At 62.7% G+C, this 115,343-nt stretch carries 96 protein-coding genes (1 of these 96 only partly in view); 53 read left to right on the top strand and 43 right to left on the bottom strand.

The genetic code is table 11. The annotated features are described in order from the left end of the window. Positions 1-143: 143 nt before the first annotated feature. The 4 genes from EVC45_RS11265 (at position 144) to EVC45_RS11250 (ending at position 4,626) form a co-directional block, all read left to right on the top strand. Entirely contained in the window at positions 144-1,070 is a 927-nt protein-coding gene (locus tag EVC45_RS11265) for a LysR family transcriptional regulator (RefSeq protein WP_129958068.1), read from the top strand. A gap of 137 nt (positions 1,071-1,207) precedes the next feature. Beyond that, positions 1,208-2,008, top strand: a complete 801-nt coding sequence (locus EVC45_RS11260; RefSeq protein WP_129958067.1) for a transporter substrate-binding domain-containing protein — start codon at positions 1,208-1,210, stop codon at positions 2,006-2,008. A gap of 361 nt (positions 2,009-2,369) precedes the next feature. Further along, entirely contained in the window at positions 2,370-4,043 is a 1,674-nt protein-coding gene (gene treA / locus EVC45_RS11255; RefSeq protein WP_129958066.1) for an alpha,alpha-trehalase TreA, read from the top strand. Positions 4,044-4,257: 214 nt separating this feature from the next. Beyond that, positions 4,258-4,626, top strand: coding sequence for a DUF2784 domain-containing protein (locus EVC45_RS11250; RefSeq protein WP_129958065.1), 369 nt, complete (start codon positions 4,258-4,260; stop codon positions 4,624-4,626). A 132-nt stretch (positions 4,627-4,758) separates the two neighbouring features. Here the strand turns inward: EVC45_RS11250 and EVC45_RS11245 are convergent, their stop codons facing one another. From EVC45_RS11245 to EVC45_RS11225, 5 genes are all read right to left on the bottom strand, one after another. After that, positions 4,759-5,625 carry a DMT family transporter gene (locus tag EVC45_RS11245; protein ID WP_211193404.1) on the bottom strand — a complete coding sequence of 289 codons (867 nt, stop codon included), beginning with the start codon at positions 5,623-5,625 and terminating at the stop codon, positions 4,759-4,761. A gap of 26 nt (positions 5,626-5,651) precedes the next feature. Further along, entirely contained in the window at positions 5,652-6,542 is an 891-nt protein-coding gene (locus tag EVC45_RS11240) for a DUF6024 family protein (RefSeq protein ID WP_129958063.1), read from the bottom strand. 47 nt (positions 6,543-6,589) lie between these two features. After that, positions 6,590-6,994 carry an NUDIX domain-containing protein gene (locus EVC45_RS11235; RefSeq protein ID WP_129958062.1) on the bottom strand — a complete coding sequence of 135 codons (405 nt, stop codon included), beginning with the start codon at positions 6,992-6,994 and terminating at the stop codon, positions 6,590-6,592. A gap of 80 nt (positions 6,995-7,074) precedes the next feature. Beyond that, positions 7,075-7,776 carry a hypothetical protein gene (locus tag EVC45_RS11230; protein ID WP_211193403.1) on the bottom strand — a complete coding sequence of 234 codons (702 nt, stop codon included), beginning with the start codon at positions 7,774-7,776 and terminating at the stop codon, positions 7,075-7,077. Positions 7,777-7,823: 47 nt separating this feature from the next. After that, positions 7,824-8,480 (bottom strand): TIGR00730 family Rossman fold protein, encoded by a 657-nt coding sequence (locus EVC45_RS11225; protein WP_129958061.1) that lies wholly within the window; start codon positions 8,478-8,480, stop codon positions 7,824-7,826. A 123-nt stretch (positions 8,481-8,603) separates the two neighbouring features. Between EVC45_RS11225 and EVC45_RS11220 the strand changes: the two genes are divergently transcribed. Further along, on the top strand, positions 8,604-9,491 hold the full coding sequence (locus EVC45_RS11220) for a LysR substrate-binding domain-containing protein (RefSeq protein ID WP_129958060.1): 888 nt from the start codon (positions 8,604-8,606) through the stop codon (positions 9,489-9,491). An 89-nt stretch (positions 9,492-9,580) separates the two neighbouring features. Here EVC45_RS11220 and EVC45_RS11215 read toward each other — a convergent pair whose 3' ends face one another. Beyond that, positions 9,581-9,886, bottom strand: coding sequence for a lipocalin-like domain-containing protein (locus EVC45_RS11215; protein ID WP_129958059.1), 306 nt, complete (start codon positions 9,884-9,886; stop codon positions 9,581-9,583). Positions 9,887-10,546: 660 nt separating this feature from the next. Here EVC45_RS11215 and EVC45_RS11210 point away from each other — a divergent pair. From EVC45_RS11210 to EVC45_RS11195, 4 genes are all read left to right on the top strand, one after another. Continuing rightward, positions 10,547-12,382 carry a peptidase S10 gene (locus EVC45_RS11210; RefSeq protein WP_129958058.1) on the top strand — a complete coding sequence of 612 codons (1,836 nt, stop codon included), beginning with the start codon at positions 10,547-10,549 and terminating at the stop codon, positions 12,380-12,382. Between the two features lie 57 nt (positions 12,383-12,439). Further along, positions 12,440-12,832: a 2-oxoglutarate dehydrogenase gene (locus tag EVC45_RS11205; RefSeq protein ID WP_168991444.1), complete on the top strand. Its 393-nt coding sequence runs from the start codon at positions 12,440-12,442 to the stop codon at positions 12,830-12,832. A gap of 256 nt (positions 12,833-13,088) precedes the next feature. Next, complete coding sequence (locus EVC45_RS11200; RefSeq protein WP_129958112.1) at positions 13,089-14,072, top strand: MBL fold metallo-hydrolase; 984 nt, start codon at positions 13,089-13,091, stop codon at positions 14,070-14,072. Beyond that, complete coding sequence (locus EVC45_RS11195) at positions 14,073-15,116, top strand: GTP-binding protein (protein ID WP_129958056.1); 1,044 nt, start codon at positions 14,073-14,075, stop codon at positions 15,114-15,116. Between the two features lie 3 nt (positions 15,117-15,119). Here EVC45_RS11195 and EVC45_RS11190 read toward each other — a convergent pair whose 3' ends face one another. The 5 genes from EVC45_RS11190 to EVC45_RS11170 form a co-directional block, all read right to left on the bottom strand. Continuing rightward, positions 15,120-15,533 carry a VOC family protein gene (locus EVC45_RS11190; RefSeq protein WP_129958055.1) on the bottom strand — a complete coding sequence of 138 codons (414 nt, stop codon included), beginning with the start codon at positions 15,531-15,533 and terminating at the stop codon, positions 15,120-15,122. Between the two features lie 112 nt (positions 15,534-15,645). Next, positions 15,646-16,890: an amidohydrolase family protein gene (locus EVC45_RS11185; protein WP_129958054.1), complete on the bottom strand. Its 1,245-nt coding sequence runs from the start codon at positions 16,888-16,890 to the stop codon at positions 15,646-15,648. Positions 16,891-16,945: 55 nt separating this feature from the next. Then, a complete protein-coding gene (locus EVC45_RS11180) occupies positions 16,946-18,313 on the bottom strand; it encodes an MFS transporter (RefSeq protein WP_129958053.1) in 1,368 nt (455 codons plus the stop codon). Between the two features lie 176 nt (positions 18,314-18,489). After that, positions 18,490-19,023 carry a helix-turn-helix transcriptional regulator gene (locus EVC45_RS11175; RefSeq protein WP_129958052.1) on the bottom strand — a complete coding sequence of 178 codons (534 nt, stop codon included), beginning with the start codon at positions 19,021-19,023 and terminating at the stop codon, positions 18,490-18,492. Positions 19,024-19,032: 9 nt separating this feature from the next. Then, positions 19,033-19,794, bottom strand: coding sequence for a hypothetical protein (locus EVC45_RS11170; protein ID WP_248295091.1), 762 nt, complete (start codon positions 19,792-19,794; stop codon positions 19,033-19,035). A gap of 641 nt (positions 19,795-20,435) precedes the next feature. Here EVC45_RS11170 and EVC45_RS11165 point away from each other — a divergent pair. After that, positions 20,436-22,550, top strand: coding sequence for a glycoside hydrolase family 28 protein (locus EVC45_RS11165; RefSeq protein ID WP_129958051.1), 2,115 nt, complete (start codon positions 20,436-20,438; stop codon positions 22,548-22,550). A gap of 162 nt (positions 22,551-22,712) precedes the next feature. Here the strand turns inward: EVC45_RS11165 and EVC45_RS11160 are convergent, their stop codons facing one another. Next, positions 22,713-23,786, bottom strand: coding sequence for an AI-2E family transporter (locus EVC45_RS11160; protein WP_129958050.1), 1,074 nt, complete (start codon positions 23,784-23,786; stop codon positions 22,713-22,715). A gap of 475 nt (positions 23,787-24,261) precedes the next feature. Here EVC45_RS11160 and EVC45_RS11150 point away from each other — a divergent pair, with 475 nt between their 5' ends. After that, the gene (locus EVC45_RS11150; protein ID WP_248295090.1) at positions 24,262-25,575 is read left to right on the top strand and encodes a hypothetical protein; all 1,314 of its coding nucleotides are present in this window, start codon (positions 24,262-24,264) and stop codon (positions 25,573-25,575) included. Between the two features lie 43 nt (positions 25,576-25,618). On the opposite strand, the gene EVC45_RS11145 is transcribed toward EVC45_RS11150, so the two are convergent. Further along, on the bottom strand, positions 25,619-26,407 hold the full coding sequence (locus EVC45_RS11145; protein ID WP_129958047.1) for a hypothetical protein: 789 nt from the start codon (positions 26,405-26,407) through the stop codon (positions 25,619-25,621). A 220-nt stretch (positions 26,408-26,627) separates the two neighbouring features. Here EVC45_RS11145 and EVC45_RS11140 point away from each other — a divergent pair, with 220 nt between their 5' ends. Continuing rightward, positions 26,628-28,214 (top strand): phospholipase D family protein, encoded by a 1,587-nt coding sequence (locus tag EVC45_RS11140; protein WP_129958046.1) that lies wholly within the window; start codon positions 26,628-26,630, stop codon positions 28,212-28,214. 8 nt (positions 28,215-28,222) lie between these two features. Here EVC45_RS11140 and EVC45_RS11135 read toward each other — a convergent pair whose 3' ends face one another. Then, on the bottom strand, positions 28,223-28,777 hold the full coding sequence (locus EVC45_RS11135) for a hypothetical protein (protein WP_129958045.1): 555 nt from the start codon (positions 28,775-28,777) through the stop codon (positions 28,223-28,225). A gap of 202 nt (positions 28,778-28,979) precedes the next feature. After that, positions 28,980-29,363, bottom strand: a complete 384-nt coding sequence (locus EVC45_RS11130; RefSeq protein ID WP_129958044.1) for an SHOCT domain-containing protein — start codon at positions 29,361-29,363, stop codon at positions 28,980-28,982. Positions 29,364-29,583: 220 nt separating this feature from the next. Here EVC45_RS11130 and EVC45_RS11125 point away from each other — a divergent pair, with 220 nt between their 5' ends. Then, the gene (locus tag EVC45_RS11125; protein WP_129958043.1) at positions 29,584-29,820 is read left to right on the top strand and encodes a hypothetical protein; all 237 of its coding nucleotides are present in this window, start codon (positions 29,584-29,586) and stop codon (positions 29,818-29,820) included. A 234-nt stretch (positions 29,821-30,054) separates the two neighbouring features. On the opposite strand, the gene EVC45_RS11120 is transcribed toward EVC45_RS11125, so the two are convergent. From EVC45_RS11120 to EVC45_RS11105, 4 genes are all read right to left on the bottom strand, one after another. Next, on the bottom strand, positions 30,055-30,444 hold the full coding sequence (locus tag EVC45_RS11120; protein ID WP_129958042.1) for a BON domain-containing protein: 390 nt from the start codon (positions 30,442-30,444) through the stop codon (positions 30,055-30,057). Between the two features lie 51 nt (positions 30,445-30,495). Continuing rightward, positions 30,496-31,833 (bottom strand): MFS transporter, encoded by a 1,338-nt coding sequence (locus tag EVC45_RS11115; RefSeq protein WP_129958041.1) that lies wholly within the window; start codon positions 31,831-31,833, stop codon positions 30,496-30,498. 86 nt (positions 31,834-31,919) lie between these two features. Then, a complete protein-coding gene (locus tag EVC45_RS11110) occupies positions 31,920-33,107 on the bottom strand; it encodes a porin (protein ID WP_129958040.1) in 1,188 nt (395 codons plus the stop codon). A gap of 78 nt (positions 33,108-33,185) precedes the next feature. Next, on the bottom strand, positions 33,186-34,367 hold the full coding sequence (locus tag EVC45_RS11105; protein ID WP_129958039.1) for a M20 aminoacylase family protein: 1,182 nt from the start codon (positions 34,365-34,367) through the stop codon (positions 33,186-33,188). Between the two features lie 154 nt (positions 34,368-34,521). On the opposite strand from EVC45_RS11105, the gene EVC45_RS11100 reads away from it, so the two are divergent. Then, the gene (locus EVC45_RS11100; RefSeq protein WP_129958038.1) at positions 34,522-35,418 is read left to right on the top strand and encodes a LysR substrate-binding domain-containing protein; all 897 of its coding nucleotides are present in this window, start codon (positions 34,522-34,524) and stop codon (positions 35,416-35,418) included. Positions 35,419-35,442: 24 nt separating this feature from the next. On the opposite strand, the gene EVC45_RS11095 is transcribed toward EVC45_RS11100, so the two are convergent. From EVC45_RS11095 to EVC45_RS11065, 7 genes are all read right to left on the bottom strand, one after another. Beyond that, on the bottom strand, positions 35,443-35,856 hold the full coding sequence (locus EVC45_RS11095) for a Fur family transcriptional regulator (protein ID WP_168991443.1): 414 nt from the start codon (positions 35,854-35,856) through the stop codon (positions 35,443-35,445). Between the two features lie 183 nt (positions 35,857-36,039). Continuing rightward, positions 36,040-37,467, bottom strand: a complete 1,428-nt coding sequence (locus EVC45_RS11090) for a basic amino acid/polyamine antiporter (protein ID WP_129958036.1) — start codon at positions 37,465-37,467, stop codon at positions 36,040-36,042. A 132-nt stretch (positions 37,468-37,599) separates the two neighbouring features. Next, positions 37,600-39,036: a basic amino acid/polyamine antiporter gene (locus EVC45_RS11085; RefSeq protein WP_129958035.1), complete on the bottom strand. Its 1,437-nt coding sequence runs from the start codon at positions 39,034-39,036 to the stop codon at positions 37,600-37,602. Positions 39,037-39,294: 258 nt separating this feature from the next. Continuing rightward, entirely contained in the window at positions 39,295-40,797 is a 1,503-nt protein-coding gene (locus tag EVC45_RS11080) for an efflux transporter outer membrane subunit (protein ID WP_129958034.1), read from the bottom strand. Then, positions 40,794-43,853, bottom strand: a complete 3,060-nt coding sequence (locus tag EVC45_RS11075; RefSeq protein WP_129958033.1) for an efflux RND transporter permease subunit — start codon at positions 43,851-43,853, stop codon at positions 40,794-40,796. Before EVC45_RS11075 ends, EVC45_RS11080 begins: the two co-directional genes overlap by 4 nt. Beyond that, complete coding sequence (locus tag EVC45_RS11070; protein WP_248295089.1) at positions 43,850-44,980, bottom strand: efflux RND transporter periplasmic adaptor subunit; 1,131 nt, start codon at positions 44,978-44,980, stop codon at positions 43,850-43,852. Before EVC45_RS11070 ends, EVC45_RS11075 begins: the two co-directional genes overlap by 4 nt. 964 nt (positions 44,981-45,944) lie before the next feature. Continuing rightward, complete coding sequence (locus EVC45_RS11065; protein ID WP_129958032.1) at positions 45,945-46,265, bottom strand: hypothetical protein; 321 nt, start codon at positions 46,263-46,265, stop codon at positions 45,945-45,947. A 270-nt stretch (positions 46,266-46,535) separates the two neighbouring features. On the opposite strand from EVC45_RS11065, the gene EVC45_RS11060 reads away from it, so the two are divergent. Further along, on the top strand, positions 46,536-48,632 hold the full coding sequence (locus EVC45_RS11060; RefSeq protein WP_129958031.1) for a triacylglycerol lipase: 2,097 nt from the start codon (positions 46,536-46,538) through the stop codon (positions 48,630-48,632). 2,657 nt (positions 48,633-51,289) lie between these two features. Here EVC45_RS11060 and EVC45_RS11055 read toward each other — a convergent pair. Together EVC45_RS11055 and EVC45_RS11050 are read right to left on the bottom strand one after the other, a co-directional pair. Further along, complete coding sequence (locus EVC45_RS11055; RefSeq protein WP_129958030.1) at positions 51,290-52,264, bottom strand: ParB/RepB/Spo0J family partition protein; 975 nt, start codon at positions 52,262-52,264, stop codon at positions 51,290-51,292. After that, positions 52,261-53,472 (bottom strand): ParA family protein, encoded by a 1,212-nt coding sequence (locus EVC45_RS11050; RefSeq protein WP_168991442.1) that lies wholly within the window; start codon positions 53,470-53,472, stop codon positions 52,261-52,263. The genes EVC45_RS11055 and EVC45_RS11050 overlap by 4 nt, the downstream gene beginning before the upstream one ends. Positions 53,473-54,532: 1,060 nt before the next feature. On the opposite strand from EVC45_RS11050, the gene EVC45_RS11045 reads away from it, so the two are divergent. Then, entirely contained in the window at positions 54,533-55,936 is a 1,404-nt protein-coding gene (locus EVC45_RS11045; protein ID WP_168991449.1) for a replication initiation protein, read from the top strand. 130 nt (positions 55,937-56,066) lie between these two features. Here the strand turns inward: EVC45_RS11045 and EVC45_RS11040 are convergent, their stop codons facing one another. Next, positions 56,067-57,563: a GntP family permease gene (locus EVC45_RS11040; RefSeq protein ID WP_129958028.1), complete on the bottom strand. Its 1,497-nt coding sequence runs from the start codon at positions 57,561-57,563 to the stop codon at positions 56,067-56,069. 2 nt (positions 57,564-57,565) lie between these two features. Further along, entirely contained in the window at positions 57,566-58,609 is a 1,044-nt protein-coding gene (locus tag EVC45_RS11035; RefSeq protein WP_211193402.1) for a patatin-like phospholipase family protein, read from the bottom strand. Positions 58,610-59,220: 611 nt separating this feature from the next. Between EVC45_RS11035 and EVC45_RS11030 the strand changes: the two genes are divergently transcribed. From EVC45_RS11030 to EVC45_RS11000, 8 genes are all read left to right on the top strand, one after another. Beyond that, positions 59,221-59,592: a GFA family protein gene (locus tag EVC45_RS11030; RefSeq protein WP_129958027.1), complete on the top strand. Its 372-nt coding sequence runs from the start codon at positions 59,221-59,223 to the stop codon at positions 59,590-59,592. Further along, on the top strand, positions 59,589-59,711 hold the full coding sequence (locus EVC45_RS47615) for a hypothetical protein (RefSeq protein WP_306770773.1): 123 nt from the start codon (positions 59,589-59,591) through the stop codon (positions 59,709-59,711). The genes EVC45_RS11030 and EVC45_RS47615 overlap by 4 nt, the downstream gene beginning before the upstream one ends. 7 nt (positions 59,712-59,718) lie before the next feature. Next, positions 59,719-60,459, top strand: coding sequence for a response regulator (locus tag EVC45_RS11025; RefSeq protein WP_129958026.1), 741 nt, complete (start codon positions 59,719-59,721; stop codon positions 60,457-60,459). Further along, positions 60,456-61,799 (top strand): ATP-binding protein, encoded by a 1,344-nt coding sequence (locus EVC45_RS11020; RefSeq protein ID WP_129958025.1) that lies wholly within the window; start codon positions 60,456-60,458, stop codon positions 61,797-61,799. The genes EVC45_RS11025 and EVC45_RS11020 overlap by 4 nt, the downstream gene beginning before the upstream one ends. 796 nt (positions 61,800-62,595) lie before the next feature. Continuing rightward, the gene (locus EVC45_RS11015) at positions 62,596-64,017 is read left to right on the top strand and encodes a basic amino acid/polyamine antiporter (protein ID WP_129958024.1); all 1,422 of its coding nucleotides are present in this window, start codon (positions 62,596-62,598) and stop codon (positions 64,015-64,017) included. A gap of 50 nt (positions 64,018-64,067) precedes the next feature. Then, positions 64,068-65,327, top strand: coding sequence for an arginine deiminase (arcA, locus tag EVC45_RS11010; RefSeq protein ID WP_129958023.1), 1,260 nt, complete (start codon positions 64,068-64,070; stop codon positions 65,325-65,327). Between the two features lie 116 nt (positions 65,328-65,443). Beyond that, on the top strand, positions 65,444-66,964 hold the full coding sequence (locus tag EVC45_RS11005; protein WP_129958022.1) for a Na+/H+ antiporter NhaC family protein: 1,521 nt from the start codon (positions 65,444-65,446) through the stop codon (positions 66,962-66,964). A 285-nt stretch (positions 66,965-67,249) separates the two neighbouring features. After that, positions 67,250-67,588 (top strand): RcnB family protein, encoded by a 339-nt coding sequence (locus EVC45_RS11000; protein ID WP_129958021.1) that lies wholly within the window; start codon positions 67,250-67,252, stop codon positions 67,586-67,588. A gap of 100 nt (positions 67,589-67,688) precedes the next feature. On the opposite strand, the gene EVC45_RS10995 is transcribed toward EVC45_RS11000, so the two are convergent. From EVC45_RS10995 to EVC45_RS10980, 4 genes are all read right to left on the bottom strand, one after another. Beyond that, entirely contained in the window at positions 67,689-68,945 is a 1,257-nt protein-coding gene (locus EVC45_RS10995; protein ID WP_129958020.1) for an MFS transporter, read from the bottom strand. Next, positions 68,942-69,505 (bottom strand): GAF domain-containing protein, encoded by a 564-nt coding sequence (locus tag EVC45_RS10990; protein WP_129958019.1) that lies wholly within the window; start codon positions 69,503-69,505, stop codon positions 68,942-68,944. Before EVC45_RS10990 ends, EVC45_RS10995 begins: the two co-directional genes overlap by 4 nt. A gap of 38 nt (positions 69,506-69,543) precedes the next feature. After that, entirely contained in the window at positions 69,544-70,971 is a 1,428-nt protein-coding gene (locus EVC45_RS10985) for an MFS transporter (protein ID WP_129958018.1), read from the bottom strand. Positions 70,972-71,040: 69 nt separating this feature from the next. Beyond that, a complete protein-coding gene (locus EVC45_RS10980) occupies positions 71,041-72,825 on the bottom strand; it encodes a gamma-glutamyltransferase family protein (RefSeq protein WP_129958017.1) in 1,785 nt (594 codons plus the stop codon). Positions 72,826-73,046: 221 nt separating this feature from the next. Here EVC45_RS10980 and EVC45_RS10975 point away from each other — a divergent pair, with 221 nt between their 5' ends. Beyond that, complete coding sequence (locus EVC45_RS10975; RefSeq protein ID WP_129958016.1) at positions 73,047-73,724, top strand: FadR/GntR family transcriptional regulator; 678 nt, start codon at positions 73,047-73,049, stop codon at positions 73,722-73,724. A 3-nt stretch (positions 73,725-73,727) separates the two neighbouring features. On the opposite strand, the gene EVC45_RS10970 is transcribed toward EVC45_RS10975, so the two are convergent. Both EVC45_RS10970 and EVC45_RS10965 read right to left on the bottom strand, forming a co-directional pair. Next, the gene (locus EVC45_RS10970) at positions 73,728-75,053 is read right to left on the bottom strand and encodes a type II toxin-antitoxin system HipA family toxin (RefSeq protein ID WP_129958015.1); all 1,326 of its coding nucleotides are present in this window, start codon (positions 75,051-75,053) and stop codon (positions 73,728-73,730) included. Positions 75,054-75,055: 2 nt separating this feature from the next. Continuing rightward, complete coding sequence (locus EVC45_RS10965; RefSeq protein WP_129958014.1) at positions 75,056-75,607, bottom strand: helix-turn-helix transcriptional regulator; 552 nt, start codon at positions 75,605-75,607, stop codon at positions 75,056-75,058. Positions 75,608-75,729: 122 nt separating this feature from the next. On the opposite strand from EVC45_RS10965, the gene EVC45_RS10960 reads away from it, so the two are divergent. From EVC45_RS10960 to EVC45_RS10945, 4 genes are all read left to right on the top strand, one after another. Further along, positions 75,730-76,140 carry a hypothetical protein gene (locus EVC45_RS10960; protein ID WP_129958013.1) on the top strand — a complete coding sequence of 137 codons (411 nt, stop codon included), beginning with the start codon at positions 75,730-75,732 and terminating at the stop codon, positions 76,138-76,140. A gap of 402 nt (positions 76,141-76,542) precedes the next feature. Next, complete coding sequence (locus tag EVC45_RS10955) at positions 76,543-76,920, top strand: hypothetical protein (protein ID WP_129958012.1); 378 nt, start codon at positions 76,543-76,545, stop codon at positions 76,918-76,920. An 11-nt stretch (positions 76,921-76,931) separates the two neighbouring features. Continuing rightward, the gene (locus EVC45_RS10950) at positions 76,932-77,147 is read left to right on the top strand and encodes a YMGG-like glycine zipper-containing protein (RefSeq protein WP_129958011.1); all 216 of its coding nucleotides are present in this window, start codon (positions 76,932-76,934) and stop codon (positions 77,145-77,147) included. A gap of 472 nt (positions 77,148-77,619) precedes the next feature. Then, positions 77,620-79,185 (top strand): carboxylesterase, encoded by a 1,566-nt coding sequence (locus EVC45_RS10945; RefSeq protein ID WP_129958010.1) that lies wholly within the window; start codon positions 77,620-77,622, stop codon positions 79,183-79,185. A gap of 114 nt (positions 79,186-79,299) precedes the next feature. Here the strand turns inward: EVC45_RS10945 and EVC45_RS10940 are convergent, their stop codons facing one another. Then, positions 79,300-80,457, bottom strand: a complete 1,158-nt coding sequence (locus EVC45_RS10940) for an endo-1,4-beta-xylanase (protein ID WP_248295088.1) — start codon at positions 80,455-80,457, stop codon at positions 79,300-79,302. Between the two features lie 368 nt (positions 80,458-80,825). Further along, the gene (locus tag EVC45_RS10935; protein ID WP_129958008.1) at positions 80,826-81,134 is read right to left on the bottom strand and encodes a BON domain-containing protein; all 309 of its coding nucleotides are present in this window, start codon (positions 81,132-81,134) and stop codon (positions 80,826-80,828) included. 842 nt (positions 81,135-81,976) lie between these two features. Here EVC45_RS10935 and EVC45_RS10930 point away from each other — a divergent pair. From EVC45_RS10930 to EVC45_RS10885, 10 genes are all read left to right on the top strand, one after another. Further along, positions 81,977-83,131, top strand: a complete 1,155-nt coding sequence (locus EVC45_RS10930) for a porin (protein WP_129958007.1) — start codon at positions 81,977-81,979, stop codon at positions 83,129-83,131. Between the two features lie 166 nt (positions 83,132-83,297). Beyond that, complete coding sequence (locus tag EVC45_RS10925; RefSeq protein WP_129958006.1) at positions 83,298-84,389, top strand: LacI family DNA-binding transcriptional regulator; 1,092 nt, start codon at positions 83,298-83,300, stop codon at positions 84,387-84,389. Between the two features lie 204 nt (positions 84,390-84,593). After that, positions 84,594-85,841: an ABC transporter substrate-binding protein gene (locus EVC45_RS10920; RefSeq protein WP_129958005.1), complete on the top strand. Its 1,248-nt coding sequence runs from the start codon at positions 84,594-84,596 to the stop codon at positions 85,839-85,841. Positions 85,842-85,970: 129 nt separating this feature from the next. Next, complete coding sequence (locus EVC45_RS10915) at positions 85,971-87,005, top strand: carbohydrate ABC transporter permease (RefSeq protein WP_129958004.1); 1,035 nt, start codon at positions 85,971-85,973, stop codon at positions 87,003-87,005. Continuing rightward, positions 87,002-87,832, top strand: coding sequence for a carbohydrate ABC transporter permease (locus tag EVC45_RS10910; RefSeq protein ID WP_129958003.1), 831 nt, complete (start codon positions 87,002-87,004; stop codon positions 87,830-87,832). The genes EVC45_RS10915 and EVC45_RS10910 overlap by 4 nt, the downstream gene beginning before the upstream one ends. A 58-nt stretch (positions 87,833-87,890) precedes the next feature. Then, positions 87,891-89,228, top strand: a complete 1,338-nt coding sequence (locus EVC45_RS10905) for a GH1 family beta-glucosidase (protein ID WP_129958002.1) — start codon at positions 87,891-87,893, stop codon at positions 89,226-89,228. Between the two features lie 112 nt (positions 89,229-89,340). Beyond that, entirely contained in the window at positions 89,341-90,471 is a 1,131-nt protein-coding gene (locus EVC45_RS10900) for an ABC transporter ATP-binding protein (RefSeq protein WP_129958001.1), read from the top strand. A 34-nt stretch (positions 90,472-90,505) separates the two neighbouring features. Then, on the top strand, positions 90,506-90,760 hold the full coding sequence (locus tag EVC45_RS10895; protein WP_129958000.1) for a hypothetical protein: 255 nt from the start codon (positions 90,506-90,508) through the stop codon (positions 90,758-90,760). Positions 90,761-91,328: 568 nt separating this feature from the next. After that, positions 91,329-91,559 carry a type II toxin-antitoxin system Phd/YefM family antitoxin gene (locus tag EVC45_RS10890; protein WP_129957999.1) on the top strand — a complete coding sequence of 77 codons (231 nt, stop codon included), beginning with the start codon at positions 91,329-91,331 and terminating at the stop codon, positions 91,557-91,559. After that, positions 91,559-91,948 carry a type II toxin-antitoxin system VapC family toxin gene (locus EVC45_RS10885; RefSeq protein WP_129957998.1) on the top strand — a complete coding sequence of 130 codons (390 nt, stop codon included), beginning with the start codon at positions 91,559-91,561 and terminating at the stop codon, positions 91,946-91,948. The genes EVC45_RS10890 and EVC45_RS10885 overlap by 1 nt, the downstream gene beginning before the upstream one ends. Here EVC45_RS10885 and EVC45_RS10880 read toward each other — a convergent pair. Continuing rightward, complete coding sequence (locus EVC45_RS10880; protein WP_248295087.1) at positions 91,927-93,003, bottom strand: LacI family DNA-binding transcriptional regulator; 1,077 nt, start codon at positions 93,001-93,003, stop codon at positions 91,927-91,929. The genes EVC45_RS10885 and EVC45_RS10880 overlap by 22 nt on opposite strands. A 308-nt stretch (positions 93,004-93,311) precedes the next feature. Between EVC45_RS10880 and EVC45_RS10875 the strand changes: the two genes are divergently transcribed. The 12 genes from EVC45_RS10875 to EVC45_RS10820 all read left to right on the top strand — a co-directional run bounded on the left by EVC45_RS10875 (position 93,312) and on the right by EVC45_RS10820 (position 109,287). Beyond that, positions 93,312-94,544 (top strand): extracellular solute-binding protein, encoded by a 1,233-nt coding sequence (locus tag EVC45_RS10875; RefSeq protein WP_248295086.1) that lies wholly within the window; start codon positions 93,312-93,314, stop codon positions 94,542-94,544. A gap of 60 nt (positions 94,545-94,604) precedes the next feature. Next, the gene (locus EVC45_RS10870; RefSeq protein ID WP_248295085.1) at positions 94,605-95,522 is read left to right on the top strand and encodes a carbohydrate ABC transporter permease; all 918 of its coding nucleotides are present in this window, start codon (positions 94,605-94,607) and stop codon (positions 95,520-95,522) included. A 3-nt stretch (positions 95,523-95,525) separates the two neighbouring features. Then, positions 95,526-96,356, top strand: coding sequence for a carbohydrate ABC transporter permease (locus tag EVC45_RS10865; RefSeq protein WP_129957996.1), 831 nt, complete (start codon positions 95,526-95,528; stop codon positions 96,354-96,356). A 69-nt stretch (positions 96,357-96,425) separates the two neighbouring features. Next, positions 96,426-97,556, top strand: coding sequence for an ABC transporter ATP-binding protein (locus EVC45_RS10860; protein WP_129957995.1), 1,131 nt, complete (start codon positions 96,426-96,428; stop codon positions 97,554-97,556). A gap of 280 nt (positions 97,557-97,836) precedes the next feature. After that, positions 97,837-100,242: a glycoside hydrolase family 3 N-terminal domain-containing protein gene (locus EVC45_RS10855; protein WP_129957994.1), complete on the top strand. Its 2,406-nt coding sequence runs from the start codon at positions 97,837-97,839 to the stop codon at positions 100,240-100,242. Between the two features lie 65 nt (positions 100,243-100,307). Further along, positions 100,308-101,075, top strand: coding sequence for an SDR family NAD(P)-dependent oxidoreductase (locus tag EVC45_RS10850; protein WP_129957993.1), 768 nt, complete (start codon positions 100,308-100,310; stop codon positions 101,073-101,075). Next, positions 101,072-101,956, top strand: a complete 885-nt coding sequence (locus tag EVC45_RS10845; protein ID WP_129957992.1) for an SMP-30/gluconolactonase/LRE family protein — start codon at positions 101,072-101,074, stop codon at positions 101,954-101,956. Before EVC45_RS10850 ends, EVC45_RS10845 begins: the two co-directional genes overlap by 4 nt. A gap of 168 nt (positions 101,957-102,124) precedes the next feature. Beyond that, a complete protein-coding gene (locus EVC45_RS10840; RefSeq protein ID WP_129958106.1) occupies positions 102,125-103,120 on the top strand; it encodes a LacI family DNA-binding transcriptional regulator in 996 nt (331 codons plus the stop codon). Positions 103,121-103,309: 189 nt separating this feature from the next. Then, a complete protein-coding gene (locus tag EVC45_RS10835; RefSeq protein WP_129957991.1) occupies positions 103,310-104,716 on the top strand; it encodes an MFS transporter in 1,407 nt (468 codons plus the stop codon). Between the two features lie 32 nt (positions 104,717-104,748). Next, positions 104,749-106,533 carry an IlvD/Edd family dehydratase gene (locus EVC45_RS10830; RefSeq protein WP_129957990.1) on the top strand — a complete coding sequence of 595 codons (1,785 nt, stop codon included), beginning with the start codon at positions 104,749-104,751 and terminating at the stop codon, positions 106,531-106,533. Between the two features lie 84 nt (positions 106,534-106,617). Beyond that, the gene (locus EVC45_RS10825; RefSeq protein WP_129957989.1) at positions 106,618-107,805 is read left to right on the top strand and encodes a fumarylacetoacetate hydrolase family protein; all 1,188 of its coding nucleotides are present in this window, start codon (positions 106,618-106,620) and stop codon (positions 107,803-107,805) included. A gap of 39 nt (positions 107,806-107,844) precedes the next feature. Then, entirely contained in the window at positions 107,845-109,287 is a 1,443-nt protein-coding gene (locus EVC45_RS10820; protein WP_129957988.1) for an aldehyde dehydrogenase family protein, read from the top strand. Positions 109,288-109,440: 153 nt separating this feature from the next. Here EVC45_RS10820 and EVC45_RS10815 read toward each other — a convergent pair whose 3' ends face one another. The 3 genes from EVC45_RS10815 to EVC45_RS10805 form a co-directional block, all read right to left on the bottom strand. Continuing rightward, the gene (locus tag EVC45_RS10815; protein ID WP_129957987.1) at positions 109,441-109,707 is read right to left on the bottom strand and encodes a DUF4148 domain-containing protein; all 267 of its coding nucleotides are present in this window, start codon (positions 109,705-109,707) and stop codon (positions 109,441-109,443) included. Between the two features lie 179 nt (positions 109,708-109,886). Continuing rightward, positions 109,887-110,720, bottom strand: coding sequence for a DUF2182 domain-containing protein (locus EVC45_RS10810; protein ID WP_129957986.1), 834 nt, complete (start codon positions 110,718-110,720; stop codon positions 109,887-109,889). Beyond that, the gene (locus EVC45_RS10805) at positions 110,717-111,481 is read right to left on the bottom strand and encodes a DUF899 domain-containing protein (protein ID WP_129957985.1); all 765 of its coding nucleotides are present in this window, start codon (positions 111,479-111,481) and stop codon (positions 110,717-110,719) included. Before EVC45_RS10805 ends, EVC45_RS10810 begins: the two co-directional genes overlap by 4 nt. 167 nt (positions 111,482-111,648) lie before the next feature. Between EVC45_RS10805 and EVC45_RS10800 the strand changes: the two genes are divergently transcribed. Both EVC45_RS10800 and EVC45_RS10795 read left to right on the top strand, forming a co-directional pair. Continuing rightward, positions 111,649-112,878, top strand: coding sequence for a helix-turn-helix domain-containing protein (locus EVC45_RS10800; RefSeq protein WP_129957984.1), 1,230 nt, complete (start codon positions 111,649-111,651; stop codon positions 112,876-112,878). Between the two features lie 14 nt (positions 112,879-112,892). Next, the gene (locus EVC45_RS10795) at positions 112,893-113,567 is read left to right on the top strand and encodes a PQQ-binding-like beta-propeller repeat protein (RefSeq protein ID WP_129957983.1); all 675 of its coding nucleotides are present in this window, start codon (positions 112,893-112,895) and stop codon (positions 113,565-113,567) included. Between the two features lie 32 nt (positions 113,568-113,599). Here the strand turns inward: EVC45_RS10795 and EVC45_RS10790 are convergent, their stop codons facing one another. Next, positions 113,600-115,343, bottom strand: the 3' portion of a protein-coding gene (locus tag EVC45_RS10790) for a proton-conducting transporter membrane subunit (RefSeq protein WP_129957982.1). 1,352 nt of this gene lie beyond the right edge of the window; the window shows 1,744 of its 3,096 coding nt (coding positions 1,353-3,096); the start codon falls outside the window, past its right edge; its stop codon occupies positions 113,600-113,602.

Genomic DNA, 115,343 nt, shown 5'->3' with positions numbered 1-115,343 from the left:
ATCGGCATCTCCATCCATGAAAAAAATTCCTGGTTCGCAGCCTGGACGCTTGCCAGATCGCCGCGCCGCATTCGATACTGCGGGTTATCACCGAACTGGCGCATGGGCCAGATCTTCTCCCCGCCACTGAACTTCCGACCTACGTGATCACCCTCAAGCAGCTCGAAGCGGTCTACTGGGTGGCCCGGCTCGGCACCTTCGCCGCGGCCGCGGATCGCCTGCATACGACACAGTCCGCGATCTCGAAGCGCGTCAACGAACTGGAAGTTTTTTTCTCGACGCCGCTCTTCGATCGCAGCCACCGCGCGCCTCGCCTGACGCCGAAAGGCCGCGAGCTGCTCGACACCGCGGAGGAAATGCTGCAATCGCGCGACCGGCTGCTCGAAAGGATGGGCAAGCAGGTCGAGGAAGTCCGGCGCTTTCGCATCGGCATTACCGAGCTGATCGCGCTGACCTTTCTGCCCCGCCTCGTGCGCGAGATCAGGCACGCGTATCCGGCGGTGTCGTTCGAGCCGGAGATCGACGTCAGCACGAAACTGACGGAGCGGCTTTTCGCCGGCGAGATCGACTTCATCATCGCGCCGACCCCGATCCGCACGCCGCGCTTCACGTCGATACCGCTGCGCAAGATGCATCTCGCGTGGATGGCCAGCCCGTCGCTGGTCGGCGAAGCGCGCACGCTATCGCTCGACGAGATCGCCGCGTGGCCGATCCTGATGCAGGCCGGCACTTCCGGCGTGGACGCGATCTACGAGCGCTGGTTCGAGTCGAACAACGTCTCGATACGCCGCGCGTTCGCGGGCAACAGTCTGATCTCGCTGTGTTCGCTGACGATCGCGGGTGTCGGCGTCAGCTACCTGCCCGCGCTTTATTTCGCCGAATTCGTTCGCCAAGGCGAACTCACGGTATTGCATTCGCAGCCGGAGCTGCCGCCGGTGCGGTACTACGCGGTCTATCGCAGCGACGGACCGCAGCCGCTCTATTCGCACGTCGCGAGCCTTACGCGGGAGTTCTGCGATTTTTCGAAACCGGAGTTTCATCCCCGCGCGTCCGCCTCCGAACAAAGATGAAACAGACGACTTTTGGAGTGCTAGGATGACGCCCGCACCCCGACTTGTTCCACGGAGGGAGACTGTCGTAGGTGCAAACACGATGATGAAATCGTTGCGTTGTGCAGCCTGATACTCAAGTACAGAGGAGACACTCAATGAAACTTTCGAAGCTGCTGATTAACGCGCTGGCCATCTCCGCCCTCGGCTTTACTGCAGTCGCGGCGCATGCCGAAGATCTGCTCGACTCGGTCAAACAGGCCGGAGTCCTGAAGATCGGTCTCGAAGGCACCTATCCGCCGTTCGACTCGCGCAACAAGGACGGTCAACTGGAAGGCTTCGACGTCGATGTCGCGAAGGCCGTGGCAGCGAAGCTCGGCGTAAAACCGGAGTTCATTCCGACCGAGTGGAGCGGCATTATCGCGGCGCTGCAAAGCGGCAAATTCGACGTGATCATCAATCAGGTCACCATTACCCCGCAACGCAAACAGGTTCTTGATTTCAGCCAGCCGTACACTTACTCGGCCGCGCAACTGATTCAACGGGCGGACGACAAGCGTGAGTTCAAATCGCTCGACGAGTTCAAGGGCGACAAGAAGATCGGCGTGACGCTCGGCACCAACTATGACCAGATGGCGCGCGCGGTGCCCGGCATCAACGTGCAGACTTATCCGGGCGCGCCCGAGAAGCTGCGCGATCTCGCCGCGAAGCGTATCGACGCGACGATCGACGATCGGCTGATGCTGCCGTACATCATCAAGAACTCGCAATTGCCGCTGCGCACGGGCGCGGTGCTGAAAGGCGCCGATCAGGAAATGGGCATCCCGTTCCGCAAGGACAATCCGAAGTTCGCGAAAGCGCTCGACGATGCGCTGACCCAACTGAAGCAGGACGGTACGCTGAAAAAGATCTCGATGCACTGGTTCGGCACGGACGTGACGCAGCCTATCGCGCAGTAATTTTCTCGTTGTTCTCGCGTACCCGCGCCGGCCTGCCGAATGGTCGACGCAGGTACGTCGTTTGCTCGATGAGCGGTTTCTCTCGCGGAACCGCTCGCGATCGACACTTCCATTGCTTCAAATCACGAAGCACGCGCAAATACGCGATTGCGCGCACCCTCCCCTTCGTTCATCACGTTTCATTCTTCATGCTGAGTGCATGCAGGATGCGCTGCGCCGCAGTTGCCTGATGCTTCGAAAGCGTGCGATGCTCTCGGAGCCATTGATCCGGCCACCTCGTGTCGGACTCGCGTGTCGCCGGGAGACGGCATCGAATGGCGTGCGATGAGACCAGTGAAATGCCCACAACCTTGGAGGCATCATGAGCATTCAATCACTGTCTCGCATCAGCATCGCATCAAACGCGCATCTCTTCCCCGGCTCAAATAAGTACTTCGTGCTGCGGCGTTCGCCGATCACGCTCGGCGTCGCCTGTATTGCCTCGCTCGTCTTCGCGTCCGCGAGCAGTCTGGCCGATACCCAGGTGGGCGGCACGCTGCCGCCCGCGCCCGACATTCTGTACGGCGATCTGTTCGTCGCCGTGCAAACCGCGCAGATCTTCGCCGACCAGAAGACGTTCGTCGACGCAACGCCGAACGGCAATCCCGCCGCGATCGTGCAGTTATACGAAACGCAGAAGAACCAGCCCGGCTTTTCGTTGCAGAAATTCGTCAGCCAGTACTTCACACCGCCGCCCGATCAGAGCATCACGCCGCCGCCGAACCAGAGTTTGCGCGAACACATCGACTGGCTTTGGAACGGCCTCACGCGCACGACGACGAGCGCGCCCGACTACAGCTCGCTGATCCCGCTGCCCAAGCCATACGTGGTGCCGGGCGGCCGCTTTCGCGAAGGCTACTACTGGGATACCTATTTCACGATGCTGGGGCTGCAGGAGTCCGGGCGCGAAGATCTCGTCGACGACATGCTCGACAACTTCGCGTACATGATCGACACGTTCGGGCATATTCCGAACGGCAATCGCACGTACTATCTGAGCCGCTCGCAGCCGCCGTTCTACTCGTATATGGTCGAGCTCGCGGCGCAAAAAGAAGGCAACAAGGTTTATCAGAAGTACTTGCCCGAACTGCGCAAGGAGTACGCGTACTGGATGCAGGGCTCGACCAGCACGCCACGCGGCGGCGCGACGCGCAATGTGGTCGTGCTCAATGATGGCACCGTGCTGAACCGCTACTGGGACGAGTTGGACACGCCGCGCGACGAGTCGTATCTCGAGGACGTGCAGACCGCGCAGGCGAGCGGGCGGCCGGCCAGCCAGGTCTACCGCGATCTGCGCGCGACCGCCGAAAGCGGCTGGGATTTCAGCTCGCGCTGGTTCGGCGACAACCAGACGCTCGCCACGGTGCGCACGACATCGATCATCCCGGTCGACCTGAACAGCCTGTTGTTCCATCTCGAGACGACGATCGCGCGCGGCTGTTCGGAGACACGCGACTTCCGGTGCGTCGCGCAGTTCATCGGCCACGCGGCGCGGCGCGCGGAAGGCATCAACCGCTATCTGTGGAACAGCAACGGCTACTACGGCGACTACGACTGGCAACTCGGCAAGTCACGCGACAACCAGACACCGGCGATGCTGTATCCGCTGATGGCGGGCGTGGCGTGGCCCGATCGCGCGTGGAAGACCGCGCGGACCGTGCAGAACGTGCTGCTCAAACAGGGCGGCCTCGCGACGTCGACCTATAACACCACGCAGCAATGGGATGCGCCGAACGGCTGGGCGCCGTTGCATTGGATCGCGATTCAGGGCCTCAAGCGCTACGGACGCGCCGACCTCGCTCAGCCGATCGGCACGCGCTTTCTCGCGGACGTCCAGAACGTCTACAACACGCAGCAGAAGCTCGTCGAGAAGTACGTCGTCGAGGGTGCGGGAGAAGGCGGTGGCGGTGGGGGCGAGTATCCGCTGCAGGACGGCTTCGGGTGGACCAATGGCGTGACGTTGATGCTGCTCGATCTGTATGGCAATGGGCAGTGACATGCTGCGGCATTCTCAAGCGAGTGCCTTGAGGTCGGTCTTGCGATTCTGAAGACATCACATCGTGCCTGCGGGGTCGTAAAAACCTCGCAGGCAGAATTGCCCCCGCCTCGAACGCTCGATACACCGACGCGGATTCGCCGCACGAATCGTTCTTCCGTCAGTCCAAATCTGATCGACGCCGTCTTTAAGATCCTCCCCCGGTGGAAGCTGAATGATCTGGCTCGCCAATATTGTTCTCGTACTGCACGCGCTGATCGTGGTGTTCATCGTGGGCGGACTATTCGCGATCTGGATCGCCTACGGGTTGCGACTCCCGTGGGCGCGCAATCGAACATTCAGGACGACACATGTTCTCGCCATCGGCATCGTGGCGACCCTCGCAGTGCTCGATGTGCCGTGCCCGTTGACCGTTCTGGAGGACTATCTGCGCACTGGAACGGCGGGGCCGCAAGGGTTCATACAGCGCTGGGTCGGCGCCTGGCTGTTTTACGACTTGCCGGGCTGGGTGTTCGTGCTCGCTTATGTCGCGTTCTTGCTGGCGGTGCTTTTTACCTGGTATCGAATCAGGCCGCGATTGTGACTCGAACACGGGCACCCGGGCGCTCGCAGGCGGAAGCGCACACCGTACTCTGCGGCCGCTTCATTGGCTCGACTCAGCTTTACACAGGTTATGCAGACCTTCCTTGATATACCTCAGCAAGGCAAACGTAGCCTAGCGATCGCCCGCCACGCGCAGATCGGAACGCTGTTTCACCTGCACGACATGAATCAATACCGCGCTCACTGTCGCGGCACCGCCTGCGATGACCTGGAGAGCAGGTCTTTCGTTGAATGCAATCCAGATCCAAAACGGCGCGAGTGCCGTTTCGAGGAGCAGGAATAGCCCCGCATTGGCTGGTGGAATGAAGCGCGCGCACAGCGTGAGCAGGCCGAGCGACAACGGCATGACGAGTGCGCCCTCGAACAAAATCCAAACTGCGCGATCGGAAATCAGCAAGTCAGGGATCTTGCTTGCAAACGCATGCTGACTGACGATCACTAACAACGACGCAACAAGTGCGCCAAGCGAAGGTAAACCGACAGTACCGCCTTCGACACGGGACGAAAGCAGGAAGGCCAAGGCCATTGATACCGCGGTCGCAAAGGCAAAACAATTTGCAGTCAATGCGCCGCCTCCTGGTGCGTCACCGATGACCAACACGACCCCGGTCATCGCTAGTGCCGCTACGGCCAACATCGCGCGATCGATGGGCTCCGAAAAAAAGGCACGACCAAGAAGCGCGGCCAGAAACGGCGTCGACGAGATGATCACGAGTACGGACGCGACTTCCCCTTGCGCGATTGCGTTGACGAATGTGGTTGATGCTATTGCAAAGAAGAAGGTCGGCCACACATTCTGGCGTGTCGGCCACGGCTTACCGATCAAGAGCCGCCAACGCGGCAAGAGGCAGTAGAACATCAGGAGGGTGGTCCACATCAGGAAACCGCGCATTACAACGATCGCCCACGCGTCCTCGATACGCATTAGCCTGATGAGGAGCGCATCCGTGCTAAGCAGCACGCCACCGGCAATTCCCAAGCTGGTTCCAACTAGTCTGCTTGACTTCATTGTCGGGTAAGTCGAACGAGAGTAGCACGGATGTCGGCGGCAAACTCAATAGGGTCGCCTTCAAAGTTTCCGCGTGCCCATTTTGCGATCCTGAGTACGTCGACAGCCGGAAAGTAAGTCGCCCCCGCTTCGTGCAATGCGGCTTTGCTCAGACTCGCAAAGGCTCGATGGCGGAAGCATGCGAACGGCAGAGGAAAACCGAGGTCGGAAACGCAGAGGATTGAAGCATCGGCAAGGCTCGCTTGCACATTTCCAGTCGTCGCCTTGTTGAACGCGCATGCACCTGATCGGTCCAGATTACTCAGAGCTTCAATCAAGGGTGCCTGCGAAGCCGTGGCCCCCTCGAATTCGTCCAGCATGTCACGTGACGGGAGCGTGATGAGATCGTTCCGGACGGCGATCACGGCAACACCGACAGTGAGCGCCGCATGCTTGTGCAGGGGAGCGACGAGCACATTGGCGGTTTCAATCAGATCTGCGTGCAGGTTGGTCGCAAAGCTATGCGAGGCATCGACAATCTCAAGTGGCGATCCTGACGCAGACAATCGGCACACTGTGCCAACGTACGGTGCTACGTGCGTAGTGATCCAAGCATCGCACACCCCATATTTCCAGAAAACTGGCTCGCGGAACAACTCTGCTATAGGCGCGTAGTGTGAGCCGCTTCGCAGACCAACTCGCTGTCCGGTCAACTCGAGCCAATGCTTAAGCACGAGCACGCCGTAACGAACCGAAGGCACAAAGTGTATGGAGAAGTCCTGCAAGCGATAAGTCTCCGCCAGGCGGCCACGCAATTCGTCACGAAGTTGCTTTGTGTGACGGAAGAAACTTCCGGTCTGATTTGCAAAGATCGGCGCGATCGAAGCTCTGTCCATATTGGCGTCCATGAAGCGTGCAAGACGCTGTGTAGCGCTGCGTCCTTGATGGATAGAAATCAAGCGATCAACTTTTTGCTTATCAGGAGAGGAATCACGGCATCGCGGAAAATCGAGCCTATCTTTAGATCCTGCGTTGGATTGTCGCTGCGATACCAGATCAATTCATCGATTTCCATCCCAGGTTGTGGTTCGCCTGCAATCTCGACCAGATATACGTGCATTTCGATTGGCATCTTTTCGAATGTCGACGTGCCTGTGAATAGGCCGAGGTATGTTTGCTTGCCAACTTCGACATTGAGCTCTTCGCGAACTTCGCGAGAAAGACAATCCGCATAAGATTCGCCTAAAAATGGCTTGCCACCTGGCGAGATAAACGTTTCGGTTCCCTGCTTTCGAGTCAAAAGCAACGACTTCTCGTGAATGATAGCCGCGGCGCACTTGACAATGATGGCGCTATGCATATGGTTTTTGACCGATAGGAGGACTGTTGCCGACAATCAACTATGCCGTCTTGATACCGTCGTTGCCGGCCAGCGCCATGTTATGCCACTTGTTCGAGCAATGCCGCCTGGTACGACTGCAGTTCACCACCGGACAAAAAGTCAACGATGTTCAGCGCCAGCGGTAATTTCTCTTCGAGATAGGCGAGAATGACTTCGTCCGACGGCGTAGTGAAGCTATCGCCGAAGATGCTGACGCCCTCGAGTGATTTGGTTGAAATCCCCAGTTGCAAAAGCTTGTACTTCACATCATCGGCAGACTGGGCGAATTTATAGATCGGTGATCGATATACGATGCCGAACTTTTTCATCATGTCGACGAAAAATTCCTTGGCAACGAGACGTTGCTCAGGAAATTCCTTCTGATAGTGAGTGATTCCGTCGTTGATGATTTCAACGCCGTTGCGATTGCAGAAATCCGCGATGTGGGCGTGAATAGCAAGCTTCTCGCCCAGCAGGACGAGGTTCTTGCGGTATTTGATAATGTCTGCCTCGATGTTCTCGATGGCGATGGCGCGAAAGGCTCCGCTGATGTCTTCTACAGTGTGACCCACCACCAGATCCCCAAAACGGCGCCGCAGTTCATCAACGCGGTGGGCAAGCACGCCACGATGCAATGAGCAGCCACTATTCGCCGAATAGAGCTGCACCGGGATGCCCTGCAACATCAGATGACAAGCTGCGAGGGTGCTATCCCGTCCGCCTGTAAACATAACCAGTTGTGTTGGAGACGTATTATGCATCGCGTTCCTTCATTTTAGAGTGGAGTGAGGCGTTGATACGATTACCATCAGACTGTCGTATGACCGGTCCGATCGAGGCAGAATGGCGCGATTGGCGCGTCCGGAATCGGAACCCGTCGTTTCAAGTAGTTGACGATGCTATCTGCATCGTCAAGAATTTCGATTTCGTTGAGCTCTCCTGCACTGACCAAGCCCGCCGCTTCCAGATTTGCTCTCATCCAATCGACGAGTCCTCCCCAGAACTTTGAACCGATCAGCACGACTGGGAACGGGGCAATTTTTCCTGTTTGCTTTAGTGTCAATATTTCAAATAACTCATCCAACGTTCCCATTCCACCCGGCATGGCGATAAACGCGCTCGAGCATTTACAAAAGGCAAGTTTTCGCGTGAAGAAGTTCTCGAAAACAAGAGAAATATCTTGAAATTGAAAATCGGTCGGCTCAAAAGGGAGCGCAACGTTGAAACCGATGGTATGTGTTTTTCCCGTACGCGCACCTTGATTGGCAGCCCGCATCACTCCGGGACCTCCACCTGAAATTACGGTATAGCCCTCACGCGATAGCCCGGAAGCAATCTGATGAGTGAGTTTGAACATTTCGTGGCCAGGCTTGATGCGCGCGCTGCCGAATATGCTTATGGCAGTGCCGATGCGACCCGCAAGCTGTTCGATGCTCTCAAGCTCTCGCAAAATAGTTGCCTTCATGGACTTGCTTACTTAAGATAAAAAGGACTCTTAATGGAATAGATCAACAGTTTATCGACTTGAAACTGGACTGAGTAGCGAAATAGTTGCACAATTGGTGTGAATTTTTTTCTACCCTGAATCATGCGTATATTGCCCTCTCTTCGGGCTCTGCAATGCTTCGAAGCCGTAGCTAACTATGAGAGCTTTACCAAAGCTGCAAATGAATTATGCATAACACATAGCGCAGTCAGCCATCAGATTCGGGCGCTGGAAGCCTGGTTCGGAAAAGACATTTTCGTTCGCCACAGCGGCGGAGTTCGACTGACCAAAGAGGGCGAGCGGCTGAAGAGCGCATGCTCGGTCGCACTTGCGCTGCTCGAAGACGAATGCGTCGGCATTCGTCTTCGAGCGCCAGAGCGTAAACTCACGATTGGCTGCTCTGTCAGTTTTCTCGCTCACTGGCTTCTCCCCAGAATCGAGGAGTTCTCGAGGCGCGTGCCGGAAGTTGTACTGAATTTTCAGGCGCGAGGCGACGTTGCGGCATTGTTGGGGCGCGAAGTCGATGCCTTGATCGTCACCGATCGATTTCCGTCGTCGGCCATCAAGGCGACGTGCCTGACGACAGACATGATAGGACCGGTCTGCGCGCCCAACTGCTCGAATCTGCCGAGGTCTCCGCACGACCTCGGTGAGATGCGCCTGCTGCACGCAAGATCACGCATGAATGCGTGGAGTGAGTGGAGTCAAACTGTGGGGGTTGGCGTCGATTCGTGTTGCGGGCAGGTACTGGACAGCCTGTCATTGACTATCGAAGCGGCAAGAAACGGGGTGGGACTCGCGATCGCTCCGGAATTGTTGGTCCGGCGCGATCTCGCCGATGGCCGGCTGATTGCGCCAATGGGATTTGTGCGTGTTGAGCGGTCGACCTATCTTTACGTGCGCGCTTCAAACTCCCAGGAAGCCGATATTGAGATCTTTCGCGACTGGTTACTCGAAGAATGCCGCAAGGATCTTCCGCTCAGCGCTTAACGACGGGATCCGCTGCTAAAGCGATCGACGCAACAAGCTACACGCCTCGCGACGGCGCGGCGGGCTGTGCCGCCGGCCGCGCGGCGTCACTACGATGCGTCGACATGATGACTGACCAGGTCGCCATCAATGCTATACGTTCCAGCGTACGCACTGAGTCCGTTATAGAGTTGGATGCGCTCGGCGTCGGTTGGCAGGACACCGGTAGGTGCCTTGCGTCCTTCCTTGAGTAGGATCGCCTGCATGCGGCCGTCGGGGCCGTAGCTCAGATTACCGTCCGGGTGTGCGCCGAACAGGTCGGTCCTTTCGCCATTGGCCAGCTCTTCGGTGGTGAAGGACTGAAGCTTCCAGGTTCCCAGCAGCGCACTGTTGTCGTTACGCCGATCTCGTGCCATAGCTACCCCTTTCCGAAAACGAACGACAAAACTCCCCGACGACACTACCCGCAACCGGCGGCCTAAGCAATCGACGCCGCCCGAACGGAATTTCCACGGCCTGCCTTTTTAATCGCATTGAGAAGGTATTTTTACCGGTTAAATTTACCATTTAATTATATTTTCCAATCGCAATTAATTCCGACGAGGCGCCCACGAAAATCCGCAGTTCAGCGTCGCTATTCAATGCAATTCGGATAAGCCCCGCCGGAATTTTTCCACCCTCTTGCCGCCGCGCCCGCACCAATGCTCGATCGCACAGCCCGACTCCTCGAGAACGAGCCAAGCTTATTCCGAATCGCATAATCACCGCTTGATCCTTGACAAGACCTCATTTCACCGCCTATTTTCACTCTTGCTGTAAGCATCGGAAAGATTCAATTCTAAATTTCCCTTGAAATTTCGAGATAAATCGACAGGGAATTCCTTTGCCCATTCAATCTTCAATTTGAGAAAGCAAATAGAAATATCATTGCAAGTATTTTGAATTACTACATTGGGAAAAAGCTGTCCATGCAACCGCTGCGTGCCTTCGAGTGCGGTGCGGGTTATTCGATCTCCCACGCGCGCGACCGGCGAAAAGCGGCCTTTGTGTAGCGGTATCACTCACCAGGGAACGAGATGAAACCAGACAGAAGGAGTACCGGCGATGGCCGCGTCCGTCGTCATGGCCGGCTAGCCGCGCTAAGCGCGCTGACACTCGGAATCGTCATCCTTGCCGGATGCGGCGGAGGCGACGGAGTTTCGTCGGCGTCGGCGGTGCCGAGCAGCATGGCGCAGGTCGCCAATCAGGCGCAAGCGGCAGCCGCGCCGCAAACGCCATCCGCCAATCAGCCCTACATCGATCTCACCAGCTATTCGACGAGTGCAACGTCCGGCATCGCCGCGTCACTGGTCGCGGAGAAAGCCGCGATCATGCATTACCAATGGACGTCCGGCAGCACCACCGTCAACTACACGACGACCACCGGTCACCTAACCGCCATGGATCTGACCAGCGGCGCACCCGAAGCGACGATGTCCTACGTGGCCTACACCGCGCCGAGCACGAACGGCAAGCCGCGCCCCGTCACGTTCGTCTATAACGGCGGCCCTGGCTCGTCATCGATCTGGTTGCGTCTCGGCTCGTTCGCGCCGACGCGCGTCGCGACCACCGACCCGCTGCTGAATGGCACCAGCTGGCCGAACTACCCGCTCGTGAACAACACGGAGAGTCTGATCGACACGACCGACCTCGTGTTCATCGACCCGCCGGGCACGGGCCTCTCCGAAGCGATCCTGCCGAACACGAACCAGACCTACTGGAGCACCGATGCGGACGCGAACATCATGCGCGACTTCATCATCCGCTACCTGACCGTCAATTCGCGCAGCGGCTCGCCGATCTATCTGTACGGTGAATCGTACGGCACGCCTCGCACCGACATTCTTGCGCTCGCGCTCGAATCGGCCGGCGTGCATCTGACGGGGATCACGCTGCAGTCTTCGATCCTGAACTACTTCGCCGATGCGATCGAGGCGGTGGCGATCACGGGTTCGCCCGATCAGCTCGCGCTCGAAACCGATACGTTGAGCGGCTACATGCCGGGCTATGCCGAGGTCGCGGCGTACTACCACCAGGTATCGCCAGCGCCGACGAACCAGGCGACCTACGCGCTCCGCAGCGAGGCGTTCGTGACCGCCAACTACAACCTGTTCAAGAATTATTCGCTGTACTGGACATTGAGCCAGCTCGGCGCGCCCACTTACGCGGGACCGCCGAACTTCCCGCCGACGTGGCTCGAGAAGTTCTGGGACGCCGAATCCGGCCTCACGTTGCAGGCGATGCAGGGCTACTTCAACATCAATCCGTTCAACTACACGCTGGTGCCGGGCTCGACGATCGGCCGCTACGACGGTCGCGTGTCGCTGCCCAACTCGGACCCGCGCCTGCAGACCGATGGCGACCCGTCGGACATCCTGATCTCGCTGCCGTTCACCAATGCGTTGGCGACGCAGATGCCGGATTACCTCGGCTACACGGCACCGAATGCGGCCTACATGCCGCTGAATGACGCGATCATCGAGGTGTGGGATTTCTCGCACGGCGGCCAGCCGCTGCCCGACACGATCCCCGATCTGCTCGGCGCGCTGAAGCTGAATCCGCAACTGAAGGTGCTGGCGGAGAACGGCTATCACGATCTCGCCACGCCGTTCTTCAACACCGAGAAGCAGCTCGCGCGGCTCAAGACGGTGCAGGGTCTCAACCCGAATCTGCAGGTCAACTTCTTCCAGGGCGGTCATATGATCTATCTGGACGACGTGGCGCGCCCGCAGATGAAGACGGACCTCGCGGCATTCTACGGTGGCACGCCGATCGCGGGCGCACTCACGCTGGCGACGCTGCCGAAGCCGTGGGCTGACGAAGCGCCGGCCGCTACGCCGACGAGCGAGGCGGTCGCCGCGGCCGCGCCCTGATTGATGGTGGTTTCGCTTCGCGCGAAACCCTCCGACTACTTTTTATGGCGAGTGATCATGTCCTCAATCGATATCTTGCGACGTACGCTGGCGTTGATCGTCCTCGGTGTGGTCGTCGGCAGTGCACACGCGTTGCCGCCTCAGCCGGTGGCGCCCGTGACGCTACCCAACGGCGGACACGGCGTGGATGGTCCGTTCTTTCCTCATAACCGTGCTAACGCGGTCGCGCCAACCACCGGCTCGACGCTGCAGCAGCAGGCTCAGCAGCGCATGGAGAGCAGGCTGGGCGCGAATTCGGTGCTCAGCAACGGCTCGTCGATCACCAAGGCCCAGGCGCAAAGCAATGGGCTCGGCTATATCGCCAAACATTTTGACGAGATCGATAGCGCGCATTCGGGCCGTGTGACGTTGAACGACGTTCGGCAGTATCTGCAGCAGCATCAGCAGTGATGGCCCAATAGTTCAGTGGTCCATTGGTCCGGCATGAAGGCCGGCGGCGCGGCGCGATCGTGCGACGCGCCGTCGACCGTATACGGTCCGACGTATTTCCGATTCACGCCCCCGGTCAGTCCCCGAGCCCGCTAGAATCCACTGGTTCAAGCGCTCGCCCATGCGACGCGTTCAGGCCATCCCAACAAGAATGGCGAAAACTCAGGAGACACCGCCCATGAGCGATCAGCCGTTTGGACGCTCCCGCCGCGACTTCATGCGGCTTGCCGTGACCGCCGGCACCACCGCCGCGCTGCCGTGGATGCAGGAGGCCAACGCGCAGTCGCCGGCGAGCGCGACGCCCGCAGCAACGACCTCCGCGACGACCGGCGCCGCCACAGCCGGTCCCTCGACCAACGGCACCCAGCTGATCCTGCTCGGCACCAAAGGCGGCCCGACGCCGTCGGATCTGCGCGCGGCGCCGTCGAACGTACTGGTGGTCGATGGCCAGCCGTACGTGGTCGATTGCGGCAACGGCGTCGCGCTTCAATTGACCAAGGCGGGCATCAAGCTGCCGGGCATTCGCGACATCTTCCTCACGCATCATCATTCGGATCACAACGCCGACCTCGGCAATCTCGTGTTCCTCGCGTGGGCCACCGGTCTGCGCACGCCGGTCAATCTGTACGGGCCGCCGCGCATCACGAAGATGATCGACGACTTCGTCGACATGAACGCGATCGATCTCGACGTGCGCATGCGCGAAGAAGGCCGCCCGCCGATGCGTCCGCTGATCAACGTCCACGAGTTCGACGGGCCGCGCGTCGTGATGGAAGACGAGCGCGTGCGCGTTACGTCACTGCTGGTCGATCACTACACGATCAAGCCGGCATTCGCGTACCGCTTCGAGACGCGGGATCGCACGATCGTCTTCTCCGGCGACACGACCTACTATCCGCCGCTCGCCGACTTCGCCAGGGGCGCGGACGTACTCGTCCACGAAGTGATGTACCTGCCCGCGCTGGAAAAGTTGATGAAGACCGTCGACAACGCACCGACGCTGCTCGATCACCTGATGAAGAGCCACACCACGACCGAGCAGGTCGGCCGGATCGCCGCCGCGGCCGGCGTGAAGACGCTGGTGCTGAGCCACTTCGTGCCCGGCGGCGACCCCGCGATCACCGACGACATGTGGGCCGCCGACGCGCGCAGGCATTTCGACGGACGGATCATCGTCGGTAAAGACCTGCAGGTGATCTGAGTGACGCAGAGCCAGCTCGCGCACGCGGCCCCGATTCCCGTCACGCTGCTGACGGGGTTTCTCGGCTCGGGCAAGACCACGCTGCTCAATCGCCTGCTGCCGCAGCCGGTGCTAGGCCGTTGCGCGGTGGTCATCAACGAGCTCGGCGCGATCGGTCTCGATCATCTGTTCGTCAGCACGTCGCGCGACGAAACCGTCGCGCTGCTCGAAAACGGCTGCCTGTGCTGCGGCGTGCGCGACGAACTGGCGGCGACCGTCGCCGACCTGCTCGCGCGCCGCGAGCGGGGCGAGATTCCGGCGTTCGAGCGGATTCTGATCGAGACCACGGGGCTCGCGCGACCCGGCCCGGTGATCTCGCTGCTGCTTGGCGACGCGGCGCTCGAAGGACGAGTGCAACTCGACGGCATCGTGACGACCGTCGATGCGAAGCACGGCGCCGCGCAGCTTGAACGTCACGAGGAATCGCGTCAGCAGGTCGCGGTCGCCGACCGTCTGTTGCTGACCAAAGCCGAGCTGGCCGATGCCGCGGCGCTCGCCGAACTGAGCGCGACGCTCGACACGCTCAATCCCACGGCGACGCGCATCCCCGTGCGCAACGGCGAGCTCGACGCGCGCCAGTTGCTCGGCATCCTGACGCCGCGTACCGTGCGGCCGTGGCTGCGTGCCGCGCCCGCGCGACGCGCATCGCTGATGAGCGGCACGGCGGCCGCGCGCGCCGCCCATCCGGACATCGAAAGCTTCTGCCTCACCTACGCGCAGCCGTTGCCGATGCAGTCCTTCGAAACCGCGCTGACCGTGCTGCTCGGCTATCACGGCGAACGCATCCTGCGGGTCAAGGGAATCGGCAATTTCATCGGCGAGGCGCGGCCGATCGTGTTTCATGGCGTGCAGCAGCTACTGCACGAGCCGCTACGCCTCGACGCCTGGCCCGACGACGATCGCACGACGCGGCTCGTGTTCATCGTGCAGGGGCTTGCGCGAGCGGTGATCGAAGACACGATTGCGCACTTTCTGCGCGAGGCGGACGTGACGGCGCCTCGCTGACGCTCACTTGCCCGCTGCCGCCTGGATCATCTTCCAGCCATTGCCGGCCGGATCGCGAAAGCCCGCATCGACGCTGCCGTATCGATCCACCGGCTCCTGCGTGAATTCCACGCCGCGCGCCATCAACTGCTCGTAGCTCGCGCGACAGTCCGCAACGGACAGCACCAATGGCGGCATCGCTCCCTTCGCGACCATCGCACGCAGCGTTTGCGCGGTCGCTTCGTCGTGGACCGGCGGCCCCGGCGCGAACAGCCCCAGCTGGAAAGTCGGCTGCTCCGGGTGCTGGACCGTGAGCCAGCGGTAAGCGCCGTTGCGCACGTCCGTGTGGACGCGAAAGCCGAGCTTGTCGACGTAGAACGAAAGCGCCGCATCCTGATCGTCGACGTACAAACCGACCACATTGATACCCTGATTCATGATTCTTCCCTCCGTGATTGAGGGCTCGACTGTATCGCTGGCCACGCGGCGGCGCTTCTCCAAAACTGCGATCGTCGGGTGCGCAGGCAAAACGGATGGATGATTCGCAGGCTCAATGCAATTCGTTGAATTCGACGCGGCCGCCCTTCATCACCAGCGGGATGTGCTCGCCCTGGCCCGTCAGGCAGCTCAGGTCGCGCAACGGATCGCCGTCGACCACCAGCACGTCGGCATAGGCGCCCGGGGTGAGGCGCCCCAGCTTACCCGTCATGCCGAGAATTTCGGCGCCGATGGTGGTGGCGCTGCCGATGATCTCGGCGGGACTCAGCACTTGCGCGCGGATCGCGAACTCGTCGCTTTGCATCCGGTGGCCCGGGCCGAGCAGATCGGAGCCGAAGCCCATCTTGACCCCGGCGCGCCTGAAAATCTCCAGCGACTTCAAGCCGGCTTCACGCACGGTGTCGATCTTGGCCGCGCTCTCGGCCGACAAGCCATAGCGCACGCCTTCGAGATGCAAGGCCTCGTAGGCTACCAGCGTGGGTACCACGTACGCGCCGCACTCGGCCATCAGATCGGCGGTCGGCGCATCGATCAGGTTGCCGTGCTCGATGGTGCGCACGCCGCAGCGCACCGCGCGTCGCATCGATTCAGCCGTGTAGGCGTGCGCCATCACGTAGGTGCCGCGTGCCTCGGCTTCGGCGACGACCGCGCGGATCTCGTCCTCCGAATAGCCGAGCGCGCCGATCGGGTCGGTCGGCGACGCGACGCCGCCGGAGGCCATGATCTTGATCTGGTCGGCGCCCATCTGCAGTTCTTCGCGCACGGCGCGGCGCAACGCGTCGACGCCGTCGACGACCCGGCTCAACGCACCGACTCGCACGCAGCAGTTGCAAGGCGCGTCGCCGGGCATGAAGTCCGTGCGCGCGCGGCCGTCGCCGTGGCCGCCGGTCTGGCTCAGCGCGCGTCCGGCGACGAACAGGCGCGGCCCTTGCGCGAGGCCCATTTCGACCGATTGCTTGAGCGCGAAGCCGGCGCCGCCCGCGTCGCGAACCGTGGTGAAGCCGCGCCGCAGGATGCCGCGCATGATCGGCAGCGCCTTCAGGGTGACGAATACGTTGGGCATGTTCACCTGGCTCGGCAAATCGAATTGCGTCGCGACCATATGCGCATGCAAGTCGATCAGGCCCGGCATGATGGTCTTGCCGTTCAGACCGATCACCTGTGCGTCGGGCGCATCGATCGGCTGCGGCGATACTTCCTTGATAGTGTCGCCTTCAACCAGCAGGTTGTAGCCCGGCTGCAATGCATGATGCAGCGGATCGAGCAAAGCGCCGTTCTTGAACAGAATGCGGTCCATATGTGGTTCCTCGGGTTGCAGGGTGCGAGCGCGCGATGCGCCGGCTGTGCACGCTTCAGCGGTTCAGGCGCATCGCGGCAATTTCTTCGAGCGACCGGCCGCGGGTGGACACGCCCATGATCAGAACGGCCAGCGCACCGATGATCAGCACCAGCGTCGTGCCGCCGAAAACCCCGCCGAAGCCGAGGCGTGGATACAGAAAGCCGACCAGAATCGGCGCGGCGATCGCGCCGAGGCGTCCGATCGCCGAAGAGACGCCCATGCCGGTCGCGCGCACTTCGGTGGGAAACACTTCGGGCGTGTACGCATAGACGCCGGCATAGGTCCCGTTCATGAAGAACGACAGCAAAAAGCCCGACGTCAGAATTTCAGCATCGCTGTGCGTGAGCGCGAGCCCCAGCGCGGAGAACCCGCCCAGCGCCATGTACGTGACGATGGTCGCGCGCCGGCCGATCTTTTCATTGAGCCACGCGCCCGAGAAGTAGCCGGGAATCTGCGCGAGGTACATGACCAGCGAATACGAAAAGCTGCGCGTGATCGTCATGCCGCTTTGCACCAGCAGACCGGGGATCCACGTGAAGAACGCGTAGTAACTGAACGTGATCGACAGCCACATCAGCCAGGCCATCGCGGTGATGCCGGCCAACTGGCGCGACCACAGCGCCCTGAGTTTGGCGAATGGCGAGCCGCTCGCGACCGGGGGCGGAGCGCTCGACGCGAGCGCCTGCTCCGGCAGCAGCGGCAAGCCCGCGGCGCGCACCACCTCCTCCATCCGGTCGACGATCACCGAGGCTTCGGCGGTTCTGCCGCGGCTGTCGAGCCAGCGCGGTGATTCGGGCAAGGCACGCCGCCACCACAGCAGCATGACGATCGGCAGCGCGGTGATCACCGAGACGACACGCCAGGCTTCGGGCGCCAGCGGGATGACCAGGTAACCGAGTATCGCGGCGAACACGAAGCCGAACGAGAAGAACGCCGCCAGACTGCCGGTGAAGGTGCCGCGATACTTGCGCGCGCAGAACTCCGACAGAAACGGCGCGACGATTGCGCTTTCAGCACCGGTGCCGACCCCGGCGACGATGCGCGTCGCCATGAAGAAAGGCCAGTCCTGCGCGGTGGCGCTGATCAGCGACGCGACGCAGTAGATGATCAGCGCCCACACCATGACTTTGCGCCGGCCGATCACGTCGCCGAGGATGCCGGCGAGCGCGGCGCCGAAGAAGTAGCCAATGAAGGTGCCGCTGCCGAGCACGCCGGTCTGCACGCTGCTCAGATGCCACTGGTTGCGCAGCACCGGCAGCATGAACGCCAGCACCGCGGCATCCATCGCATCGAAGACGTAGCCGAGTCCTCCCAGCCAGAGCAGTTTGCGATGAAAGCTCGAATACGGCAGGCGTTCTATACGCTGGGGGATCGTCGGCATGGCTTGCTTCCAGAAAGGGTGGCGCCGGGCATGGTCGATCGAGTATAGGAAGTCGAAATGGGGGGGTCTTGGTCGGAAACCGCATCGAACATGCGGATTCCGGCATCACGGCGGGTCGAGCGCGAGCGCAGCGTCGCGATCGTCGACGCACCGGCCGATCAGGTTGACGCCCTGATTCACGACTCCTCGCTGGTCGGCGGCTCGATGGGGTCGCTGGCCACGCGGCGGCGCTTCTCCAGCACCGCGATCGTCAGGTCCGGGCGTTGCGCGGCCTTCAGCACGCAGGCGGGCACGCGATCGAGCTCGGCGGGGTTGGCGCGTGCCTGCACACGCATCTCGCTCGGGCTCAAGCCGGTGATGTCGCGAAAGACGCGGCCGAAGGTGCCGAGGCTTTCCCAGCCGGTCGCGAACGCGATGTCCGTGATGCCGAGGTCGGTGTCGCGCAGCAGCGTGGCAGCCTGCTCGATGCGCCGGGTCAACAGGTAGCGGTGTGGCGGCACGCCGAAGGCCCGCTTGAACGAACGCGCGAAGTGCGCTTCCGACACGCCGCTGACTTCAGCCAGGCGCCGCACCGGCCAGGCTTCGTGCGACGCGGCATCGATGCGGTCTTTCGCACGTAGCAGGCGACGCAGCAGCGCCGGGTCTTCGAGTACGTCGGCGCCGTGCGAAGCCGGCAGCGGCGGGACTTCAGGGTCGTGTGAATTGGTCATATGCTCGCGTTAGAACCGATCCCCGATGCCGCCGAGAATCACGTCGGTATCGCGGCTATAGCGCGTCATCACGCGATTCCACGTGACGCGCGCCGACCAGCGCCGTGTCATTCGATACGACGCCGCGATCGACAGGAGTCCGGACAAGATGCCGTCGCCGCTGTCGCGCATGTCGTTCGCGTCGCCGTGATGAATCGCCGCGTACGCGCCGGCGCCGATGCCGAGCGCGAAGCGCTGATCGAAGAACGCACGGGTGAGCCACAGTTGCGCGGTCGCGCCGTCCCGGCGCGCGGACAGCCCGTTGCCTTCGTGCAGATAGCCGAACGTCGCGTCGAGATACGGCGTCAGGCCGCGCCGGTATTCGATCGCCTCCGCGACCGACGTCTGCGATTCGAGTCTGTTCAGAATCGTCGCGCCGGCCACCAGCGTGATTTCGTTTCTGGTCACCTTGTTCGTGCGCGGCAGCGCGAAGTCGCGCGGGCCCGGCGTGTCGGGCGCGTCGAGCTGATAGCCGACGCCGAGCATGATCGCGGTGGTCGATTCGCCATTCGTCACCTGTACGTGATTGACCTGCAGATGCGCGGTCCAGCGCGGCGTCGAGTACCACGTGGCCCGCGCGCTATAGACGACACCCCAGCCGTGCGTATTCGAATAACCCTCGCCCTGCCCGGTCGCTTCGGTATCGAAGTAGCGATACGGACCGACGCCGACCGCGAACACCAATCTGCGGCCACTCGCGCTGGCCGCCACAACCTGAGGCCATTGTTGCATGGCTTTGCGTGAAGCTCGCGTCGAAAGCGGCACGGAAGTTTTTTCGATTTATTTAAAGAGATGGCAGCGGCGCCGTGGACTCGCTTTCGTCCGGCTGAGCGTGGGAAGTGCCGGAAATCTCGTCCGCGCGGGCCTCGCCCTGCTCGACTCATCTTGGGATCCAACCCCTTTTGTTATACGTTGTCATATAACTAGCTCTTGCGATAGCTATCTGGGGGACAAGAGCAATGGCAGCTCATCACCTCCGATAGCCCTGTAAATCCAGGAACATTAAATTGTCACAATGTAAGTTCGGGTAAGTACTGCATGTACGTAGACGCAACCTTCGCCTACCATTCATATGTCGTCGTATAACTAATACGGCACGACCCGCATATTGCCGCACCCCTCGCCTCGTACCAAACCAATTCAGGCTGATCGATAGATGCCCCTCCGAGCGACGCTTCACCAGCACGCCCCGCCGCACCTTCACGCGCCGCCGCAAAGGCGCGCCCCGGTGCGCGATGCGCGGAGTCGCGTGGCCTGCGGCGGCGTCGAGGCCCCACCCCGTCAAGAATAAAAACAACCAACCATCGAGACCCGTCTCGCCGTTCCGGAACACGTCCAAGTACTCAGTATTCTTTAATAAAAAGGATGACCCCATGCTCTACAGAGTCACCGTCATAACCTGCCTGACCGCGCTGCTCGCAGCCTGCGGCAGCGGCGACAATGCGCCGCCCGCGTCGAGCACCAGCAGCACCGCGGCGCCGGTATCGGCCGCGCCTTCCAACTTCCAGGTCGGCACCACGACCAGCGACGCCGATCTGCCCGCGGCTCCGCAACTGCCTACCGCCGCTCAGGTCTGCAGCACCCTCGAAGCCAGCAACAACCTCGTGAGTCAGCCGAGCGGCGCACTGGGACCTGAAGCCGACAACGGCACTACGTCGGCGATCCTGAATCCGGACCAGGCGCGCATCCAGGCCGCGCTCGACGCCTGCGGCGCCGCTGTGGACGCCGAGGTCGGCGCCAAGATCTACGCGGCTGACGCTGCGGCAGTCGCGTCGCAAACCGCGGCCGCCGTGCCGAACGTCAACATCAAGGGCGCGTCGGCGCAAACGCTCGCGGGCTCGCAGTATCGTGCGACGAAGTTCGCGGTGCGCCTCGTCGTCTCGAGCACCGGCGCGGGCAACGCGTTCATCACGGGTCCGCTGACGCTGCCCTCGGGCGTCACGCTGTGGATCGACAACGGCGTGACCGTCTACGCGACGCGTGACGTGATGGCCTATTCGCCGAACCCGGCCGGACCGTACTGCGCGAACACAGCCGTCAGTTCGACCAAGGCGGGCAGCTCGGGCAATTGCACGGCGCTGATCACCGGCCAATACCTCGTCAACTCGGCGGTGGTCGGCGGCGGCACGATCGATAGTCGTGCGGCATCGGAAATCGTCAGCTCGAACAGCCTCTACCCGCTGATGCGCGTCGACCTGAGCTGCACCAACACGTACGTCGCGTATAAGGCGGGGACTCAAGCCGCGGACGGAACTGCTTGCGACGACGGCGGCACCTTCGTGAACTCGAAGGCTTCCGCGCGTCACATGACGTGGTGGGATCTCGCGTGGCTCGGCAACATGGTCGAAAACGGCACGACCGGCGTCGGCTCGCAGTCGAACTTCCGCATGATGGTGTTCAACTACGCGAAGAACCTGACGCTGTTCGGCATCACGCTGAACAACAGCGCGAACTTCCACGTGGTACCGAGCGGTGTGGACGGCCTCACGGTGTGGAACGTCAAGGTGCAGACGCCGTCGGCATCGGCATCGGCGAACCCGGCTGGTAACGGCAACCCGAACTACCTGGGCATGGTGCCGACCGTCGATACCGCGAAGAACACCGACGCGTTCGACCCGGGTTCGGCTTCGAAGACGGCCACGCAAGCGCTGTCGACCGGCAGCACCACGACTTCGTCGGCCGGCAAGATCGCGTTCGACGGCTACCTGAAGAACGTCGTGTTCGCCTACAACTACATCAGCACCGGCGACGACGACATTGCGATCAAGGGTTCGAACAACCCGAGCCCGGCGGGTTCGGGCCTGTACGGCATCGACGGCAATCGCGACGTCGCGACCGATCGCAAGTATGGTTTTGTCATTGCGCACAACCATATCTACGCGGGCCACGGCGTGTCGGTCGGCAGCGAAACCAATGCGGGCGTGACGAACGTGCAGGTGTACGACAACTCGTTCGATGGCTCCGAGCAGGCGCTGCGCATCAAGTCCGACTGGGCGCGCGGCGGTCTCGTGACGAACATCAACTACAACGACATCTGTATCCGCAATAGCGGCCAGGCGCTGTTGTTCACGCCGTACTACAGCACGAAGGCACTGCCGAATCCGACTTCGCCGCTCTATCCGGACTTCCATGCCATCACGCTGTCGAACATCCACATCATCGGTACTACGTCTGCGATCTTCGAGGGCTTCGAGGCGAACTCGGGCGGCATCGCGCACGCGCAGATTCCGCTCGGCATGACGCTCACCAACGTGCTGGCCGACTCGCCGGAGAACGTCGCGGTCACCACATCGGATGCGAATCTGACGCTCGACAACGTGAACCTGCCGATCTTCCCATCGACCGCGAACCGTGTCGTCCTGAACGGCTCCGCGTCGCAGTCGCTGTCGACCAAGAAAGCGGTCGATTGCAGCGCCGCGTACGTCGACTTCCCGGCAATCGGCGATTCGTCGACGACCGGCCAGACGTGGGCGGGTTCTTCGCAGTAAGCAGTAAGCTGGCAACGGCGTGCGGCGGCGCTAAGCCGCACGCCTTGAGGTAGACGTGTTTCATTCGACGGCCCGCGCGGACTATTCCGCGCGGGCCGTTTTCATTTCTTGCGCTGGGTGGACGACACGCTCGTCACGGCGGACGCTACCGTGGCGGCCGCTTCACGCGGTCTGCTCGGTCTTGCCGTAAGTGAGCCGGCCGTTTTTCGACAGCAGCACCGCAACCGGCCGCGTCATTTCGAACTCGGAGAAAATGATCGTCATGCTGGCGGTGATCGGCACCGCGAGAAAGGCGCCGGGCACGCCCCACAACGCCGACCACACCGCCATGCTCGCGAGAATCGCGAACGGGCTCAGGTTCAGGGAGTTGCCCGTCAGATACGGATCGAGAATATTGCCGATCACGAAGTGAATCGCGGTCAGCGACAACAGCACGACGAGGAACGAATTCAGGTCGCCGAATTGCAACACCGACATCAGCACCGGGAACACGATCGCGAGCACCGAGCCGATATAGGGCACGTAGTTGAGCAGCGCGGTCAGGATCGCCCACAGCCCGGCGAACTCGAGGCCGACGCTGCGCATCGCGAGCCAGCAGATCCCACCGAGCAGCACGCCGAGAAACGTCTTCAGCGCGAGGTAAGCGCCAATGCGCCGGTTGATGTCGGTGACCACGCCGCGGATGCGTGCCGCGTTGGTCGAATCAGCCGTCATGTTCGTCAGCTTGTCGCCGAAGGTCCGACGCTCGACCAGCAGGAAACTCGCATACAGCACGATCACGAAGAGATCGATGATCACCGACGACAGCGACGTCAGCATGCCGGTCACCATCGCCTGAATGTTCAACTGCGCGAGTATGTTCCGCCGCAGCGACTCCCAGGTCGGCTCGCTTTCGAGGTGCAGCAGCGTCGAGATCTTGTGGATCATCAGCAGGACCGAGTCCTGGTAGCGCGGTGCGAGCGCGACGAGCGCGTCGTAGTTCGCGACGAGCATGTCGACCGCGAAGAAGATCGCGGCGCCGATCAGGAACATCGACAGTCCGTAGCGCAACTGCACCGGCAGCCGCGGACCGATCACCGGGATACGTTGCAGCAGCCGCGTGAAGTCGACCACCACGTATACCGCGATCGCGCCGAACACGATCGGCACGAAAACTGCGCGCCCTATAAATAGCACCCAGCCCACAATCAGCAGCAGCACCACTACGCATACGGACGCTTGCAATCTGTCGGTCATTGGTCAAAGCTCCATGAATCCGCAAACAGGTGCGCCGCAGAGCCACTCGAGGCTCACCCGAGGTCAGGCGACGGCCGCGCACGCGCCCGCCGTACGACCGCTTGCAGAGCGGGTCGCGCGATGGACAGCACCGATCTTCGCACAGAACGATGACAGCTCACATAAAAAGCGCGCCAGATCGTTTCGTCGGCAAACTCGGAAAACTGGCGGGCTCACACCTCGAAATGCGCCAGCAGAATGTCGCGAATCGTTGTGATGCGCCGGATTCGCTCGTGAAACCCATCTGCTACGCTGGGCTAATTGGTTTCAATACCCTGACGTGATCCGACGCGAGCGCCCGCGCCACGCGGTGGCAGCGCTTGCCCAAATCCACGCAGTGAAGCCCGCGCCGCGCGTGGCGGTGCGATGTCCGCACGATGTCTGTGCGTGATGTCCGCTGCACGCATCCCTCTCACTTCACGGTATGGAGAACGAGATGCTGCAACGGCTGGGGTCGCGATTCGTCGCAATGGGTCTGATGTTGACAGTCGCCGCTTGTGGCGGTGGTGGTGGCGGTAGCGGCGCGGACCCGGGCAGCACCGGCGCGAACGGCGCGGCCGGTGCGACCACGCCCGCATCGAGTTCGACCCCCGCATCGAGTCCGGCTCCCGCGTCGAGTTCGACGCCGGCATCGAGTCCGGCCCCGGCATCGAGTCCGGCCCCGGCTTCGAGCCCGTCGGGCGCATCCGACGCGAGCGGCACGACGCCGAAGCTCGCCGCCGCGACGCCGATCCTCGACGGCACGACACTCGGCGCCGCCATCTGGCCCGCGGGCGTCACGGCAGCGGGCGGAAGCGGTCAGGCCGTCGGCGGATTGAACTGCGCGTTGCGCAGCACCGCGTACACGTATGCGCATGTGTCGATCTACCAGAACGGGCAGCTACTGACGCTGCCGCCCAACATCGGCATGGTCGAGCCGACCATGGCCAGGCCGACGGGCTGCGCGTATCCGGTGCACACGGTCGATTCGAGCGGCAAGATTCATATGGACGCGACGACCGGCGCGACCTATACGCTCGGCCAGTTCTTCTCGATCTGGGGCGAGCCGCTGAGCGCGTCGAACATTGCGGGGCTGACGGGCGCGCCGATCGCGATCTACGTGAACGACGGCGGCACGCTCACGCAATACACGGGCGCGCCCGCGAGCCTCGTGCTGAAGCCTCACGACGAAATCACCATCATGGTCGGCACGCCAGTCACGCAAGTGCCCACCTACACGTGGACCAATCCGCCGCCGTTCGACCCGAACCCGATCTCGCTCGTCTACGGAGGCGTCGTCGGCTCGTCGTCCTGGCCGAACGGCACCACCTCGGCGGGCGGCACCGGCACGCCGGTCGATGGCCTGACCTGCGCACCGAACATGAGCGTGCTGTATCACGTGCACGCGCACCTCGCGATCATCAAGGACGGCCAGTGGCTCGCATTGCCGGCGCAGGTCGGCATCCTGTCGCAATGCACGTATGAGATGCATACGCACGACAACACCGGCATCATCCATATCGAGGCGCCGAGCGAGAAGACCTACACGCTCGGCGACTTCTTCGATATCTGGGGCGAGCCGCTGACCAACACGAACGTCGCGGGCATCATGGGCAACGTGGTCGCGTATATCAACGACAACGGCGATTCGCGCCGCTATATGGGCGACCTGCGCAGTATCGAGTTGACGTCGCTGCGCGACATCACGCTGCAGATCGGCACGCCGCCGGTAAGCACATTGGCGACGTATTCGTGGTACGAACCGCAGTGAGGTCTGCAGGAAGCCACGCCAGTTGGTTCGCCGTGGCGTGGCTTCAGCGCGACGTACCCGAATGCCCGATCCCGCCCGGCCGCCGCGGCACGATGCCCACGGCGGAGCGCGGCGTCGCGTTCGCGACCAGAATCATCGACGCGCCGGCGAGACCGCTCGACACATGCTTCAACGCATGGCCGGCGATCACGTGATGCGTGAGCTCCCAGATCTGCCAATCGAGGCTTTCGAAAATCTTCGCCACCCCGTAGAAGACGATCACGAGCGTCCATGCGATCACGCCGTCCACCTTGCGCGTGAGCGTCATGCCGACGATCAGCATGAGCCCGCCGAACTGCAGAATCGCATACGGCCACAGGCTGTTGAACACGAGCCAGTAGCCGACGGTGGCGGGCGACACGACCACGATGATCAGCATCTGCGCCCAGCCGACGCGCTGTCCGCTCCACGCCGTCCATAACATCGCGAGAATGCCGGCGAACACGATCGTCATCGGCAGGCGATCCCAGACTAGCGTCGCATCGTTCGGCGTCATGTGATAGTAAGCCGAGCCGAACGCGGTGAAGAGCAGGCCGAACGCCGCCACGACCATGCCGGGGAATTGCGCCGGCTGGTTCGACGCATGCCGCCCGACCCAACGCAGACTGAGCAAGCCCGCGATCAGAATGACGAGGTTCGACAGCACGTCCGCTGCATTGTGCAGCGGCCCCAGCGAGCGTTGATCGGCGAAGTGGTGATAGGAAGCGGGCTGCGCGAGCGGCCATATCATTTGCAGCGCGCTGCCCACCACGAAAAGCAGCACGCTAGCAAGCAGCAGGCGGGAGATCTTCACGTTGCTCGACTCCAGAGTGGGCGAAACGCTCGAACGCACCGATGCGCGGCCGGCCTGGCCCGGTTCGAATTCACGCAGCCTGCCCGTATCATCGGACAAAGCGCTTTGTGCAACAAGAGCGTCGGGCGGCGCACCGATAAGCATGCGCTCATAGTATTCTTCTCAACCAATGCAAGCTGCGTGCAAGAATGCCCGCGCCCCAAAGGAAGACCTGGACTCCATGCAAGCGCAGACACACCACCCGCTGTTGCCGCATCGTCGATGGAGGGGCGCGCTCTGCGCGCTGCTGTGCGCTGGCCTGCTTGCCGGCTGCGCGGGGTTGCCGTCGCTCGAGGATCGCACGGAGTCGCAAGCGTTGTCGCCCGCGGTGGCGGCCACCACGGATCTCGGTCGCGCAGTCGCGCCCGAGCTCGCCGCGCACCCGGGGCTGGCGGGCATCTATCCGTTGGCGGATGCGCATGCCGCGTTTGCCGCGCGCATGGACCTGATCCGTTCCGCGCAACGCACGCTCGACATCCAGTACTACATCTGGCGCGGCGACCTGACCGGCACGCTGCTGCTCGAACAGATCCATGAAGCGGCGGACCGGGGCGTGCGGGTGCGCCTGCTGCTCGACGATCTCGGTATCGCCACCGCGCTCGACCCGACACTCTCTGCGCTCAACTCGCATCCGAACATCGAGGTGCGGCTGTTCAACCCGTTCGTCGTGCGCAGCCCGAAGTTCCTCGGCTTCGTGACCGACTTTCCGCGCGCCAACCGGCGCATGCACAACAAGTCCCTGACCGCCGACGCCACCGCGACGATCCTCGGCGGCCGCAACATCGGCGACGAGTACTTCGATGCCACCGACGGCGTCGTCTTCGCCGACCTCGACGTCCTCGCGATCGGACCGGCCGCGGCCGACGTGTCGCGCGACTTCGACCGCTATTGGGCAAGCGCGTCGGCGTATCCGGTCGAGAAGATCCTGCCGCATGAGAGCGTCGATGAGCTGGCCGCGCTGGAGCGTGATGCGCAGTCGATCGAGCAGGATCCTGCCGCCGCGGAGTATAAGGAAGCGCTGCGCGGTCCGCGCGTCGTGCAGAGCCTGCTCGACGACAAGCTGCCGCTCGACTGGGCCAAAACGAAGATGATCAGCGACGACCCCGCGAAAGGTCTGAACGACGCCCCGCCGGAAGCGCTGATTTCCCACCAGCTACGCGAAGTGATGGGCCAGCCGACCAAGTCGCTCGATCTCGTATCGCCGTACTTCGTGCCGGCGGGCACGGGCACGCAGTATCTGAGCGGGCTCGCCGCCCAAGGCGTCGATGTGCGCGTGCTGACGAACGCGCTCGAAGCGACCGATGTCGCCGCCGTGCACTCGGGCTATATGAGGCGGCGCGTCGAATTGCTGCAAAACGGCGTGCATCTGTATGAATTAAGGCGCGTGGCGGGCGTCACCTACAAGAAAGAACAGTCCCCGGGGCCGTTCGGCAGCTCCGGGTCGAGCTTGCATGCGAAGACTTTCATCGTGGATTCCGAGCGGGTCTTCGTCGGTTCGTTCAACTTCGATCCGCGTTCCGCGCATCTGAATACCGAGCTGGGCCTCGTGATCGACAGCCCCGAGCTCGCGACGCGGGTCGATCGCAAGTTTCTCGCGCTGCTGCCGAAAGTCGCGTATTCAGTGCATCTCGACGAAAACGGCAAGCTGTACTGGATCGAAACCAACGGCGACGTCGAAACCCGTTACAACACCGAACCGAATACGACGTGGTACGCACGCCTCGGCGTGTGGATGCTGTCGATTATGCCAATTGAGTCGTTGCTGTAGGCGGCAGTTCAGAATCGCCGCAAATCGCGATCTCGCAGTGGATCAGGCGTGCGCTGCGTCTCGCGCAACACGCCGTTGGTGTCGAACGCAAAATTGAACAGCATGGGGTTGATGTTGTTTTCGGTGTAACGGTATGACCAGACTTCGCGTTGCGAGAGCCGGAAAAACTGCGTTTGCACGGGCCGGCCGAAATTGATCAGCACATCGTTGCGCGTCCATTTGCCGATCTCCGCGCGATTGAATTCGCTCAACTGCAAAACCTGACGCACGTTCACGATCTTGCCGGAAGCGTCGATGTCGGCCGCGACGGTGGTCGAGCCCATCGGCTGGGTCGGCCACATCAGTCGGCGGCCGCCTCCGGGCAGGTCGTAGACTTCGCGGGGCTGGCCCATGCGAGCGATGATCGCCGACTGATCCTGGCCGGCCTGGAATTGCTGCCACGGTTGCACGCATGCCGTGAGCATCAACGCCGTCACGCACGTGAGCGTGGCGCGGCGCAAAGTCAGCGACGCGCGTGCGGTTCGCGCGGCAGCGTCCGGAACGTGGGCGAGGCGGTTAATCATAGCTTTCTCCCGTTACGTTCGATCCACGCGATCAGGTCACGGGCATGCGATGCGCCCGAAAACCTGGCGTCACCTGCCGCAGCCGACAAGCTCGCGCATTGCGATCATGGCGCGTCGAACTGGGAATCCCTGAGCGCGCGGGAGCCAGGGCGAAACAGGCTGCGCGCCCGCTCGCCCTTGGCTGCAGTCAGATAGACGACGCTTACTGCACGAGCTTCGCGCGAAGCCGCGCGTGCTCGTCCGCGGAAATGGAACCCGACGCTTTCAGTTTGTCGAGCTTTTCGAGTTCGTCGGCGACACTGAAGCCCACCACACTGCGCAGATCTTCCCGCGCCTGCTTGGCACGCTCCTGATTGCGTTCCGCCATGCCACGATGCTGGGTGAGCAGATACGCGAAGATGCCGATATACGGCAGGACGATGAGGAAGATCACCCACAGAACCTTGCCCCATCCGGAAACGTCATGGCGGCGGAACAGGTCGCCCGACACCGTGATCAACAGCCAGAACCACAGGATAAAGATGAAGATGGAGAAAACGTCGGCCAGAAAATTCGGGAATGTGAAACCATCATTAAAGAAAAGCATTGTTGTTCTCCAGTCATTCCGGTTGCAATTGAAAGGCTTAACGGATTTCGACCTATGGTTGCCCGCTATGGATAGCGCATACGATCAGCGCGGCAGCGCTGAAAATCTACCATGACGGCATGTCGATTGCGCGCGCATTCATACGGGTCGTATGAAAGACATGCATCAGGTTCAGTGGCTCGTTTGAAACCACGAACCTTCTGTTCGACACGTGTTTCATTTGTCCTCCTCACTTCGCGCGGGGCAAATTCATGATGCGGACCTTTTTGCCTTTATAGCTTATCCCGATCGAGTAACGCGAGCAATTTTTAAGGATTCCGTTCGATTGGAGATTTCAGCAGATGCGGCGATCATGCCGTGTGGCATTGAAGATGCGCGAGTGAAAACGATGTCAAAGATCCGCGCTTCTTGCGGTGCAAAAGTAATGCCAACAGAAGCGTCTGCGATGCATCGTTGAAGGCCGGCTTGCTTGGCCACATGTTCACGGACCGCCGTCGCGTCGGCACTTCCGGTGATGGGCTGAACTCGCTCAGTTCACATTCGTAAGCAAATCTGAACAGATCGGCGGCTGGCGTCGTCTTGACGAAACCGTTGTCGATCGCGCGGCTGCGGCCGCGCCTTGCGAGAATTGCTGGACTGCCGGCCGCGAGGCCGGCCGCAGCCGCAGGCCGTGAGGCCGGGCAAGCCGCCGCTAGTTGCTGCCCCGTGCGCTGAATTCCTTGCGCACCGCGACGCGGCTCGTCACCGACTGCACACCGGGCACGCCTTTCGCAATGTTGGTCGCAAGGTCGACCTGCTCCGGGGCCGGCACGCTGCCCGTCAACGTCACGACGCCGTCATTCGCGCGCACGGTAATGTTGCTGGCCCGCAGCCCCTGGCTGCGCGCGTTTCTGAATGCGCGGCGTATGTCCCGCACGAGTTGTTTGTTGGCCGCCTTGATCTCGCCCGCGGTTGGCGCCGAACTCGCCGTACCTTGTGCTGCCGAAGCGGGGCCGACTGCTTGCGGCTGTGCGTACGTATTCAGACAAGCGAACACGACCGCGCTCGCGCCCACCAGTTTCACCCATTTGTGTGCGTTCATTTCGTTCTCCTGTTGTCTATGGCCGGATCACATCGACGATGACTCCGGCGGTTATTCGGCAATGCGCTCGTCGAATACGGTCAGCGCGGCGAGACTGACGAGACTGCACGCGCTCATGTACCAGACCGGCGCGTAGGCGCTGCCCGTCGCCCCGATCAGCCACGTCACCACGAACGGCGCGAAGCCGCCGAACAGCGTGACGCCGACGCTATAGATCATTCCGAGCGATCGTCCGCGCATTTCGCGCGGAAATCCTTCGAGCAGCAGCAGAAAGCCGGCCGGATTGCCGAGCACCCACAAGCCGATCAGCAGCGCGACGGCCGCGAGAATCGCCATGAGCACCGGCACGTGCAGCATCAGCGCGAACGCCGGATAAAGCGCTAGCAGGCTCGCGATGCCGGTCGCGAACAGCAACGGCTTGCGCGACTTCAGCCGATCGGTCAGCTTGCCGCAGAAGGGCGACGCGACGGTCAGAATCAGTCCAGCGACACCGCTCGGCAAAAACGCCGCCGCACCCGACACATGCGCGAAGCGCGTCAACCAGCCGGGCAGATAAAACACGAGGATGTACATCGACGACGTACCGCCGATCATCAGCAGCGTGCCGAGCACGATGCGGCGCACGTCATAGCGCGCTGGCGCAACCTCGGTCGCGTTCTGGTTCGAGCCACTCGCCGCGTGCAGCGTCTCGTGCAGATGACTGCGTATGTACAGCCCGACCGGACCGATCAGCAGGCCGAGCAGAAACGGCACACGCCAGCCCCAGCTTGCGAGCGCGGAGGGTGTCAACGCGTGGGTCAACAACATTCCGCACAACGCGCCGGCGAGCGCCGACGCACCCTGGCTCGCGAGCTGCCAACTCACCAGATAGCCGCGGGTACCCGGCGCGGCCGATTCCATCAGGAACGTCGTCGACGCACCCACTTCGCCGCCCGCCGAGAATCCCTGAATCAGGCGGCCAGCGACGATCAGCAACGGCGCCGCCGCGCCAATCTGCGCATAAGTCGGCGCAAGACCGATCGTCGCCGTGCCGAGCGCCATCATCAGAATGGTCAGCGTCATCGCAGCCTTGCGACCGCGCCGGTCCGCATACGCGCCGATCACGACGCCGCCGATCGGCCTGACGACGAACCCCGCGCCGAACGTCGCGAACGACAACAGCAGCGGCCCGTGCAAGCCGCCTACCGGAAAGAACAGCTTGCCGATCAGCGCAGCGAAAAAGCTGTAGACGGTGAAGTCGAAAAATTCGAGCGCGTTGCCGAGCGAGGTCGCGAGAATGACGCGGCGATGCGTGGCCGCATGCGACACGTCGCTCGATGCAATGTTCGACGCGGCCTTCGACACGACGACGTCGCGCGGTGGCGCAACAACTGGGCTGGTGGTCTTCATGCGTGTGATTCTTCAGAGACGAAGGAAAGCGCGAGCGACGCGGCGGGCGGCGGCGTCTCGCGCTCGCCGACCCGCCGTGTCTCGACTCAGAACAGGTGATAGATGCCGAGCGACGCGGTCATCGGCGTCGTGCCTAGTTCAGGCGACGCGGTACCGGTCTGCAGCGGCAGCGGGTTGCTGTTCAGAATCACGCTCGAAATCCCGTAGTTGCGGATAAAGCCCGCGCGCGCATACAGCGACGTGCGCTTCGACAGCGAGTAGTCGTAGCCGAGCATCACACCGAGCGCCGAGTCCTTCGCCGGATCGCCGGCGCTGTCGCGCACGCCCGACGTATCGCGATAGACCACCGACGCGCGCACCGCGTGACGTCCCCACGGCACCGTCGCGCCAACCATGTACGAGCGCGCGATGCCGTTGCCTTCGAGCTTCGGCGCCACCTGCGCGAACGCGGCCGACAGCACGTAGCTGCCGACATCGTAGATCGCGGACACACCGTAGATATCGTTGCGCACGGTTTGCGTGCCGGCCGAGGTCTGGACCGGCGAGCTCCACACGCGGTTATACGCGCCCGACAGATACCACGTGCCGTTCGTCCACGATGCGACCACGCCCTGATTCGAAGCATTCGGCGACACGCCGGCCTGATTGTTGAACGCATACAGGAAGGTCGCGCCGAAGCCCATCACGCGCGGCGTGGTCCACGTCGCCGCGTTGCTCGCGCGCACCAGCACCTGGCTCGAGCCCGGCCCGAGGTCCGCGTTGTAGCCGACGCCCTTCGGCGTCTGCACCGCACCGCCGGCGAGCCACGTGACGACCGAGTTCGTCATCACTTCGCCGAACGGGTCGATGACTTGCGGCAGGTTCGCGGTCGGCTGCAAGCCGAGGCGCACGACACCCCATGTCGCCGAGTTCAGGCCGACCCAGGCGGCGCGATCGAACAACGTGTTGCTGGTGCCGAACGAGCCGTTGTTCGCCATAAAGCCGTTTTCAAGGTTGAATTCCGCCTTCAGGCCGCCGCCGAGATCTTCGCGGCCGAACAGCCCGAATTGCGACGTATGAACGCCGCCGCTCTGGGTTTGCCACTTCGAGGTGCCGCTGACGCTCTGAAAGTTCAGGCCCATGTCGACCGCACCGTACAGCTGAATGCCGTTCTGCTGGACCGCGCTTTCCATCGACGGCCATGCCGACAGCCATTGCTGTAGATACGAGTCGGCCCAGGCCGCGTGAGACATCAGCGTCACGGCCGCGGCGCAAACGGCCTTTTTATATTGCATGTGAATCCCCGATATGGACGTAGTCTGGCCGCCGACCCGGCCGCACGCCGGGTCGGCGAAACGCGATTCTGGTGAAGTTCAGGCTGTGAGGTAGTGCTCGACGAGCGTGGCCCAGTAGGCGACGCCGATCGGCAGCGCCTGATCGTTGAAGTCGTAGCCGGGGTTGTGGATCATGCAGCTGCCGTGCCCCTCGTGGCCGTTGCCGAGCGCGACGTAGCAGCCCGGCACTTTCTCGAGCATCCACGAGAAGTCCTCGCCGCCCATCATGCCCGGCGGCAGCGGCAGAATGTTCTGCGCGCCGACCACCGCGGCGACCGCTTCGCGGGCGCGCTCGGTCTCCTGAGCGGTGTTCATCAGCACGCGCGTGACCCGCTGATAGTCGATGTGCGCAGTCACGCCGAAGCTCGCCGCCTGGCTCTCGACGATCTCGTGCAGACGCGTCTCGATCAGCTGCTGGACTTCGGTACTGAGCGTGCGAACCGTCAGCAGGATCGTCGCCGTGTTCGGCACGACGTTGTGCGCGGTGCCGGCCTGGATCGCGCCGACGGTCAGCACCGCGGCATCGGCCGGCGGCACGTTGCGCGCGACGATCGTCTGCAGCGCCATCACGATGCTCGCGGCCGCCACCACCGGATCGCGGCTCAGATGCGGCATCGCGGCGTGCATGCCCTTGCCGGTCAGCGTGAGCGTCACCAGATCGGCCGATGCCGCCATTGCGCCCTGCTGCACGATGAACATGCCGACCGGCACGCCCGGCGCGTTATGCAGCGCGTACACCGCATCGCACGGGAAGCGCTCGAACAGGCCCTCCTCCATCATGCGCACGGCGCCGCCCTGGCCTTCTTCGGCCGGCTGGAAAATCAGGTTCAGCGTGCCGTTGAAGCGGCGTGTTCGCGCAAAGTAATGTGCGGCCGCCAGCAGGATCGCCGTGTGTCCGTCGTGCCCGCATGCATGCATCTTGCCGTGCACCTTGCTCGCGTAAGGCAGGCCGGTGTCCTCGATGATCGGCAGCGCGTCCATGTCGGCGCGAATGCCGATTGCGCGCGTGCCGTCGCCCAGCTTCAGACGGCCAACCACGCCCGTGCCGCCGATGCCTTCCGTGACCTCATAACCCCAGTCTTTAAGTTTTTCGGCGACGAGCCGGCTCGTTTCGACTTCTTCGAAGCCCAGTTCCGGATGCGAATGAATACGTCGGCGTAATTCGACGAATTCGGCCGCCTTGTCGCGAATCGCGGGATCGATATTGATTTTGTGGGACAACGCCGTCTCCTCTGACAGACCCGTGTGACACGCGCTTGATCAAGCTCGGCGCGGATTGAGAGCCAGTCTACGAGAGCGGCAGTGAATAAAAACATGATAAAGTTTTATCCCAATAACCGTTAGTTATAGTATTTACCCTAAGGCAATAAGGTTAATGGCAATCAAGCTTCATCAATTGCGCGCACTGGTCGCAGTCGCGGATCATGGCACGATTGTCGGCGCTTCGCGAGCGCTGTTCGTCAGTCAGCCGGCAGTCACCAAAGCGATTCGGGAATTGGAAACCGATATCGGCATGTCGTTATTCGGCCGCAGCGTGAATGGCGTCGCGCTCACGCACACCGGGGAATCTCTGTTGCGGCATGCGCGTTTGATCGTCGGCGAACTTGGGCGCGCCGAGCAGCAGATGGCGATGGAACGAGGTGCGCAGGAGGGCCGCGTGACGATCGGAGTGACGCCGCTCGCGGCACTCACGTTGCTGCCCGATGCATATGCGCGCTTTCGCCAGCATATGCCGCACATCACGGTGGAATTTCTCGAGTTTCACGCGACAAAACTGCAGGATCAGTTGCGCCAGGGCTCGCTCGATTTCGCGCTCGCGGCGGCGACGGAATCGTCCGCCGATTCATCGATCGAATGTTCTGAACTGCTGGCCTATCCGTTGGCGTTCGCGGTACGCGCGAACGGGCCGCTCGCAAAGACCACCTCGCTGGCCGAGCTGTGCGACGCCGAATGGGTGCACTCCGACACCACCGACGAATTCCCGCAATTCATCGCCGATCTGTTCAACCGTCAGGGTCTGCCCATGCCGCAAAGAATTACACGCTGCACGTCGCAATCGCTGATGTACAGCCTCGCGCTCAGCATCGACGCCGTGTTGGTCTGGGCTTCGCACACGCTCGAACTCGTCAACTCGACGGGGCATATGAAAAAGTTGGATTTCATCGAAACCTCGCGCGCCGCGAGACTGCATCTGATGCAGCGCGAAGGCGCGATTCACACGCGCCCGGCCGACTATTTCATTCGCTGCATTCGCGAGGCCGCGATCATGTGAAGCGCGACGCGTGCGTGCGGCACCCTATCTCCTGAACACAGTCCTCACCTGCACGCGGCCTTTTTTGCATGCGGCGCACAGGCCGAACAGCACGAGTTGCCGTCCCGCCACGTCGAATTCGAATTCATCGGCCACGGCCCGCTGCCGCGCCTCGATCTGCTCGTCGAAAAACTCGTGGATACCGCCGCACGCGGTGCAGACGATATGGTCATGCCGCTTGCCGTCGTTCAGCTCATACACCATGCGGCCCTCGCCCAACGCGACGCTGCTCAGCAACTCGCCGTCGACGAGCAGGCCCAGCACGCGGTACAACGTACCCAAACTCATATTGCGCGTATCGCCATTCAGACGCTTGTAGACCTGCTCCGCGCTGAAATGCTCGTGCGGGTGCTGATGGAAAAACTCGAGCACGAGGACGCGTGGAAGCGTAGGCCGCAAACCGGCTCGCTCCAGAACTCGGTGAATGTTCATGGACGTGGTGACAACGCGGGACGGATGGAGCGAGGCGAGCTGTTCGCCGTTGCCAGTCGATACAAGGAAGTGTTCGCGACGGCCATTGCCCCACCTGCCAAGGCAAACGGCGAGAGGCCAGACTATGTGTGGCCGCGCCTTAAGACAGCCTTAAGCCGCAAAATGATTGCGCACGAGATCCGCGAACGCGACCAGCGCGGCGACCAGAACCACGATAAACAGCCAGCGCTCCAGCAGCGAAAATACAGGCCGTCTCCCCTTGCGACGCTCGGCGAAGAAAAACCACGCGGTCGCCGCCATATAAAGCACGGTCGACATCAACAGATAATGCAAGCCGCCCGCATACACGAGAAAGATCGCGTAGCCGCAGCCCACCAGCGCAAGCATGAAATCGATGCGTCGCGACCACGGCTGCCCCGCGTACGATTCGCCCCTCGCCGCGAGCTTCAACCCATAGCCGGCGACGAGCAGGTATGGGATCAGGTTCATCGATGTCGTGAACTCCTTGGCCAGCGTGAACGCTTCTTTCGAAAACAGCGTCACGATCAGAAACGCCTGGATCACGAGGCTCGTCATCCATAGCGCGGCGACCGGTACGTGGTTGCGGTTTTCGCGCCCGAGAAACGCGGGCATCGTCTGGCTCTTGCCCGCCGCGTGCAGAATTTCGGCGGCGAGCAGCGTCCAGGCGAGATAGGAGCCGAACACCGAGAGCAACAGGCCGAGCTTGACCACGACCGCGCCCCACGCGCCGACCGCGGCGCTCAGCACGCCGGCCATCGACGGATTCTTCAGCATGCCCAACTGCTCGAGCGGCAACACGCCATACGACAACAACGTGACCATGACCATCAACGCAAGCACGCACAGAAAGCCGAGCACGGTCGCGACGCCGACGTCGCGCCGCTCGCGCGCATGCCGTGAATAAACGCTCGCGCCTTCGACACCGAGAAACACGAAGACCGTGCCCAACATCGTCTTGCGCACCTCGCCGAACAGGTCGGCCGCCGACGGCTCGGGACTGGTCCACAGATTCGCGACCAACAGCTGCCACTTGAAGCTCGTCAGCACGAGCACCGCGAACAGCCCGAGCGCGAGTAACTTGGCGACCGTCATCGACGCATTCACGATCGACGAGCCCTTCACGCCGCGCAGAATCAGGAAGTGGAACACCCAGATCATCAGCGAGGAACTGACGATCGCGCTCAGCGTATTGCCGGCGCCGAACGACGGCACGGCGATCGCCAGTGCGGACTTGATCAGCACGAGATAGGCCACGTTGCCCAGACAGCTGGCGCACCAGTAGCCGAACGCCGACAGAAAACCCGTATAGCGCCCAAAGCCGACGCGCGCATACGTATAGACGCCGACGTCGAGCTCAGGCTTGCGCCATGCGAGCCGTTGAAAGATCAGCGCGAGGATCAGCATGCCGGAGCCAGTGATGGTCCAGCTGATCAACGATCCGACGACGCCGGTATATTTGCCGAGCGCCTGCGGCAGCGAAAACACGCCCACCCCGACCATCGAGCCGATCACCATCGCCATCAGGCCCGGCGCTGAAAGTCTGACGCGCTTCTCCATGCTGCGATCGCTCCCCCGCGAACATGTGCCGATCCAGCCGCCGCAATGCAAACCCACACAAATCGGCGCACCCCTTCGCACCTACGACACCCACCGTTCAGCCGCGCTCGCGCGGCTTCGATGATCGACCGCTCAGATCACCATCGTGCCGGTCGCGAGGCCGATCAGCGCGGCAAGCGCGCCGCAGGCCGCAACGGCAAAGATGACCCATTCGAGTTTCGAAAACACCTGCAGGCCTCGCTCACGTTTGGCCACCACATACAGCACCGTACCGGGGGCATAAAGCAGCGCCGATAGCATCAGGAACTTCAAGCCGCCCGCGAACAACAGAAATGCCGTATACAACGTCGCGAACATCGCGACGAAATACTCGGTTCGCAACGCGCCGCTCAAAGTGCTGCCATTCTGTGCGCTGTCGTAACGGGCGGCCTTGATGCCATAGGCGGCCACGAGGAAATAAGGAATCAGCGCCATCGAGCTCGTCAGATTGAGCATCAGCGCAAACGCATCGGTGGACCAGTACGTGCTGATCACGAAACACTGCACCACCGTACTCGTGAGCCATACCGCCGCGACCGGCAGCTTGCGCTCGTTTTGTCGCGCGAAGATGCGCGGCATCGTCTCGAGACGCGCGGCGGCGAACAGCACCTCGGCACAGATCAGCGACCACGCGAGATACGCGCCGAGGATCGAGATGATCAGACCGGCGCTGATGAACACGACGCCGAATGGGCCGAGCAGCGCGCCGAGTACCGCAGCCATCGACGGCTGGCGCATCAGCGCGATGTCGGCGCGCGGCAAGGTCGCGTAAGGCAGCAGCGTCACCAGCACCAGCAGGCACAGCACGGCCACGAAGCCGGTGATCGTCGCCGTGCCGACGTCGGAGCGTTTTTTCGCGTAGCGCGAGTACACGCTCGCACCTTCGATACCGACGAACACGAACACGGTGACGAGCATCGTCGCGCGAACCTGCGAGAAGAGTCCCGCGCCGATCTGATCGCTGCCTTCCCACCAGTTCTTGTGGAACATGTCAGCGCGAAACAGCGCGATCAGCATCACGATGAACAGCACAATCGGTATCACCTTCGCGACCGTGACGATCGTGTTGATCATCGTGGCCTGCTGGACGCCGCGCAGCATCACCAGATGAAACAGCCAGATGCCCACCGACGACACGATGATCGCGGTCGCCGTATTGCCGTTGCCGAAGGCCGGGACGAAAGCGCCGAGCGTCGATTTGATCAGCACCCAGTACGACACGTTACCGAAGCAGCCCGCCATCCAGTAGCCGAATGCGGATAGAAAGCCCGCATAGTCGCCGAAGCCCGCTCGCGCGTATGCGAACACGCCGGCATCGAGCTCGGGCCGCCGCTGTGCGAGCGCCTGAAAAACGCGCGCCAGCGCATACATGCCGATGCCCGCCACGCACCATGCAATGACCGCGCCGAACGGTCCGGTCGCGCGCGCGAAATTGCGCGGCAGCGAGAAAATCCCTGCACCCACCATCGAGCCGACGACCATCGCGGTCAATGCGGGCAACGACAGTTTCGTCTCGAGCTGGGTTGCCATCGTGCACCATTCAGAGAAGCTGATTTCGCCCTGAGACGGACTCACATGGAGCAGGCTCGCTTACCCTGCGCGTCCCTCTGTTAGTCCTCCCGACTGAACCACCTGCCTTGCGTGTAAGGAACTGTCCATCGCTCGCGCAAGCGTCCGGCCGGATTCGCTCGATCAAGCGGAAAAGCGCCGTCACCGTCGGATTGCGATGACGGCGCTTTGCATGTCGCGCGTCGGATGTTCCGGGCACTCGCGGCGCTTCGGGCCCGCTCACTGCGAAGCCGGTGCCGGCGCGCTCGCGGTGGCGGGCGCGGGTCCCGACGTCGTGGGCGTATTGGCGGCCACCGGCGGATTGGCCAACCAGCCGCCTCCCATCGCCCGGAACAACGCGAACTGTGCCTGCAGTTTGCCGACCTCTTCCCGCGCCTGCGACGACTGGCTTTCGAGCAGCGCAACGCGCACCTGATCGATATCGACGCGACCGGTATCGCCGAGCGCATAGCGACGCTGCACCTGGCTCAACTGCGTGGTGCGGCGCGTGACTTCTTCATTGCGCGCCTTGAACAACTCGTCCTGGCGGTTCAAACGCGCCAACGCACGGTCGACGTCATAGAACGCACCGAGCGCGGTCTTTTCATAGTTGAACATGGCCTGCTGCGCCTGCGCATCCGACGACTCCACCTGCGAGCGCCGCGCGCCGAAATCGATCAACGGCATCGCCATCGCCGCGCCGAATAGCCAGAACGTGCTGGGCCCGAGGCCCTGACCTGCGATCTCCCAACCATTACGCGCGAGGATGCCGCTTAGAGATATGGTCGGCCAGTAATTGAGCCGCGCGACATCCGACTGTCTGACCGCCGCATTCACGCGTGCCTGCGCCGCGATCAGATCCGGGCGCCGCATCAGCAGATCGACCGGCTGGCCGGGCTCGATATGCGGCAGCGCGGTCATCAGCGTGTCGCTTTCATCGAGGATTCCGGCGAATTCCGCGGGCTGCACGCCGCATAGATTCTGCAGATTCAGCCGCGCCTGAGCGATGCCGTTCTCCACGTCCTGCAATCGCGCATCGACCTGCGCGCGGCCAGCGCGCGCCGCTTCGATGTCCGTACTCAGCACGAGTCCAGCGGTAAAGCTCTTTTCGGCGATATTGACGAAGTCGTCCGCGATCTCGCGGCTCTGCAGCAGGATCGTGCGCTGACGCAGCAGTCCGCGATACGTGACGTACAGATCCGCGACACCCGACACCACGCTCAGGCGCACCGCCTCCGCATCGCCGGCGGCCGCGCGTACCTGTTCACGTGCCGCCGAGAGCCGCGCGCGTCCCTGGCCGAACAGATCGATCTCCCATTGCGCCTGCAAGCCAAGACGCCAGAACTGCGCATCGGTATTGGTGATGCCGAGGAACTCCGCGAACTCGAGTTGCGTCTCGCCGCCGTGATACTTCGCGGCGCTCACGCTTGCACCGACCGACGGCAACAGTTGCGAGCGAGCCAGCCGGATCCCGGCCTGCACCTGATCGACGCGTGCGTAAGCCGTGGCGATATCGAAGTTGTGCGCGAGTGCGAGATCGATCAGCTTGTTCAGCGTCGGGTCGTTGTACTGGGTCCACCATGCCGCGAGATCGTGCGCGGACATCGGTGTCGCCGCGCCCGGTTGGGCCTCCGAGTACTGCGGCGGAAACGCGGCGGGCTTTTCCAGCTGCAATGATCCCGTACATCCGGCTTCGAGCAGCAGAGCCGCGATGGCAAGAAGATAAGCGCGCGCGCGGATCATTTTGCTTCCGGGTGCTTACCCGGCTCCCATTCCGCCTGCTTGATCGAGAACAGCATCGCATACAGCGCCGGCACCGCGACCAAGGTCAGCACGGTGGCAAAAACAAGGCCCGCCATGATCGTGATCGCCATGTCCTTGAAGAAAGGATCCCACAACAACGGCGCCATGCCGAGCGCCGTCGTGCCGCCCCCCAGTATCACCGGCCGCAGACGGTTCATCGCGCCTTGGGTCACCGCCTGCATGCGAGGCACGCCAGCGGCGATCTGGCCATCCATCTCTTCGACTAGCACCACGCCGTTCTTGATCAGCATGCCGATCAGACTCAATAGACCGAGCAACGCCATGAAGCCGAAGGCGCCGCGGAACAGCAGCAGACCGATCGTCACACCGACGATCGACATCGGTACGACGAGCAGCACGACGAGCGCGGGCTTCAGGCGCCCGAACATCATCAGCACGAGCAGCGCCATGCCGATGAAGCCGAGCGGCAGTTGACGGAACAGACTCTGCTGCGCGCGGGTCGACGATTCGTGCTCGCCGCCCCATTCGAAGCTATAGCCGGGCGGCAGCTTGATGTGCTCGATGCCGGAGCGGATGCGATTGAACGCGTCGACACTGTTCTGCCCATAGACCGGGTTGGCCGAAACCGTCAGCGTGCGAATCCGGTTTTCGCGCGCGATCTGGCCTTCCTCGGTACCGACCGTGAAGCCGTTGACCACGTCGCCGAGCGGCACATAACGGCGCAGCCCCGCGCTGAACACCTGCAGGTCCTGCAGACCCGCGACGCCGCGCGTGTAATCGGGCGAGCGCAGCACGATCGGCAGCAGCTGATCGCCCTCGCGATAGATGCCCGCGCGCAGGCCTTCGGTCGCATAAGCCATCGTGTCGGTGACCTGCCGGCGCGCCACACCGAGCGAGCGCGCACGCGATTCGTCGAATTCCGGCCGCACGATGCTGATCGGATCCTCCCAATCGTCGCGGATCGCGATGATGCGGCCGTCGGCCTTCAGCACGTTCTGCGCTTCCTGCGACAGGCGGCGCAGCACCAGCGGATCGGGTCCCGAGAAGCGTGCCTGGATCGCCGCGCCACCTCCGGGGCCGAAGTTCGGCCGCGTGACCGTCCAATGCTGTTCGGGGAAGCGCTTCTTCAGATCCGCTTCGATCTCCGGAAGCATGTGGTCGATCAGGCCCTGGTCCTTCGCGCCGACGATGAACTGCGCGTATGCCGGATCGCGCGTCTCCGGATCGTAGACGAGGAAGAAGCGTGTCGCGCCCCCGCCGATATACGTCTGTACGTTGGTGACGTCCGCATGCTTGAGCAGCACCTTCTCGACGTCGCGGCTCTTTTCGACGACCGCGCGAATATCCGCGCCACGCTGCAAACGCATATCGACATAGAAGATCGGCGTGGTCGATGCGGGGAAGAAGCTCTGTTCGACGAAACGGAACCCCCATCCGGCGAGCACCGTCAGCGCGACAAGGAAAATGACCACGAGCACACGCTGACGGGTGACCCATGACAATAGCTCGCCGTAACGCTTGTACAGCTTCGACTTGAACGGGTCTTCGTCGATGACGTCCGCGACCTTGAAAAGATACGTGCCGAACAGCGGCGTCAGGGCAATGGCGATCACCCAGCTAAATAGCAGCGAAATCGCGGCGACAGCGAACAGCGACGCACAGAATTCGCCGACCGAGTCCGGCGACAGTCCGATGCCCGAGAATGCCAGAATCCCGACAACGGTCGATGCGAGCAGAAGCCATTGGCTCTGTTTGAGAATCTGGGTCGCCGCCTCGAGATGCGACATGCCCCGCTGCACCTTCACGAGCATGCCCTCGACCACCACGATGCTGTTGTCGGTCAGCATGCCCATCACGATGATCAGCGCGCCGAGCGAGATGCGCTGCAGCTCGATCCCCGCCGCGTACATGACCAGCAGCGTGCCGAGAATCGACAGGAACAGCTCGACGCCCAGCACGACGCCGGCACGCCAGCCGAGCGCGATGCCGAGCGCGACACCGACGATCGCCACCGACAGGAACACGTCGAAGATAAAACCGCGCACGCTGTCGTCGACGACCTGCGGCTGATCGTAGAGCGAGTAGAGTTTGATGCCGATCGGGCGGTCGCGCTCCAAGGTGGCCAGCTTCGCCTTGATCTCCTCGCCGACCCTCACCACGTTGACGCGCGGCCGCGCGCTGATGCCGATCGTGATCGCGGGCTGACCGTTGTAGTGAATGACCTGGTTCGGAATGGTCGCATAGCCATGGCTCACGCGGGCGATGTCGCCGAGCAGCAGCGGGCCGGGCGTATTGTTGACGGGCAGCGAACGGATGGCCTGCAGCGAATCGAGCGAGCCGGTCGGCGCAATCCGCAGCGACAGGTCGCCGACGCGTTCGCGGCCCGCTGGCCGAACCTCGTTCTGCACGAACAGCGTCTGCGCAAGATCGTCGGTAGACAGATTGTTGGCGATCAGTTGCGATTGGTCGACGTCGACCGAGATCTGTTCCTGCTGGTTGCCGGCGATCACGATGTCGGACACGTCGTCGAGCGTCAGCAGCTGGCGGCGCAGTTCGCGCGCGTACTCATAGAGTTGCGCCTGCGTGTAGCCCTCGCCGGTCAGCGCGTAGAACATCCCGTAGACATCGCCGAAACGGTCGAGCACGAGTGTCGGGCCAGCCCCCGGCGGCAGCCGTACCTGCGCATCCGACACCGAGTTGCGCAATTCGTCCCACACCTGCGGCAATTGCGCCGACGTGTACTGGTCGCGAATCTCGACGCGGATTTCGGAGTAGCCCGGCGTGGAACGCGAGGTCAGCTTCTCGACTTGCGGCATCTGCTGGATTGCGCTTTCGAGGCGGTCCGTCACCTCCTGCTCGACCTCGCGCGCGCTCGCGCCCGGATACAGCGTCACGACGACCGCGGTCTTGATCGTGAACTTCGGGTCTTCGAGACGTCCGATGTTGTAGTACGCGAAGATGCCGCCCAACAAAGAGATGAGCGTCAGCACCCACGCGATCAGCGGCTTTTCGATAAGGGGGCGCGCGAGGTTCATTGAGGTGCATCCATTGGACGGACCGCCATTCCCTCTTTCATGAACTGCGAGCCGCCGGCCACCACGCGATCGCCCTCCGCCACCGCACCGGCGACGACCGCATCGTCATTGCGGATTTCGCGCACGCTGACCGGCACCGCATGCACACGACCGGACGCGGCATCGTAGCGCCACAGACTGCGCTGACCGTCCGCGCCGATCGATACCGCCGCGATCGGAATCGCGAAGTAGCCGGCGTTGTCGTTTTGCGCGACCTGCCGCGCGGTGTCGGAAATCTGTACACGCAGCGCCATGCCGGGGAACAGCATCGCGCTTTGCGGTCCTTCGATCGAGAACACGATCCGGTAGGCCGCCGTAGTCGGCGAGCTCTGCGTGGTCCGTTCGCGGAACACCAGCGGGAAGCGGGTCTGCGGCCGCTCGGGCAGCCACGCCTCGGCTCTCAGCGTCTTGTCGACGAACAGGCGCTCGGCAATGCTCTGAGGCAGATCGACGCCGACATCGACACGGCCGATGTTTTCCAGATTGAACGCGGGCGCCCCAGCCTGCACGACCTGCTGGATCTCGATGTTGCGGCGAGCGATCCGGCCGTCGAATGGCGCGACGAGCTGGGTATTGCGCAAGTCGCGGCTCGCCATGTCGCGTGCCGCGCGTGCGGCGTCCGTTGAAGCCGACAACTGCTCATACGCAGCCTGAGACAGAATTCCGTCCTTGCGCAGCACCGCCTGGCGCTTCAGGTTGTCGCTCAGCTGCTGATACTGCGCGTTCGCGCGTTGCAGTTGCAGCTTGTAGGGTTCCTCATCGATGCGCGCGATCAGCTGGCCGCGTTTAACCGACGCACCTTCGAGCACCGCGATCTGCACGACACGGCCCGATACTTCGAAGGCGAGCGGGGAGATGCTGGTCTGCTCGACCCGCCCGGTAAAAATGCGAATGGCGGAAGCGTCGGCCGGTTCGACCCTGGTGAGCTGCACGGCTGGCCGCGTGTCGCCGCTCTGCGTTTCGGCCTGGCGTTGACAGCCCGACAGTGCAAGGACGAGCACACAGGTCAATGCGCACGACAATGCGCCGGTCGATGCGACTCCGGCTAATCGGGGAGGTCGCGGTGCATCGGAGCGGTTTGCGTTCATGACGTTCTCGGCTGACTGCTGATGCAACCCATGCCGTACGCCCAGCGCCAACGTCGCGCGCGGGCCAGCGGATACGGAGCTCTACAGGTTGCTCAGGAATTCATAGGGGTCCATAACAGTGGATCGATAAGTGGATCCGCTGCGACTTCCACGGCCAGGTCGGACTCGAGAGATAGCTGCATCATCCCTTCTGTCGGGCCGGCAACGTCGTTCAAATCAGTCTATAGGCGACGATTGGGTTGTGGCTGTCTGGACTTGCGCGACGCCAGTCTCATTTGTCATCTTGGTTCCTCGCGTTCCACATTCAGCCCTGTCATCCGATCACGTGGGCAACCCGGAGCATTACCTGGTTGGGTTAAAGGACAGTGACCACAGTCGCAACCTATGCGTTGCCATGTCGGCTCCGTTTATCAGGCATCGTGTCCAACTGCCAGACCGCTTCGCCACGCTGAAGAAAGACTGAGGAAATTGACCCGTCCCACCCTGTCTCGAATGCTTGACGATTCCAGCACAACCTGAAGACAAACGAATGTGCACGCGCATTTGCAGCATGGAATCGGTCCCGTCGATTTGAGCCCAGCTGCCAAATTATTTAAGTTCCCAAACAATTAGTTGTCAAGAGCCTCGCCGCCACAGCGCGTTCGTATCGGGCAGAATCATGGCGCGAGAGTACGCGCGCCAGATCGCTTAACTTGCTGAAGCGGTATATCGCTGCCATCAAAGGCGTTCAAGACTTCGCGCAGTTCACTGGCGGGCTGCCTGTGTCATGCGTGCGTCATTGTCCCCTTTCAGAGTTCGTCACAGGCATCATGGCCGATCAATGTGCTGGCCGTCAATCGCTTCGCGGCGTACCCCGCCAATACACATCTATTCCGTCATCTCTTCGACTTCTATTGGCGAAGAATAAGCGTGGCTATTCTGCTGTACTAATGGCGAACTGCAATGAGCAAAAGTGCTAGAGGTTTCAAGGAATTTTTGTTTCGCCGATGGAGCAGCGGTGATTGTTAAATCGGAATTCTTTCTTATTGAAACCAATGCGCGCGATGGCGAACGTCGCTGGTTGCACAAGCAATGTGCCGGGCGTAGAGTATTCAGCGGACAAATAATTCCCTTTCAGCTTTTTCGGTTCGATGCACCAGGCAATGGCCTGACGAGTCAACTCTGCGAGAGAAGAAAGTTGGCAGTTGCAACGTCGCGGGCCACCACCGGAGCGTTCATCGTTTGTCGGTCCGTCAGCGCGCCGTCTGCGTCGGAAACTAGCGGATTCTTTCTGCCATTCAGCCATCACAACGGTCCACAGCATAATGACTGATGCGGTACCGCACACGACTGAACTCAATTTCACGCGCCTCGAAACGCTTAGTGCCGGCAAGCGCTTCGCGCGCCGCGATTGTCACGGCGATCGATCGAACGCGATGCCGTGGCGTCTTCCATCGCCGCATGCGCGTATGCTCGTTGGCCCAGGTCGTCTAACGTTACGCGGTTCGCGATTGCTTGGACGCGCCGGCGTCGGCGTAGCCCGGCAGCTGTCTCGCACCAATCGGTTCGACGCATCATGACGCGCGCGCTCGCATCGTGGATATCGCGGTGCGCAACACTTGCGGTGCTCGCCAGCGGTTTTCTGTCCGGTTGCGCGATGGTGACCGTCAGCTCGCAAGGCCCCGCGCAGTACATCGCGATGCGCCGCGGCGATATTCTGTCGACCGGCCGTCTGAGCGCCGCGACGCGAGACACGCTGCACAGCGCGGCACTCGACGAGAGCACCTGCCAACGCGAGCCACTCGATTGCATCAATACGATCTCGACCGTCGGGGGAATCAATACCGACCGGCGCTTGGCGAGCCTCGCCGAATTGTCGTTGCAGATGGCCATCACGAACACGCCCGCCAACGCCACCGAATGGAGCGACGCGCAATTCGATCTATGGCTCAGGGCCGCGCGATTCTCTTATGCCTTTCTATTCCTCGGCGAACGCACTGCCGGCGAACGTGCATTCGAAGATCGTCAGACCCAGGTCCGTGACTACTACAACTATGCGGTGCAGGAGCTTGCCCGCGCGCTGTTTCTGCGCGGCGCGCTGGCGACCGATGACGGCAACCGCGAGCCGGGCACGCAGTACATCGCCGGCTGGTCGATTCGTCTCGACCTGAGTCGGACCCGGCTACCGGAGGGCGTGCGCGAACCGCGCGAAGTCATCCCGGCCTCGCGGCTGTCGTTCGCGGGGATACGAAGTATTTATCGACGCGATGGTTTGGGCGCGGAACTCGTCGCGGTGATGAATGTGCCGTCGCCTGAGGAGGAAGCCGACGCGGGTGGCGATGTCGGAAGCAATGCCGCGGACGATCGCGGTGGTCATGTCAGCGCCGATACCGGAGCGACCACCCGCGCCGTGGGTGGCTCGAACACACGGGTCAAAGCCGGCGCGTTGGCAGGGGCCGCGGGACGGCCGAGGTCAGCGTCGCGCTTTTTCACCGAGATGCCGTCGCCGAACGTCACCGCGTTGATCTGGTTCAGTCAGGGCACGCTCGAACAGGTGCTTGCCTCCCGTGATGTCGTGCTGTCCGTCTATGACCCGTATCGCGATGCCAGTGTCGAGCGACACGGCCAAACTGTGCCACTGTCGGCCAACTTCAGCGCGGGCTATGGCATCTGGCTCGCGCGCTCGGGTTTCGCCGGGCAATCGTTGCGCGCGCTGTTTGGACGCGCGCGCGGCATCGATGCGCCGCGCATCTACATGATGCAACCGTTCGATCCCAATCGACGGATCATTCTGATGCTGCACGGCCTCGCAAGCAGCCCCGAAGCATGGGTGAACGTCGCCAACGATATTCAGGGCGATGAAGTGCTTCGGCAACATTTCCAGGTGTGGCAGGTCTACTACCCGACCAACGCGCCGATTCTGGTCAACCTTATCCGCATCCGGCGCGCCACCCAACAGACGCTCGCGCACTTCGATCCAGACGGCACGGCGCCGGCCTCGCGTGGCATGGTGCTGATCGGCCACAGCATGGGCGGCGTTATCGCGCGACTGCTCGTGTCGACTTCCGGCGATGCGCTGTGGGAGACCTTCACGGACAAGTACGTGCCCGAAGGGACCGATATCGATCGTGAGGACGAGCGGCTCAACCGGCTGCTGAACTTCACGCCGATGCCGCAAGTCGAGCGCGCCATATTTATCGCGGCACCCCACCGAGGCACACCGTTCGCGAGCAACCGGTTGTCGCGCTGGGCGGCCAACCTCGTGCGTCTACCGCTTGCCTTGCTGAACGAGATCGAGGAAGTGATGCAGACGGCGACGAACAGCGAACCGCAGGGCCAGACCTTCCACGTGCCGAACAGCATCGAACAGCTGCGGGAAACCGATCCGTTGATTCGTGCGACGTCGAAGTTGCCGATCAGCCCGCAGGTCTGCTTCCATTCGATCATCGCTCGGCGCCGCGCCGACGGGCCGCTGGAAGACTCCAACGACGGCGTCGTGCCCTATCGCAGCGCGCATCTCGCGGGAGCGCTGTCGGAGACGATGATCGTTGCAGGGCACAGCGTGCAGGAGACGCCGCAGGCGATCCTCGAGATCCGACGGATCTTGCTTGAGGATATCGCGCAGATCGACCGGCGCGGGGCGGTTTGCACGGAGGCTGGGTTGGCGAAATGATGGCGGGGGCGGGGTGGGTCTTGCGACGGCTCGGGGTTGACGAGGTCACTGTGGCAGCGCTTGGTTCGGACTCGCCGGGTATCGCTCGCTCCGACTCAGGCCAGTGAGATCGTGGCAAGCTTGGAAGCCTGGTCCCGACGCGCGGTTGCATCGGCGGGACACCGAACGATCACTTGCGGCACGTGAAATTCATTCGCTACAAATTACGTATTAAACGCTACGGATTGACGAGCTACCCACGTTCATTTCGCCGTCTTATCGCGTTTTATGTGCGTTGCCGCCTGTCGCGCACTAATTTCGCGATTTTTCGTGAAACAAACGCTGTCCAAGGTAAAAAATGGCTTTTAAAACAAAAGGTTGCCGCATCGCGTAGATGTTTCACTATGTTTCACGGTGGGTCGGTTGGCGAGAATGGCCGAAGAATGATCCGTTCGCGCTCGTATTGGCTAATACTCGCTCGTTTTTCGATATTTAGTTCGTGAAAATCATCCAGTCGTTCTGTCCCCGGATATTTAGGGCTTGCCCGTGTCCGACGTTCGTATTCGCTTAGGCTCACGTTTCTTGCAACGCGCTTTGCGATCGAGAGTCGCTCGGGTGTCGGACTAGGTCATTCGCCATCGTCGGTTACTCAATGTCGCGGGACGGTCCCGTGAGTCGACTCTTTACGGGTGCGATGACTTGTCCGTTGCCCTCACCTCTCCCGCCGATCGTGGTGCTGTGAATTTCTTGCTGCGGGGCGGGAACAGCGATCATGATTGGGTGACGCGAAGTTCGCCCATTCGGTTGGCCCGACATACGGAAGGGGACGGGGATCATCAACTACAGTCCATGCTCTCGTTACTCCAAGCGCTTGCACAATGATGAGTCACACAGGCGCGATTCATCGTTCCAGTCCATCAAGGACCATCCCACCCGCGGGTAAGCCGATCGGCAGGCCTGCTGACTGCCAGCCATAGTCTTAGGTATGTGCTCTCGCTGACGGCGCTGTGACGTTGGTTCAATGCGAGTTCTACCAAGAGCTTCGCGGCCGGCGAGTGTCAGCAATTGGTTTTCTGGTCGTCGGGCGAGGACCGGTGCGGCAGCAGATGCGAGTCGTGGTCAAGTGGACGCCTCACAGAATCAGAGACGCACCGCATTTGCAGAGATCTAGACCTGCTTCGATCGTGAGGGATCTCGACGCACGGTTCAGCATCCCTTATCGCGACATTCGAATAGCAAGTGGCACCGGCGCACATCGAGGTATGTGTTGTGTTCGCGGAGGCACGCTGAATTCCCGGCAATCCTTCGCGCATCGGTCCATCCTGATTTCATCGCGATCGTCCAGAACGGTTCCCCTACAGCAAAGTCCGCGTGGCTTGCGGTCGATAAGCGTTGGCCTTAGCGCTGTGCGCATCAGTTGCCCCAGGTACGCCGGGCCCGTGAAGGATCGGTGTGAGATCGCGACGATTTTTTCATCGGGGTTGCCGCGATCGACGGCTCCATGATGGACGCAGCGCTTTATGGAAGGGCCATGTTCAACCCAGTCTGCGTAGTTTGACCTGTGTGGCGAGGTCGACGATGGTCTGCGCAATCAGCAAACAGATTCCGCTGATCACGCATTTCGGTGACAGGTGGCATCCGGTTGGTGAGTGGGGACTCGATCGCATGAGCGGCAGCTTTCTCGTCGACAAGAATGTGACTGACGAAAGTTGCAGGAAATAGCACCGACGAATCGCGCGGACGTGGCGTTAGATTGAGAATGACCGTGGAGGGCGTTCAGGGAGAACTATTTCGAAGTGGAGAAGGCGGGCGCTCCATCACCTTCGTCATTTGGCGACTGTGCGACTTTGGGTGTGTCACGGGCAAGAACCGGTCAACGAGACACTTGAAGGCTGATGTTGCGACCGGCGCACGCAAAGCCATTGCTGAATCACCGCTGCGCAAATCGTTCCGCGAATCGCCCCACAGATCGCGCAAGGCACGAAGAGAGTTCGATCGCCGGCACGGCCCTCTTGCATCAATACCAGCCAAGGTCGTCAGCAGTGTCTATAGTCTATGCACTCAGATGGTCTCGGGGATGTCTGCCGACCGAGTGTCTAGACTCTAGACACTCTCGAACCCCGGACCACTGGGCGGCCCTTTCTACATGACAACCCGTCCATCAATCAGCTTGCATTCGGCTGCGCCTAAAACATCCGTCCGATCAACTGCCGTATCTAAACTTCATGCGCCTCGATGATGACCGCGGTCTTGATGTTGATCGTGAAGTTACCGACATCCTTCGCGATCACTTAGATCGCGCCGGGGGTGTCGGCCGACCAGTGTCTAGACTCTAGACACTCTCGAACGCCGGACAACTTTGCCGAGCCAAGAAAAGCGCGCACTGGGTGAGCCTTTCTACACTACAAACCAACCATCTAATCAGCTCGTTTTCGGCTGCCATTGGACATCTGCCCGATCAAGTGCCGTATCTAGACTTCTTGCACGTCAATGATGACCCCGGTCTTGATCTTGATCGTGAAGTGACCAACATCCTTCGCGATCACTCAGCTGGTGCCGGGGGAACCTGCCGACCGAGTGTCTAGACTCTAGACACTCAAGAACCCCGGACCACTTTGCCTGGCCGAAAAAAAGCCCGCACTGGGCGGGCCTTTCCACACGACAAACCAACCATCAAATCAGCTCGTTTTCGGCTGCGATTGAAACATCTGTCCAATCAACTGCCGTATCTGAATTTCTTGCGCCTCGGTGATGACCCCGGTCTTGATCTTGATCGTGAAGTTACCGACATCCTTCGTGATGCTTCCAGCGTGCTCTCGACCTGCAAAAAACTTCTCGATACTGCGTCCGCTAGTACCTGCCGACGTAGTCTGACGTGTCGCCAGAGCAGTGATCGCCGCAGCGACCTTGCCTTGCTCCATCTCGCCTCTCACCAACAGCGGCCAAATCTCGCGGGCGGCCTTAACGCCATCCTCGCCATGCTTTTTAATGGCGGCCGCAATTGCTTGCGCCGCGGTCCCACCCAAAAGGCGCGGCTGAATGTCGAGATCTTTCTTGATGAAGTCCGGCAGATTATCGAACGACAGGAACTGATACAGACCCGCCCGCGACAATCCCATCGCCTCCGCCAGTCGCGTGCGATTCGGGAATTCCGTTTCCGATCGCCGGATCGCTACCCCGATTTCATAATCGGCAAGGTCGTCGCGGCTGATGTTTTCGACCATCGCCAGCACGGCCATGTCTGAGTCGGAGCAATCCGCCACCACGGCCTTGATCGTGTCCAGTCCCAACATCTTGTGCGCACGCCAGCGCCGCTCCCCGGCGACGATCTGATAGTCGTCTGCGATACGACGAACCACGATCGGCTGCATCAGCCCCACTTCCCGGATCGACTCCGCAAGCTCGGCCAGCTTTACTTCGTTGAACACTCGACGCGGCTGCCAGGGGTTCGGCAGGATTCCCGCCACCGCCAGTTGCGAAGCGACGCCAGTCGATTCCAATTCCTGCACGCGAAGTTGCGCAACGGCTAGCGCACCGGCCAGGCCGGGCGCCGTCTGCGTGCGGTTGCTGCGCTTAACCTCGTCTTCGTTGATCGACGAAGTTTTGCGAATGCCGGACGTCTTGGCCAGCAACTGTTCTCGCATATTGCTCATTGCGCGTTCCTCCATTTTTCCGAATAGATCTCGTCGATCCAGCGACAGTAGTCGACCAGAGGCTGCCGCACGCGTTGCAGCGACTTGGCCGCGCTGTGATTGCTGCTGATGTCGAAAACGGTCGAGAACGCCAACGCCCCGGTGCTCATCACGGAGCTAGCCGGAACCTCGATCGAGTGCAGCCAGTTTTCGTACGCGCTTTGCGCCCACGCACGGACGATCGGCGCCGACGAGTTCCGCCCATAATCCACCCGCGACAACACGAGCGACACAAAGTCGTATTTCTTGTCCTTCTCGAATTTGATGAAGCTTTTGGACACGTCCGAGAAAAGTCGCCAGAACGACAACGAACTGATGAAGTCCAGGTTTTCCGGCACCATCGGCATCACCATCGAATCCGCCGCCATCAGCGCGTTCAGATTGAGGTACGACAGCGACGGCGACGTATCCATCAGAATGTAGTCGTACTTCTTGCGCAGCGGCTCGAGCCCTTGACGAAGCACGGTCCAGAAACGAAATCCTGGCCGGATCTTTTGCATTGCAGGCAGATGGAACTCCGCTCCGATCAGTTCCGTGTGCGCAGGGATTACGTCGATACCGTCCCAGTATGTCGATTGAATCCGCCCCTCGAGGCCGCCTTCGATGTCCTGGTCATAGACGTACGGCAACACCGTGTCTTCAGGCGACACGTCTTTTTCCGCGTACAGGCCGCATAGTTCCGAAAGCGATGCCTGCGGATCGAGATCCACCACCAACACTTTGCGTCCACGCAGGGACAACCCCTGGGCCAGGCACATCGTCGTCGTGGTCTTGGCGGAACCGCCTTTGAGCTGCGCGGTGATAATGATCTTGCCGTCGGGCTCCTTCAGCCGCGTGACCAACGGAGTCTGGTAGATGTCGGAAATCTTTTGCACCCAGATCCGCGCTTCTTCCAGCGTAAAAGTCCGGGTGCGGCCCGTGCCGGCCGCAGTGCCCGAAGGCAGTTCTCCATCGCCTTTGGTCGCGAGATACTGAACCTGCGAGTGAGAGACGTTGCACATCTCCGCAATCTCGCCGGTCTTGAAGACAGGAGCCGTTTTTCGAGGACGCGGAGCCAGAATCGTGTCACGCAGCTCATTAGTAAAAATGGTGACTTTTTCTGCGAACTCACTGATCTGCTCAAAGTGAACGGTTCGGTCTACGGCAGGAAGTTGGCTCGTTCTGACCATTCTGAGGTTTATCCATAAAATTCCAGAAACCTCAGAATACAGGAAATACTTGAAAATAGCTTTTTAAATTACTGTTTTTATGTGGATTTTTCGCAAAGTTCTGCATTTTCACATCGGTTCGGTAGCGTGATTGCCGTCGAAACTAAACGAACCTCGAAGACACGGAGAATTCGAAGGCACAAATGACCTCACCTTGCTCCGCGCCCCGAGCGCCGAAACAGGCGCGCATGCTCAAAACTTAGGCACTTGGTGAGGTCATTTGTGCACTTTCGCATTTTACGGAGGGCCGCCAGAACGACCTCCAGCACAACCGACCTCACCATTATCAGGATTTCGGCGTATCTCGGCGAGCGCGCAGCCCATTTGAAGCGCAACTGCACAATCAACCTCACCTACGAAAGCCCCCAATCCATCGGCCACGGTCTGTTAGCCGAGGGCCCGGAGACTTAATCAAGGGTGCCGATCGCAATAAATGCACAACCAACCTCACCTTAGATACGTCGACACCGTAAAGCTCGCTCTACCCATCGCACAATCAACCTCACCATGCTGCATTGCGCAATCTGAATCACCAATCTCAGTAATTGTTGTAGAGCCGGGTTTGTAGGTTTTTTTTAAACGACAGCAAACCAACAAACCTACGCAGCGACACGATATTCAATCTGATCAAACACTTAAGTTCCCAAAGGTGAGGTGCGTTGTGTCAAAGGTGAGGTTTAGTGTGCTCGCTGGTGCGGTTGGTTGTGCAGCAAGGTGAGGCCAATTCCCCACCAGGGTGCGGTTCGCTGTGTGTGACCAGATCCTGGATCTCGAAGGTGAGGTGGGTTGTGCACCTGCGGAGAAACGAGCCTGGAAGGCTTGTCGCATAAGGCCCTCCCGCCCGAAAGACCTCCTGCATGGTGAGGTTCGTTGTGTGCATGGTGAGGTTCTGTGTGCGAAATCGCTGAATCGAAGCGGGAACCGCACCCGCGCCGCGCTCGTTCTGATGGTGAGGTTCTGTGTGTTGACAGCTCACCACCGCCTGCTTACAGTCCCGTGAGCGAAAAAGTGGATGAAGAACATGGGCGCGGACAATCCGGAAGAGGGCAGGTCGAAAGCGACGTCACGTCAGATGGCGCTTGCGCTGTTCGAAGACATGTTCGATCAGGGATTGCGCATCAACGAGGCCAATCGCGAGATCGGTTATCAGCGCAATGATTTCTTCACGGAAATCGTCAACATGGGGCTGCCGGCGCGGCGCTTCCTCGATGCCGCGTACTTCATCGTTGCCCAGGAGCCCGAGCAGCGCGATCAGTACGATGTCGAACTCAACTACTTCAAGTGGCTGATGCGATACGACAGCCGCAACCTGAAGCATTTGCGCACGATCGCCGACGAAGCCCAGAACGCCAAAGTCCGCGTGACGAATACGCCCGCGGACCGCGATCCCAGTGAAGACGATCTGTGGGTGCAGGTTCAGTTGATCGGCATGGTCGGGTTCCATCGTGGACGTATGCGTTTCGACGTTCATCCACGGCTGGTGCCACACATCCGCGATCCGCAGAAATCGCACTGGCTGAGCTTGCGCATTTCCACCGCGTTTACGCGCAGCCTCGCGCGCGCGATCTACGACAAGGTTTTGCCCAACGTGCCCGCAGGACGCACCGACTGGATCCAACTCGAGGAGATGCGCAACTGGCCCGGCAAGATGGGCGCCAACGCCGCCATCTTCAAATATTTCAAGCGCGACTGGCTCGAGCCGGCGGTCCGCGAGATCAATGACGTGTCCGACGTCGAGATGTCCTACGAGACGCGGACGGCTTCCACGACGTCGAAGAAAATCGACCGCATCCGCTTCCTGCTCAAGCGCAAGGACACCGCCGACGCGGTACTTGCGAGCCTTGCCGACGCGAGCCATCTGTACAAGATTCTCACCGACGAATTCGGGCTGTCGACCAAGCAGTTCACCGAGATTTCGGAGAACCGCGAACTCTGGACCGACGAACGCATCCAGCAGGCCGTCGAATACACGCGCTTCAGGATCAAGCGCGGACAGGTCAAGAAGAGTCCCGCGGGCTACCTGATGCGCGCGCTACGCGACAACTGGAAGATCTCCGACGCCGAGCGCACGATGGTCGACGTGCAGGCCAAACTCCTCGCCGACGAAGCGCAGGAACAGGCGGTCAATACCGAAACGAGAAAGACCGTAGCGCACAGCATCGCGACGCGCGAAGAAGAAGTGCGCGCGCGCATGAACGAGGATTCGCGCAAGGGCCGCGACCATTTCAACGCCTCGGATGCGAAGACGCGCAAGGAACTGATGCATGCGTGGACGACGTCGCGCGAAGGCAAGCTGATGCTGCGTCGGATGAAGCTCGAAGCGTCGACGGTCACCGAAGATGCGATCTTCGCGAATACGGAGCTGGTCTGGTATCTGGGGCAGTTCGTGTTCGGCCGGATGAACGCGGCGCGCGCGGCCGCGTGAAGTGGGGTGAGCCGGAAAACCGCAGGAAAGCGGCCCGAACTCAGCCGACCGGCATAAAGAAAGGGGTCTTGCGCTGACGGACAGCAACGTCAGTACAAGACCCCTTGATACTTCAGGCCGCTCAGAGCGCTCAGAACGAGCCGACCAGAGAGCCCAGCACGATCACCACCACCAGCGCGAGCAGCGCGCCGAGAATCCCGACGATCACGATGTCGCGATAGCTTTCACGGTGATTCGAGCCGCATACCGCCAGCAGCGTCACGACCGCGCCGTTATGCGGCAGGCTGTCGAGGGTGCCGGAGGAAATCACGGCCACCCGATGCAGCAGCGCCGGGTCGATGCCGTATTGCGCGGCCAGTTGCAGATAGGTGCTGCCGAGCGCGTCGAGCGCGATGGTGAGACCGCCTGAGGCCGAGCCGGTCAAAGCCGCGAGCAGATTGGTCGCGACCGCGAGCGATACGAGCGGACCCCCGCCGATGCCGAGCACCCATTCGCGCACGAGCGCGAACGCGGGCAGCGCGGCGATCACCGCGCCATAGCCGACCAGACTGCCGACGCTGAGCACCGGCAGCACCGATGCATTCGCGCCCGCGTCGATCGTCTCGCGCAGCGCCGGCAGGCGACGCCGATTGAGCAGCACGAGCACGACGATCGCGACGGTGAGCGCCACGCACACGCCCCACACCCCGCCGACCGCCGCAAGCGACGTCTCGCCCCAACGGACGTCGGCCAGATAGTCGGCGTCGATGCGCGGCAGCACGATCACGTTCATCACGAAGTTCGTCAACACGACGAGCACGAGCGGCGCGACCGCGACGCCGAACGACGGCAGAGCCTCGCTGACATGCCCGCGCTTCGCTTCTTCCGGATCGAAACTCTGCGATACGCTCGCGCGCTCGCGCACGAGGTTGTCGCTGGCCGGCGCCCTCGTGGATTTCACCGCCGTGTCGAGTCCGTCGAATCCTTCGTTGGCCGCCTTTGCGCGCGATTGCTGCAAGGACAACCACCAGAGCCCGAACACCACCATCACGATACTCGCGATGATGCCGAGCCCCGGCGCCGCAAACGGCGTCGTACCAAAGAACGGCATCGGGATCGCGTTCTGGATCGCCGGTGTGCCGGGCAGCGCGGACATCGTGAACGTCGAGGTGCCGAGCGCAATCGCGGCCGGCATCAGACGGCGCGGAATATTGGCGGCCTGGAAGAGGGCGGTGGCCATCGGCGCGAGCACGAAGAACGCGACGAAGAGGCTGACACCGCCATAGGTGACGAGCGCGCCACCGATCACGACGGCGAGAATCGCCCGATGCGCGCCTAGCTTCTGCGTCATGTAACTGGCGATCGCCTTCACCGAGCCGCTGTCCTCCATCAGCTTGCCGAACAGCGCGCCGAGCAGGAACAACGGAAAGAATTGCGCGAGAAAACGCGCGGCGCTGAGCATGAAGGTCTGGGTCCAGTGCGCGAGAACCGGTTCGCCCGAAATCGCCGCGGCCAGCATCGCGGCGAACGGCGCGAGCAGCAGCACGGTCCAGCCGCGATACGCGAAGCCGATCAGCAGCGCGAGACTCGCGAGCATGCCAAAAAGCCCGAGACCGATCGCGAGCGGTGACAGGGTGATGACGTCCATGGTCAGACTCCGTCGAGCAGCGCGTCGAGATCCAGCGAGGAACGCACGCCGATCGAATCGGCGTGCTCGGTGAGGAACGCCTCCGCCGCACGTCGGCCTTCGTCGCGCAGCATCGTCAGAAAGCTCCACTCGGCGTTCAGCTTCGACGAGTAGCCGAGCTCGGTCATCAACTCGCTCGAGATCCGATGGATGCGCATCTCCGCCCAATGGCGGCCTTCGTCGCTGCCGGCGTCCGCCGCGCGGCGCAGTAGCGCGATCATACGCAGCTCTTTCAGCAGCGGCGCGTTGAAGGCGACTTCGTTCAGACGGCTGATGATGTCGCGCGCGGTGCGCGGCGTTTCATTCCGCTCGACGGGATTGACCTGGATCAGCAGCGTGTCGCTCGACGAGCATTCGCGTACCAGCGGCGTAATGGTCGGATTGCCGGCATAGCCGCCGTCCCAGTAGTCTTCACCGTCAATCTGCACCGCCTGGAACAGCGTGGGCAGACAGCCGGAGGCGAGCAGCACGTCGGGCGTCAGGTCGGCATTGCGAAACACGCGCGCCTGGCCCGTGCGCACCCGCGTCGCGGTGATGAACAGCTTGATGGGCGCGTCGCGCAGATGCGCGAAATCGATCGAGTCCTCCAGAATCTTCGCGAGCGGATGCACGCCGCGCGGATTCAGGTCGTATGGCGAAAATACCCGTGCCGCGAGGTCCATCGCGATGAACAGCGGCGAGTAGTCTAGTGTCCAGCGGCCCATCAACACGTCGAACGGGCTGCGGCGAAACGGGCTGTACACCGATGCTTCGAATACCCGCCGCCAGAACGCTTCGAGCGCGGCGCGCGCGCCGGCCGCGCCGTCGACCTGGTAGCCGCTCACCAGCACCGCGGCGTTCATCGCGCCGGCTGAAGTACCCGATATACCTTCGATTTGCAGCCACGACTCTTCGAGCAAACGGTCGAGGACGCCCCATGTGAAAGCACCGTGCGAACCGCCGCCTTGCAACGCAAGGTCGATGAGGGCGGTTTCGCGGTGGGCGGGTTGGTTTTTTGTGGCAGCCAAGACGACTCCGGTAGTGAGGAGTGCTCCATTCCGCGAGCTGACGCCGCATGCACGGCGGACGATTGAACTGCTGGCCAATGCTTTGAACTACCGAATGACGTGCGGCGTGTTTCAAAGGAGAAACATCGCACTGCACCATGGGTATTGGAAGTGGCCCGTGATTAAAAGTCAAGCGTATTCAACTTTGATTCACGGAGCTTACGAGCGGTGGATGTGCGGCGTCATTGCCCACTTGCTCACGCCGCACGGTTGTGGTTGGCAATGCCGGTCTATCCGGCCAGATATATAAAGCCGCTTGGTCATGCCGAGGTCAAAATTAGCGTGTAGAGCGCCCGGCCGGCGCGCCCCGCCGCGCCGCTTACCTATTCATGTACAAGCGGAGTATCTTTGCAGGGGGAACACGACAATGCGGCGTCGCGAAGTCGCCCGCGTGATTCGTTTGCGCGTTCTGCTTAAATGCAAATTCGCGCGTTTATTTTTGCTGTTTCGCATTGCGCTAATCGCGGCTTATTGCAATGTAATGTATCGTCTCGGCGGCCGGATACATTACGACATAATTCGACTGATGAACCAGGCTATAAAGCAGGCATCGTCAAATCACGGAGAGCATCATGAGCGCCGAGTTGCTGCAAGGTTCCTGTCACTGCGGGGCCGTCAAGTTCGAAGTTCGCACCGAAATCGTTCCGGCCGGCCGTTGCAACTGTAGCCTTTGCCGCCGCAAGGGCGCGCTGATGACGCCCCTCTTTCCCGCCAGTCAGCTGAAGATTCTGAGCGGCGAGGATTCGCTGACGCTGTACCAGTTCAACACCAAGGTTGCGAAACACTACTTCTGCAAGCATTGCGGCATCTATCCTTTTCATCAGACGCGCAAGGATCCGCAGCAATGGCGCGTCAATATCGGCTGCCTGGACGGGGTCGATCCTTACGCGCTCGAAGCCAGCGTGGCCGACGGCGCGAGTCTTTCCGTGGTGGAGGACGCATGAAACGCCTCTTTGCGATCATCGTGTTCGTCGCGGGTGGCTTCGCCGCCGAACTCGCGCATCCGTTGCAGTGTTCATTGGTCCAATCGAGCGGCGTGCAACTCAAACGCCGCGGCAGATAGTCCGTTGATGGAAACCTCCGACCATGTACTGATCGTCGATGACGATCGCGGCATCCGCGAACTGCTTGCGGGATACCTCGAGAAAAACGGCGTGCGCGTCTCGCTCGCGGCCAATGGCCGCCAGATGCGCGCCGCGCTCGAGAACGGCGCGCCCGACCTGATCGTGCTCGACCTGATGCTGCCCGGCGAAGACGGCCTCGCGTTGTGCCGCGAACTGCGGGCGGGCAAATTCCGCGCGGTGCCGATCCTGATGCTGACGGCGCGCAGCGAGGAAGCGGACCGGATCGTCGGCCTCGAAATGGGTGCCGACGATTACCTGACCAAACCGTTCGCCGCGCGCGAGCTGCTCGCGCGGATCCGCTCGGTGCTGCGCCGCGCGCGCATGCTGCCGCCCGGCATGGAAGTCACCGAATCGGCGCCGATGCTGTGCTTCGGCGACTGGCGGCTCGACACGACCGCGCGCCATCTGCTCGACGCGGACGGCACCGAGGTCGCGCTGAGCGGCGCGGAATACCGTCTGTTGCGCGTGTTTCTCGATCATCCGCAGCGCGTGCTTACACGCGACCAGTTGCTGAACCTGACCCAGGGGCGCCAGGCCGATCCGTTCGACCGTTCGATCGATCTGATGGTGAGCCGCCTGCGTCAGCGCCTGCGCGACGGTGCGCGCGAGCCGCGCTACATCAAGACGTTGCGCAGCGAGGGCTATGTGTTCTCGGCGGCCGTCACCGCGATCGGAGATCCGGAATGAACGTATCCGCGTCACCGTCGCTGCTGCGCTGGCCGCATTGGCCGCGCACGCTGTTTGCGCGGCTCGCGGTGATCCTGTTCGTCGGGCTCGCGCTCGCGCAGTCGCTGTCGTTCTGGCTCACGATGACCGAGCGCGACCAGACGATGACCAATATCATGATGGGCTACATCGAGCGCGAGGTGGCGAGCTCGGTCGCGCTGCTCGATCATCTCCCGCCCGACGAGCGCGCCCAGTGGCTGCCGCGGCTTGCGCGGCGCAGCTATGAGTTCATGCTCGGCCCGGGCGTGGCCGGCGCGCCGGTCGACGCGAGCCTGTCGGCGCGCGTCGCGCAATCGATCGGCGACGGCATCGGCAAGCGTTATCCGTTGACCGTCAATGCGGTCCCCGGCGATCGCGAGCGTCTGCAGGTGCATCTGAAACTGAGCGACGGCTCGCCGCTCACCATCGACCTGCGGCCGATGCCCGGCGCCCCGTTGTCGCGCTGGCTGCCGCTCGTGCTGGCGCTGCAGCTGCTCGTGCTCGCCGCCTGCTGCTGGCTCGCGGTGCGGCTCGCGACGCGCCCGCTCAATCAGCTCGCCGTCGCGGCCGACACGCTCGGCCCCGACCTGAAGGCCGAGCGTCTGCCCGAAGCCGGTCCGTCCGAGGTGGCGCGCGCCGCGCGCGCGTTCAACGCGATGCAGGACCGGATCGCCACCTACATGACCGAGCGGATGCAGATTCTTGCGGCGATCTCGCACGATCTGCAGACGCCGATCACGCGCATGCGTCTGCGCGTCGACACGATGGACGACGACAGCGAGGCCGCGAAGCTGCGCCAGGATCTGCAGGAAATGGAAGCGCTGGTCAAGGAAGGCGTCGCGTATGCGCGCACGATGCATGGCACGACCGAGGTGCCGCGCCGCATCGATCCCGATGCGCTGTTCGATAGCCTCGTCTGCGATTACGTCGATGCGGGTCAGCAAGTGTCGCTGCAGGGCCAGTTCGGCCAGTCGCTGACGATGCGTCCGCAGGCGTTGAAGCGCATCGTCGGCAATCTGGTCGATAACGCGCTGAGGTACGCCGGCGCCGCGCAGATCGATATAGGCGCGTTGCACGATGGCGAGGCTACCGTGTCGGTGCTCGATCGCGGTCCAGGCATTCCGGCCGAGTCGCTGGAGACGGTGTTCGAGCCGTTCGTTCGACTTGAAGGTTCGCGCAATCGTCAAACGGGCGGCACCGGGCTGGGGCTCGCGATCGCGCGGCAACTCGCGCTCGCGATGGACGCGACGCTCACGCTGCATAACCGCGTCGGCGGGGGGCTCGAAGCGCGGCTGACGTTGAGGAAGTTGCGCGAGTCGTAGTCGGATCTCCAGATCGCGGACGCGACGGGCGAGCGCCGTTTTGCCCGGATTGACGCTATGCGTTTCCGTGACTCCCTGGCGTGCAAGGAGCCATCGCGCGACAAGAAAAAGAACCCGCCATAATGAATGTCGGGCCAAAGCCTGAGGGTGAGGGATCCCGACAGGCGCGAAGGTCGTAGCGCATGCGATCGTTCCATGAAGCGCTTTGACGTGTGTCGCGATCGGCATTCAGATGCGCGGGCAAAATTCTATGGAAGACATTGTCTGAGTAGCGATCCCGTCAGAAAAATTCACAAAGCCACCACCGTGAAATCGTCATCCGGTTTGTACTGTCGATGATCTTCGCGCGCCATTCTTTCGAGCTGCCGGTCTGTCGTTTCTCAGTAGTTCTGAGCGAGCACCGGTTAAGCTGACTTCAACCATTACCCGTCATTTGAGAAACGTGCTGGTGATGCGGCGCGTCACATCATTGTCAAATCGATCGATATCGAATGCGATTTACAGATACGGATGATTCGGATGCGTGCTTCGTGTGTCATATGACACAAAGGGCAGGGTGAATTGTTAATTCGCCAATTCAATGATATTCGGCAATGCAGCATTGATCGATACGACCGTATAGCGCGCGGTACCTTGTCTTGCGATTAATTGACAAACGCGAGCGGAGAGACCATTCTTTTCGTGTGGTGGTTGCAGAGTAACGCGGCGGATCAACAGCAAGATCGGCCGAGAGACACGTTTCGTTCGAGTCTGATTTCAGATCCTTGTTAAAAAGGTAACTAAAAAAGGAATCCGAATGGCGTCCACTCCACAAAAGATGTCAAAGATGCAACTCACCGGGATGGTGGTGGGCGGCATGGTCGGAGCCGGGATATTTTCCCTGCCGCGTACCTTTGCCAATGCGACCGGTCCGTTGGGCGCCGTGATTGCGTGGCTTATCGCGGGCACGGGCATGTATATGCTCGCCCGTGTGTTTCAGGCGCTGGCGGAACGAAAGCCCGAACTGGACGCAGGCGTGTTTGCGTACGCGAAAGCGGGCTTTGGCGACTATCCGGGCTTTCTCTCGGCATTTGGCTACTGGATCAGCAGTTGTATCGGCAATGTTTCTTACTGGGTGCTGATCAAGTCGACGCTCGGTGCGTTCTTTCCGGTGTTCGGTGAAGGCAATACGGTCGTCGCGATCGTCGTTGCATCGATCGGCATCTGGCTATTTCATTTCATGATCCTGAAGGGCGTGCAGCAGGCGGCCTTCATCAACAGTATCGTCACGGTCGCCAAGATCATTCCGATTCTGGTATTCATCCTGATTCTGATCTTCGGTTTCCGGATGGACCTGTTCCAGGGCAACCTCTACGGCGGCGGTCTCGAAGGCAACATCTTCGAGCAGGTGCGGGCCACGATGCTGGTCACGGTGTTCGTGTTCATCGGTATCGAGGGAGCGAGCGTTTATTCGCGCTATGCAAAGAAGCGCTCCGACGTCGGGCAGTCGACGATACTCGGCTTCATCGTCGTGACCTCGCTGATGGTGCTCGTGACGATGCTGCCTTACGCGGTGCTGCAGCGCGCCGATATTGCGGCCATGCGCCAGCCGTCGATGGCTGCGGTGCTCGAGGCGGTGGTCGGTCACTGGGGTGCGGTTTTCGTCAGCATAGGTCTGCTGATTTCGGTGCTCGGCGCTTATCTCGCCTGGTCGTTGATCTGCGCCGAAGTGTTGTTCACGGCGGCGAGGACCGAAGACATGCCCGCCGTGTTCGGTAAGGAGAACGTCAACAAGACGCCGGCTAATGCATTGTGGCTGACCAACATCGTGGTGCAGCTGCTCGTCATCAGCACATACTTCTCGCGCGACGCGTTCGCGCTGATGCTGAATCTGACGAGTGCGATGTCGTTGATCCCATACCTGTTCGTCGCGGTGTTCGGCTGCATGAACGCGAGTCGCGGCGACGGTTACGACGTGCGCCCCGAAGAGAGCAGGCGCGACCTGATCATGGCCGCAATCGCCGTGATCTATACGGCGTTCATGATCTGGGCGGGCGGCCTGAAATTCATTCTGCTTGCCGCGGTACTGTACGCGCCCGGGACGATTCTTTATTTCTGGGCGCGACGCGAGCAGAACAAGAACGTCTTCATCACTTCCGACTGGTTCATCTTCGCCGTCATCGTCGTTGGCGCGATCATCGGCCTCTATGCCCTCGTAACCGGAAGGATCACGATCTGACGACATCAGATTGAACAGAGCGGGTCAACACTGGTATTCAGGAGATCATCATGGCGAATACGGACGCGAAAGCGGGTGAATTGGGTGTCTACTCGGAAGTCGGGCAACTGCGCAAGGTGATGGTCTGCGCACCAGGGCTCGCGCATCAGCGTCTTACCCCGAGCAATTGCGATGAACTGCTGTTCGACGATGTGCTATGGGTGGAGAACGCGAAGCGCGACCACTTCGACTTCGTCACGAAGATGCGCGACCGCGGCGTCGAAGTGGTGGAGATGCACAATCTGCTCGCGGAAACGGTCGCAGTGCCGGAAGGCAAGAAGTGGATTCTCGACAACCAGGTGGTGCCGAATCAGGTCGGCCTCGGCTTTATCGACGAATTGAGAAGCTATCTGGAAGGGCTCGACAATCGCAAGCTGGCCGAAACGCTAATTGGCGGGCTATCCACGCACGACTTCCCTGAAGCGCACGGCGGCAAGGCGCTGGAGGTCGCGAAGGAAGCGGCGGGCGGCACGGAGTATCTTCTGCCGCCGCTGCCGAACACGCTGTACACGCGCGACACGACCTGCTGGATCTATGGAGGCGTGACCCTCAATGCGCTGTACTGGCCGGCGCGCCACGAGGAGACAATCCTCACCACCGCGATCTACAAGTTTCACCCGGACTTCGCGGGCAAGGTCAACGTGTGGTGGGGCGACCCGACCCAGGACCACGGGCTCGCCACGCTGGAAGGCGGCGACGTGATGCCGATCGGCAAGGGCGTCGTACTGATCGGCATGAGCGAGCGCACCTCGCGCCAGGCCATCAGTCAACTGGCGGCAACGCTGTTCAAGAAGGGCGCGGCCGAGCGCGTGATCGTCGCGGCGATGCCGAAGATTCGCGCGGCGATGCACCTCGATACCGTGTTCACGTTCGCCGATCGCGATTGCGTGCTGGTCGCCCCGGACTTCATGGCGAAGACGCGCATCTATTCGTATCGCCCGAGCAGCCATCCGAGCGGTGTCGAATTGCACGCCGAAAACAAACCGTTTACCGACGTCGTCGCCGAGGCCCTCGGGCTGAAGCAACTGCGCGTGGTCGAGGCGGGCGGCAGCGACTATCAGCGCGAGCGCACGCAGTGGGATAGCGGTGCGAACCTCGTGTGCGCGGCGCCGGGCGTCGTTTATGCGTACGACCGCAACACGTACACGAACACGCTGCTGCGCAAGCAGGGCATCGAGGTGATTACGATCGTCGGTGCGGAGCTGGGCCGTGGACGTGGTGGCGGTCACTGCATGACCTGCCCGATCATCCGCGATGCAGTCGACTATTGATCAGACAAGCGGATCAAGCTGGCGGGCGCACTGGCAAAGTTCCGCCCGCTCACTGAAGCGGCAAGCGGGCGGCGGCAGCGAGGTTGCAGGAGCAACCGATACGGGGGCAAGCTCAAATGAAGAGGCCCGAATTACCCGAGCCGGTCACGCTGACCGAAGCGATCGTTCCAATCGCCAGCCTCGTTGTGCTGGTCAGTCTGTCGTACTTTCTGTTCGGCGATGCGGGCGCGAGCGGCCCGAACCAGGTGGGGCTCACCGTCGCGGCGATGATCGCCGTGTTCATCGGCTGGCGCCGCGGCCATTCGTTGGCCTCGCTCGGCGAAGCCGCGGCGGCCAGTGTCAGCACGGGCATCGGCGCCATCTTCATCCTGTTCGCGGTCGGCGCGCTGATCGGCACGTGGGCGCTCAGCGGTACGCTGGTCGGCATGGTGTATTACGGGCTGAAGATTCTTAGCCCTAACTATTTCTACGTGACGGCGGCCGCGATCTGCGGCGTCGTGTCGATGAGCATCGGCAGTTCGTGGACGGTAGTCGGCACGATCGGTATCGGGCTGATGGGCATCGCACAGGGCATGGGACTCAACGAAGCCATCGCGGCGGGCGCGATCATCTCGGGCGCCTATATCGGCGACAAGTCTTCGCCTCTGTCCGATTCCGCCAATCTTGCCGCGGCGGCGTCCGGAGTCGAACTGTATCGGCATCTGCGCGAAGTGTTCGTCACCTCGGCCGTGGCGGTCATCATCGCCTTCGCGTTTTATTTTCTGGTCGGCCGCCCCGGCGATTTCGACGCCGGCGCGGAGATCGACGCGATGCGCGGAGCATTTCACATTTCGCTGTGGCTGTTTGCGCCGTTATTACTCGTCATCGTGCTTGCTGTCTTCAAGATGCCGCCGTTTACCGCCATCTTTCTCGGCGCGCTGGCAGGTGGCGTGCTTGCCGTGTGCGTGGCGCCCGAGCGCGTGATTGCGTTCGCGTCCGCATCTGCATCTGCATCTGCGTCCAGGACGGCCGCCTTGCCGGACTGGCTTCTGCTCGTCAAAGGCGTCTGGCTCGCACTGGCGAGCGGCTACAAGGCGACGACGGGCAACGTCACGCTCGACGTGCTGGTCACGCGCGGTGGCATGGAAAGCATGCTGAATACGATCTGGCTGATCATTTCCGCCCTCGGGTTTGGCGGCGTGGTCGAAAAATGCGGCGTGCTCGAGCGCCTGATCGCACCGGTCATCGAAAAAGCGCGGAGCGCGGGTGCGCTGGTGGCGTCGCTGGTTGCCGCGGTCATCGCCACTAATATCGTCACTGCCGATCAATACATCGCGGTCGTGCTGCCCGCGCGCATGTTCAAGACCGCGTTCGCCCGGCGCGGGTTCGCTCCGGTCGTGCTGTCGCGGGCGGTCGGCGACTCGGCCACGCCCACCGGCGCGCTGATTCCGTGGAATAGCTGTGGCGCATATATGGCCGCAACCCTCGGTGTCGCTACGCTCAGTTACGCGCCGTACGCGGTGTTTTGCTTCGCGAGCCCGTTGTTGACCGTCGCGATGGCCTATGCGGGCATCCGGATGCCGCGCATCGCGAGCGAATCCATCGTCAAGCCCGAGTCGGCCGCCGAGCAATCCGGCCCGCTCCACCCGGACGATTGACGTGACGAATCGAATAGCCTTGCTAATCGCCGGGTCCACGCAGAAGGTAAAGGTGGCCAGGTCCGGCTTGAAGTCGAACTTGCTTTTACTATACTTTTTAACGACTTCGAGTCACGCTTGAATTATCGAATGTTATATCTCGCGATTTGCGAAAATTACATTTGATACACCAGCGATCGCTGCAATGAAGTTCTAGTTAATGAATCTGCAAGTAACTGGACGATCACTTTTCACGTCAATCACGTGAATGCCCGGAGCTTTCTTCCACCGCACGGAGGTTCGAACATGAATAATCGCATTGTTGCGCAACTCGTTGCGTTGTCGTTTGCCGGTGTGTCGGCGTTCGCGATTGCGGCTGGACCGCCGCCGAAGGACGAGGGCGGCGGCCAGATGGCCGGTACGGGCCGTCAGCAGGTGATGCCAACCATTCCGCATCGTGACTGGCATAAGGGTCAACGTGTGCCGGCCGAATACCGTAATTACAATTTCATGATGGACGACTGGCGTGGTCACGGCCTCAATGCGCCGCCGCGCGGCCATAAATGGCTAGGCGTCAATGGTGATTATGTGCTCGTATCGACGAACAACTGGACCATTTCCAACATCGTCGCTGGAAACGAGTAATGCTTCATCGTGGTGCCCAGGTTTTCCGGCGACTGAATTCTAGCGCCGAAACCTGGGCAATTTTTTGACGCGACACGATTTCGTCATTGTCGCCATGGAGTTAATGTTGCGTATCGTATAGCCGGTCAGGAACAAACAATGCAGTTATGCCGCTCAAAAAGAATACCGCACCGACCACGAGAAAGCCGAGACCGATCGAGAACTGCGTGGCGATAAAACCGATGACGATCGGCGCCGCCCCCGAACAGAAGCGCCCGAGGTTATACGAGCCGCCCACCGCGGTGCCGCGTACCGACGTCGCGAAGCTCTCCGACATGAACGTGCCGATGGTGCCGAGCGGCACGCCGTACAGAAAGCCGAAGAAAAGCATCAGCGTGGAAATGTTGTCGCGGGTGTGCCAGAAAATGATGATGGGCAGAAAGAGCGCCGCACCGATGCAACCCAGCACGTACACGCCGCGCCGGCTCCAGCGATCGCCGAGCCAGCCCGCGAAGATCTTGCCGATGAAGGCGACCACGTACGTGCCGATCATGTAGCCGGTGAGCGAGCTGAACTTGATGTGCAGTTCCTTCTCGAGGTACGTGGGCAGCCAGTTGTTCAGGCCGTAAAAGCCGGACAGCACGAAGACCGACGCGAAGGTCCACAGGATGAACATCGTGCGTGCCTGGCGGTCGCGGAAAATCTGCGCATAGCGATTGTCGGCGCGGCGCCTCTCGCTCGTGCGATCGGCGGCCCGGCTCGCGAGCCATGCCGCCGGTTCGGGAACCGCGAACTTGATCGCGAACGCGAGCAGCACCGGCACGGCCGACACGTAGTACAGCGTGCGCCAGCCGTACTGTGGCAGGATCCAGTTGCTGAGCGCGATCACGACGATATAGCCGGCCGAAATGCCGGTTTGCAGCATGCCGAGCACCAGCGAGCGCCGCTCGGTCGGCACATATTCGGCCACGAGCGTGGTGACCAGCACCATGCAGCCAATGCCGAGCGAACCGATAAAGCGCACCGCCGCGAATTGGACGAAGGTGTGCGTGAACCCGAGCATCCCCGCGCCGAGCGAGAACAGCGCGAGCGCCCATGCGACGACTCGCACACGGCCGAGACGATCGCTCGCCCAGCCGCCGACGATGCCGCCGATCGCCATGCCGAGCAAGGTCAGACTGCCGAGCGCGCCCGCTTCGACATTGGTCAGCCCGAAATCGTCCTTGATGCGCGACAGGGTGAGGCCGTACATCATCACGTCGGCGCCATCGGCGACCAGCGCGAGGTAGCCGAGCACGAAGACCAGCACCCAGCGCCCTTGCGAGACGGTGGGACGGGTCACGGCCTGATAGTGTTGCAAGTCGGATGGTGTTTTCATGAATGGGCGGCGCAAGCAGGGGATTTGGTATTGTGCTGGAGCAGAGCGGGGGCAAGAAAGGCGCCGATCAGGACGCCTATGCTTTCGTGACGGCTCGTGTACCAGCCTTCCTTGTGCGTCAGGTTCATCGTACCGATGCACACGCCATCATAGGCGATCGGAATGTTCAGGATCGAACCGAGACCCAAAGCGGTCATCACCGCATGATCGTCGAAGGCCTCGCGAATGCCCTGCGACGTCGCGGCACGAAACGGCTTCAGATCCTGAAGTATCTGTTGCGCCCACGCGGTGCCCTGCTTCCTCTTGCGCCCGCCCAACGGATAGACGTCCGGCATGTTCGTATAGACCCGTTCGACCTCGTGACGCTGTGCATCGTAGGACATGATCGTGATCAGGCTCAGGCCTATCGCCTTCGCCGCCACCGCGTGAACCGCGCGGAACAGTTCGAGCGGCTGGTCTTTCAGGCGCATCGCCAGCGCGAGCCGCTCGAGGTCAGAGAAATCCAGCATCTGCGTATCGTGCGGTGCGGATTCGGTCAGGTTGCCTTGCATCGTTTGCATCGCGTTGGCATCGGAAAGTGTGAAAAGTCGCAGTGCGTTCAGCCGTGCATGCGGGTGGAGCTCAGCTGGCCTTGCGCGTCGCGAGCCGGTTCGAGCTCGCTCGCTTCGATATCTTCGAGCGAGCGGTTGCGCGTTTCGATACCGAGGAAGAACACCACGCAGGCGCCGATCACCAGCACCGTGGTCGTCATCGCGAACACGCCGAGGAAGCCGAACAGCGGATAAACGAAGCCGACGAGGATGGGTGCGCTGACCGAACCAATGCGGCCGAACGATGACGACGAGCCCGTGCCAGTCGTGCGCACCGCGGTCGGAAACACTTCCGGCGTGTAAGCGTAGACGCCGGCGAATGCGCCGTTCATGAAGAACGACAACGCGATGCCCGCGGTCATGATCTGTATGCCGGTGTGAGAGAACGCGAGCGTGATCGCGGCGATGCCGCCGAGCAGCATGTAGGAAGCGACCACCGCCTTGCGGCCGATCTTCTCGTTGAGCCACGCCGCCGAGAAGTAGCCGGGAATCTGCGCGCCATAGATCGCGATCGAATAGCCGAAGCTCCTGGTCATCGTCAGTCCTTCCTTGACGAGCAGGCTCGGGATCCACGAGAAGAACGAGTAGTACGCGAACGCGACCGAGAACCACATCAGCCAGCTGACCGCGGTGGTACGCGCGAGTCGCGGCGACCACAGCGTCAGCACGTTGCGCCATGCGTTGCCGCGCGCCGGCGTCGAGGCCGGAATGGGCGCTGCGTGAAGCGCGTTGCTCGCAGTCACGGGCGCAAGCGCAATGCCGCGCTCGATGAACGCCGCTTCGATGCGGCCGACGATGCCGTTCGCCTCGGCCGCGCGGCCCTGGCTTTCGAGCCAGCGCGGCGATTCGGGCAGCGTGCGGCGCCACCACAGCAGCATCACGACGGGCAGCGACGTGATCACCGCCAGATAGCGCCAGCCGTCGGCGAAGTTGCGCACCACCGCGAAGCCGAGAATCGACGAGGTCAGATAGCCGAACGACATGAAGCCGACCAGCGCGCCGCAGAAAATGCCGCGATAGCGGCGTGGCACGAATTCGGCGAGAAACGGCGCGATCACGACGGTCTCCGCGCCCGAACCGAAACCGGCGACGACGCGCAGCGCGAAGAACGTGTGCCAGTCCTGCGCGGTCGCGCTCGCGAGCGACGCGACGCAATAGATCGCGAGCGCGCTCATCATGATGCGGCGCCGTCCGATCACGTCGGCGAGCACCCCCGACAGGAACGCGCCGAAAAAGTAGCCGATATAGGTGCTGCTCGCGACGAGCCCGGTCTGAGCGGTCGTCAATTGCCACAGCTTGCTGACGACCGGCAGCAGGAACGCGAGCGACGACGAATCGAGTCCGTCGAACATGTACCCCAGCCCGCCGATCAGCAGCAGTCTGCGGTGAAAGCTCGACAGGGGCAGTCTTTCAAGACGGGCGGCGACGGCGGACACGGCAACTTCTCCTGAAGGAAATAACGCGGCGTGGCCGCGCGTTCTGCGCTGATGGTTGCGTCGATCCGCTTACCGGCCGATCGCATAGGCCTGCATCTGACGCGGCGTGGCCGCGCCTCGCAGCATGCCGTTGCGGATCGCGACCGCGCATACGCGGCCGAGCGCCCACGGCTCCGCGACGGTGAGGTCGTGGCCGCGCGCGCGCAGCTCGGCGAGCGTGCTGTCCGGAAAGCGCGACTCGGCCGACATTTTGCCGAGCTGCATCGCCCGAGGATAAAACGAGCCGGGGAAGTGCGCGGTCTGGAACGACGGCGCATCGGCCGCGGCCTGGAAGTTCATGCCGCCATGCACGTGCTTGAGGAACAGCTGCAGCGACCACTGATCCTGCTGGTCGCCACCCGGTGTACCGAAGGCCGCGTACGGCTTGCCGTCGCGCGTGACGAGCGTCGGCGACAGCGTAGTGCGCGGGCGGCGCCCCGGGCCGAGCGACGAAGGCAGGCCATCTTCCATCCAGAACATCTGTGCGCGCGTGGTGACGTTGAAGCCGAGACCCGGCACCGCCGGCGATGCCTGCAGCCAGCCGCCCGACGGCGTGGCCGACACCATGTTGCCCCAGCGGTCGACCACGTCGAGATGCACGGTGTCGCCACGCAATTCGGGCAGCGGCGCGAAGGTCGGCTCACCCTGGCCGAAGCCGCCGGCCTGCTCGCGCCCGGCATTCGCGAGGATGCGCGCGGCGCGCTGCTCGCTGTCGCCGAGCAACCCGGGGCGGAATTCGAACGACGCGCGGCGCGGATCGATGAGGCGCCGCCGCTCGTCGTTGTAGGCGTCGCTGAGCAATACATCCATCGGCACATGCGAAAACGCCGGGTCGCCATAGAACACCTCGCGATCGGCGAACGCGAGCTTCGAGCACTCGATCACCGTGTGCACGAAATCGGGTCCCAAGGGGTCCATCGCGCCGAGATCGAAACCCTTCAGCAGCGCGAGCTGTTGCAGGAACATCGGGCCCTGGCCCCACGGGCCGGTTTTGTGAACGCGCATGCCCGCGTAGTCGTACGACACCGGGTCTTCATAGGTCGGCTCCCAGCGCGCCAGATCGCCGGCATCGAGCAGCCCGCTGTTACGCAGGCCCGAGGTGTCGAGCACGGCGGTCGAACGGAAGTACTGGTCGATCGCATCGGCGACGAAGCCGCGATAGAAGACATTACGCGCCCGTTCGCACTGCTCGGCGCGATCGCTGCGCGTATTCGCCTCGCGCAGGATGCGCTTGTAGGTTTCGGCGATCGCGGGATTCGCGAACAGCTGGTTCGGCATCGGTGCCTCGCCGTTGCGCAGCCATTGCTCGGCCGAGGTCGTCCATTCGGTGCGGAAGAAGTCCTGAATCGCGAGAATCGATGCTGCCATGCGCGGCAGCACCGGGTAGCCGTTTTCCGCGTAGCCGATCGCATAGCTCAGCACGTCTTCGAGCGGCAACTGGCCATAGTCGCGCAGCAGCGCCATCCACGCGCCGAATGCGCCCGGCACGACCGCGGGCAGCAGGCCCGTGCCCGGCACCACGTCGAGCCCCATCTTGCGCATCCGCTCGATGGTCATGCGTGCGGGCGTCACGCCTTGGCCGCACAGCACGCGCACGCGTTCTTCGCGCGCGCTGTAGAACACCACCGGCAGCTCTCCACCCGGACCGTTCAGATGCGGCTCGACGATCTGCAGCACGAAGCCGGCCGCGGCGGCGGCGTCGAACGCGTTGCCGCCTTTTTCGAGGACCGCCATCGCCGATGCGCTCGCGAGCCAGTGCGTCGAGGCGACCATGCCGAAGGTGCCGATCAGTTCCGGGCGGGTTGTAAACGACATGCGCGACTCCTTGGCGACGACGGGACCGATTGATAGAACCAATACTGAATGGTTCGATTTGAGAAAGTGAAAGCGTAAGACTAACGAAGCCGGGTTGCACCCGGTGTTAACCCGCGATGGTTGAACCAGTATAGCCGATCAAAAATCATCGGATACTGCTGTGGCGTGCTGCCGAGATTCTGGTATCGTGTGAACCAATATTAATTGGTTCACTGAGCGACATGGACAAGCCGGTACTGGATGCGCTACTCGACTACATCGCCGACCATCAGTTGAAGGACGGTGACGCGCTGCCGCCCGAAAGAACGCTCGCCGAAGAACTGGACGTGAGCCGCCGTGAGTTGCGCGCGGCGCTCGCTTCGCTCGAGGCGTCGGGGCGCGTGTGGCGCGGCGTTGGCCGCGGCACCTATCTGGGCGCGCGGCCGCTGAAGTTCGCGCCGACGCTGCGCGGCTTGCGCGCCGGCACCAGTCCCGCGGACATCGCCGAAATGCGACTGCTGTTCGAGCCGGCGCTGGCCGCGCTGGCCGCGACGAAAGCGAGTGGCGACGATCTGCAGGAACTGGAAAAATGCGCACGCAAAAATGCCGCCGCGAAGAACGACGACGAGTGGCAGCAATGGGATCACCGCTTTCATTTGCTGATCGGACATGCGACGCGTAATCCCGCGTTGATTGCGTTAATGGAGGTGATCAACGGCATGCGGGTGAAGCCGGAGGTTCGCGAGAAAACATCCGCGCAGGAGACGCGGGAGTTTTTCGCGCAACAGCATCAGGCGATCGTCAATGCGCTGAAAGCGCGCGACGCGGACGCGGCCGCGCAATGCATGCGCGAGCATCTGCTGAGCGTGCAGGGGCGCGCCACTGCGAAGACCCATGGAGGGGCGGAGCGGCGTGCGTGAGCTTTACTGGGCAAGCTTGCGGTTCAGCCGACGCATGCCGTCGAATACCGCATCGGCCACGTCCAGCGGAAAGTCGGCGGGCAATCGCGACGCGACTGTGTCGATCACCGTCTCCGTTTGCCCGGTCAACTCATCGATCAGCGTATCGATATCCGCGGCGGAAAGACCAACGCGCTGCCCTTCGGCGGCCCAATGCCGGCGCTGGATCTGATTGAGCAGGTAGTGGACGTTCTTGCCGCGAACCGCCATCGCCAGTTTCACTTTCTGCGGTGCGAGGCGGCCCGCGCCGCCGCCGATGATCGGATGCGCGGAGAGCACGTCGTAAAGCGGCGTGGATTCGTAGCGATTGCCGGGCAGATGCGCGATGCTGAAGTTCTTCGCATGCCCATCGGTCGCGGCGAGCAGCCAGAAGACCAGTTGCGTCGCGAAGAAGTTGCGCCGGTCCGTCGTCGCGCGCGACGAGCCCGCGAGTATCTCCATGATCGCCTCGATGCCCGGACCGCCGTCGGACTCGTACTTGCGCAGCGCCGACGTGCCAGTGGCCTGACACATGTCCTCCTGCGGCAGCCGCACGATCCACGTGGCGTCGCTCGACAAACGGCGATCGAAGCGCTCGACGATCAACACCTTCTGCTCGTCGAATCGCGCGATTTCGCAGTGCGCGACCGGGAGCCCGTAGGCCGCGACGATCTGCGAGCACAGCCATTCGTTTTCCACCGAGGTGCGCATATCGGCGCGCATGTTGCCGACGAGCCCGAGCGGCAGCTTGAAGATGTGCGTGGTCGGCGTGCTGCCTTCAGGCAGCAGCCAGCGGTTGCGATGACGCAGCAGCGCGGTTTTTTCCTGCGCGCCGGCGATCGACAGACGCAGGTCTTCGAGCGGATCGTGCTGCCCGAGCGGCGCTCCCGACGTCGTGCCGCGCAGCAGCGCGGCGATGTCGCCGGTGCTGAGTTCGCGGCCGTGGATGCTCGTCAGATCGTTCGGTTCTTCGTCCGGCGGCAGCAGTTGCAACGCGCCGACGCAGTCGCGTCCGAGCGCGGTGAGCAACGCGAACGGCGCGGCGCTGCCGGTGCGGTAGCGCGCGGCGATGCGGCGTCGGATCGGCTCGCTGTCGGGCAGCAGGTTGTCGAAATAGTCGGCGACGATCTGGCCGCGATATGGCTGATTGCCCGGTGTAAACGGCAGCGACAGCGATAGCGGGCGTCCTTGCGGATCGTCGGTCCATTCGTCGACATAAGTCAGACGTTCGCCGCTGCGTGTCGTTTCCCACGCGCCGACCCGCAGGCCGTTCATCCACAGATTCAGACGGTTCGGTGTGCCGCGCGCCATGCTTACCAATCCTCCCGCTTCTTGCTGGTGCTGGTCGCTTTGGTCGCCCTGGCGGGTTTGATTGCTTTGGGCTCTTGGGCGGTGCTGGCGGATCTGGCTGCTTTGACCCCGGTGCCCGATGCTTGAGCGGCGGTGCGGTCGCTGTCCGTGCCGGGCGATCTCGTCGCCGCGCGCCGCACCGGAGCTTGCGCGCGCGCCTGTTTTTGCGGCGATGTTTCTGGTGTGAGCGGCACGCGCGTGGCAGGTCTGGCGTTGCCTTTTGCTGCGGCCGGCGTTCCGGCGGCCGGCGCTCCGGCGGCTGGTGTCTCTGCGTCTTCCACGGCAACGCTTTGCGTCGATCCGCTCTGCGTGAGTTTCATATCGACCTGCAAGACCCGCAACACCCTGAAGAGCCGTTCGATGCTGACGGCCGCCGGATTCGCTTCGAGTTGCGCGTAGGTCTGTTGCGTGACTCCGAGATGCGCGGCCATCGCAGCCTGAGTGAGGCCGGCGGTCTTCCTGAAGCCCTGCAGGATCGGTCTGAGCTGGCTCAGTGTCTTGATGGCGTAGTCCACGGTCGATCTCCGGTTCGGCTGCGACGGCGCAACAGGCCAAAGCCTGTAAGTTGCAGATACAGTTTATACCCTGTATTTAGCAAATACAAGCTAAAGACTGTTAATGATGAACGCGGACGCATTTGAAACGATTGTCCGGTTGCCCGGCCATCAACGCAACTAACCGTCAACCGCGCGCGAGCCCTCCCTTCGCTGCTGCGCAGCCACCTGACCGCAAGCAAGATGTGATCGACCGAAGTCCGTTCGACGGCAGACGCAAGCGTGAGATCCGCACAGTCACCGATAAACATGTCGACAAACGCATCAATAAAAACGCATCTGTTTCACTATTGGTTGGTACTGCTTCCAGAGGAAAAACTCGTCAAACGAAAATAGATAAATTCGAACCGTTCTCGATTGACAATCTAATCAGGAAGCCGAACATTCAGTCCGAAAAAGCCGCTTCGCATTGCAGGGATAGAACATTGAATAATCGGCGCTATGAAATCGATGGGAATACCACCCGCGCTGCTCGAGCGCAGGATAACCGATGAGTGTTTACACGCATGGCATCGCATCATTTCGCTAGCCAAATGAAATTTGACACAAATGTCACGCGCTGGGCATCGAGCGGAAATGGGCTTGGAAATTGCCGAAAAGGCTGTAGACTCTAAAGCGTGTCTTACGCGACGAGGCCAACGCAAGTCCAGTCGTTACCAGCAAACAGCAGGTACGCACATCACTCCAATCCGCCACGAGACTTTCTGTCGCCAAGGTGTCTATTCGCTGATGCAACCCAACGCCAATAGAACCCGAACCGATGAACCACGCCGACCGGTGAACCTGAAAGGAGATGCGACGAGACACACAGACCAATCTTCCAAATAACGCGACCGACACCGCCGGATGCGGTCGCCGGCGGGCCGCTGGAGAACATAACTTCCCTGGAGTATGCGATGGCAATCAAACCACAATGGCGAACGCTGTTATCTCTGACTTTCCTGTCGCTGGCAATGATGGGCAACGTCGCGCGCGCGGAAAGCATTCCGATCGTCACGGGCCAGCAATGGACGCAGTCGACCGATGAGCAGAAGAAAGCGTATCTGGTCGGTATCTCGAACGTGATCGACATCGAGCGCGCCTATGCCGGCAACATGGCGAAGAGCACCGACATGGCGCAACGCTTCGGCAAGGGTATGCAGGGCCAGACGCTCGACAGCGTGCGTCAAGGCCTCGACAGCTACTACGCCGCCAATCCCACGATGATCCAGCACCCGGTGATCGAGACCCTCTGGTTTCAGATGGTCGTGCCCGGCCTGAAGAAAAATCAATAAGGAGAGCGATCATGAAACGACTTGGGTGGATCGTCAGTATTGGCGCGCTGGCCGCAATGATCGGTTGCACGGACATGAGCCCGCAGGCACAGGGAACGATGAGCGGCGCGGCAATCGGCGCGGGCGCGGGTGCGGGCATCGCGGCGATCTCGGGCGGCGACGCGTGGACCGGCGCGATCATCGGCGGCGCGGCGGGCGGCGTGGCCGGCAATATGCGCGGCCGTTAGTCATTGCCAGCAAGCAGGCAAAGCCGGGGCGCGACGTGGGTCGCGCCCCGGCTTTTCGTTACTGGACCGCATGGCCCGATCCGGACTTGATCAGGCATCTCATGGCCGTTGAGCAAAGCGTTTCCGGAAGCGTCGCAGAAGGACTGTTCTTGCATGGGGCTCGACTTCGTTCTCCGCGACGTCTCGAGCATTCCGTGTCATTTCCTTCACGTCGAACGTCAAATAGCGCGGCGAATGGGACGAAATCATTCGCACTGGCGATAGCGTGCCTCGTCGGCTTGTCATGCAAATCATCGGTTCATACAAGGGCCGTTGGCGATGCCGCGTCGCGCGCCCGGCCGACAAAGTTTGAACCGGTGATTAAAAGCCCTTAGGATATCCACACCGGAAGCCGTCGCGATGACGGCATGCGCACACCACGCAGAGAGCAGCCTGCGCGCGGTGCAACCTTCATCTCATCAAGAGAACACGAATGCTGCGCACGTCACTGAAGGTAATAAAGATAAGTGCATGGGTTCTGGTGCTGCTGGCGGTGCTCGCATTCGGGCTACGCGCGTGGTATTCGCAGCGCGGGCCGGAGCTGTCGGTATGGCACACCTATGTGCCACGCGAAATGACCGTCGAGGAAATGGACACCGCCGACTGGAACGCGTACATCAAGGCGGAAAACCGGATTTTCGAGGACGTGCGTGTCAATGTCGTCGAAAAGCTGCAGCGGTCCGAGCGCATTCCGGCGAACCGTTATTACGAGGGCTCGCCGATTTTTCCGTGGCATTTCGCCGAAAACTGGAATCACTCTTACATTCTCGAACCGTCGGGGCCACCCGTCGGCGCGGTCGTGCTGCTGCACGGCATGACGGATGCGCCGTACAGCATGCGGCATATCGCGCGTCGATATCGCGATCGCGGTTTCGTCGCGATAGGCATTCGCTTGCCGGGGCATGGCACGGTGCCGGCGGGGCTCGTCGACGTGCACTGGCAGGACTGGACCGCGGCCACGCGGCTCGCGGTGCGCGAAGCGCGCCGTCGCGTGGGGCCGGACAAGCCGATCGAACTGGTCGGGTTCTCGAACGGCGGCGCACTCGCGCTGCAATATGCGCTCGACGCGATCGAGAATCCCGCGCTTGCGCGTCCGACGCGCGTCGTGCTGATCTCGCCGATGATCGGCGTCACGCGTTACGCGCGCTTTGCCGGTCTCGCCGGATTGCCCGCGGTGCTGCCGCCGTTCGCGCGCGCCGCGTGGCTCGGCATCGTGCCGGAGTTCAATCCATTCAAGTACAACTCGTTTCCTGTGAATGGCGCGCGGCAGTCGTATCTGCTCACGAGCGTGATTCAGGAACAGATTGCGCGGCTCGAGCGCGAGAACCGGCTCGATACGTTACCGCCCATTCTGACGTTCCAATCGGTGACGGATTTCACGGTCAGCACGCCCGCGGTGATGTCGTCGCTCTATGACAAGCTGCCTGAGAACGGCAGCGAAGTCGTGCTGTTCGACGTGAACCGCAGCGTGCGTTTCAGGACCTTCCTGCGCGTCGCGTCGTACACGGCGCTGTCGCGGCTGCTACGCATCGGTCCGCAGAACTATCGCACGACGGTGATCGCCAACGTGTCGCCGGATTCGGCGCATACCGTCGAGCGCAGCGTTTATGCGGGCGAAGTGCAAACACGCGCCAAACCGCTGGATATCGACTATCCGCAGGACATTTTCTCGTTGTCGCACGTCGCGATTCCATTCCCGATCACCGACGCGCTGTACGGCATCGCGCCCGACGATTCGGAAAACTTCAACGAGAACCTCGGCACGCTCGCGCCGCGCGGCGAACGCGGCACGCTGATTCTGACGCTCGATTCGATGTTCCGCATCGCGTCGAATCCGTTCTTCCCGTATCTGCTGCAGCGTATCGACGAAGGCATCGGCAAGATGCCGCCGCCGGTCGTCAAGTCACCGCCGCGCACACATGAAACCGCGGACGGTCAGCCCGACGATTTCGCCGAGGATCTGAACGCGCTCGAGCAGGTCGGCTCGGACGAGCCTTGACATGCGGATGGTTTGAATCGAGCTGACGGCAATTGCTCTGCCGGTTTCACGAGATGTGACCAGATGGCCCGCAGCTTACCGCGGGCCATTTACTTTTCGGCTCGAAGATCGACGTTACGGTTGATACGACGAATCGACGATCGCCCACAGTGCCGCTTTCGGCCTCAGGTTCGCATCGAACAGCAACGGCAGGTTGTTGCGTGGCACCGGCGTCGAAGTCAGCCACGTGTGCTTGTCCGTGTAGCCCCAGAACGTCACCGCCTTGATGCTCGACTCCTGCTCGAACAGAGCGAACACCGCGCGATAACGCTCGGCCTGCGCGCGCATGATGTCGTTCGACACCGAATGGCCGAGGTCCGGCAGACATGCGTGCGGATTGCTCCAGCATTCACCGCGATCGGTGTAGAGGCTCACGTCGAGTTCGGTCACCTGGTTTTCGAGGCCTAGCGCGGCGACGTCGTCGAATGCCTGCTTGATGTTCGGCAGCGGCGGCCAGTTCACGCTGATGTGCATCTGATGGCCGACACCATCGATCGGCACGCCCTGCGCGCGCAAATCGCGGATCACCGCGAGCAGTTTCGCGCGCTTGCGCGGATCGTCGGTGCTGTACTCGTTGATATAGAGCTTCACGTTCGGGTCGGCCGCGCGCGCCGCGCGGAAGGCGATCGCGATGTAGTCCTTGCCGAGCGCCCGATACCACGGACTGTCTTCGCGATACACCTGATTCGGGTGGTCGCTGATCACTTCGTTGACCACGTCCCACGCATAGACCTTGCCCCGGAAGTGTGTGACGACGTCGGTTACATATCGATCGAGCCGCTTCGCGACGATGTCGTGATAGTGCGGATCTTTCGGATCGCCGGCGAAGAACCAGTCCGGCGCCTCGGTCCATTCGCCGGCCTTGAAGTGCCACACGAGCGTATGGCCGCGCATCGCAATGCCGTGCGCCTGCGCGAATGCGACGATCTCGTCGGCCGGCTCGAAGTTGTACTTGCCTTCCGCGACGCCGATCGTGCCCGGCTTCATCTTGTTCTCGGCGGTCAGGCTCGAGAACTGGGCGGCGATCAGCGCCGCGTCGGCGGGATTTTCGATCGAATCAGGTTCGATCGCCGCGCCGACCTTGAAGTGCGCGGCCATCACAGTGCGCAATGGCGGCAGCGCTTCAGCAGGCGCCGCGGCGAGCGGCGGCCCGTCATGAGCGGCGAGCGCCTGGTTGTGCGCGCAGCCCGTGATTCCTGCGAGTGTGCAAACGGCGACGGTTGCGCAGAGCATGCGCATCGAAGTCCTCAAAGGACGCACTGCGGGTCTCCTTGTGACGGAAAGCCGGTTCGGGTGGCTCTCTAACTTATCATAACGTTAGCGATAACAATTGCGATGGTAAGCAGCACCTGACAGCCCCGCTATGAGGGATTTACCTGACGTATCAACGAGACGGTGGAAAGTGAATGAGCGTCGGTTCGACCAACTCGACACGGCACGAGATGAAAGCGCTTTCAAACGGGGATTGCACTGAACGGACGCGCGGCTAATGGCGCGAAACGGAGTGCCAGTACTCAATCCCGACTGGCGAGGCGGGAAAACCGGATCTCTTCAACGCGCGGGTCTGCTTCAATCGTCCGCGCGACGATCCAGTTTGATTTTCAATGCCCGTTCAACGAGCCTCCGTCGGGCGAGAGCCGGTTGTCCACCGAGGTGACACCGGGCACCGACATCGCAGCCTGTTCAGCACGTGCGACATGGTCCCGCTCGGGCACAAATCCGAGCAGCATGATCTGCCCCGAGTGGGCAAACACAAACACGTGTGACATCCCGACGCCGCTGTGCGCCTCCGCGACCCGCACGCTATGGGCGAGTTGTTGGTCGGTAGCTTGCGAATCCTGCGCATAGGCCGCCGGCGCGATTGCGCCTGAAATCAGCAACGCGAGTGTAGAAACAAGGGCTGTTTTCACGATACCTCCTTAGAGTGCCAAGGTGTGCCGGCAAAATCCGCCGGCAAATCTTCCGGTCCTCGATGCGAGGTGTCGGAAGTGCGCTGGACAAAATCCTCTTTCCACTGCATGCGATCGCGGTGATCGCGGCTGCGCGGCGAGGTTTTGCCAGTCGGGGCGATGGGCGGTCGAGCCGTCGCCCGCAGATAAGTCCGCAAGGGCAGCGTGTTCGAGCGGGACGTCGCATGCGCGGCGTGGCGAGGAACAGCGAGAGCCGAGGGATGGGAGCTGGTTGGAGCGTTCGTGATGGAGCGCGAGAGCCAGACGGATGCACTGACAATCCCGCACTCAGCCGCCTACGCGACTGAGCCCGGCTCCTTGCCCGGCATCGTATGCATTGATGATAGTCGCTAATGTTCGCTACTGCTGGCGGCTCCGCCGCCAGTTCGTCAAGCCCAAACCGGCAACGCAAGCGAGTTGGGTCGTTGCAACTTCACAACATCAACCGCGAAATTTTTCTTGCATTCGGGCGTATTTTGCTTGTTAAGCAAGCGCTGAGCGACGCGCGAGACGAATCCCCGCATTGTTTCAGTGCATGAATTTAAACGCATTTCCGACGCTTGTGACCATCACGCAATGGTCACAAAGCAGGGTGCTACTGCGGGATCGGCCGGCGCGCAACTGTTATCGATAACAGCGTTTTCCCTGAGCCGTTAGTTCGATGCGCGGCGCAAGGTCATCCCTATAATCGCCTCGAAATGTGAAGCGAATGAGAAGCGAGCATTTCGGCAAGAGGGGAAACGTGTGAGAACGCGTGCGTCCTGTGCGGCTTGGAGACGCCAAAATATATATAGGATATCTAAATGAAGAAGAAGCTTATTGCTGTGTCGGTGATGGCAGCCGCTGCGACGGCGGCCCATGCGCAGAGCAGCGTCACGTTGTACGGCCGTATCGACAACGGCATCCAGTTTGAAACCGGCCTGCCGGGCGGCCACCAGTGGTCGGCTCAAAGCGGCGACTGGGGTTGTTCGTGGTTCGGCCTGATGGGCTCCGAAGATCTCGGCGGCGGTACGAAGACGGTCTTCCAGTTGGAAGGCCAGCTCAACACGATGACCGGCGCATCGGCCGGCAATCTGTTCGGCCGTCACGCCACGGTGGGCTTGACGAACGACCACTGGGGTCTGTTCAAGATCGGTAACCTCGGTGCCGGCGAACTGGCACAGGACAGCTGGGGTACCGATCCGCAGGTGATGCAGCGCTACGCGATCTCGACCCTGGTGCGCGGTCGTAACTGGACGAGCACCAGCAACGGCGCGGAGTACAACTCGCCGGTGCTGTTGGGCGGCCTCGTGCTGAAGGGCCAGTATTCGCTGACCAACAACACGAGCTGGAACTCGGCGCCTGTCAACTCGGCGGGCGTGCCGACCGGCCAGGGTCGTACGAACGCGGTCGAAGGTATCTATACGTGGGGCTCGGGCGATTTCCGGGTGATCTACGACGAAGTGCGCGGCGCCAACGGCTCATTCAACAACGTGTACTCGGCTTCACGCGATATTCTCGTCGGCGGCAGCTACATCATCGGTCCGGTCAAGCTGTACGCGGGCTACCAGCACCTGAGCGCGCCTGACGCGACCAACGCGAGCGTCGGTGTGACCGATGCGTCGCAGCCTCTCGGTGTGAGCGCGCCGACCAGCGTGAACCACGAATGGTTCGGCGCCGCATGGCAGGTCAATGCCCCCGTGTTGCTGACGGCTGCGGTCTATCACGCGAACGCGAACAACGGCAACGGCAACGCGACCCTGTTCACGCTCGCCGGGACGTACGCGCTGTCGAAGCGCACGTTCCTGTACACGGAAGCCGGCTATGTGCACAACAGCTCGACGTCGAACCTGAACCTCGGCAACGGGCCGTACGGCAACAACAACTTCGATCCGGTGACGGGCACGTCGTCGAACAGCAACCCGAACTATGGTCACAGCCAGACTGGTGTCTTCGCCGGGATCATGCATTCGTTCTGAGTTGAGGTTGCCTGATCAGCAATCGTAGTGATCTCTTTGTTTCAAGGACTGTTTCTTTCTCTTTCATAGAGAGGCCGGTGCGACGCCTCCTCCACCCTCGTCGCATCGGCTGCTTTTTCATTTTCATATCTGAAAGCGCTTTCATAACAGGATTCAGGCAGAACTCATGACCCACGACGGCTCAAACGATAAACCCGGCGCGCCCAAGGTACCCCACGTACCCGCTGCGCCCAACGTGACGCTCGAAGCCATCGCGCGCGCGGCCGGTGTTTCTCCGAGCACCGTGTCGCGGATCCTGAACGGTTCTGCGCGCGTGCTTCCCGCCAAGCAGCAGGCGGTGCAAGAGGCAATCGCGCGTTTCAACTATCGGCCCAACGTGCTCGCGCGCGGTCTCGCGAGCGGCCGGACCGAAACGATCGGCGTACTGACGCAGGCGGTGTCGAGCCCGTTCTACGCCGAGTGGCTGCGCGGTATCGAAGAGTCGCTGTCCGAGCCGGGCTTTACGCCGATCTTCGTGAGCAGCCGCTGGAACGTCGCCGACGAAAAGGCGCGCCTCGAGCAGTTCATCTCACGGCGTGTCGACGGAATCATCCTGCTGCACGCGCAACTCGATGAGCCGACCTTGACCGACTATTCGCGCCACGCGCCGATGCTGGTGCTCGGCCGTTCAGTCCAGAACAGCGCGACGCTCGCGGGCCTGCCGATCGACAACATGCAGGGTGCGCGCGACGCGACGCGTCATCTGATCGAGCAGGGTCATCGCGAGATCGCGTTCATCGCCGGGCCGGCGAGTCACGAGGATGCGATCGAGCGCCTTGTCGGCTACCGGACCGCGCTCGAAGAGGCGGGCATCGGCTTCGATGACGATCTCGTCGAGCAGGGCGATTACCTCGAAACGGGCGGCGTCGCCGCCATGGAGCGGCTGATGGCGCGCCATCCGTCGTTCAGCGCGGTGTTCTGCGCGAACGATCAGACCGCGTACGGCGCGCGCCTCGCGATGTTCCGCCGCGGCGTGAGGGTGCCGGACGACGTGTCGCTGGTTGGCTTCGACGATCTGCCGACTTCGTCGTACATGACGCCGCCTTTGACGACGGTCCGCCAGCCGACTTATGAAATTGGCCGACTCGCCGCGCAAGGCATCGTGCAGATGATCCGCAAGCAGTCGATCGCGCTCAGCCCGATTCCGCTCACGCTCGTGACGCGCGAAACCACGCGGCGAATCACGCCGCCGGTCAAGCGGGGCGATACGCGTACGTAGTGGGGCTTTTTTTTGGCGTTGGCGTGAAAGCGCTTTCAGCCAACGGCAGTCCGGCAGAAATGCAGCAGCAAATTCAGCACCAAGTAAGTAGCACCAAGTAAGCAGCACCAAGCAAAGCAGCAACAAAGACAACAGGGGAAGTAGGTCGCAGCAACCGGTTATTCATCGAATGCAATTCAAACAGGGTTCTTTAGGAGACGAGTAATGAAATTCCGCTTTTCAGGCTCTGCCGCCGCCGTTCTGCTCAGCCTGGCCGCAGTCGGCGCGCACGCCAACACCACGTTGACCGTCGCGGTCTTTCCGAAGCTGGATCAGGAAATCAAGGACGCGCTTCCGGCGTGGAAGAAGCTGCATCCGGACGTCGACATCAAGGTGTCGTCGCTCGCGATCGGGGATCACCACAATGCAATGACGACGGCGCTCGCGACGAGCTCCGATCTGCCGGACGTGATGGCGGTCGAGGTCGGCTTTATCGGCCGCTTCGCGGCGGGCGGCGGTCTCGAGGACCTGTCGAAGCCGCCGTATAGCGCGGGCCAGTACAAGAGCCAGTTCATCAACTACACGTTCGCGCAAGCGACCACGCAGGATGGCACGATCGTCGGCATGCCGGCCGATATCGGTCCGGGCACGCTGTTCTATCGCAAGGACATTCTCGACAAGGCGGGCGTCACCGAAGCCGATCTGACCAAGTCGTGGGACTCGTATCTGGCCTCCGGCGTGAAGATCAAGAAGGCGACGGGCGCATACCTGATGGCGTCGTCGCGCGATATCGAGGACATCTATATTCGCGCCGACCTGAAGGAAGGCGATGGCGTGTACTTCGACAAGGCCGGCAACCCGATCGTCACGTCGCCGCGCTTCGTGAAGGCGTTCGAGCTCGCGAAGAAAGCACGCGACCTCGGTCTCGACGCGAAGATCTCGCCGTGGTCGAACGAATGGGCCGAGAGCTTCAAGCGCGGCACCGTCGCGACGCAGATGATGGGCGCGTGGCTCGGCGGCCACCTGTCGTCGTGGATCGCACCGGACACGAAGGGTCTGTGGCGCGCGGCCAATCTGCCGAACAACGCGTACGCCTCGTTCGGCGGCACGTTCTGGTCGATTCCGGCGAAAGCGACGCAAAAGCCGATGTCGTGGGAATTCATCAAGTTCCTGACGACGCGCAAGGACACGCAGCTCGCATCGTTCCGTTCGATCGATGCATTCCCGTCCCTGCTCTCCGCGCAGAACGATTCGTTCTTCGCCGAGCCGGTGTCGTTCCTCGGCGACGAGAAGGCGCGTCTGATCTGGCGTGATGCGGCTTCGCACATCCCGGCGATCCAGCGCAGCAAGTATGACCAGGTCGCAGAGGAAGCGGTGCACTCGGCGCTCGACAAGGTCGTCGACGATGGCGCGGACGTGCATGCCGCGCTGCAGGAAGCGCAGGACCAGATCGCACATCGGGTCCGCCGTTAAGCGGTATCGATGCAAGGTCGCGGCACGCTGCATGCCGCGACCGATGTGTGTCGCAGTGCGCTGCAAGTCTGCTGCAAACAGCGTGGCCGGTCATCGATCCCGGCCACGCCCGACTGGACGGAACTATTGATGAACACTCCGCTGCCCACGACCGAAGAGGTCGCCCGCGATGCGCGCGCGAGCGATGTGCTGAGCTCGCCCACGCCGTTCGCCGCGCCTCGCAAAACGTCGCGGCTCGACCCGGTGAAGGTCGCGCCCTACCTGTTTCTCGGCCCGTTTTTCCTGCTGTTCGCGCTCTTTATGGCGTTCCCGCTGCTGTTTTCGCTGTTCCTGTCGTTCCAGAGCTGGGACGCAACGGCGGGTCTCGCGAGCATGAAGTGGGTGGGTCTGTCGAACTTCACGTTCACGCTGACCGACCCGTGGTACTGGAAGTCGCTGTACAACACCGCGTCGATGGCGATCATGTCCGGCGTGCCGCAGCATCTGGTGGCGCTGCCGCTCGCGTTCTTCCTGCAAACCGCGTTTCGCCGCTGGCGCAACCTGATGGTCGGCCTGTACTTCCTGCCGTTCATCACGTCGAGCGTCGCGATCGCGCTGATTTTCTCGTCGCTGTATTCGACCGACTTCGGCATGATCAACCTCGCGATCGCCGAGATCGGCAAGCTGCCCGGCTTGCACTGGCTCGTCCCCGCGCATCCGATCGAGTGGCTGTATAACCCGAAAAACGTCAAGCCGGCCGTGTCGGTGGTGATCTTCTGGCGCTATGTCGGCTGGAACACGGTGCTGTATCTGTCGGCGCTGCAAACCATTCCGAAGGACCTGTACGAAGCCGCGCGCATCGACGGCGCGAACGGCTGGCAACAGTTCACCCGCATCACGATTCCGCTGATCAAGCCGATGATTTTCTTCGCGGTCACGCTGTCGATCATCGGTGGGCTGCAGCTGTTCGAAGAGCCCTTCATCCTGCTGCCGAACGAAGGCATGGGTACCAGCCAGTCCGGCCTGACGACGGCCGTCTATATGTATCGCACCGCATTCCACGACGGCGATTTCGGCACCGCGAGCTCGATCGCATGGCTGCTGTTCATCTCGATCGGCGCGTTGATGTGGTTGAACACGCGGATCTTTCACCGCAGCGGCATGAACGAGGAGACACAGCGATGAAATCGTCGAACAACAAGGGCCGTTATATCGGTTATGCGGTCGTGGTGGCCGGCGCGCTGCTGATGTTCTCGCCGTTCTACTTCATGTTCGTGTTCGCGACCCACACGAGCTCCGAGATCTTCTCGATGCCGCCCCCGCTGTGGTTCGGCAGCGCGTTTCTCGACAACATGGCCTCGCTGATGCGGCACATCCCGTTCTGGCGCAATCTCGGCTGGAGCTTCTATACGGCCGCGATGCAAACCGTGCTGACGCTGCTCGTCACGTCGATGGCCGGCTACGCGTTCGCGATGTACGAGTTCCGCTTCAAGAAGACGCTGTTCGCGATCGCGCTGACCGCGATGCTGGTGCCGCCGTTCCTCAGCATGATTCCGACCTTCATGACGATGAACCTGCTCGGCTGGATCGATCAGCCGCGCGCACTGTACGTACCCGGCGCGGCCGCTGCGCTCGGCGTGTTCCTGATGCGCCAGTACGTCGCGTCGGCGATTCCGTCCGAGCTGATCGAGGCTGCGCGCATCGACGGCTGCGGCGAATTCCGCATCTACTGGAGCATCGTGATGCCGCTGCTGGGACCGGCGCTGGGCACACTTGGGCTGATCAGCTTCATTCAGGCGTGGAACAACTTTCTGTCGGCGCTCGTCGTGCTGCGTTCGCCGTCGATGTACACGCTGCCGCTCGCGCTGCGCATTCTGCAAAGCCCGACCAATTCGGATTGGGGCGCGGTGATGGCCGGCTCCGCGGTCGCGGTGCTGCCGCTGCTGGTGCTGTTCGCGTTCACTTCACGGCGTTTGATCGACGGTCTGACGACCGGCGCGGTCAAGGCCTGAGATTCCTCCAATCAATTTCACGCCCTCGCGGGCACGATCATTCAGGACAACATCATCTATGTCGACGTATCGATTCAACGAAGACTTCATCTGGGGCGTGGCCACCAGTTCCTACCAGATCGAAGGCGCAGCGCATGAGGACGGCCGCGGCCCGTCGATCTGGGACGCGTTCTGCAACGTGCCGGGCAAGGTCGTGAACGGCGAGAACGGCGACGTCGCATGCAATCACTATCACCTGCTCGAGGAAGATCTCGATCTGATGGCTGAACTCGGCGTCAAGGCGTATCGCTTTTCGATCGCGTGGCCGCGCGTGCAGCCGACTGGCCGCGGCGCATTCAACGACAAGGGTCTCGCGTTTTACGAGCGGCTCGTCGACGGTTTGCTCGAGCGCGACATCCAGCCGTTTGCGACGCTGTATCACTGGGACCTGCCGCTGTCGCTGCAGCACACCCAGAACGGCTGGGAAAACCGCGACACCGCTTATCGCTTCGCGGACTACGCACGCAAGATCGGCAGCGTGCTCGGCGATCGCGTCGCGTCGATCGCGACGCACAATGAGCCGTGGTGCACCGCGTGGCTCGGCAATGCAACCGGCTATTTCGCGCCGGGCAATGCCGATCTGAAGAAAGCCGCGCACGTCGCGCACCATCTGCTGCTGTCGCACGGCCTCGCGTTGCAGGCGCTGCGCGCCGATGGCGTGAAGGCGCCGCTCGGCATCGTGCTGAACCAGTCGCCGGCGGATGGCGCGACGGATTCGCCCGAAGACCAGGCCGCCGCGTCGCTTGAATACGCGAAGTTCGTGCGCTGGTACATGGACCCGCTGTTCAAGGGCGAGTATCCGGCCGAGGCGCTCGAATGGTATGGCGCGAACGGTCCGCAAGACGTGATCCTGAGCGGCGATTTCGACGTGATCGGCACGCCGATGGACTTCCTCGGCGTCAACTACTACACGCGGATCTTCGCGAGCGCATCGGGCGACAAGCGTCCGCCGGGCGCACTCGGCTTCACCGACATGGACTGGGAAGTCTATCCGCAAGGCTTCACCGAATTGCTGACGCGCATCAACGCCGACTACAAGCTGCCGCCGATCTACATCACCGAAAACGGCTGCGCGGCGAAGGACGTGCTCGCTAACGGCCGCGTGCACGACGCCGAGCGCGTGCGCTTCTACGACCTGCATCTGGCCGCGTTGGCGGACGCGGTGAAACAGGGTGTCGACGTGGCCGGCTATTTCGCCTGGAGCCTGATGGACAACTTCGAATGGGCGTCGGGATACGACAAGCGCTTCGGCATGGTCTACGTCGACTATGCGAGCCAGGAGCGCACGCTGAAGGACAGCGCGTTGTGGTATCGCGACGTGATCGCGCAACACGCCGGTGTCGCGCTCGCGCGCTGAGGCGCGCGACCGGCGGCGGGCGCACCGGACCTCGCGTGGCGCGACAGTAGTGGGGCAGTGGGATAGCGTCACGCGGGGTACTGCAAGTACAAGGATTGAGGAGGAGGCAACAATGGGCGAACTCGTATTGCGCAACGTCACGAAGACGTATGGCGAAGGACCGCAGGTCATCCAGGGGATCGATCTGCATATTCCGGACGGTCAGTTCACGGTGTTCGTGGGACCGTCGGGCTGCGGCAAATCGACGATGCTGCGGATGATCGCGGGGCTTGAGTCGGTAACCGGCGGCGACGTTCTGATCGACGGCGTCCGCGTCAACGATCTGCAGCCCGTGGACCGCGGCATCTCGATGGTGTTCCAGAGCTACGCGCTCTACCCGCACATGACGGTCGCGGACAACATGGGCTTTTCGCTGAAGCTGTCGGGCAAGTCGAAAGCGGAAGTGCGCGAGGCCGTCGGCCGTGCCGCCGAGATTCTGCAGATCACGCATCTGCTGGAGCGCAAGCCGAAGGCGCTGTCGGGCGGGCAGCGTCAGCGAGTCGCGATCGGACGGGCGATCGTGCGCAAGCCGCGCGTGTTCCTGTTCGACGAACCGCTGTCGAATCTCGATGCGGCGCTGCGCGTGCAGATGCGTATCGAACTCGCGAAGCTGCATCGCGAACTCGGCACGACGATGATCTACGTCACGCACGACCAGGTCGAGGCGATGACGCTCGGCCAGCAGATCGTCGTGTTCAACAAAGGCCGCATCGAGCAGACCGGCGCGCCGCTCGACCTGTATGAGCGGCCGGCGAACCGCTTCGTCGGCGGCTTCATCGGCTCGCCGCAGATGAACATGCTGGCCGCGACGCTGGTGTCGCGAAGCGATACCCACACGGAAGTGATGCTCGCCGGCGCGAGCCAGCGCATCGCACTGCCTGGCCGGTTGGAGAAGCCCGTCAGCGGCGAACTGACGCTCGGGGTGCGCGCCGAGCATCTGGGCATCGGCTCGCTCGACGAAGGTCTCGCCGCGCGTGTCGAACTGGTCGAACATCTGGGCGACGTGTCGCTGCTGCATGCGCGACTCGACGGGATGGCGCATGCGATCTCGCTGAAGCTCGATAAGAAGGATGCGCAGCACGCGGTCGGCGCGCGCGTCGGAATCAAGGTGGCGTCGTCGTCGGTCACGCTGTTCGATGCGAACGGCGCCGCGCTGAGCCTCGCGCGACCCGAAGTCGGCGAGGACGTCGGCGCGGTCGTTTGACAGGCCGAGGCGACGAGCGAACGACGGCACAGCGATGGCGGACAGCGCGATGGAGAAAAACGTAGCGAAGGACGATGGCGAGGCCGCGGCGAGCGGCCCGTCCGGGCAAGGGTACGGCGGGGCGCCTGGTGAAACGGCTGCCGCCGCGCACCGCGGGCAACCGGCTATCGAACGAGAGCCGCAGCAGCGCGGCCGGCTGAATAAGCCGCGCGAATCACTGCATGCGTGGATCGTGCATTTCGATGCAGAGCCTTCTTCGGGGCCCCCTGCATCGAACGAAGAAGAGTGATGCAAGCGAGGATGACGTTAGCCAGCTTGCATCAACTATTACGCAATGCTTTCAATGCCATTCATGGAGCTTTCTCCTTGTCTGGCCGGGTTTAGAGGGTTGATTCGGTTGGTTCGGGTAGTGGTTCGGAGCTTAGGTAAACTCCGCATGGCGGTGGTGAATATGCGCCATTAACATCCGCTAACGTTAAGGGTAACGTTCACGATGCTTACATCTATTCGAACATCGATAACACGCAGCGAAGCATTGAAACCCAAGACGCGCCGCGCTGCTATCCGGCACGACCCTGCATGGCCAGAGCTGTCTATGTAATACGCATTCAGTAGATGAAAGTGCAGCGGTTGCGCGCAGGGATTGGCGCTGCCGGGGCAAGGCTGTGGCGCGATTGCGGTAGTCGTCGCCGCGAGTTGGACTGGAGCTCGAGGGAGCTCCTGGCAGTAGGCAGGGAAGCAACGACAAGAGCCAGGTTGATAAAGAAGGTCGGGCCACGCACCGCAGGTGTTCGCCTGCGGGCGCAACGGCCCGATACAAAAAATAACCGTTGAAAATTTGCTGGGTGGAGAGCGTCATGGAAAAGCGAGTATCTAAAGCCATTTTCAAGTCCCGGGCCTGCGAGCTGTTCCGTCAGGTCGAGGCATTGGGCGAAACCGTGGTCGTCACCGATCGCGGACAACCCACCATCGAGATCCGGCCGTATCGCAGCAAGCAGGAGAATCCGCTTGAGCTGCTGCGCGCGTCGATTACGCATTTCAATCTGAAGCACGCGTTGCAACCTGTCACGGCCGATCAGGACGAGTAATGATCACGCTCGACACGCTTGCTCTCGTGTGCTGGCTCGGCAGGCAGAAAGCACTGAGTCAGGCCGCGCACGATGCGATCGATCAGGAACTCGCCGGCGGCGAGATCCTGATTTCGGCGATCAGCGCGTTCGAAATCGCGGAGTTCGTGAAGGAGGGAAGTCTCGGGCTGTCGATGGATGCGCGCAGCTGGATGTCGACGTTTCTGTCGCTCGACGGCGTGCGGATGATTCCGGTCGACACCGAGATCGCGTTTCGGGCGGCGACGCTGCCGCCCACACTCACCTTGCATCAACGCCTGATCGTCGCGACCGCGCGCACGCATGGCGGCGCGCTCGTGACTTCGGATGCGAAGGTGCGCGCGTCGACTTACGTCGAAACGATCTGGTGACGGCCGCGGCGCTGCTTTGTGCGGACCGGGCCGGTAGAATCACGCACCACCAGTTCCGCCGGCAGCGTGATGCGCTGCGAAGCGGCGTCGATCCCGGCGATCTGCGCGAGCAGCGTGTTGACCGCGGAGCGCGCCATTTGCTGGAACGGTTGGCGGATCGTGGTGAGCGCGGGGTGAAATTGCTCGGACATCGGGATGTCGTCGAAGCCGATCACCGAGATGTCGTCCGGCACGCGCAGGCCCGCTTCGCGAATTGCGGCGATCACGCCGAACGCGCTCTGGTCGTTGGCTGTGAAGATCGCGGTGGGCGGCTCGGCGAGGTTCAGCAGGTCGAACGTGACGTCGAACGCCATCATTTGCGACAGGTCGCCCGCGGCGACCAGCGCGTCTTCGCGCGGCAGGCCGAGGCGAGCCAGCGTGTCGCGATAGCCGCGTTGCCGGTCGCGCACGCCTTCGATCGTTTCGTCGCCGGCCAGAAACGCGATGCGCTTGTGGCCGAGTTCCGCGAGGTGCTCGACCGCGAGACAGGCGCCGCCGTAGTTGTCGACCGATACCGACGGGAAGCCCGTCAGCGTGCCGCGCTGATCGACGACGACGACCGGCACCTTGGCGGTGGCGAGCGCCTCGAGGCACAGCGACTCGCGCGGAAGAATGGCGAGGATGCCGTCGGAGAATTGCTGGATGAGTCCGAGCAGGTCGTGATGCGTATGACGGTCTTCGTCGAACACCGTGTAGACCAGCATCTCGCAGCCCGCACCACGCGCCGCGCGGCCCGCGCCGAGAATCAGTTCGCTGGAAAATTGCGTGTCGAGTGTCGGGGTGATGATGCCGATGATGCCGTTGCGACCGCCCGACAGTTTCTGCGCGGTGCGGTTGACGACGTACCCGATGTCCGACGCGATTCGCAGGACTTCGTCGCGGGTTTCGCGCGACACGCCGGGACGGCCGTTGAGGGCGCGCGACGCGGTCATCTGGGACACCCCGGCAAGCTTGGCGACGTGCTCAAGCGTGGGGGTTTGCCTGGCCATGCGGGTCGAAGGTGTGCGAGAGGTCATTGGATGGGTCGACTCGCTAATCGCGTTAGCGATACCGTTTATGTAGTCGCTATTCTAGCAGAACCCTTTATATTTCAGCTTCCTCATAATCGGTCAATCTTATAGGGCTGTTGCGGTGCAGCCCGTCGGGACCAGGTAAAATCCCGCATAGCCTTACTTCCCGCATCAACCTAACATTCACTAACGTTAAGGCTAACGTTAACGTTCCGGCGGTTTCTTAAAAATCCAGACGAGGGGACACACACATGGCGTACCCGGCTTTGTTTAAAGCGCGGTCCATCATCGGCGCGACGGCGCTGCTTTTTTCGATGTCTGCAGTTGTTTCGAGCGCCGTAGCGGCGGACTCCAAGACGATCACGGTATGGGACCAGCAGACCAATGCGTCGTCGAGCAAGATCATTCGTGATGCGTCGGATCGCTTCGAGAAAGCGGACCCGGGCTACAAGGTCGAGAATTCGCACGTCCTGAACGAGGCCTACAAGACGAAGCTGAAGGTCGCATTCGGCGCGAACCAGCCGCCGTGCGTGTTCGAGAACTGGGGCGGCGGCGGCCTGCACGAGTACGTGAAGTCCGGCCAGATCGTCGACCTCACGCCGTACCTGAGCAAGGATCCGTCGTATCGCGGCCGCTTCATGCAATCGTCGTGGGACGTCACGACGTTCGACGGCAAGACCTACGGTGTTGCTGCCGAAAACGCAGCGGCCGCGGTGATCTTCTACAACAAGGAAGTCTTCAAGAAGTACGGCATCACGCCGCCGAAGACGTGGGATGAACTGATGCACGTCGTCGACGTGCTGAAGCAGCACAACGTTGCAGCGTTCTCGCTCGCGAACAAGAACAAGTGGACCGGTTCGATGTACTACATGTACCTCGTCGACCGTATCGGTGGTCCGCAAGTCGTGAAGGACGCGATCGCAGGCAAGGGCAAGGGCTTCGAAGATCCGGCGTTCGTCGAAGCCGGCAAGCGCATTCAGGAGCTCGTGAAGGCTGGCGCGTTCGCACCGGGCATCAACGGTCTTGATTACGACTCGGGCGCCTCGCGTCGTCTGCTGTACACGGGCAAGGCCGCCATGGAGCTGATGGGCGCATGGGAAGCTTCGACGATCGCAAACGAAAATCCGACGTTCTCGAAGGACCTGGACTTCTTCGCGTTCCCGAGCGTGCCGGGCGGCAAGGGTGATCCGCGCGACCTGATCGGTACGGTTGGCGACGGCTTCCTCAGCATCTCGACCGAGTGCAAGACGCCGGAGGCAGCGTTCAAGCTGATCCAGGCACTGACCGACGAACAGGCAATGCAGGCTCGCGCGACGGATGACCACAAGCTGCCGCCGGTCAACACCGTCAAGATCGACGATCCGTTCACGCAGCGTCTGCAGCAACTGCTGGCCGCGGCTCCGAGCGTGCAGCTCTGGTACGACCAGGCACTGCCGCCGGCCCTCGGCGAAATGCACAAGGACACGACGCAGGCGCTGTTCGGCCTGTCGGTGACGCCTGAAGCTGCTGCGCAGCAAATGGAAGCCGCTTCGAAGAAGGGCGGTTAATCTCCAGTCTCAAAGAAAAGTCCGGCCGCCACCGCAAGGTGCCGGCTGGCATACAAGCCCGTGAATATCGCACTTTCCGCTACACCCGAACGCCGGCTGAGATTCTCGTCGCAAACGCTCGTCACGGTCGTGTTTCTTGCGCCGTCGCTGCTGCTGCTGGCCGTGTTCCTGCTCTATCCGCTCGTCTCCAGCCTGCGGCTGTCGCTGCTCGACTGGAACGGCCTCGGCAACACTGCCCGTTATATCGGGCTCGCGAACTGGGAGCGGCTCGCGCACGACACGGTGTTCTGGCAATCGCTGAAGAACAACGTGATCCTTGCCGTCGCGTCGATCGTCATCCAGCTGCCGATCGCGCTCGCGCTCGCCGTGCTGCTGGAAAAGGCCGGCCGTGGCTCGCGCTTGCTCAAGGTTCTCTATTTTCTGCCGCTGCTGATGTCGAGCGTGGCGATCGGCGTGCTGTTCAAGCAAATCTACGATCCGAATTTCGGTCCGGTCAACGTCGCGCTGCAGGCATTCGGGCTTGATGGTCTCGCAAAGGACTGGCTGGGCGACCCGCATTTCTCGCTGGGTGCGACCATCGCCGTGATCATCTGGCAGAACGCGCCTTTCTACATGATTCTGTTCCTCGCCGGCCTGTCGTCGATGCCGGCCGAGGTCAACGAGGCCGCGCTGCTCGACGGCGCATCCGAGTGGACCATTTTCTGGCGCATCAAGCTGCCGCACCTGCAAGGCACGGTGCGCACGGCAGTGCTGCTGTCCGTGCTCGGCTCGCTGCGCTACTTCGATCTCGTCTTCGTGATGACCGGCGGCGGCCCCGAAGGCTCGTCCGAGGTGATGGCCACCTACATGTATCGCACGGTGTTCAGTTCGTTCCAACTCGGCTACGGCAGCACCATCGGCTCGGCGATGTTCCTTATCGTCATCACGGTGGCGGCGGTGTCGATGTACTTCACCCGCCGTTATGCAACCGAGGTCTGAACCATGAACAAGAAACTACGCTTCCCCCGCGTTGGGGTTCCTCTGCTGGCACTGATCTGGCTCGCAGTCACGACGATTCCGTTTCTCTTCATGGTCGCCTCGAGCTTCAAGAGCCAGGAAGAGACCTTCGCGACGTCGGTGTGGGCGCCGCCGAGCCGCCTGTATCTGGGCAATTACGCGGCTGTGCTGCAGGGTCCGTTCTTCACCTATTTCCGTAACAGCGTGTTCACGGTGGGCGTGTCGGTGCTGCTGATCGTCATCATCAGTGCGATGGCGGCCTACGTGTTTGCGCGCTTGCGCTTCTCGCTGAACAAGACGCTGTTCGGTCTCGTGGTAGCCGGCATGATCGTGCCGTTGCATGCGACGCTCGTGCCGATCTATCTGCTCACGCGCAACCTCGGTCTTTACGACACTGCGTTCGCGCTGCTCGGCCCGTATGTGGCCCTCAGTCTGCCGGTGTCGATCTTCATCCTGACCGAGTTCATGCGCCAGATTCCGCGCGAGCTTGAAGAAGCCGCGCAACTCGACGGCTGCAGCCCGTTCCGCATCTTCTGGCGGATTTTCTTCCCGCTGTCGGCACCGGGGCTCGCCACTGTGACGATCTTCAACGGCATCGGTCTGTGGAACGAGTTCATCTTCGCGTACATGCTCACGTCGACGTCCGAGCACCGTACGCTGCCGCTCGCGATCTGGGACTTCATGGGGCAATACGCGTCGAACATTCCATCGATGCTGTCCGTGCTCGTGCTCACGTCGTTGCCGCTGATCGTTGCCTACGCGTTCGGTCAGGAGCGCGTGATCAAGGGGATGATGGCTGGCTCGCTCAAGGGCTGATCCGCATCGCACACCACCTCGAATCGTGTGGGCTCACGTGGCCCGCACACCGAACTTCGCACAAACGATATGGCAAGCATCTCTCTCACTAACGTACAGAAGTCCTATACGAGCGGTAACTCGGTGATCCGCGACGCCAACCTCGAAGTCGGCAAGGACGAATTCTGCGTGTTCCTCGGGCCGTCGGGCTGCGGCAAGTCCACGCTGCTGCGCATGATCGCCGGTCTCGAATCGATCACCGACGGCGAACTGCGCATCGACGGTCAACTGATGAACAACGTCGAACCCGCGAAGCGCCAGGTCGCGATGGTGTTCCAGAACTACGCGCTCTATCCGCACATGAGCGTGTACGAGAACATGGCGTTCGGTCTGCGTCAGGCGAAAGTCGATAAGGCCATCATCGACAAGAAGGTGCGCAGCGCTGCTGCCGCACTGCAACTCGACAGCTATCTGGAACGGCGCCCCGCGGCGCTGTCCGGCGGCCAGCGCCAACGGGTGGCGATCGGGCGCGCGATCGTGCGCGAGCCGGGCGTGTTCCTGTTCGACGAGCCGCTGTCGAATCTCGACGCCGCCCTGCGCGTGCAGACGCGTACTGAAATCGCCCGTTTGCATCGAGAGTTCAACCGCGCGAGCGCGGTGTACGTGACGCACGACCAGATCGAAGCGATGGCGCTCGCCGACAAGATCGTGCTGCTGCACGCCGGCGCCGAGATGGAAAAACACGGCAGCATCGCGCAGATCGGCGCGCCGCTCGATCTGTATCACCGGCCGAAGAGCCGCTTCGTCGCGGGCTTCATCGGTTCGCCGAAGATGAACTTCATGCCGGGCACGATCCTCGCGATCGACGACAAGGGCATTCAGGTCGAGCTGACCACAGGCGAGCGCGTGCGCGCCGAGGTCGACGGCCGCCGGCAGCAGGTCGGCTCGCAGATCACGCTCGGCATCCGGCCGGAGCACCTCGCGCTGCCGTCGGCGCAGCCCGGCGTGCAGACGATCCGCTGCGCCGTGCGTCTGGTCGAACGGATGGGCGAGCACAGCTACGTGCACGTGGACGGCGGCGTGCGCGACGGCAACGCGATGATCGCCAAACTGCCCGGCGACGGTGGCGTGACGCACGACGAACGCGTCGAGCTGGCGTTTGCACCGCACGCGTGCCACGTATTCGACGACAAGGATTTCGCGCTGCCGCGTCTGCACTGATCCGCTTGCGATCGCGTTTGCGTGCTCGACGCGAGCAAGCGCGGTCCCACTGCATCGCGTCGTTAGACGCAACGAACGACGTAGTTGATCAACTGCGACGAATTTCGAGTCGCGGCTGCGTTCGATAGATTAGCAGGACTGCGAAGCACGGAAAGGTATCTGAAACCCAAGGGGATGGCATCCGGGCTGAAGCAACGCCCTGCCGCACGCTTGTCAGGAACAACGGATTTGTCGGCGCTTCATGCGCTTCGTACACCAGGATAAAAAAAAGGAGTTTTCGATGTTGCTTCGCCAAAGTGAGGTCCCGCTCTACCGCAATCCAACGGCAGCCGTGGAAGAGCGCGTGGCCGACCTGCTCGCGCGCATGACGCTCGACGAAAAGATTGCGCAGCTTCACGCCGCGTGGCTGAAGCTGTCGGCTGATGGCAAGCACAAGGCGCGTAGCATCGATTTCGCAGGCAGCGCCAACCAGATCACGGTCGACGAGATCCTGCAGCACGGCCTCGGCCAGATCACGCGTCCGCTCGGCACGCATACGGTCGATCCGAAGGAAGGCGTGCGCGCGCTCAACGAGCTGCAGCGCAAGATGGTCGAAGACACGCGCCTCGGCATTCCGGTGATGTCGCACGAGGAGTGCCTCGTCGGACTGATGATCAAGGACGCGACGCTGTTCCCGTCGCCGTTGAACTATGCGGCGACGTGGAATCCGCGCCTGGTCGGCGAAGTGGGCACGATCATCGGCGAGCAGGCGCGCTCGATCGGCTGTCACCAGGGGCTCGCGCCGGTGCTCGATGTGTCGCGCGACCCGCGCTGGGGCCGCACCGAGGAGACGCTCGGCGAAGACCCGTATCTGGTCGGCGTGCTCGCGTGCCATTACGTGAAGGGCCTGCAAGGCGAACAGCGCGATCTGCTCGCGACGCTCAAGCATTTCGTCGGTCATTCGGCGAGCGAAGGCGGCCGCAATCACGCGCCGGTGCACGTCGGTCCGCGTGAGCTCAACGACGTGTTCATGCTGCCGTTCGAAATGGCCGTGAAGCTCGCGAACGCGGGCTCGGTGATGCCCGCCTATCACGACGTCGACGGTGTGCCCTGTCATGGCGATCGCGCACTGCTGAACGACACGCTGCGCGAGAAGTGGGGCTTCGACGGTCTCGTCGTCGCCGATTACGCCGGCGTGGATCTGCTGTACAGCCACCATGCGGTAGCGCGCGACAGCGCGTCGGCCGCGGCCCTCGCGTTCAACTCCGGCCTCGACGTCGAGCTGCCGGGCCACGAGTGCGCGGTGCATCTGAAAGAAGCGCTCGAGCGCAACGAGATCACCGAAGCGACGATCGACACCGCCGTGTCGCGCGTGCTGCGCGTGAAATTCCAGCTCGGCCTGTTCGAGAATCCGTACGTCGATGTCGAACGCGTCGACGTGAAGAGCGCGGCCGCGGGCGATACCGCGTACCAGGTCGCGGTCCAATCGGCGGTGCTGCTGCACAATCAAGGCGACGTGCTGCCGCTCGACGCGAACGGCGCCGACAAGATCGCGGTGATCGGCCCGACCGCCGACGATCCGCTCGCGCTGCTCGCCGGCTACAGCTTCCCGGTGCATCTGATCAACAGCGGCGAGCAGTCCACCGCTGCGATCTCGACGCCGCTGCGCTCGCTGCGCGCGTTGCTCGGCAACGAGCGCGTGATTCATGCGCAGGGCTGCGACATCATCAAGGAACGTCGCGCCGGCGCGCCGGTGTTCCCGGGCGACGTGTCGCTCGATCTGACCGGCGACGCGCATTGCGACGAGCTGATCAGCAAGGACACCGACGGCATCGCCGCCGCGGTCGAGGCCGCGCGGCAAGCGGGCGTCGCGCTGGTGTTCGTCGGCGATCTGGCGGGCCTGTTCCAGTCCGGCACGGTCGGCGAAGGGTCCGATACCGACAGCCTCGACCTGCCGGGCGTGCAGCAGGCGTTGCTGCAGGCGGTGGTCGATAGCGGCACGCCGACGGTCGTCGTGATGACGGGCGGCCGCCCGTACAATCTCGGCGGTCTCGAAGACCGCATCGCCGCGCAGATCATGGCGTTCGCGCCGGGCGAGCGTGGCGCCGACGCGCTGGCCGATCTGCTGGTGGGCCGCGCCAATTTCAGCGGCCGTCTGCCGCTGTCGGTGCCGAAGAGCGCGGGCGCCGTGCCGTACGTGTATAACCATCGTCTGAAGAGCGCGGGTACGCCGATTGCATACCATTTCGGCTGCCGCTATCCGTTTGGTTTCGGTCTCGGTTATTCGCGGTTCCGTTACAGCGATCTCGCGCTCGCGCACGGTGAAGTGCCGCTCGAAAACGGTACGATCGAGTTGAGCTTCACGGTCGACAACATCGGTGCGCGCGATGGCACCGAGATCGTGCAGATCTACGTGCGCGATCGGCATGCGTCGGTTGCGCGGCCGGTGCGGGAGCTGAAGGCGTTTGCGCGCGTGCCGCTCGCGGCTGGTGCATCGGCGCGGGTGCGCGTGAAGCTGCCGGTCGACATGCTGAACTTCACCGATGCGCGCGGTGAGCGTATCGTCGAGCCCGGTGACTTCGACTTGCTGATCGGCAGTTCGAGCCGCGACATTCATCTGAGCGGTACAGTCACGGTCGCGGGCTCCGCGACCAGAACGCTCGAACGCAACTGGCGCATGCTGAGCGAAGTCGAGATCGTGGCGTAAGCGGCGGGGCAGGGCGGCGTGCGCCGCCCTTTGTGTGGTCCTACTCGTAACCAGTGGAAAATCTGATGTCGTACGCAACCTATCCAAGCCTGGCGGACAAAACCATCGTCGTGACCGGCGGCGGCAGCGGGATCGGCGCCGCGATCGTCGAAGCCTTCGCGCAGCAAGGCGCGCGCGTGTTCTTCCTCGACGTCGCCGAGCATGATTCGCTCGCGCTGCAGGAAACGCTTCGCGACGCGAAGCATCCGCCGCTGTTCCGCCGCTGCGACCTGAAAAATGTCGACGCGATCAACAGCACGTTCGCGGCAATCGAAGAGGCCGCGGGCCCGATCGACGTACTCGTCAACAACGCCGGCAACGACGACCGGCACGAAATCGGCGAGCTCACCACGAGCTACTGGGACGACCGCATCGCGGTGAATCTGCGCCACCAGTTCTTCTGCGCGCAGGCCGCGGCGAACGGCATGCGTCGCGCGGGGAGCGGCGTGATCCTGAATCTGGGCTCGGTGTCGTGGCACGTCGCGCTGCCGAACCTCGCGATCTATATGACCGCCAAGGCCGGCATCGAAGGGCTCACGCGTGGTCTGGCGCGCGATCTCGGCAGCGCGGGCATCCGCGTGAACTGCATCATCCCGGGTGCGGTGAAGACGCCGCGGCAGATGCAGCTGTGGCAATCGGCCGAGAGCGAAGCGAAGGTCGTCGCGAGCCAGTGTCTGCCACTGCGCATCGAACCCGAGCACGTCGCGCGCATGGCGCTGTTCCTCGCCTCCGACGACGCTTCGCGCTGCTCGGGCCGTGATTACTTCGTCGACGCAGGGTGGTACGGAGAATGAGCATGCCGGTCCCTGTGTGCGTATGGGCGGTCGGCGCCGAGCTGGCCGAAGGGCCGCTGTGGCAGGCTGCCGAAAACGCGGTGTATTTCGTCGATATCAAGGGGCGCCGGATTCATCGGCTGTCGGTCGCGACCGGCGAGCAGCGGACGTGGCAGGCGCCCGACCAGCCCGGTTTTCTGGCGCCGCTCGCCAACGGCACGTTCGTGTGCGGGCTGCCGTCCGGCTTGCATCGCTTCGATCCGGCGAGCGGAGAGTTCAGCAAGCTCGTCGACGTTGAACCGCATCTGCCGGGCAACCGCCTGAACGACGGTTTCGTCGATGCCAACGGACGCCTGTGGTTCGGCTCGATGGACGATGCGGAACAGGCGCCGAGCGGCACGCTGTATCGCGTGAACGAGCAAGGCGCGGCCATTGCGCAGGACGACGACTACGTGATCACGAACGGCCCGGCGATGAGCCCGGACGGCCGCACGTTGTATCACAACGACACGATGCGGCGCGTGGTCTATGCGTTCGACGTCGCCGCGGACGGCACGCTGTCGGGCAAGCGCATCTTCGCCGCGATCTCGGGCGACGGCCATCCCGACGGCATGGCCGTCGACGCCGACGGCTTCGTGTGGATCGCGCTGTTCGGCGGCTGGCGGATCGAGCGTTACTCGCCGGCGGGCGAGCTGGTCGATCAGGTGCCGTTGCCGTGCGCGAACGTGACGAAGCTCGCGTTCGGCGGCGACGATCTGCAAACCGTCTATGTGTCGACCGCATGGAAGGGGCTGACGGCCGTCGAACGGCAGCATCAGCCGCAGGCGGGCGGGCTGTTCTCGTTCCGCGCGCCGGTGGCGGGGCAGGCTCAGGCGCGCTGCACGGTGGGCTTCGAGCGCTAAAACGACAAAACCCAGCGACAAAACCCAGCGACAGAACAAGCTGCATAACGCAACCCTGACGTTGCCTGGTCGCTCCGTAAGGAGCAGCCCGCTATCATGTGCGTTCCGTGACTCTCGCGCATTCGCCCGATTCCTATCATGACGTCCAGGCTGCCTGTCCCACCCCGCATGTCCGATGTAGCCGAACGCGCGGGCGTCTCGAAGATGACCGTGTCGCGCGTGCTCGCGGGCCGCAACGTGTCGCAGGCAACCCGCGAACGCGTGCAGAAGGTGATCGACGAACTCGGCTACGTCGCCGATGCGGCGGCCGGTGCGCTGTCGTCGGGACGCTCGGAGTTCGTCGCGGTGTTGGTGCCGTCGCTGTCCAGCTCCAACTTCTCCGACACCGTGCGCGGCCTGAATGCCGCGCTGAGTCCGCATGGTCTGCAACTGCTGCTCGGCGATACGGACTACCGCCTCGAACAGGAAGAACTGCTGGTGCGCTCGATGCTGCGTCATCAGCCGCGCTGCGTCGCCTTGACGGGCGCCCGGCATACCGAGGCGACGCGCATGCTGCTGCAGCGCGCCGGCATTCCGGTCGTCGAGATGTGGGATCTGCCCAGCGATCCGATCGATACGGTCGTCGGCTTTTCGAACTCCGCGGCGGCGCGCGCGATGGTCCGGCATCTGTACGAGCGCGGTTACCGGCGGATCGGCTTCATCGCCGGCGCGAGCGAGCGCGATCGGCGCGGGCATGACCGGATGCGCGGCTACGTCGCCGAAGTCAAGGCGCTGGGGCTTGGCGAGCCGCGCGTGATCCGGCTCGGCGATTCGCCGATCACGATGAGCCACGGCGGGCCCGCGATCGGCGCGTTGCTCGACAAGTGGCCCGACACCGAGGCCGTGATGTGCGTGAGCGACATGTCGGCGTTCGGCGCGATCATGGAGTGTCATCGACGCGGGCTGTCGGTGCCGGGCGACATCGCGGTTGCCGGTTTCGGTAACTTCGAGGTGTCGTGGTGCTGTCAGCCGAGCATCACGACGGTGTCGGTCGACGCGTACGGCATCGGCCTGCGCGCCGGCGAAACGCTGCTCGCGGCGCTCGCGGATCGCGAAGCGGGCGAGGTGCAGCGCAGGAAAGCGGTGAAGATCGATTTCACGGTGATCGCGCGCGAGAGCGCGTAAATGGCGCACTCGAACTCCCCTTAGTTAAGCAGATCAGGGATATCCCTTGGTTGTCCGGATGGTACGCCGCGCGTAACATCCACAACCTGAAATGTTACCGGTAACTTTACGGCGATGTTTGCCGGCTCGCGTCGCATGAGCAGCGACGCAACGGCATTTCCCACGAAAAATACGCTGCTGGAGATACGAATGAGCGCTCTACCGTCCGCAATCGCCGCGCCCGCCAAGCGCGTCGACGAGTTCGAGGAAAAGACCTATCGCAAGGTCGTGCGCCGGCTGCTGCCGGTGCTGTTGCTGTGCTACGTGGTCGCATATCTGGATCGCGTGAACGTCGGCTTCGCGAAGCTGCAGATGCTCGACGATCTCGGCCTGTCCGACACGATGTACGCGATCGGCGCGAGCGTGTTCTTCTGGGGTTACTTCATCTTCGAAGTGCCGAGCAACGTGTTCCTGCATCGCTACGGCGCGCGTTTCTGGATTGCGCGGATCATGTTCACGTGGGGGCTCGTGTCGATGGCGCTCGCGTTCGTCGCGCCGCTTGCGCGCCTCGCGCACGTCGAAACCGCGACGATGTTCTATATCCTGCGCTTCCTGCTAGGGATCTGCGAAGCCGGCTTCTTCCCCGGCGTGATTCTGTACCTGAATTTCTGGTTTCCCGCGCAGCGGCAAAGCCGCGTGATGTCCGGCTTTCTGATCGCGATGCCGGTCAGCCTAATGCTCGGCGGCGTCGTGTCGGGCTGGCTGATGGAGCATACGGCCGGCCTGCTCGGCTATCAGGGCTGGCAGTGGATGCTGCTGATCGAGGGCGTGCCGTCGCTGCTGACCGCGTTCGTCGTGTACTTCTCGCTCGACGACGGCATCGACCGCGCTCGTTGGCTCACGCCGGAAGAGAAAAGCCTGCTTGCGGCGAATCTGCAGCGCGAGAGCACGCACAAGACCGCGCGCTTCGGTTCGGCGGTGCGCGATCCGCGCGTCTGGCTACTGGTCGCGATCCTGCTCACGTTCAATACCGGCTTCTACGGCCTGGCATTCTGGCTGCCGTCGATCATCAAGGCGACCGGCGTGCAGGACCCGCTGCATATCGGTCTGTTGACCGCGATCCCGTACGGCGTGGCGATCATCGCGACGCTCGCGAACGCTGCGCACTCGAAAAAAACCGGCGAGCGGCGCCTGCATGCTGCGATTCCGGCGCTGATTGGCGGACTCGGTCTGATCATGAGCGCGGCTTTGGCGCATCATGTGGTGTGGGCGATCACGTTTCTGACGATCGCCACCGCCGGCATCCTCGCCTTGATGCCGATTTACTGGACCTTCCCGGGACAGCTGCTGTCGGGTGCCGCGGCGGCGGCGGGCATCGCGATGATCAACGCGATCGGCAACCTGTCCGGCTTTACCGGTTCGATGATTACCGCCGTGGCGAAAAATTTGACCGGCGACATCAACAACGGCACTTACGCGCTCGGAGCGTGTCTGCTGGTCAGTTGCGTGCTGATCCTGCTCGTGCCGCGCGCGATGCTGGCGCGGACCCCGTCGAATGAAGACGGTGGGCCCGGCCGCGAGACGGCGCATGCACGCAAACACGCAGAGCACGCATAAGCAACCCTCATCAAGACAGAGAGATAAGCATCATGTCAGCATCCACCCCGCGCCGGCTGCGCAGCCAGGAATGGTTCGACGATCCTTCGCACGCGGATATGACGGCGCTGTACGTCGAGCGTTTCATGAACTACGGCCTGACGCGCGAAGAGTTGCAGTCGGGCCGGCCGATCATCGGCATCGCGCAGACGGGCAGCGATCTCGCGCCGTGCAACCGGCATCACATCGAACTCGCGGCGCGCACGAAGGCCGGCATTCGCGACGCGGGCGGCATTCCGATGGAGTTTCCGGTGCATCCGCTCGCCGAGCAGAGCCGCCGCCCGACCGCCGCGCTCGACCGAAATCTCGCCTACCTCGGCCTCGTCGAGATCCTGCACGGCTTCCCGCTCGACGGCGTCGTGCTGACCACCGGCTGCGACAAGACCACGCCCGCGTGCCTGATGGCCGCGGCCACCGTCGACATGCCGGCGATCGTGCTGTCCGGCGGCCCGATGCTCGACGGCTGGCACCATGGTGAGCGCGTCGGCTCGGGCACCGTGATCTGGCATGCGCGCAATTTGCTCGCGGCCGGCGAGATCGACTACGAAGGCTTCATGGAGCTGACCACCGCGTCGTCGCCGTCGATCGGTCACTGCAACACGATGGGCACCGCGCTGTCGATGAACAGCCTCGCCGAAGCGCTCGGCATGTCGCTGCCCGGTTGCGCGAGCATTCCGGCCGCCTACCGCGAGCGCGGCCAGATGGCCTACGCGACCGGCAAGCGCATCGTCGACCTGGTGCGCGAAGACCTGCGGCCATCGAAGATCATGACGAAGGAAGCGTTCGAAAACGCGATCGTCGTCGCTTCGGCGCTCGGCGCGTCGACCAACTGCCCGCCGCATCTGATCGCGATCGCGCGGCACATGGGTGTCGAGCTGAGTCTGGAGGACTGGCAGCGCGTCGGCGAGCAGGTGCCGCTGATCGTCAACTGCATGCCCGCCGGCGAATATCTCGGCGAGAGCTTCCATCGCGCGGGCGGCGTGCCGGCGGTGATGCGCGAACTCGCGAAAGGCGGCCTCGTGCACGAGGAGTGCCTGACCGTGTCGGGCCGCACGATGGGCGAAATCGCGGCCGCCGCACCCACGCCGGATCGCGAGGTCATCAAGACGACCGACGAACCGCTGAAGCACGGCGCGGGCTTCATGGTGCTGTCGGGCAACTTCTTCGACAGCGCGATCATGAAGATGTCGGTGGTCGGCGATGCGTTCCGCAAGACCTATCTGAGCGAGCCTGGCGCGGAAAACACCTTCGAAGCACGCGCCATCGTGTTCGACGGTCCCGAGGACTATCACGCGCGCATCAACGACCCGTCGCTCGAAATCGACGAGCATTGCATCCTCGTGATTCGCGGCACGGGCACGGTCGGCTATCCGGGCAGCGCCGAGGTGGTCAACATGGCGCCGCCGGCGGCGCTCGTGCGCCAGGGCATCACCTCGCTGCCTACCCTGGGCGACGGGCGTCAGAGCGGCACGTCCGCGAGCCCGTCGATTCTGAACATGTCGCCGGAAGCGGCGGTGGGCGGCGGTCTTGCGCTCCTGCGCACGAACGACCGCATCCGGGTCGATCTGAATTCGCGCAGCGTCGACGTGCTGGTCGACGAAGCCGAACTCGCGCGACGCCGCGAAACCGTGAAGTTCGAGATTCCGCCCGCGCAAACGCCGTGGCAGGAGCTGTACCGCAAGACGGTCGGCCAGCTTTCGACCGGCGGCTGTCTCGAACCGGCGACGCTTTATCTGAAGGTGATTGCCGAGCGCGGCAATCCACGCCATTCGCATTGACATGCAGGTGACAAGGCCGGGCTTCGCACGCAACGCGACGCCCGGCCTTGCCCGTTTCTCCACTTATTCGACAGAGCCCATCCCATGTCCGCAACTTCCTCCTCCAGCTTTCTTCCCGATGATCTGAACGATGCGCTGCTGATCGGCCGCGTGTGGCGCAAGACCGAGCAGCACGAAGGACCGTGCGTGGTCGTCGTGCGCGGCGGCGAGGTGTTCGACATCACCGCGACCGTGCCGACCACCGCCGATCTGTTCGAGCGCGACGATGCCGCGCAACTCGCGCGCAGCGCGCCGGGCGTACCGCTCGGGCCGGTTGCGCAGCTGCTCGCGGCGAATCAGCCCGGCGCCGACGCGCCCGCCGTGCGCCTGCTCGCCCCGTGCGACGTGCAGGCGATCAAGGCCTGCGGCGTCACGTTCGCGGTGAGCCTGATCGAGCGCGTGATCGAGGAGCAGGCCGGCGGCGATCCGGCAAAGGCGAAGGAAGTGCGCGAGACGATCGCATCGACGATCGGCACCGACCTGTCGAAGATCAAGCCGGGCTCGGAAGCCGCGATGAAGCTGAAGGCAGAACTCGAACGACGTGATGCGTGGTCGCAATACATGGAAGTCGGCATCGGTCCGGACGCCGAGGTATTTTCGAAGTCGCAGCCGATGTCGGCGGTCGGCTTCGGTGCGGACGTCGGCCTGCTCGCCGCGTCGGTGTGGAACAACCCGGAGCCGGAGATCGTGCTGGCGGTGAATAGCCGCGGCGGCATCGTCGGCGCGACGCTCGGCAACGACGTGAACCTGCGCGACATCGAAGGCCGCTCGGCGCTGCTGCTCGGCAAGTGCAAGGACAACAACGGCTCGTGCGCGATCGGCCCGTTCGTGCGGCTGTTCGACGGCACGTTCTCGCTCGACTCGGTGCGCAGCGCGAGCGTGTCGCTGCGCGTCGAAGGCGCCGACGACGACTTCGTGCTCGACGGCGTGAGCCACATGAGCGAGATCAGCCGCGACCCGGCCGACCTCGTCGCGCAAACCTGCGGCCGTCACCACCAGTACCCGGACGGCTTCATGCTGTTCCTCGGCACGATGTTCTCGCCGATCAAGGACCGCGACGCGCCCGGCGGCGGTTTCACGCACCACCTCGGCGACCGCGTGACGATCTCGACGCCGCAGCTCGGCGCGCTGACCAACACGGTGCGTTTGTCGACCGAAATCGAACCGTGGACGTTCGGCGTTCGCGCGCTGTATCGCAACCTCGCGGCTCGCGGCCTGCTGGTTGCTGAGTAACCGGAGAGTCGCTGCAGTTTTCGAAAGGAGAGTCAGGACATGAGTCAATTTGCAAACTACATCGATGGACAGTGGGTCGACGGCGCGAGCGTGTCGCGCAACGTCAATCCGTCGAATCTCGACGACGTGATCGGCGAATTCGCGCAGGCCGACGCCGAGCAGACGCACCGCGCGATCAGCGCCGCGCGCAAGGCGTTCGCGACGTGGTCGCTGTCCACGCCGCAGCAGCGCTTCGATGTGCTCGATCAGGCGGGCAGCGCGATCCTCGCGCGCAAGGCGGAGCTCGGCAAGCTGCTCGCGCGTGAAGAGGGCAAGACGCTGCCCGAGGCGATCGGCGAAGTGGGCCGCGCCGGGCAGATCTTCAAGTTCTTCGCTGGCGAAGCGCTGCGCCTCGGCGGCGAAATCGTGCCGTCGGTGCGGCCGGGCATGACGGTCGAAATGACGCGCGAGCCGGTCGGCGTGGTCGGCCTGATCACGCCGTGGAATTTTCCGATCGCGATTCCGGCGTGGAAGATCGCACCGGCGCTCGCGTACGGCAACACGGTCGTGATCAAGCCGGCCGATCTGGTGCCGGGCAGCACGTGGGAGCTCGTCAAGATCATCGCCGAGGCGGGCGCGCCGGCGGGCGTGATCAACCTCGTGATGGGGCGCGGCTCGGTGGTCGGCGAGGCGCTGGTGTCGTCGCCGGATGTGGATGCGATCAGCTTTACCGGTTCCGTCTCGACGGGTCGCGCGATCGGCGCGAAGTGCTTCGAGTCGGGCAAGAAATTCCAGCTCGAAATGGGCGGCAAGAACCCGATGGTCGTGCTCGACGACGCCGATCTCGACGTCGCGGTCGAAGCCTGCGTCAACGGCGCGTTCTATTCGACGGGCCAGCGTTGCACGGCGTCGAGCCGGCTGATCGTGACCGCCGGGATCCATGACCGTTTCATCGATGCGATGAAGGCGCGCATGCGCGCGCTGAAGGTCGGCGATGCGCTCGCGGACGGCACGCAGATCGGTCCGGTCGTCGACGACAAGCAACTGGCACAGGACGAGCGCTATCTGGCGGTCGCGCGCGAAGAGGGCGGCACGGTGTTCGGCGGCGAGCGCGTCGAAGGCTCGACGCAGGGCTACTTCCTCGCGCCGGCGCTGGTCACCGAGACGACCTCGGCGATGCGCATCAACCGCGAAGAGGTGTTCGGGCCGGTGGCGTCGGTCATCAAGGTCAAGGACTACCAGGAAGCACTCGCGACTGCCAACGATACCGAGTTCGGCTTGTCGGCCGGCATCTGCACGACGTCGCTGAAGTACGCGAGTCATTTCCGCCGCCATGTGCAGGCGGGCATGGTGATGGTCAACACCGCGACGGCGGGTGTCGATTATCACGTGCCGTTCGGCGGCCGGAAGGGCTCGAGCTACGGCCCGCGCGAGCAGGGCGCCTACGCCCGCGAGTTCTATACGTCGGTGAAGACCGCGTATATCAACCCGGGCGCGGTCTGACGCGAGACTGGCGGCGCACCCCAGAGCGGAACTGGCCCGCCATCGCATTGAATCGCGATGGCGGGCCAGCAGGGGAAGCTGCGAGAGCGCTATGGCAGAGCGCTCCGGCAGGTACGGCTACATCAACAGCAACTTTCCAACCGGGAACGCGGCTTACTGCGCTGCGCGGCCTTGCTCCGACGAACCGCTGGTCACACCGCCGACCGCGCTGTTTTGCGCGGCGACGCGGGCTTCGGCAGCCTGAATGTTCGACGGATATTCGTTCGGGTTCGAACGTGCCGGGTTGTAGCCGGCCTTTTCGACCTGAACCAGCTCTTCACGGACTTGCGCGCGGGTCAGCGGCTGGTTCGATTGAGCGAAAACGGCAACCGGAGCAGCGAGGGTAGCGGCGATAACGACAGCTTGAACGAGCGATTTCATTTTTAACTACCTCCAGGTTTTTATCTTGTTAGGCTGCGAAACTCGTTTGTTTGCAGCAGTGATGACAGTCTAGGGGGAGCGGGAACTAGGGTAAATACCTAATTTCCGAACTCACTGTTTCCAAAATTAAAACAATATCGGGACAGTACGACTGCCGAGCATCGCTTTGCGACCCTGTATTAGCCGGCTGACACGGCCTGAGCGAGCAACCAGCCGGCCGCGCCGACGGCTATGGCGCCGATCGCCCGTGCGACGCGCGCGCCGTCCGGTGCCAGGCGCTCAGCGGTGATGGCGACCGTCACGGCGGCCATCGAGCGCAGATCCATGATGCCGACGACCAGCAGAATGGCGGTGAGACCCGCGCAGCAACCGACACAGTCGATACCGATGCGCAGACCGTATCGCCGCGCGCTTGCCGCATCGGCGGCGAGACTCGGGGTCGCGCGGCAGCAGGCGAGGCGGCGGGCTTTCCACGTACTGAACTGCAACGCGCCGGCGAGCAGGACGACGATGCTGGCCGCCAGCGGCACCGAACGCGCGAGCGCGGGCCACCGCAATTCGAGCGCCGCGAGCGACGCGCCCAGCGCAAACACGCCCGCGCCAAGCGCCGTCCAAACCACCGTGTACCCGCCGCTCACGAACATCGTCAGCAGGGCCAGTCGGCCCGCACCTGTGCGCGAGCCGATCGCGTCGCGATAGCGCAGCAGCGCCGGCAGCAACGACGGCAGCATCATCGCCGCCATCATCACGATCCACATGCCGATGAACGACACCGCCGCGCGGGCCCACGTGCGCCCGCAGGTCGGCATCCACAGCGTCGACATCGACCAGCCGCCGGGCATCGGCAGCGTGCCCATCGCCGACATCGACGCGTTGTGCGCGAGGGTCGCCGCGACGCTCGCGGCGAACACCAACGCGCAGACGCCGACGAACACGCGCTGCGATGTGCGCGCCGCGCGCCAGGTGGCGAACTGCTGCCCGCTCGCGCAGACAGCGCGCACGAGCGGGCTCATGACCGCTCGTACTCGTCGTGACGGCGCCACCAGATGCCCGTCTCGTTGCGTCCCTTCGGCGCGCGATCGAGCCACTGATACATGCCCCACAGCGCATCGACGCCGCGCGCGTAGGTCGAGTACGTGTGATAGACGTCGCCGTCTTCGAGCACGAACGCGCTCATGCCGGGCCGGTCGCGCGAAAAGGTGGCCGCGTCGGTGCCGCAGGTCGCCGCGAACTGCGCGACGGGTTCGGGCGCGGGGCTCACGTCCATCGCGTGACCGTTGCGCGCGTAGTTGTACTCGATCGTGCCTTCGCGCTGCTGCGTCTCGGTAAACGACACGTTGAAGTCGAAATTGAAATCGCCGCTTGCCGACGACGCCCATGGAAACGTCCAGCCCATGCGCCGCTTGTATGTCTGCAGCTTTTCGAGCGGCGCGCGCGACACCGCCATCAGCATCACGTCGTGATGCGCGAGATGCACGGCGAAGCCGCCGAAGCCGTCCGCGATCGACGAGCACGACGGGCAGCCCGCCTTGTAGTCGGGGCCGAACATGAAGTGGTAGACGAGCAGCTGCGAACGACCTCCGAACAGATCGGCGAGCGATGCGCTGCCTTCTTCGGTATCGAAACGATAGGCTTTGTCGACCCTCACCCACGGCAGCGCCTGGCGTTGCCGCGCGAGTTCGTCGCCGTGTCGCGTGTGGGCTTTTTCCGCGTCGAGCAGCGCGCGTCGCGCGTCGAGCCACTGTTCGCGTGTTCCGGTCGGATGCGTAGTCATCGTGGGTTCCTCCGTGGGTCGTACCGTGCCGCGCGAGCCCTTGCCCGACGGCGTCGGTAGCGGTTGATGGTCATGCTAGATTAGGGGTGGACATCGACCGGGTGGGAGTGACAAGTGTGGCGGGATTCGCTTGATCCAATGACGTGCTGCGCGCGGACTCGCACGCCGTGGACGCGCTGATTTCGGCGGCGGCGCGCGCGCTCGCGGCCGGCGATCCGCTCGGTGCGCTCGACCGCGTCGCGCTGCGTGACGACGCGCCGGCGCTCGCGCTGCGCGGCATTGCGATGGCGCAGCTCGGCGATTTCGTGCGCGCCAAGGCGCTGGTGCGCGGCGCCGCGCGCGGGTTCGGCGCGCAGCATGCGGTGGCGCGCGCGCGATGCGTGGTCGCCGAAGCGGAGATCGCGCTCGCGTCGCGCGATCTCGCATGGCCCGCCAGAACACTCGACTCGGCGACCGCCACGCTCGATGCGCACGGCGATCGCGTCAATGCCGCGCATGCGCGCTATCTGGCGGCGCGGCGTCTGCTGCTGATCGGCCGTCTCGACGAAGCGGAGCGCAAGCTTGCCGCGCTCGAGCCGCGGCTGTTCCCGCCCGCGTTGCGGGCCGCGCACGAGCTGGTGGTCGCGGGGGTCGCGCTGCGCCGTTTGCGCAGCGTCGCTGCGCGTGCCGCGCTGGCGCGGGCGGCACGCGCGGCTCGCGAGGCCGGTATTCCCGCGTTGATCGCGGAAGTCGAAAGCGCCTCGGTCACACTGAGCCAGCCGGCGGCGCGCATCGTCGCGCATGGCGAAGAAGAACCGATCCTGCTCGATGAAGTCGAGAAGCTACTGAGCTCGAACCAGGCGGGTGGACCGCTGATCGTCGACGCTTGCCGCTACGCGATCCGCGATGCGAACGCGGCGGTCGCGCTCGCGAGCCGACCGGTGTTGTTCGCGCTCGCCCGCATGCTCGGCGAGGCATGGCCCGATGACGTGCCGCGCGACGCGCTAGTCGCACGCGCGTTTCGCGCCAAACGCGCCGACGAATCGCATCGCGCGCGATTACGTGTCGAGATCGGCCGGCTGCGCGCGGCGCTCGGCACGCTCGCGAGCGTCAGTGCGACGGCGCGCGGCTTCGCAATCGCGCCGCGTCATGCGCGCGAGGTCGTCGTGCTGGCGCCGCCGGTCGAAAGCGAGCATGCGACTCTGCTCGCGTTTCTGTCGGATGGCGAATCGTGGTCGAGTTCCGCGCTTGCTCTCGTGCTCGGCGCGAGTCAGCGCACCGTGCAGCGCTCGCTCGACGCGCTCGCCGCGGCCGGCAAGGTGCAGCCGGTGGGCGACGGGCGCGCGCGCCGCTGGATGACGCCGCCCCTCGCCGGATTCGCGACGGCTTTGTTACTCCCTTCCCCGTTCCCTTCGTGATTAGGATGGCAACCATGAACCGCTCAGCCGCCAGAATCGTCCGCGAATATGGGCCCTTTACGGGCGTCGACAAAGTGCATGGGGTCACCTACGACGGCCGGCAGGTGTGGATCGCGACCGGCGAACGGCTCGACGCGTTCGATCCGGCGAGCGGCGAGACGCTGCGCTCGATCGCGGTGCCCGCCGACGCGGGCACGGCCTTCGACGGCGAGCACCTGTTCCAGATCGCGGACGGCCGCATCCAGAAGATCGATCCGCAAAGCGGCCAGGTACTGTCGACGATCGCGGCACCCGGCGACGGCGGCCAGTCGGGGCTGACATGGGCCGAGGGTTCGCTGTGGGTCGGTCAGTATCCGGAGCGAAAAATCTATCAGGTCGATCCGGAGACGGGCGCGGTGCTGCGCACGATCGAATCGAACCGCTTCGTGACCGGCATCACGTGGGTCGACGGCGAGCTATGGCATGGCACGTGGGAAGGTGACGAGAGCGAACTCAGGCATATCGATCCGCGCAGCGGCGAGGTGCTGGAGAGCGTCGAGATGCCGGCCGGCGCGGGTATCTCCGGACTCGAATCGAACGGCGCGGATCTGTTCTTCTGCGGCGGCGGCGGCAGCGGGCTCGTCCGGGCCGTGCAGCGTCCCGCGCGAGAGCGCGGCGCGGAATTAGCGGTCGATTCGACGAGCGAGTGAGTGATGACGCGAGTCGCGCGGCGTCGTTGTCGTCATTGCGTGCCCGCCGCGCCCAGGCCCGTGCTCGCGAAATAGATCACGAGAAAATACAGCAGCACATAGAGCGCGTAGGTCTGCCCGTTGCCGGTATAGACGCGCCGCATCCATGCCGCCGCCGCGAGCGCGAAGTGCGAGAGGCCGCGCCAGAACATCTGCGCGACCGGCGGCACCGTGCGGCTCAGGATCGGCCGGTAGAAGTGGTAAAAGTCGGGGCCGTTGCGCGCGTTGCCGCGGCGGCTGCGGTAGTACAGCACACCGAGCCCGAACACGATCGCCGTGACGATCAGCACGACGATCACGACCGGCGTCGGATTCCAGAACCCGTAAATACTTTCGAGCGACATGCCGCCCCACACCAGCGTCGCCGCGAACTGCGGATCGATCGCGGCCGACACCGGCTCGATCAGCAGCTTCGGGAAGAACGACAGGATCACGATGCCGACCACGAACAGGAACTGCGGAATCAGCAGCATGATGGGTGCTTCGCGCACTGCCTGCCGCTGCGGCGGGCGCGGCTTCAGGAACAGGCCGTTCAGCAGCCGCAGCATGTACAGAAAGCCGGCGCAGGTCGCGATCAGCCCGCACACCGCGAGCCCGTACCAGCCTTTGTCGGTCATTGCGCTCAGCAGCAGCCATTTGCCGCCGAAGCCCATCAGCGGCGGCAGGCCCGACATCGACACGAGCGCGACCACGACCATTGCGAACGTGAGCGGCATCTCGCGTGCAAGGCCGCCTACATCGGCGAAGTTGCGCGTGCCGGTGCGCAGGATCACGCCCGCGAGCGCGAGGAACAGGATGCCCTTCACGAACATGTGATTGGCGACGAGGTACAGCGCGGTGACCCAGCCGAGGTGGCTCATCAGGCCGATCGCGGTGACGATATAGCCGATCTGGCTCATGCTCGACAGCGCGAGCATGCGTTTGAAGTCGTTCTGCCGCAGCGCCATCAGCGCGCCGAACAGCGTCGTCAGCATGCCGATCCACGTCATCACGTGCGCGAGTTCGAGGCCGACCTCCGAGCGTATGGTCAGGTAGGTGCCGATCAGCAGGCCGAACATCGCGACCTTGCTGACCACCGCCGACAGCATCGCGGTCACGTCGTCTTCCGCCTCGGTGTAGGCGCCCGGCAGCCACACGTGCACGCCGATCGCGCCGGCCTTGATCAGGAAGCCGGTCGCGAGCAGCACGAACGCGCGGTTCGCTTCCGGTCCCGAGTGGATCAGCGCCGATAGCGCGATGGTGTCGTCGATCGCCGCGATGTTGGCGAAGCCCGCCAGCAGGAAGAACGCGGCCAGTAGCGAAAACAGCAGGAAGGTCAGCACGTGCGGTCCCGCGCGCCGGCACTTCGCGATCAGGAAGCACGACGACAGCGTGATGATTTCCCAGCTATAGAAGAATTCGAGCGACGTCGACGAGCGCAGCAGCGCCGGGATCGACAGCGACAGCACGACCAGCATCGGATAGAAGCCGGCGCGTACGTCGTCGCGGTAGAGACTCGCCGCTGCGATCACGAGGCTGCCCGCGAGCAGAAGCCAGGTGAACAACCCGGCGATACCGCCCGAGCCCTCGCAGAGCAGACTGCCGATCAGCCCGATCGCGATCAGCGCGAGCACGCCTTTCACGCGTCCCGGCAGACGATCGGCCGCATAGAACAGCGCGCCCGCCATCAGCGGCGAGAAGATCCACGGCGACGCGACACCCGAGAACACGGCTGCCATATAGGCCGCCGCAATCAGC

The sequence above is a fragment of the Paraburkholderia sp. UYCP14C genome (assembly GCF_004197395.1).
Taxonomy (GTDB): domain Bacteria; phylum Pseudomonadota; class Gammaproteobacteria; order Burkholderiales; family Burkholderiaceae; genus Paraburkholderia.
Note: the sequence above shows the minus strand (reverse complement) of the source record. Positions and strands in the feature narration are given on the sequence as shown.

What these genes read in the sequence shown, in the direction of transcription:
- EVC45_RS11225 (WP_129958061.1), bottom strand. Translation starts at nt 8,480, where the DNA reads ATGAAGGCAACTATTTTGCGAGAGCTTGAGAGCATCGAACAGCTTGCG.
- arcA (WP_129958023.1), top strand. Translation starts at nt 64,068, where the DNA reads ATGGCGAATACGGACGCGAAAGCGGGTGAATTGGGTGTCTACTCGGAA.
- EVC45_RS10975 (WP_129958016.1), top strand. Translation starts at nt 73,047, where the DNA reads ATGGACAAGCCGGTACTGGATGCGCTACTCGACTACATCGCCGACCAT.
- EVC45_RS10880 (WP_248295087.1), bottom strand. Translation starts at nt 93,003, where the DNA reads ATGACCTCTCGCACACCTTCGACCCGCATGGCCAGGCAAACCCCCACG.
- EVC45_RS11190 (WP_129958055.1), bottom strand. Translation starts at nt 15,533, where the DNA reads ATGAATCAGGGTATCAATGTGGTCGGTTTGTACGTCGACGATCAGGAT.
- EVC45_RS10895 (WP_129958000.1), top strand. Translation starts at nt 90,506, where the DNA reads ATGGCGGACAGCGCGATGGAGAAAAACGTAGCGAAGGACGATGGCGAG.
- EVC45_RS10885 (WP_129957998.1), top strand. Translation starts at nt 91,559, where the DNA reads ATGATCACGCTCGACACGCTTGCTCTCGTGTGCTGGCTCGGCAGGCAG.
- EVC45_RS10990 (WP_129958019.1), bottom strand. Translation starts at nt 69,505, where the DNA reads ATGCAAACGATGCAAGGCAACCTGACCGAATCCGCACCGCACGATACG.
- EVC45_RS11205 (WP_168991444.1), top strand. Translation starts at nt 12,440, where the DNA reads ATGTCCTCAATCGATATCTTGCGACGTACGCTGGCGTTGATCGTCCTC.
- EVC45_RS10925 (WP_129958006.1), top strand. Translation starts at nt 83,298, where the DNA reads ATGACCCACGACGGCTCAAACGATAAACCCGGCGCGCCCAAGGTACCC.
- EVC45_RS10940 (WP_248295088.1), bottom strand. Translation starts at nt 80,457, where the DNA reads ATGCTCTGCGCAACCGTCGCCGTTTGCACACTCGCAGGAATCACGGGC.
- EVC45_RS11170 (WP_248295091.1), bottom strand. Translation starts at nt 19,794, where the DNA reads ATGCAACAATGGCCTCAGGTTGTGGCGGCCAGCGCGAGTGGCCGCAGA.
- EVC45_RS11055 (WP_129958030.1), bottom strand. Translation starts at nt 52,264, where the DNA reads ATGAGCAATATGCGAGAACAGTTGCTGGCCAAGACGTCCGGCATTCGC.
- EVC45_RS47615 (WP_306770773.1), top strand. Translation starts at nt 59,589, where the DNA reads ATGAAACGCCTCTTTGCGATCATCGTGTTCGTCGCGGGTGGCTTCGCC.
- EVC45_RS10820 (WP_129957988.1), top strand. Translation starts at nt 107,845, where the DNA reads ATGAGTCAATTTGCAAACTACATCGATGGACAGTGGGTCGACGGCGCG.
- EVC45_RS11075 (WP_129958033.1), bottom strand. Translation starts at nt 43,853, where the DNA reads ATGAACCTCGCGCGCCCCCTTATCGAAAAGCCGCTGATCGCGTGGGTG.
- EVC45_RS11220 (WP_129958060.1), top strand. Translation starts at nt 8,604, where the DNA reads ATGCGTATATTGCCCTCTCTTCGGGCTCTGCAATGCTTCGAAGCCGTA.
- EVC45_RS11160 (WP_129958050.1), bottom strand. Translation starts at nt 23,786, where the DNA reads ATGACCGACAGATTGCAAGCGTCCGTATGCGTAGTGGTGCTGCTGCTG.
- EVC45_RS10930 (WP_129958007.1), top strand. Translation starts at nt 81,977, where the DNA reads ATGAAGAAGAAGCTTATTGCTGTGTCGGTGATGGCAGCCGCTGCGACG.
- EVC45_RS11000 (WP_129958021.1), top strand. Translation starts at nt 67,250, where the DNA reads ATGAATAATCGCATTGTTGCGCAACTCGTTGCGTTGTCGTTTGCCGGT.
- EVC45_RS10980 (WP_129958017.1), bottom strand. Translation starts at nt 72,825, where the DNA reads ATGTCGTTTACAACCCGCCCGGAACTGATCGGCACCTTCGGCATGGTC.
- EVC45_RS10795 (WP_129957983.1), top strand. Translation starts at nt 112,893, where the DNA reads ATGAACCGCTCAGCCGCCAGAATCGTCCGCGAATATGGGCCCTTTACG.
- EVC45_RS10875 (WP_248295086.1), top strand. Translation starts at nt 93,312, where the DNA reads ATGTCTGCAGTTGTTTCGAGCGCCGTAGCGGCGGACTCCAAGACGATC.
- EVC45_RS11085 (WP_129958035.1), bottom strand. Translation starts at nt 39,036, where the DNA reads ATGGCAACCCAGCTCGAGACGAAACTGTCGTTGCCCGCATTGACCGCG.
- EVC45_RS10855 (WP_129957994.1), top strand. Translation starts at nt 97,837, where the DNA reads ATGTTGCTTCGCCAAAGTGAGGTCCCGCTCTACCGCAATCCAACGGCA.
- EVC45_RS11030 (WP_129958027.1), top strand. Translation starts at nt 59,221, where the DNA reads ATGAGCGCCGAGTTGCTGCAAGGTTCCTGTCACTGCGGGGCCGTCAAG.
- EVC45_RS11025 (WP_129958026.1), top strand. Translation starts at nt 59,719, where the DNA reads ATGGAAACCTCCGACCATGTACTGATCGTCGATGACGATCGCGGCATC.
- EVC45_RS10805 (WP_129957985.1), bottom strand. Translation starts at nt 111,481, where the DNA reads ATGACTACGCATCCGACCGGAACACGCGAACAGTGGCTCGACGCGCGA.
- EVC45_RS10950 (WP_129958011.1), top strand. Translation starts at nt 76,932, where the DNA reads ATGAAACGACTTGGGTGGATCGTCAGTATTGGCGCGCTGGCCGCAATG.
- EVC45_RS10815 (WP_129957987.1), bottom strand. Translation starts at nt 109,707, where the DNA reads ATGAAATCGCTCGTTCAAGCTGTCGTTATCGCCGCTACCCTCGCTGCT.
- EVC45_RS11130 (WP_129958044.1), bottom strand. Translation starts at nt 29,363, where the DNA reads ATGCTTTTCTTTAATGATGGTTTCACATTCCCGAATTTTCTGGCCGAC.
- EVC45_RS11110 (WP_129958040.1), bottom strand. Translation starts at nt 33,107, where the DNA reads ATGCAATATAAAAAGGCCGTTTGCGCCGCGGCCGTGACGCTGATGTCT.
- EVC45_RS11040 (WP_129958028.1), bottom strand. Translation starts at nt 57,563, where the DNA reads ATGGACGTCATCACCCTGTCACCGCTCGCGATCGGTCTCGGGCTTTTT.
- EVC45_RS11015 (WP_129958024.1), top strand. Translation starts at nt 62,596, where the DNA reads ATGGCGTCCACTCCACAAAAGATGTCAAAGATGCAACTCACCGGGATG.
- EVC45_RS11115 (WP_129958041.1), bottom strand. Translation starts at nt 31,833, where the DNA reads ATGAAGACCACCAGCCCAGTTGTTGCGCCACCGCGCGACGTCGTCGTG.
- EVC45_RS11240 (WP_129958063.1), bottom strand. Translation starts at nt 6,542, where the DNA reads ATGGACGCCAATATGGACAGAGCTTCGATCGCGCCGATCTTTGCAAAT.
- EVC45_RS10825 (WP_129957989.1), top strand. Translation starts at nt 106,618, where the DNA reads ATGTCCGCAACTTCCTCCTCCAGCTTTCTTCCCGATGATCTGAACGAT.
- EVC45_RS11090 (WP_129958036.1), bottom strand. Translation starts at nt 37,467, where the DNA reads ATGGAGAAGCGCGTCAGACTTTCAGCGCCGGGCCTGATGGCGATGGTG.
- EVC45_RS10810 (WP_129957986.1), bottom strand. Translation starts at nt 110,720, where the DNA reads ATGAGCCCGCTCGTGCGCGCTGTCTGCGCGAGCGGGCAGCAGTTCGCC.
- EVC45_RS11080 (WP_129958034.1), bottom strand. Translation starts at nt 40,797, where the DNA reads ATGATCCGCGCGCGCGCTTATCTTCTTGCCATCGCGGCTCTGCTGCTC.
- EVC45_RS11250 (WP_129958065.1), top strand. Translation starts at nt 4,258, where the DNA reads ATGATCTGGCTCGCCAATATTGTTCTCGTACTGCACGCGCTGATCGTG.
- EVC45_RS11215 (WP_129958059.1), bottom strand. Translation starts at nt 9,886, where the DNA reads ATGGCACGAGATCGGCGTAACGACAACAGTGCGCTGCTGGGAACCTGG.
- EVC45_RS10850 (WP_129957993.1), top strand. Translation starts at nt 100,308, where the DNA reads ATGTCGTACGCAACCTATCCAAGCCTGGCGGACAAAACCATCGTCGTG.
- EVC45_RS11140 (WP_129958046.1), top strand. Translation starts at nt 26,628, where the DNA reads ATGCAAGCGCAGACACACCACCCGCTGTTGCCGCATCGTCGATGGAGG.
- EVC45_RS11235 (WP_129958062.1), bottom strand. Translation starts at nt 6,994, where the DNA reads ATGCATAGCGCCATCATTGTCAAGTGCGCCGCGGCTATCATTCACGAG.
- treA (WP_129958066.1), top strand. Translation starts at nt 2,370, where the DNA reads ATGAGCATTCAATCACTGTCTCGCATCAGCATCGCATCAAACGCGCAT.
- EVC45_RS10955 (WP_129958012.1), top strand. Translation starts at nt 76,543, where the DNA reads ATGGCAATCAAACCACAATGGCGAACGCTGTTATCTCTGACTTTCCTG.
- EVC45_RS11175 (WP_129958052.1), bottom strand. Translation starts at nt 19,023, where the DNA reads ATGACCAATTCACACGACCCTGAAGTCCCGCCGCTGCCGGCTTCGCAC.
- EVC45_RS11150 (WP_248295090.1), top strand. Translation starts at nt 24,262, where the DNA reads ATGCTGCAACGGCTGGGGTCGCGATTCGTCGCAATGGGTCTGATGTTG.
- EVC45_RS10970 (WP_129958015.1), bottom strand. Translation starts at nt 75,053, where the DNA reads ATGGCGCGCGGCACACCGAACCGTCTGAATCTGTGGATGAACGGCCTG.
- EVC45_RS11100 (WP_129958038.1), top strand. Translation starts at nt 34,522, where the DNA reads ATGGCAATCAAGCTTCATCAATTGCGCGCACTGGTCGCAGTCGCGGAT.
- EVC45_RS11165 (WP_129958051.1), top strand. Translation starts at nt 20,436, where the DNA reads ATGCTCTACAGAGTCACCGTCATAACCTGCCTGACCGCGCTGCTCGCA.
- EVC45_RS11180 (WP_129958053.1), bottom strand. Translation starts at nt 18,313, where the DNA reads ATGCCGACGATCCCCCAGCGTATAGAACGCCTGCCGTATTCGAGCTTT.
- EVC45_RS10900 (WP_129958001.1), top strand. Translation starts at nt 89,341, where the DNA reads ATGGGCGAACTCGTATTGCGCAACGTCACGAAGACGTATGGCGAAGGA.
- EVC45_RS10845 (WP_129957992.1), top strand. Translation starts at nt 101,072, where the DNA reads ATGAGCATGCCGGTCCCTGTGTGCGTATGGGCGGTCGGCGCCGAGCTG.
- EVC45_RS10830 (WP_129957990.1), top strand. Translation starts at nt 104,749, where the DNA reads ATGTCAGCATCCACCCCGCGCCGGCTGCGCAGCCAGGAATGGTTCGAC.
- EVC45_RS10995 (WP_129958020.1), bottom strand. Translation starts at nt 68,945, where the DNA reads ATGAAAACACCATCCGACTTGCAACACTATCAGGCCGTGACCCGTCCC.
- EVC45_RS11120 (WP_129958042.1), bottom strand. Translation starts at nt 30,444, where the DNA reads ATGAACGCACACAAATGGGTGAAACTGGTGGGCGCGAGCGCGGTCGTG.
- EVC45_RS10945 (WP_129958010.1), top strand. Translation starts at nt 77,620, where the DNA reads ATGCTGCGCACGTCACTGAAGGTAATAAAGATAAGTGCATGGGTTCTG.
- EVC45_RS11070 (WP_248295089.1), bottom strand. Translation starts at nt 44,980, where the DNA reads ATGAACGCAAACCGCTCCGATGCACCGCGACCTCCCCGATTAGCCGGA.
- EVC45_RS11020 (WP_129958025.1), top strand. Translation starts at nt 60,456, where the DNA reads ATGAACGTATCCGCGTCACCGTCGCTGCTGCGCTGGCCGCATTGGCCG.
- EVC45_RS11060 (WP_129958031.1), top strand. Translation starts at nt 46,536, where the DNA reads ATGACGCGCGCGCTCGCATCGTGGATATCGCGGTGCGCAACACTTGCG.
- EVC45_RS10860 (WP_129957995.1), top strand. Translation starts at nt 96,426, where the DNA reads ATGGCAAGCATCTCTCTCACTAACGTACAGAAGTCCTATACGAGCGGT.
- EVC45_RS11135 (WP_129958045.1), bottom strand. Translation starts at nt 28,777, where the DNA reads ATGATTAACCGCCTCGCCCACGTTCCGGACGCTGCCGCGCGAACCGCA.
- EVC45_RS10905 (WP_129958002.1), top strand. Translation starts at nt 87,891, where the DNA reads ATGTCGACGTATCGATTCAACGAAGACTTCATCTGGGGCGTGGCCACC.
- EVC45_RS10865 (WP_129957996.1), top strand. Translation starts at nt 95,526, where the DNA reads ATGAACAAGAAACTACGCTTCCCCCGCGTTGGGGTTCCTCTGCTGGCA.
- EVC45_RS11185 (WP_129958054.1), bottom strand. Translation starts at nt 16,890, where the DNA reads ATGGACCGCATTCTGTTCAAGAACGGCGCTTTGCTCGATCCGCTGCAT.
- EVC45_RS10890 (WP_129957999.1), top strand. Translation starts at nt 91,329, where the DNA reads ATGGAAAAGCGAGTATCTAAAGCCATTTTCAAGTCCCGGGCCTGCGAG.
- EVC45_RS11045 (WP_168991449.1), top strand. Translation starts at nt 54,533, where the DNA reads ATGGGCGCGGACAATCCGGAAGAGGGCAGGTCGAAAGCGACGTCACGT.
- EVC45_RS10910 (WP_129958003.1), top strand. Translation starts at nt 87,002, where the DNA reads ATGAAATCGTCGAACAACAAGGGCCGTTATATCGGTTATGCGGTCGTG.
- EVC45_RS11210 (WP_129958058.1), top strand. Translation starts at nt 10,547, where the DNA reads ATGAAACCAGACAGAAGGAGTACCGGCGATGGCCGCGTCCGTCGTCAT.
- EVC45_RS10920 (WP_129958005.1), top strand. Translation starts at nt 84,594, where the DNA reads ATGAAATTCCGCTTTTCAGGCTCTGCCGCCGCCGTTCTGCTCAGCCTG.
- EVC45_RS11200 (WP_129958112.1), top strand. Translation starts at nt 13,089, where the DNA reads ATGCGGCTTGCCGTGACCGCCGGCACCACCGCCGCGCTGCCGTGGATG.
- EVC45_RS11065 (WP_129958032.1), bottom strand. Translation starts at nt 46,265, where the DNA reads ATGGCTGAATGGCAGAAAGAATCCGCTAGTTTCCGACGCAGACGGCGC.
- EVC45_RS11050 (WP_168991442.1), bottom strand. Translation starts at nt 53,472, where the DNA reads ATGGTCAGAACGAGCCAACTTCCTGCCGTAGACCGAACCGTTCACTTT.
- EVC45_RS10840 (WP_129958106.1), top strand. Translation starts at nt 102,125, where the DNA reads ATGTCCGATGTAGCCGAACGCGCGGGCGTCTCGAAGATGACCGTGTCG.
- EVC45_RS11005 (WP_129958022.1), top strand. Translation starts at nt 65,444, where the DNA reads ATGAAGAGGCCCGAATTACCCGAGCCGGTCACGCTGACCGAAGCGATC.
- EVC45_RS11260 (WP_129958067.1), top strand. Translation starts at nt 1,208, where the DNA reads ATGAAACTTTCGAAGCTGCTGATTAACGCGCTGGCCATCTCCGCCCTC.
- EVC45_RS10915 (WP_129958004.1), top strand. Translation starts at nt 85,971, where the DNA reads ATGAACACTCCGCTGCCCACGACCGAAGAGGTCGCCCGCGATGCGCGC.
- EVC45_RS10835 (WP_129957991.1), top strand. Translation starts at nt 103,310, where the DNA reads ATGAGCGCTCTACCGTCCGCAATCGCCGCGCCCGCCAAGCGCGTCGAC.
- EVC45_RS11230 (WP_211193403.1), bottom strand. Translation starts at nt 7,776, where the DNA reads ATGCATAATACGTCTCCAACACAACTGGTTATGTTTACAGGCGGACGG.